Below are 113220 nucleotides of genomic sequence, written 5' to 3' on the forward strand. Positions count from 1 at the left end.
CTCATCTGGCTCATAGGCGGCTCGGATCAGGTGGTCAGGCGTATTTCAGCACATTTGAAAACTTGTTCGGAGATTCCCTAGCGAAATATTCCTCAGCCGCTCTAAAGAGCTTACACCCCTTAACACAGATTGATTCGCAGCAACTCTGGCGTGCATTGTTTTAGAGGCAATGGAGAGATCAGAGAGTGTTGTTCCGGAGAGCATACTGAGAATTTTTTTCATCGGCACATCAGGTAAATTTTCAAGCGATGGCTTAACTAATTGGCGTACAGGACTCAACCGTCTTCTAAAACGTCCAGCGGCTTTGACCAGCAATACCACAATTTTGAATGACACACGGCCATCTGTATCACGCCGATTAATGGGGTCATTCAAGCAATAAACATAGGCATTAATCCCGCCTCGTCCAAATGGGCTCCAACTGTCCGGGCTATTGAAGCGCATCAATACCGGGTTAAACGCCCGATACCCATTACCCAATAAATAATGCACGGTCACGGGGTCAGCACGCTCGCCATTAAACCCTAATAAACTGATTAAGCCATTCTCTACTGGGCGATGGCCGTAAGGGTTATACGCAATGACGTGGCGTTTATCGGCCCCCATAACGTGCAACACCGACTGTTGTAAATCCGTGCCCACTAAGCTGCATTCATCGCTCGTACTGTCACGTCGCCGTTGCGCCAATAACTGACCGTCCTGTTGGAACACGCTATAACGCTGCGTGCCCTCAATCTCCGTCGTCATTCGCGATTGATTGTAGAAGCGTTGAATACCCGCCGTTTGGATCAGGCGATCAAGGGGGTCGTAGTGGTAATGAAACGTAGCCATTGGCTAAGACTCGGTGCAGGAATACCGTTAGAGTGCGCTCGATCGCGCACGGTAACCACTGGCAACGTTGACAGGTTGGCGGGGGTAACTGGCGGGTGAAATCAGGCGATTCGTACGACGCCTCCCTTTCATTCCGAGGAAACTTCCGAGAAAATCCCGCTCGCTTGCGCCGCTCACATTCGGGGTCTAGTCTCGCCCCGTCGCAGCCAAATCAGCGACCGGGTTTAGTAGCCCGATGTATGAGTTTGGCGCAAGGCGCCACCTGAATGAGGCGCTTTTTTCGGCCTCCGCTTTATGGTGGCCATGCGCAGGGCGCCTTCGGGCGCGCCGGTTTCCGAACTCACCGGTCTACTAACCTGCGTACGGCTGCCACCCATTCGTTTAGTAGCGACGGACGGCAGCTCCCTTAATGAGTTTGGAGTTGTTCATTAAAAAAATTGTTCCCGATCCGCCCGCTTTTACCCTGCCGGATGCGGCTGGGTGCACGCCCGAGTCATTGGACCGTGCGGCCGCCAATCGCGCGCTCGACTACTACCTCACCGACCATCGGCCTGTTCGTATTGCGGGCAGTTGCACGTATGCCATCCCCAACAGCGTCAATTTAGAAGCGGCTTTGGCCCAAGCGTCAGACTTGTTGCGCTGCATGGGGGCAACGGCGAACGAGGCGGGGAATGGTTTGCACGGGGCGCAGCGCGATGTGGTGCTGTCGATTGTGCACCTGGCGGAGCTGGCCAAGGCGTATGTCGATAAATCGCTGGACAGCCTGGTGACGCACTAAGCCGCACGCGCCTGCTTGGCGACAGGCGCGTTAAATAACGTGATCTTCGAACCACGACCGAATCAAAAAACAGCTGAGAGACTGCAATCAATTTAAGTAGACGATCTACGAATACGAGTTGCAATGCCGGGAGTGTAGGGAGGTGGCGGTTCAAGAGGGTAGCGCGTGGCCGTATAGGGAGGAGGGGCACCCGTGACTTGTGCTTCTCGTGCTTGTAGTTGTGTAATCTGCATCCGCTGTGCGTCGATTGTTTCGTAGGCTCGTGTTAAGTCGTCGTGATTTTCTCTCGCTACCCTATGGCTGCGGGCCAGAACACCTTCCAATTCAGCCACTCGAGTCTGGAGAAACGCAACACCTTGCTCCGAAATGATATTGGCAGCTCGCTGCCTTGCCGCTATGGCAAGTCTTACCTCATCCAGTCCACTCGCGAGGCGGGCGATGCTGTGTTCCAGAGCACCTCCGATTGAGACAAACGCAGTACCAAACGACAGCGCAATGGAGGCTTGTCGACCACTCATTGTTAGCCCGGCGCCAACCAGTGATGCGCCTACCACTTGTATTATCCTCGGGGCGACTCTCAAATAGTCATCTACGTGACGATCTAAAAATCTTCCGAGGTTTCTACCCAATCGTCTCGCTGTGGCGGTGACTAGAGCTATTAAAAAATGACCGGTTGGATCAATGTGAAGAACTGGATTGCCTTTGCAATAAGCGTATGAATTACCCCATCCTTTTCCAAACGGACTCATGCTGTCGGGGCTATTAAACCGCATCAATACCGGATTAAAGGCCCGATACCCATTACCCAATAAATAATGCCCGGTCACGGGATCAGCACGCTCACCATTAAACCCCAATAAACTAATCAAGCCATTTTCTACCGGACGATGGCCGTAAGCGTTATAAGCCATCGAGTGATGTTTATCGGCACCCACTGCGTGCAACACCGATTGCTGTAAATCCGTGCCCAATAAGTGGCACTCATCTTTCGTACGGTCACGTCGCTGTTGAGCCAGTAACCGCCCGTCCTGTTGGAACACGCTATAACTCTGCGTGCCCTTAATCTCCGTCGTCATTCGCGATTGATTGTAGAAGCGTTGAATACCCGCCGTTTGGATCAGGCGATCAAGGGGGTCGTAGTGGTAAGGGTAGGTTGCCATGGGCTTAGGCTCGGCGCAGGGAGACAATCAGCTTGCGCTCGCTCGCCCACGTTGACTACTGGCAACGTTGACAGGTTGGCGGGGGTGACTGGCGGGTGAAATCAGGCGATTCGTACGACGTCTCCCTTTCAATCCGAAGAAACTTCCGAGAAAATCCCGCTCGCTTGCGCCGCTCACATTCGGGGTCTAGTCTCGCCCGGTCGCTGCCTAATCAGCGACCGGGTTTAGTAGCCCGAATAACACACGGCGCAATGCGCCACCTCCGCGAGGCGCTTTTTTTCAGCCTCCGCTTTATGGTGGCCGTGCGCAGGGCGCCTTCGGGCGCGCCGGTTTCCGTGTGCTCCGGTCTACTAACCTGCGTACGGCTGCCACCCCATCGTTTAGTAGCGAACGGTGACAGCTCCACTGATGCACACGGAGTTGTTCATGAAAAAAAATGTTCCCGACCCTCCCTCTTTCACCCTGCAGGATGCAGCTCAGTGCACGCCCGAGTCACTGGACCGTGCGGCCGCCAATCGCGCGCTTGACTACTACCTCACCGACCATAAGCCTGCTCGCAGTGCGGGCAGTTCCACGTATGCCATCCCGTCCAGCGTCAATTTAGAAGCGGCTTTGGCCCAGGCGTCAGACTTGTTGCGCTGCATGGGGGCAACGGCGAGCGAGGCGGGGAATGGTTTGAACGGGGCACAGCGCGATGTGGTGTTGTCGATCGTGCACCTGGCGGAGCTGGCCAGAGCGTATGTCGATAAATCGCTGGATTGTCTGGTGACGCACTAAGCCGCACGCGCCTGCTTGGCGACAGGCGCGTCAAACCGTCCTTGGCCGCGCCGCCGGGGCATTCAGCACTCCACGGCACTCACCGCCAGCCCGCCGCGTGAGGTTTCTTTGTATTTGTCATGCATGTCGGCGCCGGTGTCGCGCATGGTGCGAATGACCCGGTCCAGCGAGATAAAGTGCTGGCCATCCCCGCGCAGGGCCATTTGCGCCGCGTTGATGGCTTTGACCGCCGCAATGGCATTGCGCTCGATGCACGGCACTTGCACCAGCCCGCCCACCGGGTCGCAGGTCAGGCCCAGGTTATGTTCCAGGCCGATTTCAGCGGCATTGCACAGTTGCTCAGGCGTCGCGCCGAGGATCTGAGCCAGCCCCGCCGCTGCCATGGCGCAGGCCGAGCCGACTTCACCTTGGCACCCCACTTCGGCGCCAGAGATCGAGGCATTCTTTTTGCACAAAATGCCTATCGCCGCCGCGCTTAATAGATAGTCGACGACGTTGGCTTCGCTGACCTCGTCGCTGAATTTCATGAAGTAATGCAGCACCGCCGGGATGATGCCCGCCGCGCCATTGGTGGGCGCCGTGACCATGCGCCCGCCTGCGGCGTTCTCTTCGTTGACGGCCAGTGCAAACAGGTTGACCCATTCCATGGCGCTGAGGGTTGAGCCGATGACGTTGGGTTTGCCCAACTCCAGCAAGCTGCGGTGTAAACGCGCAGCGCGTCGGCGCACGTTTAATCCGCCGGGCAGGATGCCTTCGTGGGTCAGGCCCTGTTCGACGCAGTCTTGCATCGCGCGCCAGAGGGTCAGCAGCCCGCAGCGGATTTCGTCTTCGCTGCGCCATGTGCGTTCGTTGGCCATCATCAGGGCGGCGACGCTCAGGTGATGCGTGCGGCACAGGTCGAGCAGCGCCACGGCGCTGTCAAAGTCGTAGGGCAACTGACTGCGGTCGGCATCGGCCAGACCGCTGGCGGCTTGCGCCGCGTCCACCACAAAACCGCCGCCCACCGAATAATAAGTGTTGCGGTGCAGTTCGCCGTCGTGGGCATAAGCGATCAGGGTCATGGCGTTGGGGTGGAACGGCAGGTTCTGCTCGATCAAGCGCATGTCCCGCGTCCACTCAAAGGCAATCGGCAGGTCGCCGTTGAGCAACAGGGTGTTGCCCGCCCGCAATTGCGCGATGCGCGGGGCGATGCAGGTCGGGTCTATAGCGTCCGGCCATTCGCCCATCAGCCCCATGATGACGGCGTTGTCGCTGCCATGACCAACCCCGGTGGCAGCCAACGAGCCGTATAACTGCACTTCGACGCGTTGCACCTGTTGCAGGTGATCGCCCTCGCGCAGCCCCTGCACGAACAACGCCGCCGCCCGCATCGGCCCTACGGTGTGGGAGCTGGAGGGGCCAATGCCAATCTTGAACAGGTCAAACACGCTGATAGCCATGTGCACAAACCTCGGGGGATGAGTGCGCCTATCATCAGCCCTCTTGCGCCGCGCAAAACGTCCACCTGCGACCCACGGTTGCCCGCCAGCGCCCTCGACGTTTTAAACGCAGGCGCGAGGCTGAACACGCGATTTTCAGGCGATAAATTTCCAGATACGACCTCGCAGGCATCAGATACGACCCTCCCTGTACTGGATGCGACGCACCCTGTAGGCGTTTGAATTTGACTGTTACATGATCGTTCTTGACTCGATTGCACGATGCCCGCTCAGCCCGGCATTGCCCAACCGCCACTGATACGTACGGTTTCACCACCGAAACCGCCCCACGAACGCCAGGAGTCGAACCATGAACCACGCCCGATCAGTGTTGTTGGCTGCACTGTTGAGTCTGCCGGTCCTCACCCACGCTGGCGAACCTGCGCAATGCGCTACGGTTAACTTCTCGGATGTCGGCTGGACAGACATCACCGTCACCACCGCCGTTGCCAGCACGTTGCTGGACGCACTCGGTTACAAGACTAAAACCACGATGATTTCGGTGCCGGTCACCTACAAGTCGCTGGCGGACGGCAAGAACATGGACGTATTTTTGGGCAACTGGATGCCGACCATGGAGAACGACATCAAGCCGTACCGCGATGCCGGGACGGTGGACACCGTGCGCGCCAATCTGGAGAACGCCAAGTACACCCTCGCCGTCCCCGAAGCGCTCTACAACAAGGGATTGAAGGACTTTGCCGACCTGCCGAAGTTCAAGCGTGAGCTGGACGGCAAGATTTACGGGATCGAGCCCGGCAACGACGGCAACCGCATGATCCAGACCATGATCGACAAGAACGCGTTCGGCCTCAAAGACGCCGGGTTCAAGGTGGTGGAGTCGAGTGAGGCCGGGATGCTGTCGCAAGTTGACCGCGCACAGCGCCGTGGCACTGATGTGGTGTTTCTGGGCTGGGAACCGCACCCGATGAACACCCGTTTCAACATGAAATACCTCACCGGCGGTGACGACTTCTTTGGCCCCAATTACGGACAGGCCACCATCTACACCAACACGCGCAAAGGCTACACCGAGGAGTGCAGCAATGTGGGTCAATTGCTGAAGAATCTGGCGTTCACCCTGGACATGGAAAGCACCCTGATGGGCAAGGTGCTGGATGAAAAGATCAAGCCGAATGTGGCCGCCAAGGCGTGGCTCAAACAGAACCCGCAGGTGCTCGATACGTGGTTGGCGGGCGTGACAACGATTGATGGCAAACCGGGTCTGGAGGCCGTGAAAGCCAGCCTTGCGCCGTAACTGCGGGCGCCGGGCAGCGGGTTTGCCGGGCGCCGTTTCCATTCCCCCTGCATGCGGACGTTCACTACCATGCTGATCGATCAAAAAATCCCTTTAGGCCAGTACATTGCGGGCTTTGTCGACTGGTTGACGCAACATGGCGCCAACACCTTCGATGCCATTGCGACGTCGCTGGAAACGATGATCCACGGCGTGACGTTTGCGCTGACCTGGTTCAACCCTTTTGTCTTTATCGGGCTGATCGCCCTGCTGGCGCATGTCATCCAGCGCAAATGGGCACTGACGGTGTTTGTGGCGCTGTCGTTTCTGCTGATCCTGAACCTCGGTTATTGGCAGGAGACTATGGAGACCTTGGCGCAGGTGCTGTTCGCCACGTTTGTGTGCGTCATCATTGGCGTGCCGCTAGGGATTCTCGCGGCGCACAAGCCCATGTTTTACACCTTCATGCGGCCGGTACTGGATCTGATGCAGACCGTTCCTACGTTCGTTTACTTGATCCCAACCCTGACCCTGTTTGGGCTCGGGGTGGTGCCGGGGCTGATTTCAACCGTTGTGTTCGCGATTGCGGCGCCGATCCGCCTGACGTACCTGGGCATCCGCGATGTGCCGCATGAACTGCTCGACGCGGGCAAAGCCTTTGGCTGCTCGCGACGCCAACTGCTTACCCGTATCGAACTGCCCCACGCCATGCCGAGCATCGCCGCAGGCATCACGCAATGCATCATGTTGTCGTTGTCGATGGTGGTCATCGCCGCGCTGGTCGGGGCCGACGGCCTGGGCAAACCGGTGGTCAACGCGCTCAACACCGCCGACATCGCCCTGGGCTTTGAAGCCGGGCTGGCGATTGTGTTGCTGGCCATCATGCTCGACCGGATCTGCAAGCAGCCGGACGCCAAGAAAGGAGCCGACGCATGAGCATTATTCGCTTCGATAACGTAGACGTGATTTTCGCCAAAGACCCGCGCGAGGCGCTGGGTTTGCTGGATCAGGGGATGACCCGTGACCAGATCCTGAAAAAAACCGGGCAGATTGTGGGCGTCGAAAAGGCCAGCCTGGACATCGACAAGGGTGAGATCTGCGTGTTGATGGGGCTGTCCGGTTCGGGGAAATCCAGCTTGCTGCGCTGTATCAATGGCCTGAACACCGTGAGCCGTGGCCATTTGTACGTGGAGCATGAAGGCAAGCAAATCGACATCGCCTCGTGCAGCCCGGCCGAGCTGAAGATGATGCGCACCCAACGGATTGCCATGGTGTTTCAGAAGTTTGCGTTGATGCCGTGGCTGACGGTGCGCGAGAACATCAGTTTTGGGCTTGAGATGCAGGGTCGCCCTGAAAAGGAGCGGCGCACGTTGGTGGATGAAAAGCTGGAGCTGGTGGGCCTGACCCAATGGCGCAATAAAAAACCGGATGAGCTGAGCGGCGGCATGCAGCAGCGGGTCGGGCTGGCGCGCGCACTGGCCATGGACGCCGACATTTTGCTGATGGATGAACCGTTTTCGGCGCTCGACCCGTTGATCCGCCAGGGTTTGCAGGACGAACTGCTGGCGCTGCAACGCAAGCTGAGCAAGACCATTGTGTTTGTCAGCCATGACCTGGATGAAGCACTGAAGCTGGGCAGCCGCATCGCAATCATGAAAGACGGGCGCATCATCCAGTACAGCAAGCCCGAAGAGATCGTCCTTAACCCGGCGGATGATTACGTGCGTACCTTCGTCGCCCACACCAACCCGTTGAATGTGTTGTGCGGGCGCAGCCTGATGCGTTCGCTGGACAACTGCAAACGGGTCAATGGTTCGGTGTGCATCGATCCGGGGGATGATTCCTGGATTGACCTGGCGCAGGGCAACACCATCAAGGGGGTACGCCAGGGGGCAACGTCACTGGATTTGCAGCACTGGCAGCACGGTCAAGCGGTGGAAGGTCTGGGACGCGGCCCGACGCTGGTGGACAGTAACATCGGCATGCGTGATGCGTTGCAGATTCGTTACCAGACGGGCAACAAACTGGTGCTGCATGACAATCAGCAAGTCGTGGGGATTTTGGGGGATACGGAGCTGTATCACGCGCTGTTAGGCAAGAATCTGGGCTAGATACGGACCTTTGCCCCCCTGCGCTAAAGGACGGGGGAGCAAATGCAGGGCCTGTTCACAGGTGAGGGCAAGGGTCAGCAGCGCCGCCCTTGCCCTGCACGCCGTTCAACTCAGCTATACACCCGGCCAAGGAGTTGGCGATGACTTTCGAACTGGTCGAGCACGTCACGGGTGATTTGCTCGTCCGTGAAGCCCATCAGGTCGTACTCCTGGCTGCCGTTATGCAAATACACTTCGGCACGGTAGTAACGGCTGCGCACTTCTTCATTGTTCGCCGCGTTCTGCTCCGACTCACTGGGCGCGGCCAGGTAGCCGTCCAGGCTGACTTCGTAAACAAACGGGTTACCCTCGTCCATTTCAACCCGCACGCCCATGCAGCGCTTGGCTTTGCCCAGCAGGGTCTGCACGTCCAGGCCCTGACTGCGCAAATGCACCGCCGCTTCTTCCAACGCTGGCGTCACGTGTTTGTCCATGAAGCGCTGAACCACGGCTTGTGTCGGTTGCAGCTCCTGGGCGGTCAAACGCTCGCTGAAGAAACCACGACGTCCGCGCGCCGCCAATTCGGCCTGCTCCAGTTCCATTTGAGTGTCCTGACGCATCGCTTTGTGCAGGCCAAACATGAACAGGATCAATACCACCGAGAACGGCAGGCCCGCCAATACCACCATGGTTTGCATGGCCGCAAAGTTACCGGCGAACAACAGGCCGATGGTCACCAGCGTGATGACCACCGACCAGAAGATACGCAGCCAGTGCGGGGCGTCTTCGTCGACGTCGCCGCCTTTGCACGACAGGTTGGCCATCATCACGGCGCCCGAGTCGGCGGGTGTCAGGAACAACACAAAGCCGACAAAGATCGACACACCGATCACGATTTTCGACGCCGGGTAATGCTCAAGCAGTTGGTAAATCGCCATCGACGGCTGTTCCAGCGCGGTTTTCCCCAGTTCCACCGCGCCCTGGTTGACCACCAGATCCAGCGCCGAGTTACCGAAGATCGACAGCCATGCCAGGGTGAAGCCCAGCGGGATCAACAGCACGCCGGCCACCAGCTCGCGCACGGTGCGGCCACGGGAGATACGCGCAATGAACATGCCGACAAATGGGGCCCAGGAAATCCACCACGCCCAATAGAACAGGGTCCACAGGCCCAGCCAGCCTTCGGTTTTGGTGTTGTCGCCTGCGTACACGTACAGGTCGAACGTTTTCATGATCAACCCGTTGAGGTAATCACCGGTGTTCTGCACGAAGCCGTTGAGCAGGTGCAGGGTCGGGCCGAACAACAGCACAAAAATCAGCAAGCCACTGAACAGCACGATGTTCAGGTTGGACAGGCGGCGGATGCCGTTTTCAACCCCGGAAACCGCCGCGATGGTGGCCACGGTGCTCATCACGATAATGACAATCAGCAGGTTGGTGTTGCTGTGTTCCATGCCGAACAGGTTTTCCAGCCCGGACGACACTTGCATCGAACCAATGCCCAGGTTGGTCACCAGACCGAGCAGCGTCACAAACATGCCGAAGCCGTCTACCGCGTGGCCCGCAGCGCCTTTTACCCAACGCTCGCCCATCAACGGGTACAACGCCGAGCGCAACGCCAGCGGCTGGTTATGGCGGTAGGCAAAGTACGCCACGGCCAACCCGACCAATGCGTAGATCGCCCAGCCGTGCAGGCCCCAGTGCAGGAATGTCAGTTGCAGCGCCTGACGCGCCGCTTCGTGGCTGCCCGACACGCCTTCGGGCGGGTTGAAGTAGTGGTCCAGCGGCTCGGACGCGCCGAAGTACAGCAAGGAGATGCCGATACCCGACGAGAACAGCATCCCGGCCCAGGCGCCATAGCTGAAATCAGGGGTGTCTTGCTTGGTCCCCAGTTTCAATTTGCCGTACGACGAGAATGCCAGCCCGACCACAAAAATCAGGTAAGCGGCGATCACCACCATGTAGTACCAACCGAAGGTACGCGACAGCCACTCTTGGGCGACACCCAAAATACGGCCGGCATCTTCAGGGGCGGCGATCAAAATGGCAGTCAACAACAGTATCAAGGCAGTGGAGGTGTAAAACACCCAACCGTTGACCGTCACCTTTTGCGGTGGGGTCTTTATAAGAGAGGCAGAACTCATTGCACGGATGCTCCAGGCAGTGCGAGAGAAGAACTATCAGCAACGCACCACCCGACTATTCGCTTAGATAGCGACCAACGGTCGGGTGATATAAAGACACCGCAAAAAAACCGGCCCCTGTGAAGACAACCTTTGTCGCAGCGCGCTGGCTGGCGAAATCTCAAGAGCGCCGCGCCTGTGCCTCTGGCGCGTCTATCGGTCAAGACCATCGCGAGCGAGCGTACTCCTACAAAATCAGGGGTTTCGGTGATGTTTGCTGTGCCGAATTGCGCCATTCATGCGTAGGAAACTGGCATTAATCGCGACGAATTGTCGCAGATAGTATTCTTTGTTGATTGAACGTTCAATCAAAACAAAATAGACTGGCCGTCGTTCAGTGAGCGTTCCTGCACTGTCCGCCGGCCCAAGGAGATGAGCAAAAATGCCCAAGGTCGGTATGCAACCCATACGCCGTCAGCAGTTGATTGAAGCCACGTTACAGGCCGTCGATCAGGTTGGTATGGCGGATGCCAGCATTGCGCTGATAGCCCGTTTGGCCGGTGTGTCGAACGGCATCATCAGCCACTACTTTCGAGACAAGAACGGTCTGATTGCCGCCACCATGCGGTACTTGATGAACGTCTTGATCGACAACGTATCCGAGCGCCGCCAAGCGCTGGATGACGACAGCCCCAGGGCTCACTTGCAGGTGATCGTTGAAGGCAACTTCGACGCCAGCCAAGTCAGTGGCCCGGCAATGAAAACCTGGCTGGCCTTCTGGGCCGCCAGCATGCATCAACCGTCGTTGCACAGATTGCAGCGGATCAACGATCACCGCCTGTACTCCAATCTGTGCTGTCAGTTCCGTCGTGTGTTGCCGCTGGCTGAAGCCCGCTCGGCAGCGCGCGGTCTGGCGGCGCTCATCGATGGACTATGGTTGCGTGGTGCCCTGTCGGGAGACGCTTTCGACACCGAGCAGGCACAGCGCATCTGCTACGAATACATGGATCTACAACTGGCGAAACAGGTGAGTTAGGCCTCAATGCTGCTTAACCCTTGAACTGTCGTGACGTTGAGTTGCCCCAGTCAGATGGCATCCAGCTTCACGATTAACGCCAACCACTTATGCACTTGCGAGGATTTTATGGCCCGTTTCGAACTGCAAAAACTCTACATCGACGGCGGCTACACCGACGCCAGCAGCGATGCAACCTTCGATGCCATCAACCCGGCCAACGGTGAAGTCCTCGCCCAGGTGCAGCGTGCGACCAAAGAAGACGTTGAACGCGCCGTTGTCAGCGCTGAAAAAGGCCAGAAAATCTGGGCGGCCATGACCTCTATGGAGCGTTCGCGCATCCTGCGTCGCGCCGTGGACATCCTGCGCGAGCGCAACGATGAACTGGCCGCACTGGAAACCCTGGACACCGGCAAGTCGTACTCCGAAACCCGTTACGTGGACATCGTGACCGGCGCCGACGTACTGGAATACTACGCGGGCCTGGCCCCGGCGATTGAAGGCGAGCAAATCCCGCTGCGCGATACGTCGTTCGTTTACACCCGTCGCGAGCCGCTGGGCGTTGTCGCCGGTATCGGCGCGTGGAACTACCCGATCCAGATCGCACTGTGGAAATCGGCACCGGCACTGGCTGCGGGCAACGCCATGATTTTCAAGCCAAGCGAAGTGACGTCGCTGACCACCCTGAAACTGGCTGAAATCTTCACCGAAGCCGGCCTGCCGGACGGTGTGTTCAACGTCCTGACCGGTAGCGGCCGCGAAGTTGGCACCTGGCTGACCGAGCACCCGCGCATCGAGAAAATCTCGTTCACCGGCGGCACCGACACTGGCAAAAAAGTCACCTCCAGCGCCACCAGCTCTTCCTTGAAGGAAGTGACCATGGAACTGGGCGGCAAGTCGCCGCTGATCATTTTTGACGACGCCGATCTGGACCGCGCGGCAGACACCGCGATGATGGCTAACTTCTACAGCTCGGGTCAGGTCTGCACCAACGGCACCCGCGTGTTTGTACCGACTGCATTGAAAGCCGCGTTTGAAGCCAAAATCCTGGAGCGCGTTGCGCGCATCCGCATTGGCAACCCGGAAGACGAAAACACCAACTTCGGCCCGCTGGTCAGCTTTGCTCACATGGAAAGCGTGCTCGGCTACATTGCCAAAGGCAAAGAAGAAGGCGCCCGCCTGCTGTGCGGCGGTGAGCGCCTGACCGAAGGCGCGCTGGGCAAGGGCGCCTATGTGGCCCCGACCGTGTTCATCGACTGCACCGACGAGATGACCATCGTTAAAGAAGAAATCTTCGGCCCGGTGATGAGCATCCTGACCTACGACACCGAAGACGAAGTGATCCGTCGCGCCAACGACACTGAGTTCGGTCTGGCAGCCGGTTTGGTGACCAAAGACCTGAACCGCGCTCACCGCGTGATCCATCAACTGGAAGCCGGTATTTGCTGGATCAACGCCTGGGGCGAGTCCGACGCAAAAATGCCGGTCGGTGGCTACAAGCAGTCGGGCATCGGCCGTGAAAACGGCATCAGCTCGCTGGCCCAGTACACCCAGATCAAATCGGTACAGGTCGAGCTGGGCGATTACGTTTCGGTGTTCTAAGCCCGACGTAAGGCTGCGCGCACGCCACCACGGCCTCTGCATAACGGGTTGCCTGGCAACCCTTCGCAGCCTTCGGCAGCGACTACGGTTTATCTATTTCAAAGAGGGTGCATTTTATGTCCCAAGAATTCGATTACATCATCATTGGTGCCGGCTCTGCCGGTAATACCCTGGCGACCCGTCTGACTGAAGACCAAGGCGTCACCGTGCTGCTGCTTGAAGCAGGCGGCCCGGACTACCGTTTCGACTTCCGTACCCAGATGCCTGCGGCATTGGCGTACCCGCTGCAAGGCCGTCGCTACAACTGGGCGTTCGAAACCGATCCGGAACCGCACATGGACGGTCGCCGCATGGAATGTGGCCGTGGCAAAGGGTTGGGCGGTTCGTCGCTGATCAATGGCATGTGCTACATCCGTGGTAATGCGATGGACTACGACGGCTGGGCGAAAAACCCTGGCCTCGAAGACTGGAGCTACCTGGATTGCCTGCCGTATTTCCGCAAGGCAGAAACCCGTGACATCGGCCCGAACGACTACCACGGTGGCGACGGCCCGGTGAGCGTGACCACGCCTAAAGCGGGCAACAACGTGCTGTTCCACGCCATGGTGGAAGCCGGTGTACAAGCGGGCTACCCGCGCACCGAGGACTTGAACGGCTACCAGCAGGAAGGTTTCGGCCCGATGGACCGTACCGTGACGCCGAACGGACGTCGCGCCAGCACCGCCCGCGGGTATCTGGACACGGCCAAGCAGCGTTCCACTTTGAAAATCGTCACCCACGCCCTGACCGACAAAATTCTGTTTGAAGGCAAGCGTGCGGTGGGCGTGTCCTACATGGTGGGCGACAGCGATACACGCATTGAAGCCAAGGCACGCAAAGAAGTACTGCTGTGCAGCGGCGCCATCGGTTCGCCGACAGTGTTGCAACGTTCCGGTGTCGGCCCTGCCGAGCTGCTGAACAGCCTCGACATTCCGGTGGTGCATGACCTGCCCGGTGTTGGCCGCAACTTGCAAGACCACCTTGAGCTGTACCTGCAATACGCGTGCACGCAGCCGGTTTCGTTGTACCCGTCGTTGTTGTGGTGGAACCAGCCGGCCATCGGCGCCGAGTGGCTGTTCATGGGTAAAGGCATTGGCGCGAGCAACCAGTTCGAAGCCGGTGGTTTTATCCGTACCCGCGAACATTTCGAATGGCCGAACATTCAGTACCACTTCCTGCCGGTCGCGATTAACTACAACGGCAGCAATGGCGTGAAAGAGCACGGTTTCCAGGCACACATGGGCTCGATGCGCTCGCCAAGCCGTGGCCGGATCAACGTGAAGTCCAAGGACCCGCGCGAGTACCCGAGCATCCTGTTCAACTACATGTCCACCGAGCAGGACTGGCAGGAGTTCCGCGACGGCATCCGCCTGACCCGTGAAATCATGCAGCAGCCTGCACTGGACGCTTACCGTGGCCGCGAAATCAGCCCCGGTATCGACAAGCAGACGGACGAAGAGCTTGACACGTTTATCCGCGAGCATGCCGAAACCGCGTTCCACCCGTCGTGTTCGTGCAAGATGGGCACCGACGAGATGGCTGTGGTAGATGGCGAAGGCCGCGTGCACGGCATGCAAGGGCTGCGTGTTGTCGATGCGTCGATCATGCCGCTGATCACCACCGGTAACCTGAACGCGCCGACGATCATGATCGCCGAGAAAATCGCTGACAAGATCCGTGGTCGTAAACCGTTGCCACGCAGCACCGCCGATTACTACGTCGCAGGCGACGCGCCGGTGCGTGGCAAGCCGCTGCGTGACGTGAGCCGTACTGCGCAGTAAGCAACACTGAACCGGTCCCCGCTGGCGCAGCCTGTGCCAGCGGGGACCGGCTTTATTCAAGCATGTGTTTCATCTTCCCCCGCTTGCCCCGGCCTCAACGCAGGCCTACTCTAATGCCTCGTTTCGCGCCTCACCCCCCCGCCCCACACGACATGCCAGCACCTGCCTGGCCAAGAGGTTTTCTATGTTTGATGTTGTCTCTTCGAGCAAATGGCCAACCGGCTTCCTGATTAATCCAAACGCAGAACCTCTCGATCCAAAATGGCTGACCGAGTTCAGCAAGATTCCCGCGGCCGCCGTGAGCGATTGTCTGGGCCGCAATGTCGGCGGTCTGGGCCTCAAGTCTTTCCACGGCAACCGCCCAATGCTGGGCAGCGCGCTGACGGTACGCGTGCGTCCAGGCGACAACCTGATGATCCTCAAGGCCATGCAAATGGCGCGTCCTGGCGATGTGCTGGTGATCGACGGCAGTGCTGACCTGACCCGCGCCGTGTTCGGCGGCATCATGCGGGCCATGGCCCTTAAGGCAGGCATCGTCGGCGTGGTCATCAATGGCGCCCTGCGCGATCTGGACGAGTGGCAAACCGGCGAATTGCCTGCCTACGCGATTGGCGGCGTGCACCGTGGCCCAAGCACAGACGGCGGTGGCGAAATCAACGTGCCGATCTCCTGCGCCGGGATGCTGGTCATGCCTGGCGACCTGATGATCGGTGATGGCGACGGTGTCGTTGCCGCTTCGCGCAGCGAACTGCCTGAATTGCTGATCCGCTGCCATGACCTGCTGGCACGTGAGCAAGCCACGCTCAAAGCCATTGAAGAAGGCACCCTGGACCCTGACCGTTTCGACGCCATCCTGCGCGCCAAGGGCTGCCCGGTTTAAAGCGCTGCTGTCAGTAAGGAGATCTGTGTATGTTCGATTTCTACCCTCAGCTCAAGCGATGCTTTGCCGCATTGCACACCCGGGCCGAGTTCTATTCGTTACGTTACGTGCGCGAGTCCGGGCAATTTCTGTCGGTACGCAAGAATGTCGCAGAACCTCCTTATTTCAAGCAGGACCAGGGCGCGATGCTCACGGCGCGGGTCAACGGGGTGGAGGCGTATGCAGCCACCAACGACCTGACCCTGGCCGGTTTGCAGGCTGCACTGGAGCGTGCCGAACAACAGGCGCGCCTGATTGCCCGCCATGCGTTGCTGGACCTGAGCCTGGAGCCGGTCTCCAGCGAGCAGGCCGAATACTGCTCGCCTGACATCCATCAGCCCTTCCCGTCACTCAGCGATTGCTACGCGCTGCTGGGCGCCGAGTCCGCCGCGGTGCCCAAGGACGAACGGCTGGTGAGCTGGGACGTCAGCCTGGGGCTCAACCACGTCGAGCAGATCTACCTCAACAGCGCGGGTGCCGACTTGCGCCAGGCCCAGCGTTTTGTCTATCCGGGGATGTCGGTCACGGCGTTCGACGGCCACGACAGCCAGACCCGCAGCCTGGGCCGTGAGAACTTTGGCCAGCAGGGCGGCGCCGATGTCATCGGCCGCAGCGGGCTGGTGGGCGCTGCGCCCACGGTGGCGGATCAAGCCTTGCAACTGCTGCTGGCACCCAATGCGCCGCAGGGCAAGCGCGACCTGCTGCTGATGCCGGACCAAATGATCCTGCAAATCCACGAATCCATCGGACACCCTCTGGAACTGGACCGCATCCTCGGCGACGAGCGCAATTACGCGGGCACCAGCTTCGTCAAAACCAGCGACTTCGGGCAGTTGCAATACGGCTCGACGCTATTGAACGTGACGTTCGACCCCAACATCCCGGAGCAACTTGCCAGCTACAGCCACGATGACGACGGCACCCCGGCGCATAAAGAATTCCTGATCCGTGAAGGGCTGTTGCTGCGCCCGTTGGGCGGCGCGCTGTCGCAGTTCCGTTCCGGGCTGGAGGGCGTGGCCAACAGCCGGGCGTGCAGCTGGAACCGACCGCCGATTGACCGCATGGCCAACCTCAACGTGGAGCCCGGCGACCACAGCATGGCGCAACTGATTGGCGGCATTGAGCGCGGCATTCTCATGGCCACCAACCGCTCGTGGTCGATTGACGATGCCCGCAACAAATTCCAGTTCGGCTGCGAGTGGGGCCAGTTGATCGAAAACGGGGAACTCAAGGGTGTGGTGAAAAACCCCAACTACCGGGGCATTTCCGAACAGTTCTGGCGCAGCCTCAGCGCAGTCGGTGACGCCAGCACGTTTAAAGTGCTCGGCACACCCAACTGCGGCAAAGGCGAACCGAACCAGGTCATCCGCGTCGGGCATGCGTCGCCAGCGTGTGTATTCAGTGATATCGATGTGTTTGGAGGGGATGCCTGATGGATCAATCAATGCGTGAAATCGGGCATTTTGAAGGGCTGGTCAACGGGTTGCGGGCGGCTTTGCGCGGCCCTGAGCGGTTCACCCTGAACTACAACGCTGAAACCTCGGAATTCATTCGTTTCAACAAGGGCAAAGTGCGACAGGCCGGGCAGGTTCAGCAGGCCAGCCTGAGCCTCAAGTTGATCAACGAAGGCCGTCATGCCGATATCAGCCTGACCCTCAGCGGCGACGCTGACCTTGACCAGTCGCGTCTGGCCCTCGCCGTGCAGCAACTGCGCGAGACCCTGCCGCTGCTGCCGGTGGACCCGTATTTGCTGCTCAGCGCCGAGTCATGGCGCAGCCGCAACGTGCAAAACCCGCCTTTGCCGGACACCGCCCAGGTGCTGGACGACATTCGCAGCGCGTCCCAGGGCGTCGATCTGGTGGGCTTTTACGCCAGCGGGCCGATCAGCTACGGCTATGCCAGCTCTGAAGATGCGTTTGGCTGGCATCAGGCCAACAGCTTCAATTTCGACTGGAGCCTGTTCCACAGCAACGGCCAGGCCGTGAAAGCCAGTTACGCCGGCGCCCAATGGGAAAGCCAACGCTTTGCCCGGCGCATGCAGCTGGCCCGCGAGCAACTGGCGTTTCTCGGCCGCCCGGCGCACGTGTTGGCCCCCGGCGCATACCGCGCCTACCTGGCTCCGGCTGCACTGGAAGAAGTCATGAGCATGCTGAGCTGGGGCGGGTTTTCGGCGCAAGCCTTGGCCAGTAAGGCCAGCCCACTGCAAAAGCTCTACGCGGGTGACGCCCGTCTAAGCCCGCTGGTGGCGTTGGACGAACAGGTCAGCCAGTCCCTGAGCCCGGCGTTTTCCGGGGAAGGGTATCCGCGCCAGGACCTGTCACTGGTCACCAACGGCATGGCCAATCAGCAACTGGTAGGGTCTCGCAGCGCCGCCGAATATGGCTTGCAGGTCAACGGCGCGTTACCGGGCGAGTCCCCGAGTGCGCTGGCAATGGCGCCGGGCACACTGGAGCAGGCCGATATCCTCACGCAACTGGGCACCGGGCTGTACATCAGTAACCTGTGGTACTTGAACTACTCTGACCAACCTGCCGCTCGCATGACCGGCATGACCCGCTTCGCGACGTTCTGGGTCGAAGACGGCCAGATCATGGCCCCGGTGAACACCATGCGTTTTGATGACAGCGTCTATAGTCTGCTGGGGTCGCAGTTGGAAGCGCTGACGGTGGAACGCGAGTTGCTGTTGTCGGCCAGCACGTATGACCAGCGCCAGACTGCATCGAACCTGTTGCCCGGCGCGCTGGTCAAAAAAATCACGTTGACGTTGTAACGCTTGCGCAATCGTTGCCGCTGGCCCCCTGCAGCCTGCGGCAACGGCGACACCGCTGACTTTTCACACGACGAGGTCTTATGCCCGCACGCCCGGTTCTCAGTCCTGAAACATTGCGCTGGTTGCCGTGGGTGGTCGCCATCGCGTTTTTCATGCAGTCACTCGATGGCACGATCCTCAACACGGCGTTGCCGGACATGGCCCGCGACCTGGACGAGAACCCCTTGCGCATGCAGGGCGTGATCGTCGCTTACATGCTCACGGTGGCCTTGCTGATCCCGGCTTCCGGCTGGATTGCCGACCGCTTCGGCACCAAGAAAATCTTCTTCAGCGCCATCCTCCTGTTCAGCCTCGGCTCCTTGCTGTGCGCGCTGTCCGGCACCCTCGACCAACTGATCGGCGCCCGCGTGATTCAAGGGCTGGGCGGCGCCTTGATGTTGCCGGTGGGGCGGCTCGTGGTGCTCAAGGCGTATCCACGCTCGGAGCTGGTGCGGATCATGGGGTTCATCACCATCCCCGGCCTGCTTGGCCCCTTGATCGGCCCGACCATGGGCGGCTGGATGGTGCAGTACCTGAGCTGGCACTGGATCTTTCTGATTAACCTGCCGGTCGGCGCATTCGGTTGCTGGGCGGTCTGGCATTTCATTCCAGACTTGCGCGGCGACGAACGCACCCGTTTCGACGGCCTGGGCTTTTTGCTGTTTGGCGCGGCGATGGTGTTCATCACCATTGCCATGGAAGGGCTGGGCGAACTGCACATGCCGCACTTGCGGGTGATGTTGCTGCTGTTTGCGGGCATGGCGTGCCTGGCGGCGTATTGGCTGCGCGCCGGTAATATCGCCAATCCGTTGTTTTCCCCAAGGCTGTTCAAGACCAAGACGTTTGCCGTGGGCATCCTCGGCAACCTGTTCGCCCGTCTGGGCAGTGGTGCGCTGCCGTTTCTGGTGCCGTTGCTGTTGCAAGTGGCACTGGGGTATTCGCCTTCACAAGCCGGGATGAGCATGCTGCCGCTGGCAGGTGCCGCAATGCTGGCCAAGTGGGTGGCGCGGCCACTGATCGAGCGCCTCGGCTATCGCAAGGTGCTGACCTTCAACACCTTCGCGCTGGGCATTATGCTGGCCAGCATGGGCTTGGTGACTGCACACACGCCGTACCCGCTGTTGCTGTCGATGCTGGCCGTGCTCGGGGCCATCAACTCCTTGCAGTTCACTGCCATGAACACCGTGACCCTGATCGACCTCGACGACGCCAGCGCCAGCAGTGGCAACAGCTTGCTGTCGGTGGTGGCGCAGTTGTCGCTCAGCCTGGGCGTGGCCTGTGCCGGTGCACTGCTCGGCGGCTTCACCGGCGATGGCGGCGGGGATGGGGTGGACACGGTGCTGGGGGCGTTCCAACTGACCTTCCTGACCGTGGGCATCATGGCCATGCTGGCCGCGGCGATCTTCCTGCAACTGTCACCTCAGGATGGCCGTAAACCCAAAGCCCACTCGGAGCACGAACTGGACCACTGAGGGTTGCCGCGGATTCTGGGCGACAACTCGTCCAGAATCTTCAGGCGAAGGGCCTTGGGCTGTTACACTGCGCGACATTTTGTTTTGCAGGCCAGTCCCGTGACCACCATCGCCACCGCTTTTAATACTTTGCCCTTGTCCGCCGCCATGCTGGCTAACCTCGACTCCCTCGGTTATGCCCAGATGACGCCGATTCAGGCGCAGAGCTTGCCGGTGATCCTCAAAGGCATGGACCTGATCGCTCAGGCCAAGACCGGCAGCGGCAAGACCGCCGCCTTTGGTATCGGCCTGCTGAACCCGATCAACCCGCGCTTCTTCGGCTGTCAGGCGCTGGTGATTTGCCCGACGCGTGAACTGGCCGACCAGGTCGCGAAAGAAATTCGCCGTCTGGCCCGCGCTGAAGACAACATCAAAGTGCTGACCCTGTGTGGTGGCGTGTCCTTCGGGCCGCAGATCGGTTCGCTGGAGCACGGCGCGCACATCATCGTCGGCACCCCGGGCCGCATCCAGCAACACTTGCGCAAAGGTTCGCTGGTGCTCGACGGCCTGAACACGCTGGTACTCGACGAAGCCGACCGGATGCTCGACATGGGCTTTTACGACGCCATCGAAGACATCATTGTGCAAACCCCGAAGCGCCGTCAGACCTTGCTGTTTTCGGCCACGTACCCGGTCGGCATCAAGCAACTGTCGTCCAAGTTCATGCGCAACCCGCAGCAGGTAAAAGCCGAGGCGCTGCACACTGACAGCCAGATCGAACAGCGCTTCTATGAGATCTCCCCTGAAGAACGCATGAGCGCCGTGACCAAGGTGCTGGGCCATTTCCGCCCGCAATCGTGCGTGGCCTTCTGCTTCACCAAGCAGCAGGTTCAGGAAACCGTGGATCACCTGACCTCCAAAGGCATTTCTGCCGTCGGCCTGCACGGCGATCTGGAACAGCGCGACCGCGATCAGGTGCTGGCAATGTTCGCCAACCGTTCGACCTCGGTACTGGTTGCCACTGACGTGGCCGCCCGTGGTCTGGACATTGACGCACTGGACATGGTGATCAACGTCGAACTGGCGCGCGATTCCGAAATCCACATTCACCGTGTGGGCCGTACCGGCCGTGCCGGTGAAAAAGGCATCGCCATCAGTCTGGTTGCACCGTCCGAAGCGCACCGCGCCCAAGCCATCGAACAATTGCAGAAGGCCCCGCTGAACTGGGAAACCCTGGACACCCTCACCTCGCAAGGTGGCGCGCCGCTGCTGCCCGCCATGAGCACGTTGTGCATAGGTGCCGGGCGCAAAGACAAAGTGCGTCCGGGCGACATTCTTGGTGCGCTGACGGGCGAGGCCGGGATTCCGGGCGCTCAGGTCGGGAAAATTGCGATTTTCGACTTCCAGGCCTACGTCGCGGTTGATCGCACCATCGCCAAGCAGGCCGCTCAGCGCCTGAGCGATGGCAAAATCAAAGGCCGTTCGCTGCGCGTGCGGGTGCTGTAAAACGCCTTAACCCCCCTCTTCCCAACCCTCTCCCTGAGGGCGAGGGGGCAGATTGATTCAGAATTCCAAACCCCCCCCTCTCTAGCGCTCTCTCCCTCCGAGAGGGTTGGGGGGGAAGGTAGCTTTTAATGAGGACTGCGCTGTGCGTTCTACCGACGTTGTAATCATTGGCGCTGGCGCCGCAGGCTTGATGTGCGCGCTGACCGCTGCCGGACGTGGGCGCAAAGTGATGTTGATCGACCACGCCAACAAGGCGGGCAAGAAAATCCTCATGTCCGGCGGTGGACGCTGCAACTTCACCAACATGTACACCGAACCTAACAATTTCCTGTCGCAGAACCCGCACTTCTGCAAGTCGGCACTGGCCCGTTATACCCAGTGGGATTTCATCGCGATGGTGGCCAAGCATGGCGTGCCGTATCACGAGAAAAAACTTGGCCAACTGTTCTGCGACAACAAGTCCAGCGACATCCTTGAGATGCTCCTCGACGAGTGCCAGCAAGCGGGTGTCAGCCTGCACCTGGACACGTCCGTCGAGAAGATCGAGAAAACCGAATCCGGTTACACCCTCAATACCACCCTCGATGTGTTGCAGTGCCAATCCCTGGTGATCGCCACAGGCGGGTTGTCGATCCCGACCCTCGGTGCGACCGGCTTTGGCTATCAAGTGGCCAAGCAATTCGGGCATACCCTGCTGCCGACCCGCGCCGGGTTGGTACCGTTCACCATCACCGATCAGTTGAAAGCGATCTGCACCGAACTGTCAGGCACCTCGGTGGATTGCCTGGTGAGCTGCAATGACCAGAGTTTCCGCGAGAACATCCTGTTCACTCACCGCGGCTTGAGCGGCCCGGCGATTTTGCAGATCTCATCGTTCTGGAACCCTGGCGACACGGTGGAAATCAACCTGCTGCCCGACCTCGATGCCCTCGACTGGCTGCACACCCAACAGGCTGAACGACCGAACACAGAGCTGAAAACCCTGCTGGGTGAGATCTTCACCAAGAAAATGGCCAACCTGCTGGCCGAGCACTGGTTTGTGTCCAAACCCATGAAGCAGTACACACCGGGCGAGTTGGCAGAGGTGGCGGACAAACTCGCGTGCTGGAAGGTCGTACCGGCGGGCACTGAAGGCTATCGCACTGCCGAAGTGACCCTGGGCGGGGTGGACACGCGGGAAGTGTCGTCCAAAACCATGGAGTCGCTGAAAAGCCCTGGTCTGTATTTCGTGGGTGAAGTGCTGGATGTCAGCGGCCACCTGGGCGGCTTCAATTTCCAATGGGCCTGGGCCTCGGGTTACGCCGCTGCGCAGTACGTTTAACCCTCTGCGGTTGAAGACCGCGATGACGGCCCCATTATTTTGGGGCCGATGTGAACAGTGTCATTGCACTGTCGTCATAACTGGCTCAATTTAGCGAAACGACTCGCAAGGCAATGCCACTTCAATGTCATCGAAAACCTTTCGACACTCTCTGCGGCGCTTGTGGGCGCAAGACAAGTTCAGTTACAGCGTCCGGGTGTTTATCGCCCTGACCGGCAGCATGGCCTTTTGCTGGTATCAGAACGAGATGAAGCTGCTGATCCCGCTGTTTCTCGGGATCATCGCCAGCGCCCTGTCCGAAACCGATGACAGCTGGCAGGGGCGCCTGAATGCCTTGCTGGTGACGCTGGTGTGTTTCACCGCCTCTGCAACCACGGTCGAACTGTTATTCCCCTACCCGCTCTTAATGGTGTGCGCGTTGGCGCTGTCCAGTTTTGGCCTGACCATGCTGGGGGCGCTGGGCGAGCGCTATGGCGCCATCGCGTCGGCCACGCTGATCCTCGCGGTGTACACGATGATCGGTGTCGACCAGCGCGGCGGTGAAGTCACCGATTTTTGGCATGAGCCGCTGCTGTTGGTTGCGGGCGCCGCTTGGTACGGGGTGCTGTCGGTGTTGTGGCAGGCACTGTTTTCCAATCAGCCGGTGCAGCAAAGTCTGGCGCGGCTGTTCTGGGAATTGGGGCTGTATCTCAAGCTGAAGTCGTCGTTGTTCGAACCGATCCGCACGCTGGACGTGGAGGCCGGGCGCCTTGAGCTGGCGCGCCAGAACGGCAAGGTGGTGGCCGCGCTCAACACAGCCAAGGAAATCATCCTGCACCGCGTCGGTAACTCGCGGCCGGGTTCCACGCTCAGCCGTTACTTGAAGCTGTATTTCCTGGCCCAAGACATTCACGAGCGCGCCAGTTCTTCGCACTATCCCTACAACGCGCTGGCCGAAACGTTCTTCCACAGTGACGTGATGTTCCGCTGCCAACGCCTGTTGCGCCAACAAGGGAGCGCTTGCCAGCGCTTGTCCGAGTCGATCAAGTTGCGCCAGCCCTTTGTCTATGACGACAGTTTTGCCGAAGCGCTCAGCGACTTGCACGCGTCCCTCGAACACTTGCGCATCCAGAGCAATCCGGCCTGGCGCGGGCTGTTACGGTCATTGCGGGCGCTGGCCGCCAACCTCGGGACCCTCGACCGCTTGCTGAGTGACGCCAGCAACCCCGACACCCTTGCGGATGCCACCGACAGCAGCTTGCTGGACCGCTCGCCGCGCAACCTGAAGGATGTGTGGTCGCGTCTGCGCCAGAACCTCACGCCCACGTCGCTGATTTTTCGTCACGCCCTGCGCCTGCCGTTGGCGCTGTGCATCGGTTTTGCCATGGTGCACTGGATTCACCCGACCCAAGGCTACTGGATCATCCTGACCACGCTGTTTGTGTGCTCGCCCAGCTATGGCGCCACGCGCCGCAAGTTCAGCCAGCGCATCATCGGTACGGCCATTGGCCTGGCGGTGGGCTGGGCACTGTTTGATCTGTTCCCCAATCCGCTGATTCAGTCGATGTTCGCAGTCGCAGCAGGGGTGGTGTTCTTTATCTACCGCACCACGCGCTACACCTTGAGCACCGCGGCCATCACCTTGATGGTGCTGTTTTGCTTCAATCAGGTGGGCGACGGCTACGGGTTGTTCCTGCCGCGCCTGTTCGACACGCTGGTGGGCAGCGTGATTGCAGCCGCCGCCGTGTTCCTGTTCCTGCCAGACTGGCAAGGGCGGCGCCTGAATAAAGTGCTGGCTAACACCCTGAGCTGCAACAGCCAATACCTGCGCCAGATCTTGCAGCAATATGCGCAGGGCAAAAGCGACGATCTGGCCTATCGGCTGGCACGACGCAATGCCCACAACGCAGATGCGGCGCTGTCGACCACACTGGCCAACATGCTGATGGAGCCGGGGCACTTCCGTAAGGATGCGGACATGGGCTTCCGCTTTCTGGTGTTGTCCCACACGTTGCTCAGCTATTTGTCAGGGCTGGGCGCGCACCGCGACACGCAGTTGCCGGCCGAGGTGCGTGAACAGTTGATCGAAGGTGCCGGGCGCACGATTGCCGACAGCATTGACCTGATCGCCCAAGGTCTGGCCAACCGTCAGCCCGTGGCGGTGCAAAGCGATGACGAGGAAGCGCTGGCCAGTGCATTGGAGCAGATGCCCGATGACATCGACGAAAGTCAGCGCCTGGTGCAAACCCAACTGGCACTGATCTGCCGCCAGCTCGGGCCATTGCGCACATTGGCCGCGCATTTAATCAAAACCCCGTAAAGGCGTTTGGCGGCCTCTGGCGATCACGCCGGGTTACATGCCATGCGCCTTGATCAGACGCTCAAAGCTGCCGTCGGCTTTCATGGCGGTGATTTCACGGTCGAAATCCGCAACGATTTTGGCGTGATCGGGGTTCTGCAGGCTGACCAAAATATGCAGCTGGTTTTCGCTCAATGCCTTGGGCATAAACTCCACCGCATTGCGCACCCGCGTTGACTCACGCGCCAGCCGATAGCGCGCCACGTACTCGTCCTCCAGTGTCAGGCTGACTCGGCCCGCCACCAACATGCGCACAGCCATCGCAAAGTTATGCACAGGGACTTTGTTGAGGTGGGTGTTGTTGTCGAACTCGGGGGTGTAGGCGTAACCGGGCACGTAGGCGATGGCATAGCCAGTCAACTGCGCCAGCGTGTCGTAATTGACGGGAGAGTCTTTGCGCCGGATAAAACGCAGGCGGTTTTGCAGGTACGGCGCCGAAAACTGCCCGATTTTCAGACGGTCCTCCTTGAACCAGGCGTTGACCAGTACGTCATAACGACCGTTTTGTATCCCCTGCAACGCTCGCGCCCAAGGCACTTGCTCAAACCTGCTGGGATAACCTGCCCGCGAGAGGGCCGTGCTGACCAGATCAGTGGCCAGCCCACCATTGATCAGCGTGCCGTCGGTAAAAGGCGGCCAGAGATCGCCAACCAGACGCAGCGTCTCGGCGCTGGCGTGATGAGCCCATAAGGTCAATCCAGACACAATCAAAGCCCGACGCAAGCGAGACATGCAAGATCCTTATAGGTCTACCCACTATTATTTAGCTGCCAATTATTGGGGTTCATCCTGATCAGCGTCAGGGTATGAGAGACCTGACCACCTAAAGATAACCCCCAATCGCAAAAGGTTGATATTAAAAAGCCTTATCTGCTGACACTTTTACGCTTGGCCTGCTTTGCCATCACGCCTAGTATCTGGCGACCGCCACTTGTTCAGGACAACACCGTGACCACTGACTGGATCTGCAAACACCACTCCGACTTGGGTAAAGAACAGCTGTACGCCATTTTGAAGCTGCGCTGCGAAGTGTTCATCGTTGAACAGGAATGTGCCTATCTGGACATCGACGGACAGGATCTGGAAGGTGACACGCTGCACCTGATGGGCTGGCAAAACGATCAACTGGTGGCCTATGCACGCTTGCTCGACCCAGACTCCCATGCCGGGGATGTAGTGATTGGCCGGGTCATCGTGGCACCTCAGGCACGTGGACATAGCCTGGGCCATGACTTGATGGACCAGGCCCTGCTTAACATCAAAGAAAACTGGCCGCAGGAACCTGTCTTTTTGTCAGCCCAGGCGCACTTGCAATCGCTTTATGCAAAGCACGGCTTTTACGTCGCAGGCGAGCAATACCTGGAAGACAACATCCCGCATATCGGCATGCGCCTGGACGCCGACGATCAGGGGTAACCCAACACCTGCTTGATCTGATCCACATGCCCGGCGATCCACTGTTTATTAATCGGACCCCAGCTGCGGACCACGTAGCGCCCGGCGTGATTGCGGGCGCCGTCCTCTTGTTCGAATTCGCACAGGATGTCCAGATCAGCCAGCGCCGCTATTGTGTCCTGCGCCGTACGACGGGGCATGCCGGTCACCTCCGTGAGCGCCGGAACGTTGCTGGCCTGTTGGGTATCAATCAACCAGGCCACATACAGACGCCGGTAAAAGCTGCTTTTGGTTTTACTGACGTCCATTCATCACTCCGGTCACACGGTGGATTTTCGGTTGCGCGAACCTGTTCGCGGCTACCGGTAAAGTCAGGTTTTACTCTGCAGGTCACGCCACGTCAGGTACACCCGCAGGTCGAATTCCAGCTGGTGATAGTCGGGCAGCATGTACTCACACAATTTGTAAAACGCCTTGTTATGGTCCGACTCCTTCAAGTGGGCCAGCTCATGCACCACGATCATCTTCAGGAACTCGGGCGCGGCATCTTTAAACAGTGAAGCCACGCGCAGCTCTTTCTTGGCCTTGAGTTTGCCGCCCTGCACCCGTGAAATGGTGGTGTGCAAGCCCAGGGCGCGGTGGGTCAGGTCGAGGCGGTTGTCGAACAGCACTTTGTCAAAAGACGGCGCGTTACGCAGGTGCTCCTGCTTGAGTTCAAGCGCGTACACGTACAGGGCTTTGTCACTCTGCACTGCATGTTTGCGGGGATAACGCTCGTTCAGGTACGCACCTAACTGATCACGCTCGATCAAATGCCGTACTTGATCCTGCAAGGTCTGAGGGTATGCCTGGAGGTATTTGAGAGCAGTCATGGGGCCCGCGCGACGCGTAAAAAGTGCGCCAGTGTAGCGGCGCATCGGCCCTTACTTCCAGTGAACAGGGCTCAGCAAGGGCTGGGCGCTGATTAACGCATCATAAAAGCGGTACTGCTGACGCCCTGCCCGCTTGGCTTCGTACATTGCCGCATCGGCTGCGCGCATCAGGGTTTCAAGGCTCGTGCCACACCCGGGGGACAGCGCAATGCCAATACTGACCCCAAGGCTGACATCCAGCCCTTGTATTTGCTGGCGTACCGCAATCATGTCGATCAGTTGCCGGGCAATCTGCGCAGCTTCCTGCGCCTCAGTGACGTTCAGCAACAGGGTGAACTCATCCCCGCCGATGCGCCCCAAAACATCGCCGGGCCGGGCGCACTGCTCCAGCTGTTCGGAGACCCAACTCAGCGCACGGTCCCCGACTTCATGCCCCAGCGAGTCGTTGATACGCTTGAAACCGTCCAGATCCAGATACAGCAGCGCACGCAATTGAGTGTCCGCAGCGTCACGCATCAGCACGCCCTCAACGGAACGCTGAAAACCGCGACGGTTCAAGAGTCCCGTCAATGAATCCGTGATGGCTTGCAGTTCGAGTTGCTGATGCAAATGGCACACTTCAGACATGTCCAGCACCGTCACCACCATCGCGTGCTGTTGCCCCGACAACGGCGCACAGGACAGGGTGACAGGCAGCAGTTGGCCTTGGGCCGAGCGCAGGATTGCATCATGCACGCGATAGGTTTCGCCGCGCCGGTAACCATGATAGATCGCAGACTCATACCACTCGGGTACGTGGGGTTTTTGCAGGAAATCCAGCAGGGGCACGCCTTCCAGACCCGCTACGGAGACCTTGAGCAAGCGGGAAATGGCCGGGTTGGCGAATCGGATACGCCCGTCTTCGTTGACCACCAGAATGCCTTCGGCGGCATTTTCCAGTACCGAAGCATTGAACGCCTGGGCTATTTCCAGATCACGGCTCAAGCGGCGCAGCGCCCGGGCATTGCTTTGATGTTCCAGCAGCGCCTGCACTTTGGGTTTGAGGATTTGAGAATCGAAGGGCTTGAGCAAGTAATCGACGGCGCCGCACGCGTAGCCCTCGAGTACCGCGTCCCGGGATTGTGCATTGCCCGTGAGAAAAATAATCGGGGTGAGCCGCGTGCGTTGGCTGCCGCGCATCAGTCGGGCAACTTCAAACCCGTCCATGCCTGGCATGTGCACATCCAACAGCACCAGATCGACCTCGTTACTGAGCAACAACTCCAGGGCTTCTACACCTGACGTTGCCGTCAGAATGTGCCAATCCGCACGCTGCAACAGCGCCTGCATGCTGATCAGATTTTCAGGGTAATCATCCACTACCAAAAGCACTGAACCAGTCTCGACTGGTTTCTCGGGCACGCATTCCATGCTGCTTCTCTTTATGACTGTCCTGAACTCAGGAGAAAACCGGACAAAAATCGGGATCCAACTCTAAACCTGAGTATCACAAAGCAGAAGCGACCCACCGTCACACAATTACACATAGTTGTACTGAACCGACTAACGGTATAGCCATTAGTCCCTTTGTGTAAGGCAAGCCTTACAACCGCGGCCTATTTTTTGACGTCAATTAAACACCTGGTTATTTACTGGCACTACCGATCGTCCTATAAAGACCATCCCTCAAAGCCCTGGTCCAGACGCCATCAACGCGTTTGATGCCTGTAAGTGCCTCAGCTCAAGGCCCGAAACATGATCGATCTGGCAACCTGGAACCTGAGTGTTCCCGTCGGTAATCCCCCTACCACCATCGAGACACCGCGCCTGCTCAAGGGCTTCAAAAATATGTATTTCCACTCCGACTCCGGCACGCTTTTTTTCTGGGCGCCCGTGACCGGAAGCACCACCGTCAACGCCATTTACCCGCGCAGCGAATTACGTGAGACTCGCGCCGATGGCTCCCTGCGCAATTGGCTCTACCCCAGCGCCAACCATTTTTTGAACGCTACATTGACCGTCAATCAAGTGCCCTCCTCGGGCAAGATCGTGATCGGTCAAATCCACGCGTTTCAAAGCCAGCAGCCCATGCTCAAGTTTGAGTATCAATACAAAACCAGCAAACTCAGCGGCAATCTGGTGGCCAAGGTGCGCATACGCCCCAACGACACCACCATCAAAACCGTGACCGTAGCCGAGAATGTGCCCCTGCAAAAAAGCTTCACCTATGTGATCAATTTGACGCCCGACGGCACCTTGAAGGTCAAAGGCGCCAATAAGGTGTGGAGCACCCCCATCAGCGCCACGTGGCGCGACAAACCGTTGTACTTCAAGGCAGGGGTGTACGTGCAAGACAACACGGGCAACAGCAAGGAAGGTGGACAAGTCACGTTCAGCAAGCTGGACATCGACCACAACGCGCTTTGAGCAAAACGTTGAGCTGCAATGCGGCTCTACAGTCATGGCTTTTGGTCACGTCGGGGTAGGCCAGATGATGTCTAAATGATGCGAATCAACGGACTCATCCTCGGTCGAAAGTGGGATATTTGCTTATGTAAATGAAGGGCACTTCTGAGATGGCGGTATCCCCTCAGGCATTGCTTGCGGCACTGAAAGTCGCAGGGCTATCTTCTGGAGTCGCCGAGCGGCCTGGCCCAATTGATGCTTCCAGTGGAATCGACATGAAGAAAAAGCGCGACGATCACCTGCACGATGAAACAACTCGGCGCCTGCTTGAAGACCTCAACGCTACGCCTGCCCCGCTGGACGAACTCAACCCGACCCAGGCCGCCGAGGTCAGCCCGGCCTCGCCTTTCGCCGTACGCAGTGATGTGCGGGCGCTGGAGGCCCTGAAGCATATGTCGATGATGCTTAAAAGCGCCGAAGAGGTTTCGGACGAGATCACCGAACGCGCCAGCGGCATCGAACGCGGGCTGATCTGGTCGATGCTGCACTCTGTCGAGATGACCCGCTCGCTGGTGGATGCACTGCTCAGGGGCAATGGCGTCGATCCTGAGTCGTTATAGCCACCTCACCCGCGCCTGCACCCGATGGGCTGTCAGCGCCTACAAAAAAGCCCGCATCGCTGCGGGCTTTTCATGTCGCGCAGGTCTTAGTTGACCTTGGCGTTCAGCTCACCCTTCAGGTAACGCTGGTACATGGCTTCCAGAGAGATCGGCTTGATCTTCGAAGCATTACCGGCGGTGCCGAAGGCTTCGTAACGGGCGATGCAGACATCACGCATCGCCGTCACCGTAGCGCCGAAGAATTTGCGCGGGTCAAACTCGCTCGGGTTGGTAGCCATCAGGCGGCGCATGGCGCCAGTCGATGCCAGACGCAGGTCGGTGTCGATATTGACTTTGCGTACGCCGTGCTTGATGCCTTCAACGATTTCTTCAACCGGCACGCCGTAGGTTTCTTTGATGTCGCCGCCGTATTCGTTGATGATTTTCAGCCACTCTTGCGGCACCGAGGACGAACCGTGCATCACCAGGTGAGTGTTCGGAATGCGTTTGTGGATTTCTTTGATCCGGTCAATCGCCAGCACGTCGCCAGTGGGTGGCTTGGTGAATTTGTACGCGCCGTGGGAAGTACCGATGGCAATCGCCAGGGCGTCCACTTGAGTGCGTTTTACAAAGTCAGCGGCTTCTTCAGGATCGGTCAGCATTTGGCTGTGGTCCAGAACGCCTTCAGCGCCGATGCCGTCTTCTTCACCAGCCATACCGGTTTCCAGCGAACCCAGGCAGCCCAGCTCGCCTTCTACCGACACACCGCAAGCGTGAGCCAGCGCAACGGTTTGCTGAGTAACGCGCACGTTGTAGTCGTAGTCAGTCGGGGTCTTGCCGTCTTCGCCTAGCGAGCCGTCCATCATCACCGAGCTGAAGCCCAGCTGGATCGAACGCTGGCACACGTCAGGGCTGGTGCCGTGGTCCTGGTGCATGCACACCGGGATATGCGGGAATTCTTCGATAGCGGCCAGGATCAGGTGACGCAGGAACGGAGCACCTGCGTATTTGCGCGCACCGGCCGAAGCCTGAACGATCACCGGGGAGTCAGTCTTGTCAGCGGCTTCCATAATGGCGCGCATCTGCTCAAGGTTGTTGACGTTAAAAGCTGGAACGCCATAGCCGAATTCGGCGGCGTGGTCCAGCATCTGGCGCATGCTGATAAGTGCCATTGTGCGTGTCTCTCCCGGACGAGGGTCGTTAATCGTGCAAGCCTGCCGGAGCGGCGGCTGCTATTCAAGTTTTTGCAGATCGGGGGTAACCGGCCTGCGAGTAAGTAGCATCGTCTGTCGTCGTTGCCGCAGTCTGTTCAAAGCCCATCACTGAACCGGCAACGCCTACAGGTCAAAGCGTTACGGGCACCCGCGCTCTTTAGAAGGCGTGGGTGACTCGTATTTCTCAAGTGCCTCAGGCCCTGATCGTTTATTGACCAATGGCACGCTCTGCGCCTGCCAGTCAGCCTGGTAGCAGCCGCTCTCTTCAGGCGTGGCCGCTTCAGGCGCTGGCTTGTTCGAGCCGGAACAACCGGCCACCAAGCCTGCAATCATCAACAGCGGTAACAACTTGAGCATGTCCATGCTTCCTTTCAGGGCCTGATTCACGTTCAGGCTTTCGCGCGGCTTTCCAGGACTTCCACGGCAGGCAATACCTTGCCTTCAACGAACTCCAGGAATGCGCCGCCACCGGTCGAGATATAAGAAATCTTGTCAGCAACACCGTACTTGTCGATGGCGGCCAGCGTGTCGCCCCCACCGGCAATCGAGAACGCAGCACTGTCAGCGATGGCGTGGGCCAGCACTTGGGTGCCATTGCCAAACTGGTCAAATTCGAACACGCCCACCGGGCCGTTCCACAAAATGGTTTTGGATGACTTCAGCAGCTCGGCAAAGTGCGCAGCCGTCTGCGGGCCGATGTCCAGAATCATGTCGTCTTCTGCCACGTCAGCAATCAGCTTGACGGTGGCTTCAGCGCTTTCGGCAAATTCCTTGGCCACGACCACGTCGGTCGGCAGCGGCACATTGACCTTGGCGGCGATGGCGCGCGCGGTGTCCAGCAGGTCGGGTTCGTACAGCGACTTGCCCACCGGGTGGCCCGCTGCAGCGAGGAACGTGTTGGCAATGCCGCCGCCCACGATCAGCAGGTCGCAGATCTGGCTCAGGCTGTTGAGCACATCCAGCTTGGTCGACACCTTGGAGCCCGCGACAATCGCAGCCATGGGTTTGGCCGGGGCGCCCAGCGCTTTGCCCAGGGCTTCCAGTTCGGCAGCCAGCAACGGTCCTGCAGCCGCAACCTTGGCGAACTTGGCCACGCCGTGGGTCGAACCTTCGGCGCGGTGCGCAGTGCCGAAAGCGTCCATCACAAACACGTCGCACAAGGCCGCGTATTGCTTGGCCAGTTCATCAGCGTTCTTCTTTTCGCCCTTGTTGAAGCGCACGTTCTCAAACAGCACGATGTCGCCGGCTTTCACGTCAACGCCATTGAGGTAGTCGCTGACCAGTGGCACTTCACGGCCCAGCGCCTTGCTCAGGTAATCAGCCACGGGCTTGAGGCTGTTTTCGGCCGAAAATTCGCCTTCAGTCGGGCGGCCCAGGTGCGAGCAGACCATGACCGCCGCGCCTTTCTCCAACGCCAGCTTGATGGTCGGCAGCGAAGCAAGGATGCGCGCATCGCTGGTGACAACACCGTCCTTGACTGGGACGTTGAGGTCTTCGCGGATCAGTACGCGCTTACCTTGCAGATCGAGGTCGGTCATCTTCAACACGGTCATGGGTCGCAGTTCCTGAGTTTCTAATGTTAGAGAACGGTTTTTGGGTGAGTTACATGCAGATAGTGCTCTGCCACATCGATCATTCGATTGGCAAAGCCCCATTCGTTGTCGAACCAGGCCAGCAAGTTGACCAACCGGGGGCCGGACACACGGGTCTGGCTTGCATCGACAATCGCTGAATGCGGGTCATGGTTGAAATCACAGCTGGCATGGGGCAATTCGGTGTACGCCAACAGGCCTTTAAGCGGACCGCTGGTGGCGGCTTCGCGCAACATGCGGTTCACTTCCACCGCGTTGGTGTCGCGCGCGGTAATCAAGGTGATATCAAGGCACGACACATTCAAGGTCGGAACCCGTACGGCTTTGGCTTGAATTCGGCCCGCAAGTTCCGGCAGCAAACGTTCAATGCCTTTCGCCAGACCGGTGGACACCGGAATCACTGACTGAAACGCCGAACGTGTACGACGAAGGTCTTCGTCATGGTACGCATCGATCACCGGCTGATCGTTCATCGCCGAGTGAATGGTGGTAATCGACACGTACTCCAGACCGAACGCCTGATCCAGCAGACGCAACAGCGGCACGCCGCAGTTGGTGGTGCAGGACGCATTGGAGATCAGCCGCTCGGTGCCGGTCAGGGTGTGCTGGTTCACGCCGTACACGATGGTGGCGTCGGCATCTGCCTCGCTGGCCATCGGTTGCGAAAACAGAACAGCGGGGGCTCCGGCGTCGAGAAAACGCTGGCCGTCCGTACGGGTGTTGTAGGCACCGGAGCATTCCAGAACCAGATCAACGCCCAGCGCGGCCCAGTCAATTCCTTCAGGAGTGGCACTGCGGAACACTTTCACGCAGTCGCCATTGATGTGCAGGCAGTCGCCTTCGATCCGTATCTCGCCGGGAAACCGGCCATGCGTGGAGTCGAAGCGCGTCAAATATTCGAGGCTGGCCATATCGGCCAAATCATTCAGGGCAACAATTTCAAACCCGGCAGCAGCTCCCCGCTCAAACAACGCACGCAAGACGCAACGACCAATGCGGCCGTAGCCGTTGAGTGCAACTTTGTAAGGACGCGGTTGAGGCATGGGGTTCTCTTATTCAAAACCTGTCGTCGCCGCCGAAGACTGCGATCAGGACCGCGGGCCCTTCAAGGAAAAGGGTGCCTGCGGCAGCGACTAAGGGGATCGCGGCGGCCAGAGGCCGCCGCGTGGAGCTTTAGTCTTCCAGCAGTTCGTCAGCCTGACCCAGGATGTTTTCCAGGGTGAAACCAAACTCTTCGAACAAGGCAGGCGCAGGCGCCGACTCGCCGTAGGTGGTCATGCCGATCACACGACCTTCCAGGCCGACGTACTTGTACCAGTAGTCTGCGTGGGAGGCTTCAATGGCGATCCGCGCGCTGACCTGCAACGGCAGAACCGACTGTTTGTAGCCTGCGTCCTGCGCTTCATACACGCTGGTGCACGGCATCGAAACAACACGTACCTTGCGGCCTTGCTCGGTCAGCTTCTCGTACGCCTGAACCGCCAGGCCGACTTCCGAACCCGCCGAGATCAGGATCAGCTCAGGCTCGCCTGCGCAGTCCTTGAGCACGTAACCACCGCGGTTGATGTCGGCAATTTGCGCGGCATCACGGGTTTGGTGGTTGAGGTTCTGACGCGAGAAGATCAGCGCAGACGGGCCGTCCTTACGCTCCAGTGCGAACTTCCAGGCCGCTGCGGATTCCACCGCATCGGCTGGGCGCCAGGTGTCCAGGTTCGGTGTGGTGCGCAGGCTGGTCAGTTGCTCGATAGGCTGGTGCGTCGGGCCGTCTTCACCCAGGCCGATGGAGTCGTGGGTGAACACGTAGATCACGCGCTGCTTCATCAGGGCCGACATGCGGATGGCGTTGCGGGCGTATTCCATGAACATCAGGAAGGTTGCGCCGTAAGGCACCAGACCGCCGTGCAGGGCCACGCCGTTCATGATGGCGCTCATGCCGAACTCGCGTACGCCGTAGTACACGTAGTTACCGCTGGCATCTTCTGCCGACACACCTTTGCAGCCTTTCCACAGGGTCAGGTTGGAACCGGCCAGGTCGGCCGAACCGCCCAGCAGTTCAGGCAGCAACGGACCAAATGCGTTCAGGGTGTTCTGGCTGGCTTTACGGCTGGCGATGGTTTCGCCTTTGGCCGCTACTTCATTGATGTAGGCAGTGGCCTTGGCATCGAAGTCAGCGGGCAATTCGCCGCTCAGGCGACGGGACAGCTCGGCCGCCAGCTCCGGGAACTCGGCTGCATAGGCGGCGAAACGCTGGTCCCACTCGGACTCAACGGCAGCACCGGCTTGCTTGGCGTCCCATTCGGCGTAGATCTCGGCCGGGATTTCAAACGGGCCGAAGTTCCAGTCCAGTGCCTTGCGGGTCAGGGCGATTTCATCGTTGCCCAGCGGAGCACCGTGGCAATCTTCTTTGCCCTGCTTGTTCGGCGAACCGAAACCGATCGTGGTTTTGCAGCAGATCAGCGTTGGCTGGTCGCTTTTGCGTGCGGTTTCAATCGCGGTCTTGATCTCTTCCGGATCGTGACCGTTGACGTTACGGATCACTTGCCAGTTGTAGGCTTCGAAACGCTTTGGCGTGTCGTCGGTGAACCAGCCTTCGACTTCGCCATCGATGGAGATGCCGTTGTCGTCATAGAAGGCAATCAGTTTGCCCAAGCCCAACGTACCGGCCAGCGAGCCGACTTCGTGGGAAATGCCTTCCATCATGCAGCCATCACCCAGGAACACGTAGGTGTGGTGATCGACAACAGTGTGACCAGGACGGTTGAACTGTGCGCCCATGACTTTTTCTGCCAGGGCAAAACCCACGGCATTGGCCAGACCCTGACCCAACGGGCCGGTGGTGGTCTCAACGCCCGGCGTGTAGCCCAGCTCCGGGTGACCCGGAGTGCGGCTGTGCAGCTGACGGAAGTTTTTCAGGTCGTCGATCGACAGGTCGTAGCCGGTCAGGTGCAGCAACGAGTAGATCAGCATCGAACCGTGGCCGTTGGACAGCACGAAGCGGTCACGGTCAGCGAATGACGGGTTGCTCGGGTTGTGCTTCAGATAATCGCGCCACAGTACTTCGGCGATATCCGCCATGCCCATCGGGGCACCCGGGTGGCCGCTGTTGGCTTTTTGCACGGCATCCATGCTGAGTGCACGAATGGCGTTGGCACGCTCACGACGGCTGGGCATCGCTGTTCTCCTGGGAATTGATAAATAAAAACGAATCGGAAAAAAGGCGAGCATTTTCCCTCAGGCAGCGCCCTCGGGCAATGACAGATAGTCACTTGAGCCGTTTTTCCTGTGCTTAACCGTTCAATCTGTTGAGGTTTGGACCGCGGCGCTCGTCATTACACTTAACCGGTCCGACAAACGTGCCACTTATCGACCAATATCAAAATGTTTTGATATTGGCCTTGCGACGACAGAACGGGGTAACTAGACTGCGACCCCATGAACTTACGCGTGCCTTCAATTCGCCATGACGATTGCGATGAGCTCTCCGCCCTGTGCAAGGCTGGAGGCGACCCGCTGCGACTGAATGTGCTGCGCGCGTTAGCCAACGATTCATTTGGTGTGCTGGAGCTGACACAGATATTCGCCACCGGCCAATCCGGCATGAGCCATCACCTCAAGGTGCTGTCGCAGGCCGGGCTGGTTGCCACACGGCGCGAAGGCAACGCGATCTTTTATCGCCGCGCCCTGCCTCACACCGAACAATTGGGCGGCAAGTTGCACGCCGCGCTGCTGGAAGAGGTCGACAACCTGACCCTGCCCGCTGACGTACAGGCACGTATCAGCGCTGTACACGGGCAACGCGCTGCCGCTAGCCAGGACTTTTTCTCGCGCATTGCCGAGAAATTTCGCGCCCAGCAAGACCTGATTGCAGGCTTGCCGCAGTACCGGGACAGCGTATTGGCATTGCTCGACAAGTTGAGCTTCACTGCGCCAGCTACTGCGTTGGAGGTTGGCCCCGGCGATGGCAGCTTTTTGCCTGACCTGGCTCGGCGCTTTCATCAGGTCACGGCACTGGACAACAGCCCGGCGATGCTTGAACTGGCACGTCAGGTGTGTGAGCGCGAATCACTGAACAACGTCAGCCTGATCCTGGCCGACGCGCTCAACGGTTCGCAGATTCAAGTCGATTGCGTGGTTGTGAACATGGTCCTGCACCATTTCGCCGCACCGGCTGAAGCAGTTAAGCAACTGGCCACCTTGCTGCAACCTGGCGGTAGCCTGCTGGTAACAGAGTTGTGTAGCCATAATCAGGCGTGGGCCCGCGAGGCGTGCGGCGATTTGTGGCTAGGTTTTGAACAAGATGATCTGGCCCGTTGGGCCACCGCTGCGGGACTCGTTCCCGGGGAAAGCCTCTATGTAGGCTTACGTAATGGTTTCCAGATTCAGGTCCGCCACTTTCAGCGACCTTCTGGCGACACTCACCATCGGTAAATATTAGGAAACCGTCGAGATGAGCGAATACTCCATTTTCACCTCCGAGTCCGTGTCTGAAGGGCATCCGGACAAAATCGCCGACCAGATTTCTGACGCGGTGCTGGACGCCATCATTGCTGAAGACAAGTTCGCCCGTGTGGCGTGCGAGACTCTGGTGAAAACCGGCGTAGCGATCATCGCGGGCGAAGTCACCACGTCGGCCTGGGTTGACCTGGAGCAGATCGTTCGTGACGTGATCACCGACATCGGCTACACCAGCTCTGACGTCGGCTTCGACGGCGCGACCTGCGGCGTGATGAACATCATCGGCAAGCAGTCCCCTGACATCAACCAGGGTGTTGACCGCGCCAAGCCTGAAGATCAGGGCGCTGGCGACCAGGGCCTGATGTTTGGCTATGCCAGCAACGAAACTGACGTGCTGATGCCAGCACCGATCACCTTCTCGCACCAGTTGGTTCAACGTCAGGCCGAAGCCCGTAAATCCGGCCTGCTGCCTTGGTTGCGCCCGGACGCGAAATCCCAGGTTACTTGCCGTTACGACAATGGCAAGGTAGTGGGCATCGACGCTATCGTGCTGTCGACCCAGCACAACCCGGATGTCAGCGCTGCCGATCTGCGCGAAGGCGTAATGGAGCTGATCGTCAAGCACGTGCTGCCTGCCGAACTGCTGCACAAAGACACCCAGTTCCACATCAACCCGACTGGCCAGTTCATCATCGGCGGCCCGGTGGGCGACTGTGGCCTGACCGGTCGCAAGATTATCGTTGACACCTACGGCGGCATGGCCCGTCACGGCGGTGGCGCATTCTCGGGTAAAGACCCGTCCAAGGTTGACCGTTCGGCGGCTTACGCCGGTCGTTATGTGGCCAAGAACATCGTGGCAGCCGGCTTGGCTGAGCGTTGCGAGATCCAGGTTTCCTACGCAATCGGCGTCGCTCAACCGACTTCGATTTCGTTGAATACCTTCGGCACTGGCAAAATTTCTGACGAGAAAATCATCAAGCTGGTACGTGACGTGTTCGACCTGCGTCCTTACGCGATCACCAAAATGCTCGACCTGCTGCACCCGATGTACCAGGAAACCGCAGCTTACGGCCACTTCGGCCGCACGCCGCAAACCAAAACAGTTGGCGACGACACCTTCACCACGTTCACGTGGGAGCGCACTGACCGCGCTGAAGAGCTGCGCGCTGCTGCTGGCATGTAAGTAAGCCTGCTGCATCCAAAAGCCCCGGACAGGCAACTGTCCGGGGCTTTTTTGTATTCGCTGACGGGCGCATACCCACCCAGAAACACCCGGTAATTCTCCCGCGCTGCACGGCAACCAGCCTGCACTAGCCTTAAGCATTCTTCCCGGGCAAGGACGCTCATGATGCTGGCCACACTTCGTCTTTTTAGCGGGCTTGCACTCGCCTGCTTCACCTTCAACACCTACGCGCAGACCTGTCCCTCGTGGCCGCAGCCCCGTGCCCAACAGGCATTCGACAGCCTCGAACAGCAACTGCGTATCTGGGACGACAGCTACCACCGCCAAGGGATTTCTCTGGTTACGGACGCTGTTTACGACCAGTCCCGCGCACGACTGGAACACTGGCGGCGCTGCCTGAACGCGCCCCCTTCCCGTCACCCCCTGCACACAGCCCGCGGAAAAATCCAGCACCCGGTAGCCCACACCGGACTGGCCAAACTGCGCAGTGAACAAGCCGTCAAAGGCTGGATAAACAGCCGCCAGGGTGTGTGGGTACAGCCCAAGGTAGACGGCGTGGCCGTGACGCTGACCTATCGACAGGGACAACTGGAGCAAGTGATCAGCCGGGGGGACGGGGAGAAAGGTCAGGACTGGACTGCATCGGCCCTTACCCTTGACGCAATTCCTCGTACCTTGCCGCAACCGGTGGACCGGGTGCTGCAAGGCGAGCTTTATTGGCGCCTGCCTGATCATGTGCAAGCGACCTCTGGCAGCCTCAATGCGCGCAGCCTGGTTGCAGGGTTGATGGCGCGCCATGCGCTCACGCCTGAACACGCCGAGCGCATCGGTTTATTTGTCTGGGACTGGCCCGACGGCCCCGCCACGCTAACCGAGCGTTTACAGCACCTGAGCGATCTGGGGTTTGTCGACAGCCAAACCTACAGCCAGCCCGTGGAACGCTTCGAACAAGCACGGGATTGGCGCCAGCACTGGTACACCACAGCGTTGCCGTTTGCCACAGATGGTGTGGTGTTGCGCCAGAGCGAACGCCCGGACGCCAGGCGCTGGCAGGCAAAACCGCCGAACTGGGCCGTCGCCTGGAAATACCCTCACGCACAAGCCGTCAGTGAAGTACGCAGTGTCGCGTTCAACATCGGGCGCACCGGGCGCATTACGCCCATGCTTGAGCTAACCCCCGTGACGCTCGACGACCGGCGAATCAAACGCATCAGCGTCGGCTCCCTGAAACGTTGGCAACAGCTTGATATTCGTCCCGGCGACCATGTGGCGATCAGTCTCGCAGGCATGACCATCCCACGCCTGGACAGTGTCGCGTTGCGCGCGCCGGAGCGCCTTGAAGTGAACGCCCCCAACCCCCACAACTTCCACACCCTGAGCTGCTGGCAACCCACGCCGGGCTGCGAAAGCCAATTTTTGGCGCGCCTGAACGGGTTAAGCCGAAAGAATGGGTTGGCCCTGCCGTCTGTCGGCCCCGGAACCTGGAAAACGTTGATCCAGAGCGGACAAATCAACAGCCTGACGGATTGGTTGACCCTGGATGCTTCCCGGCTTGTTAACATTGCGGGCTTCGGCGAGCGCAGCAGCGTACGTTTATTGACCAGTTTGCAGGCCGCCCGGCAACAATCGTTCGAACGCTGGGTCAAAGCAATCGGTCTACCGCCCACGGGTGACGCACCTTTGGGTCAGTCATGGCAGGCGCTGGTGGCACGTGACACTGAAGCGTGGTTAGCAGAACCGGGCATCGGTCCGCGTCGTGCCGAACAATTGAGTGCGTTCCTGCAAGACCCGAATGTACGGGCGATAGGGGATGCATTACGGGCTGCTGAAGTGGCGGGGTTCGACTAGCCTGCTTCAGTCCGTTGCCGGACCCATGCTGCGTTTCGCATCTTTGAACTGTGTGTATTGTTACTTTTTGTTATGGAGCTATTTATGAAATTTCTTTCACCGCTCGCCCTGTTCACAGTTTGCGGCCTGATGGCTGCCCCGCTCATGGCCGCTGATCCCGCGCCTGAACTGACTGGTTGCGCTGCCAAGGTCAAAAACATCGAGACTCAGCTTGAGTACGCGCGGGCTCACAACAACAGCGGCCAGATCGCCGGTCTGGAAAAAGCCCTGAGTGAAGTCAAAGCCAATTGCACTGACGCTAGCCTTAAGAAAGAACGTGAGAACAAGGTTCTTGAGGCCAAGCACGAAGTCAGCCAGCGTCAGGCCGATCTGGACAAGGCCATGAAGAAAGGCGACCCGGAGAAGATCAACAAGCGCAAAGACAAGCTGGCTGAGTCGCGCAAAGAACTGCAGGAAGCACTGGACCAACTCGACAAGTAAGCCTTCGGCCCTGTCACGGCAACCCTCTCCCTCAGGGAGAGGGGCTGTTGATTGAAGGCATGGTCAGTGGTTACGGAATTCCTTGTGACACGCGCTGCACGTGTCTTCGACTTTCTGCACAGCTGGCGCAAGGCTGCTGGCCTTGTATGGCTGAACCTGACTGGCAATCACCAACTCACCCGTGGCGGCTTCCAATTGACGGGCCAAGTCCTGAAAACGGGCCTGTTTCTGCCACACATCATCGGTTGCGCTGGTTTGGTCAGACTCTTTGACCTTCGGGAAATGTTTCCACGGCTCATGGGCCAACGCATCGAGTTTGACCGCCCCCTCGGTAAAACGCGGGCCATCGAACGGAATTCGCCCACGCAACATGCCCCCCAGGTCTTCACTGGTCTTGAGCATTTGCTTGAAAATCGCTTTACGCTGGCCCAGCGGCGAATTGGGATCAACCCCGCCACACGCCGACAGCGTCAGACAGGCCAGCAGTACAACAGTCAATCGTTTCAGAGTCATGGTCGCTTCACATCACGAAATTCGGTCGCCAGTATCCTCGTGTCACCTGTAAAGACCAATACCCCTATTGAATATAAGGATTGCCTGGACGGTTCTTGAACCTCGGCAACCGTAAAGGAACATCGCAGATGAGTCGTCTTTTAAAGCCACTGGTGTGGGCGCTGCCCGTTGTTATGTTGCTGGCCGGCTGCAACGGCACCGATCAGGATGCCAAACAACCTGAAGCCCCGCACACCACGTACAGCAAAGCGGACTGGAGTGCGTTGCCAGAGGTGACCGGCGCCGATCTGCAGGGCGGCTTCGCCTCTTGGCGCAGTGCATGCACCCGGCTCAAGGCCGACGCCAACTGGGGGCGCATCTGCAGCGAGGCCGCCCAGTTACCGGCCAGCCCGAGCGTGGCCGAGATCAGCAATTTTCTGCAAACCCACCTCGATGTCTACAGCCTGCGTTCCGCGCAAGGCAGCAGCGATGGCCTGATTACCGGTTATTACGAACCCGTCTACCCCGGCAGCCTGACGGCCAACGAGGTGGCCAAGGTGCCGGTGTATGGCGTGCCGTCCGACCTGATCGTGGTCAACCTCGACAACCTCTACCCGGAACTCAAGGGCAAGCGTCTGCGCGGGCGCCTTGAAGGCCGTGTCATTAAACCCTACGACACGGCAGCCACGATCAATGCCCAAGGCCTGAACGCGCCTGTCATCGCGTGGTTGACCGACCCGATGGACCTGCAATTTTTGCAAATTCAGGGTTCTGGCCGCGTGCAACTGGATGACGGCCGTCAACTTCGCATCGGCTACGCCGACCAGAATGGTCATCCGTACAAGCCGATTGGCCGCTGGCTGGTGGAACAGGGCGAGTTGAAAAAAGAAGACGTAACCATGGGCACCATTCACGCCTGGGCGATGGCACACCCTGAGCGTGTCAGCGAACTGCTGGCGAGCAACCCCAGTTATGTGTTTTTCACCCAGAACCCCGACAGCAACGAAGGCCCACGCGGCTCGTTGAATGTGCCACTGACCGCAGGCTACAGCGTAGCCGTTGACCGCAAGGTGATTCCATTGGGCAGTCTGCTCTGGCTGTCGACGACTCAAGCCGACGGTCAACCGATCGTACGCCCGGTAGCGGCTCAGGACACGGGCGGAGCGATTGCGGGCGAAGTTCGCGCCGACTTCTTCGTCGGTACAGGCCCGGAAGCCGGCAAGTTGGCCGGTGACATGAAGCAAAAGGGCAATATCTGGCTGCTGTGGCCTAAAGGCGCGGCACTGCCTGAATAAAACAGGCCCCACGCCACCCTTTGTAGTCGCTGGCGAGCACTCACGGGCGCCACTCGACAGCGACGTAAAGGCCTTACTCCACCGGATCGCTCACCGGCTTGGCGATGATTTGCTTGAGTTCTGCCGTCATCGGGAACTCAAGGTTCAGGCCATTGGGCGGGATCGGTTGCTCAAACCAGCGCTGGTAAATCCCGGTGATTTCACCCGAGCTGTACAGGTCGGCCAGGGTCTGGTTCACCACAGCCAAAAACTGCGGGTCGTCCTTGCGCACCATGCAGCTGTAGATTTCACGCGATTGCTCGTCACCCACTACCACCCAGTTATGCGGGTCACGGGCCTTCGCGCGTTCGCCATAGAGCAGCGCGTCGTCCATGTAAAACGCCACGGCGCGCCCGGTTTCCAGCATTTTGAACGCTTCGCCATGGTCCTTGGCGCTGATGACGTTCATGCCCATTTTGTGATCGGCGCTGTAGCTTTTAATAAAACGCTCATTGGTGGTGCCCGCAGTGGTCACTACGTTTTTATCGCGCAGATCATCAAACCCCTTGATGCCACTGTCCTTGGCGGTCAACAACTGGCCTTTGACGTAGATAAACCCGTAGGAAAACGCCACCTGCTTCTGACGCTCGGCAGTCACGCCGGTTGAACCGCATTCCAGATCCACTGTGCCGTTTTGCACCAGCGGGATGCGGGTTTGCGACGTCACCAGGTTGTATTTGATGTTCAAGGGCTTGTCGCCCAGCTTCTTTTGCACGTTTTCGACGATTTTATTCGCCAGCTCCACGGAGTACCCCATGGGCTTACCCGAGTTGTCGCCAACATAAGAGAAGGGCACCGAAGCGTCCCGATAGCCGAGGGTGATGCGCCCCGAATCCGAAATCTTTTTCATAGTGCCCTGCAACGGCACGTCATTGGCGCAGACTGCCTGGCTGATCAACAGGCCCAGCGTGCAACTGATCAAGGTGAGTTTTTTCATCTTCTTATTTCCCCTTTAAAACAGATTAACGACGTACAGCAATCACGCTGATTTCCACCCGCACTTCGGGCCGCGCCAGCTCGGCTTGCAGCGTGGTACGGGTCGGCGCCTTGCCAGCCGACAGCCAGGCCGACCACACCGCATTCATGGCCGCAAAATCACGCTGGATGTTTTGCAAGTAGATCGTGGCGTTTAGGATGTGGTCTTTGTCACTGCCTGTTTCGGCTAGCAGAGCATCGATTTTGCTGAGTACTTCTTCGGTTTGCGCGGCAATGTCTTGAGTTTGCGTGGGAACTTGCCCGGACAAAAACACCAGCGCCTCAAACGTCGCGGCAGCGCTCAAACGGTCATTGCTGTTAATTCGGTGAATCGTCATCGGGTGGTTCCTTGTTGTAGGTACAGATTCAAGCGGCATGGGGCGCAAGGCCTTGCATGTCGATGGAAGGTTGGCGCTGTGCGATCAACTCGGTCAGCAACTGGCCACTGCCACAGGCCAGCGTGAAGCCCAGTGCGCCATGCCCCAGGTTGAGCCACAAGTTGCGATAACCGCTGGCCCCCAGAATCGGCACACCGGTCGGCGTTGCAGGGCGCATGCCAGCCCACTCGATGGCGTCGTCATAATTGCCTGCTTCGGGGAAGGTGCCGTGCGCCAACTGGCGCATTTGAGCCAGGCGCTTGGGGTCCAGCGCTGCGTCAAATCCGACAATGTCGACCATCGCCGCGATCCGCAACTGCTCGCCAATGCGGGCGTACACAATCTTGCGGTCGTAGTCGGTGATGCTCACCTGCGGGGCTTTTTTCACATCGGCCAGCGGCAGGGTCAGGCTGTAGCCCTTGAGCGGGTACAGCGGCAACTCCAGACCGGGCAGGCGCAAGGCGGGGCTGTTATGGCCCGCCGCCAGCACCAGTTGACTGACCGGCAGTACGTCATGGCCCATCTCGACCGCCGTCACGGCACTCTGATGGTGCACGAGACGCGTCACGGTTTTGCCCAGCATAAACGTGCAGCGGCCAGAGGCTTGCAAGCGCGCCACCAACTGCTGACAAAACAGATGGCAGTCGCCCACCTCTTCGTCCGGGGTGTAAATGCCGCCGACAAACGGAGCGCCTAGCAAACCCGGCTCCAGCGCTACGCACTCGCTGGCTGACAGCGCCTGTTGAAAGGAACTGTGGGTAACGTTTTGCCGGGCTTTGTGGAAGTGCGTGGGCTCCCGAAAGGCCACGAGCTTGCCATTGCGTCGCCATTCAAAGCCCTCAAGGTGATCGTCTTCGCGCCATTGCTGCAACGTGGCCTGACTGAGCAGCGCCAGACGCAACAGATGCGCACCGTTGCGCTGATTGACGGAGCCGCGGCAAGCACCGACGAACGAAGCCAGCCAACGCCATTGAGCCGGGTCTATGCGGGGGCGAAGTTTGAGAGGTGAATCGGCGCGCAGCATCCAGCCCATGGCTTGCCAGGGCACCCCGGCATCGGCCAGGGGCGCCACATAGCGATACGACAGCTGCCCGCCATTGGCGAAGCTGGTCTGACTACCGAGGCGGGTCTGGGCTTCGATCAGCGTGACGTCAAAACCTTCGCGCACCAGCGCATACGCTGTTGCCAGCCCGATGACGCCGCCACCGATGATGCAAACCTGCTGTGCCATGTCAGTCCTTAACCCAAAGTTATGCGGCCTTCAGATTAGGGGCAGATGACAGGGCATGAATAATGAATAAAGATGCTCATCCCATAAACAAAGGTTATGGACTACTGCCATGCGTTTGCGACATATCGAGGTCTTTCAGGCCATCCGCCAAACCGGCTCGGTCAGCGCCGCTGCCCAGTTGCTGCACGTCTCGCAACCGGCGGTGAGCAAAGTCTTACAGCATGCCGAATTGCAACTGGGATTTGCCCTGTTCCTGCGGGTACGCGGCAAACTCCAGCCCACGCCTGAGGCGCTACTGCTGGAGCGCGAGGTCGATAAAGTCACCGAAAGCCTGCAAGGCGTGCAGCGACTGGCCGAAAGCCTGCGCCGTGAGCCTGGTCATCGCTTGCGTATTGGCAGTACCCCGGCACTGGCGCTGTCGCTGATGCCGCCCGTGATCCGCGAATGGACGCAACGCTATCCCGATATCCACTGCGAGCTGGCCAGCGCTCATACCCGAGAACTGGTGCAAAACCTGCTGATGCGCGAGCTCGACGTTGCCCTGACCTTCAAGCAACCCGAGCATCCTGGCCTCAAGGCGCAAGCGCTGGCCCACGGTGTGCTGGTGGCACTGGCCCCACGGGGCTACTGGCCCGAAACAGACCTCGGCTTGCCGCTGAAACTGGATGAATTGGCGAATGCGCCGTTGATTGGCTTGAGCAGCGCCGACCCGTTGTTTGCGCGGTTTGAACGTTACCTGCAAGCCGTCGAACCGCCGCCACGTATCAGGCTCGCGGTGCAGACCTATTCATTGGCCAGCGCAATGGTGGAATCAGGGGCGGGATTGGCTGTGATTGACCCGTTCACCGCACTGGGGGCTTCAAGCGACAGCACACGAATACGGCCGCTGACGCCTGCGTTGCCCATTACGCTGTACGCACTGACCCGTGCCGACGAACCGGGTCCGCATACGCTGGAGGGGTTGCTGCAATTGTTCGCGCAACACGCCAACGAACAGTTGCAGCGTTTGTCGCTGTAACCGCAGTCCCTGCCGCAAGCTGCGAGCGTTTAAACCTCAACCCTCTCACAGCTTGACGGCAGCTACCGCGTACGCAGCATTACTTCGGCAAGGCGTACACCACCACCTGATCGCCCACTTGATCCTTGAGGATCGAGTTGCCACCGGCCACAAAGGCAACGTACTGACGGCCTTTGTATTCGTAGACCGCCGGGTTGGCCACCGCAGGTGCCATGACAATGTCGGACCACAACTCCTTGCCGTCATCCAGCGCGTAGGCACGGACTTTGGCGTCCATCGAAGCACCGATGAAAATCACCCCGCCCGCCGTCACTGCCGGGCCACCAATGGTGGGTGAACCCATGTCTTCAGGCATGTACCAGCCCCACTGCTGAACCGCGCCCATCGGGCGACGCCATTTCACGTCACCGGTGCGCATGTCCAGGGCCACGATTTCACCGAACGGCGGCGCCCAGCACGGCATGCCTGCCCAGTTCTGCGCGTTCAGCAGCGACATGCCATACGGCGCGCCGATTTGCGGGTAGAAACCGTTTTCGTTGCCGGCTTCCTTGGGCTGTTTGTCGTACGCCGCACGGTCCCACAGCTTGATCATCTGCACGATGTGCGAGGTGTTCACGATGGCCACTTGGTTAACCGGGTCAAACGCAACCCCGCCCCACTGCACCCCGCCCGCACTGTCCGGGTACGCGAGCACGCCATTGCCTTTGGTCGCGGGCGGCGAGTACATGCCGTTGTATTCCAGGCCGTCCCACATCTTCGAGCACTGGCCCAAGCCAACGATGTCCGCGACTTTCCAGATTGCCGGTTTCTTGGACTGGTCCATTAGCGGCGCAGGCTTGGTCGGGAATGGTTGGGTCGGTGAGTACACTTCGCCATCGGCATCGCCCTGTGGCACCGGACGTTCCTCGATCGGCCACACGTCTTCACCTGTGCGCCGGTCAACCGTGAACAGGAAGCCCATCTTGGTCGCCTGCACCAACGCGGCCACCGGTTTGCCATTGACTGTAATGTCCATCAACGTCGGTGCCGAGTTGATGTCGTAATCCCACAAGTCATGGTGAACCCACTGACGCGACCAGACGACTTTACCGGTGTTGATATCCAGCGCTGTGGTAGACGTACCCAGCGGAATCGGCTTGGTGCGGTTGCCACCCCAGTAGTTGGGCGACGGCGATGACACCGGGATGTACAGCAAGCCCAGTGCCGGGTCGTAAGACATGGCAGTCCAGATATTGGCAGTGCCGGTTTTGCCCGCTTCCTCCTCCGGGATCGGCTTGAACTCCCATTCCAGCTCACCGGTGCGGGCGTTCAGTGCAAACAACGAACCTGGCGACTCTACCTCGTATTCCCAGTCTTTCCCGGCCCAGCCCACGATCAGCTTGTCGCCAATCACAGTTGGCGGTTGCAGCACCGACAGCGGCCATTTGGCGTTAAGGGTGTTCCATTGGTTGATGTCCACCACGCCGTTTTTGCCGAAGCTTTCGCACGGCTTACCGGTGTCGGCATCCACCGCATACAGTTGTGCAGTCATGTTGCCCAGGTACACGACTTTCTGGCAGGCCACGCCCGCTTGCGGATTTTTCTCTTGCCAATAAGCCACGCCCCGGGACTTCAGCGCAGGCTGGGTCTCGGCCACCAGAGGCGACTTGGTATCAAATACCCACTTTTCTTTCCCGGTCTCGGGTTCAAGGGCAATGATTCGGTAAAACGGCGTGCCGATGTACAAGGTGTCATTGGCGAAGATCGGCGTGGCCGACCAGACGGACGGCGGGATTTTGCCCGTGCCGGTGGACATGTCCCCGGTGAAGTACTGCCAGACTTTGGTCAGGTTGCCGACGTTGTCTTTATTGATTTGCGTGAGGGGGGAGTACTTCTGTGCGCTGAGCTGGCCGTGAAAGCTGTCCCATTCCTTGCCGTTCGGGATCGGAATTTTCGCGCTTTCCGCCGACACGCTCGACGGCGCGAGCAGCGGCGCAGGTACGGTGTAGGTCTCAGCCTGGGCCGTTGAAAGTCCCGCCAGCATGCACAGGGCCGGGGCGCTCAAAAGGTGTTTTTTCATTGTATTCATGTCACGCGCTCCTGGTGGCCGGGGTGAAGGTTTCAATCACGACACCCACTGCGCCCACTGCCAGCACGGCGGCAGTCCACCACCCGTGCAAAAACAGTGCTGCAATGAAGGTCCCGACAATCCCCGCCCAACTCAAAAACAGGAGAAAGCCTCGCAGCCCGCCCGCATGGCTCTTGAGCAGTAACAGCCCCAATACAACCATCACCAGCTCAGCGAACATCGCCGTCATCGCGCCACCCGAGCCATCAATACCAGACAGCGGCGTGAAAAAACGCCACGCGGTGATGACCAGCGCAACCAGCGCGGCGACAATCAGAATATAAGCACCCACGTGACGCCTGGGCGTTGCCGAGGGTGACGCATAACCCGCAGATGTACTCATCCCTTTCCCCTTTCCGTTATATGCACATTGGGTGTGTAAGGAAAACCCGAACGAACAGGCGCACTCAAGCCATTGCCGAAAGCACCTTCAGCCAAACGAGTTTGAGTGTAGTCAACGTGTAGGGAAGCACCTACAAGGATGCAGGATTAGTCGCACATGATTGCTGTGGGTGGACGAGGCTGCGGGCGAGCGAGGCCGTCGAAGCGTATTCACCGCCGCGCATCAGGTACGCAGCGGTGACCGGCAGACAAGGTCACGCAGGCTTAATGCGCCCTGTCGGCCTCAGCCGGGGCAGGCGCATCTTGGGTCACGTGCCTCACCAGTTTGCCAATGGTCAGGCCCTGGAACAGGATCGACGACAGCACCACGATGTAAGTGATGCTCAGGATCAGGTCACGCTCCGGGCCGAGTGGCAACGCCAGTGCCAGGGCAACCGAAACCCCGCCACGCAGGCCGCCCCACGTCAGGATGCGGATGGTGCCACGGGGCACGACGCGCCAGCGGCGCAGTAACATAATGGCCGGGGCAACGGTCAGCAGGCGTGACAGCAGAATCGCCACGGCCAACGCACTGGCAGCCAGCAAATGCAGCCACGAGAACGGCAGCAGCAACAATTCCATGCCGATCAGCGCAAACAGCAACGCGTTGAGCATGTCATCCAGCAACTCCCAGAAACCGTCCATGTAACGGCGGGTCATCTCGTTCATCGCTTTGTTTCGACCCAGATTGCCGATGATCAGGCCGGCCACCACCATCGCAATCGGCGCCGACACATGCAGCTCACTGGCCATGGCCGAGCCGCCGATCACCAGCGCGAGGGTCAGCATGACTTCGATCTGGTACTGCTCGATGCTTTTGATCATCCGGTACACCAGATAACCGATCAGCCCGCCGAACACCACGCCGCCAATGGCTTCGTGGGCGAACATCATGGCCGTGGCGCTGACGCTCGGGGTTTCGCCCAGTTGGACAATGCCAAGCAACACGGTGAATACCACAACCGCGGTGCCATCATTGAAAAGACTCTCGCCCACGATGGTGGTTTTCAGGGGCTTTGATGCGTTGGCGGTCCGCAGCACGCCGAGCACCGCAATCGGGTCGGTGGGGGATATCAGCGCGCCGAACAGCAGGCAGTACAGGAAGCTGATGTGCCAGCCAAAGAGGCCAAAAATCCAGTACGCCAGGCTGCCGATCACCGTGGTGGCGATCAAAACCCCCACCGTGGCCAGCAAGCCAATGGGCCAGCGGTAGCTGCGCACGTCGTTGAAGTTAACGTGCAAAGCGCCTGCAAACAGCAGAAAGCCCAGCATCCAGTTCATGAGCAGATCGCCAAAATCAATCTGGCCGATCAACTGTTGCACGCGGTCTTCGAGCCCCGGGTAGCCGAGTACGCTCAAACCCTGCAACAGCAAAGAAAATAAAAGGGCGGTGACCATCACGCCAATCGTGGGCGGCAGGCCGATAAAACGGTAATTCACATACGTCAGCAACGACGTCAGACAGATAAACGCAGCAACAAGCTCAAGCATCCGAGTTCCTGTGGTGGCGGGAGTGAAGGGGTTTCCGGTCAGGCCGGGCGTTGGTTTGATGCAAAAGCTGGCGTGAGCGGCACATTGCCGAGCGTGACAAACCGACGCAACGCCTGGCCAGCATTGACCACGGCATGAGTCCTTTGTTGCAACACCTGCAGGGTTTAGGGTCCTTAATGATGCTCCGTCAGCTAGCGCCTGGGAGCCACCAAAGGGGCACCCGATTATTCGTTTGTTCACGCAAACGCTGCGCGCGCCGACGCACGTTTGACGTATAAACAGCCATCGTCCAACCACATAAGGAGCACGGGGTGCTGGCAACGTCGTTGGTGTTGATCGCAGCTGTGTTGCACGCGGTCTGGAATACCCTGATTAAGTTCAGCGGCGAGCGTCTGCTGGTCATCGCCTGCATGGACACGGTGGCACTGCTGGTGGTCGCCGCGCTGGTGGGCTTTGTGTCGTTCCCGCCGCTGGCTCTCTGGCCGTGGATTCTGGCGTCTGCCCTCTTCGAACTGCTGTACCGCGTGCTGCTGATCCGCGCCTACCGGGTCGGGGACCTTGGGCTGGTGTACCCGCTGATGCGCGGCCTTTCGCCCTTGGTGGTGCTGACACTGACCCTGATTTTTGCCGGTGAAGTGCTGACCGGCCAGCAAATTATCGGCATTCTCCTGATACCGTGCGGTATGGCCTGCCTGCTATGGCAAGGCGGCGGCGGTGATCGTCTGCCGTGGTCGATGCTGCCGGTGGTCGCGCTCATCGGCCTGTGCATTGGCTGCTATACCTTTCTTGATGGTCAGGCGTTACGCCGCTGGCCGCACCCGCTGGATTATCTGGTGTGGCTGACGCTCATCAGCGCGTGGCCGTTCCCACTGCTGGCCATCACCCGTAAACGTGCCGCGTTCACGCTGTTCTGGCGCACGCAATGGCGGTTGGGGTTGGCCGTCGGGGTTTGCGTGCTGACCAGTTATGCACTGGTGCTGTGGGCGATGCAGCTGGGCTCGATTGCCGAGGCGGCGGCCTTGCGTGAGGTCAGCGTGATGCTGGTGGTGCTGTTCGGCATGCGCTACCTCAAAGAACCTTTTGGCGGCCCCAGACTCTTAGCGTGTGGGCTGGTGCTGATCGGCATGCTCGTGATGAAACTCTAAAAAGGAAATACCAATGACGGTTGCCTTCTGGTGTGTACTGATTGCCTTGTGTCTGCCGTACGTGTGTACCGCAGTGGCCAAGTTCAGCGGCGGCAAATTCGGGCCCCGGCAAAACCATGACCCGCGCGCGTTTCTCGACACCCTCGACGGTTTCGCCAAACGTGCTCACAGCGCGCAACTCAACAGCTTCGAAGTCACCCCGGCGTTTGCCGCTGCCGTGATCATTGCTGACATCGTCGGTAACGCCCAACCCGTCACGATTGATGTACTGGCCGTGCTGTTTATCACCAGCCGCTTGCTGTACATCATTTGTTACCTGGCAGATTGGGCCATGTTGCGTTCACTGGTGTGGTTCATCGGCATGGGGCTGATCGTCAGCTTCTTCTTCGTGTCGATGTAACTGCTCAACGCGTCAGCGTCAGAAATCGCCCCACAACTGCTGAGCCACGGCCAGCGCCACCACCGGGGCGGTTTCGGTACGCAATACCCGAGGGCCAAGGCGCGCCGGTTGATAACCCGCCGCCTGGGCCTGATCGACTTCATTGTCGGTCAACCCGCCTTCCGGACCGATCAGAAACGCCAGGCGCGAAGGCTTGGCATGGCTGGCCAGCGGCTCGGACACCGGGTGCAACACCAGCTTGAGGTCGGCGTGCGTGTTGTTAATCCAGTCATTAAGCAGCACGGGCGGATGAATCACCGGCACCCGCGAACGCCCACATTGCTCGCACGCACTGATAGCCACCTGACGCCAGTGAGCCAGACGTTTGTCTGCACGTTCGTCCTTGAGCCGCACTTCGCAGCGTTCGCTCATGATCGGCGTGATCTCGTTGACCCCCAGTTCCGTGGCTTTCTGAATCGCCCAGTCCATGCGCTCACCACGGGACAACCCTTGGCCAAGGTGAATCGCCAGCGGCGACTCGACTTGCCCGGCGAAGGTCTCTTCCAGCACCACGCGCACGCGCTTTTTACCGACTTCCAGCAAACGCCCCAGGAACTCGTGACCCGAGCCGTCGAACACTTGCAGGGCATCGCCCTCGGCCATGCGCAGCACGCGGCCAATGTAATGCGCCTGGGCTTCAGGCAATTCATGCTCACCGAGGCTCAATGGGGCATCGATAAAGAAACGGGACAATCTCATGTGTTTTCTCTGAAAAGTGTGCGCTTCAGGCGCGAACGTGCGCGCCCGAAGAAAATAACCCTAGCCCGGGTCGCGGAAGTCCGGATGGAAATTCGCCGGCACAGCCACGCGGATATCACTGCGAGTCGCGATGTCGATGCCTTCGCTGGCTACGTCGGCCAGAAAGTCGATTTGCTCCGGGGTTATCACGTAAGGCGGCAAGAAATACACCACGCTGCCCAGCGGACGCAACAACGCGCCACGCTCCAACGCATGCTGGAACACTTTTAACCCACGACGCTCCTGCCACGGGTATGCCGTTTTACTGGCCTTGTCCTGGACCATTTCGATGGCCAGAACCATACCGGTCTGACGCACTTCCGAGACATGCGGATGGTCCGCCAGATGCGCCGTCGAACTGGCCATACGCTGTGCCAGGGCTTTGTTGTTCTCGATAACGTTGTCTTGTTCGAAGATATCCAACGTGGCCAATGCCGCCGCACACGCCAGCGGGTTGCCGGTGTAGCTGTGGGAATGAAGGAAAGCGCGCAGGGTCGGATAGTCGTCGTAGAAGGCGCTGTAGACCTCATCCGTGGTCACACAGGCAGCCAGTGGCAAGTAACCGCCCGTCAATGCCTTGGACAAGCACAGGAAGTCCGGGGTGATGCCTGCCTGCTCACACGCGAACATCGTGCCGGTGCGACCGAAGCCCACCGCGATTTCGTCGTGAATCAAGTGCACGCCATAACGGTCACACGCTTCACGCAATAACGTGAGGTACACCGGGTGGTACATGCGCATGCCGCCCGCCCCCTGAATCAGCGGTTCGACAATGACGGCTGCCACGGTGGCGTGGTGCTCGGCCAGTGTCTGTTCCATGGCCATGAACATCACGCGCGAGTGTTCTTCCCAGCTCATGCCGTCCGCACGCAAATAACAATCGGGGCTGGGCACCTTGATGGTGTCAAGCAACAGCTCCTTGTAGGTTTCAGTAAACAGCGGCACATCGCCCACCGACATCGCTGCCATGGTCTCGCCGTGATAACTGTTCGTCAGGGTCACGAAACGCTTTTTGTTTGGCTGGCCGCGGTTGAGCCAGTAGTGAAAGCTCATCTTCAGCGCAACTTCTATGCAGGACGAACCATTGTCGGCATAGAAACAGCGCGTCAGGCCTTCTGGCGTCATCTGCACCAGTCGCTCCGACAGCTCGATCACTGGCTGATGGCTGAACCCGGCCAGAATTACGTGTTCCAGCTGATCGACTTGATCCTTGATGCGTTGGTTGATGCGAGGGTTGGCGTGCCCGAACACATTGACCCACCAGGAACTCACAGCATCCAGATAACGCTTGCCTTCGAAGTCTTCGAGCCACACGCCTTCACCGCGCTTGATCGGGATCAACGGTAATTGCTCGTGATCTTTCATTTGGGTGCAGGGATGCCATAAAACGGCTAAATCGCGCTGCATCCACTGATTATTCAGGCCCATTTCCACTCTCCTGGCGCTGGCTCCCGGCGTGTGCGGGCAAACAATCGCGCAAGCCTATGCAATGCGCGAGTTCGTAACAAGTCATTGCGCTTGCAACAACACGTATCGCTTCTATGGTGTGCTGACGAACGCCGTCGCAGTGGAGTCATGAATCATCGTTAATGTTTTCTTAATGCCTTCCTCACAGGCTACAGATCGTATTTATCGATACCTTCCAGCGAAAAAATGCGCTTTCATTCGATAGGTAAACGATTAGTCTTAGGCCCAAGTTCCTACAGGATGTTGGCAATGCAGCTACGCAACTCTTCTTCTCGCTACGGTGCGGTCAGTGTTTTCTTGCATTGGTTTGTTGCCTTGGCCGTGTTCGGCTTATTTGCACTCGGCTTGTGGATGGTCGGGCTCGACTATTACAGCCCGTGGCGCAAGGAAGCCCCCGACCTGCACAAAAGCATCGGTTTGACGCTCCTGGCCTTGATGGTCATTCGCGTGGTGTGGCGCTGGATCAGCCCGGCACCACCAGCACTGACCACTTACAGCCGTGCCACACGCATTGGCGCCACGCTCGGCCATGGCTTTTTGTATCTAAGTTTGTTTGCCGTAATGATCGCCGGTTACCTGATTTCTACCGCCGAAGGCGTTGGCATCCCGGTATTCGGGCTGTTTGAAGTACCGGCACTGATTACAAATCTGCCTGATCAGGCGGATGTTGCCGGTGTCGTGCATTTGTACCTGGCGTGGACCGTGGTGATCTTTGCCGGATTACATGGTCTAGTCGCTCTCAAGCACCACTTTATCGATCGTGATGCGACCCTGACTCGTATGCTGGGACGCAAAGCCTGATGTTCAACCTCAACTCAAAAGGAATAGAACGCATGTTGAAAAAGACTCTCGCCGCTTTGGCACTGGGTACAGCGCTGTTGTCCGCTGGCCAGGCAATGGCTGCTGACTACACCATCGACAAAGAAGGTCAGCACGCCTTTATCGACTGGAAAATCAGCCACCTGGGCTACAGCTTCATTCACGGGACGTTCAAAGACTGGGAGGGCACATTCTCGTGGGATGCTGCCAAGCCTGCTGACAGCAAAATCAACGTGACCCTGAAAACAGCCAGCCTGTGGTCGAACCACGCTGAGCGTGACAAGCACATCGCCAGCAAAGATTTCCTGGACGTGAGCAAGTACCCGGATGCCAAGTTCGTTTCGACCAAAGTCGTTCCGACTGGCGAAAAAACAGCTGACGTCACCGGTGACCTGACCCTGCACGGCGTGACCAAGCCCGTAACGTTCAAGGCAACGTTCAACGGCGAGGGCAAGGATCCATGGGGCGGTGAACGTGCTGGCTTCAACGCCACCACGACCCTGAACCTGAACGATTTCGGCATCAAAGGCCCGGGCCCTACGTCTCAGACCCTGAACCTCGACATCTCGCTGGAAGGTACAAAGAACAAGTAATAGCCCGTTCACACGGCTGAGAAAAACGCCCCGACTTGCGAGAGTCGGGGCGTTTTTTTGTGCCAGGGATTTAAGGGTGTCTTCACCCTGATCCTTGTCTGGAGGGCAAGAAGGCTGAATGAATTCGCTCGCATAAACAGGAAAAGGCGGGGGCGAAGGCACTTTTAGCGGCACAAAAAAACGCCCCCGATCGTGCGATGGAGGGCGTTTTTTTATTCGGCAGTCACTCAGCGATTGCGGGTCAGCAAGGCTGGCTTCTCACCGCGAGGACGGTTCGGCAGTTGATCGAGCTGCTCCGGTGTCGGGAAGCGGTCGCTTTTCGACTCTTTGTGCATGATCTTCGGCTGATTCTCGCGAGGGCCTTTAACGGCTGGCTCCTGGCGATCATCACGGGCCGGACGGTTCTCGCGACGGGCCTGACCGTCACGCGGAGCGCCGTTGCGCGGACCACTGCGCTTGGCAGGCGGCGTGCCGGTGCTGGCGCCTGTGCCGGTGCGGGGACCGTTCTGGCGACCACCGGTGCGACCGGCCGGAGCAGCGCCCGTGCCTTGCGCCGGAGCGCCCGGACGACGACCACGGCTCTGGTTGTTTTTGTTCTGGTACGGGCTGACGTAATCAGCACGGTTACCAAAGTTGTCCACATCGTCGTCACGGAACTCGTCCGGCGCACGGTTGGCGTCCGGGCGCGGGATCGAAGGGGCCGCTTGCTGACGCGGTTCACGCGCCGGTGTGCCTTCACGCGGTTTGTGCTCGCGGGCCGGGCGTTCGCCACGGGCTGCGGCAGGCTTCTCTTTACCCTTGTCCTTGCCTTTGTCCTTACGGCCGCCACCGCCGCCATTAGGACCGTCGCCGCGTGGGCCACGCGGTGGGTTGCGCGGGTTACGCACATCCGGACGTTCACGGACTTCAGGCTTTTCAGCTTCAATCGTGCTGGCATCGAAACCCATCAGGTCGCCGTCGGCGATTTTCTGCTTGGTCATGCGTTCGATGCTTTTCAGCAGTTTTTCTTCGTCCGGCGCAACCATCGAGATCGCTTCGCCCGAGCGACCGGCACGGCCGGTACGTCCGATGCGGTGAACGTAATCTTCATCAACGTTTGGCAGCTCGAAGTTGACCACGTGCGGCAACTGATCGATGTCCAGGCCGCGTGCCGCGATATCGGTCGCAACCAGAATACGAACGGTGCCTGCCTTGAAGTCGGCCAGGGCTTTGGTGCGCGCGTTCTGGCTCTTGTTGCCGTGGATCGCGACTGCGCTCAGGCCATGCTTGTCCAGGTATTCAGCCAGACGGTTGGCACCGTGCTTGGTACGGGTGAAGACCAACACCTGTTCCCATGCACCGGCCGTGATCAAGTGCGCCAGCAAGGCACGCTTGTGGCTGGCAGGCAGGCGGAAAACGCGCTGTTCGATACGCTCGACCGTGGTGTTCGGCGGAGTGACTTCAATACGCTCAGGGTTGCGCAGCAGCTTGCCGGCCAGATCGGTGATGTCTTTGGAGAACGTCGCCGAAAACAGCAGGTTTTGACGCTTGGTCGGCAGACGTGCGAGGACTTTTTTCACGTCATGAACAAAGCCCATGTCGAGCATCCGGTCAGCTTCGTCGAGCACCAGGATTTCAACGTGGGACAGGTCAACACTGCCTTGGCCAGCCAGGTCGAGCAAACGACCGGGGCACGCCACCAGTACGTCGACACCGCGGGACATGGCTTGAACCTGCGGGTTCATGCCAACGCCGCCGAAGATGCAGGCGCTGACGAACTTAAGGTCACGGGCATAAAGCTTGAAGCTCTCGTGGACCTGTGCAGCAAGTTCGCGGGTAGGCGTCAGGACCAATACGCGTGGTTGGCGTGGACCGTGACGCTGGGATTTGTCTGGGTGGCCATTGGGAAACAGCTTTTCCAGAATCGGAAGAGCGAAGCCGCCGGTTTTACCAGTACCTGTCTGAGCCGCAACCATCAGGTCGCGACCTTGCAACACGGCGGGAATGGCCCGCTGTTGCACCGGAGTAGGCTCGGTATAGCCCGCTGCTTCAATGGCGCGGACTAAAGCCTCGGAGAGACCGAGGGAAGCAAAGGACATGAGTAATCCTGTTCTAGTTAGGGCTTTGCCCAAAGGGATAGTCTTGCCTGGCGTGAATGGCGTTTATAGGAGACGCAATCCCGTCCGGTCCTGCTTCGGTCCTGAAGGTCCATTCGCACCGCTCGCGCTGGCAGATGCTGCGCAGTAGCGGGGTTGAATGCCTTGTACAAGGACGAGCGGCCGGGCGTAAGCCTGGCGGAAAGCCCGGAGTATAACAGAGCATTCACAGCGCGCCGATTTCATGCTGCTCAACGGTTTTGTACTCATCAAGCGCACCCACCCTGTAACCGCTCTCGCCCCTGCAGCGTGCGGCAGCGGTTACAGGCAGGTGAATCAGCGCGGTAACTTCAGGTTGTTCCAGATGGCCAGGCTCGGTTCGGACTGGTTCAAGGTGTAGAAGTGCAGTCCCGGTGCGCCGCCGACGAGCAGACGTTCGCACATCTCGCTGATCACTTGTTCACCAAACGCTTGAATGCTTTGCACATCGTCGCCATAGGCTTCGAGCTGCTTGCGAATCCAGCGTGGGATTTCAGCGCCACAGGCGTCAGAGAAGCGCGCCAATTTGCTGTAGTTAGTGATCGGCATAATGCCCGGCACGACCGGAATCGTGACGCCAGCGGCCTGTACGCGCTCAACAAACCGGAAGTAGCTGTCGGCGTTGAAGAAGTACTGGGTGATTGCGCTGTCAGCACCCGCGTGGGCTTTGCGCACGAAGTTGTTGATATCGTCTTCGAAGTTGCGCGCCTGCGGGTGCATTTCCGGGTAAGCGGCGACTTCAATGTGGAAGTGGCTGCCGGTTTCTTCACGGATGAAACTCACCAGATCATTGGCGTAGCGCAGTTCGCCGCTGGCCATGCCCATGCCCGAAGGCAGGTCGCCACGCAGCGCGACAATGCGCTTGATGCCCGCCGCTTTGTACTGCTCCAACAGGCCGCGCAGATCGCTTTTGCTATCGCCCACACACGACAGGTGTGGCGCCGCAGGCACGTGTACTTCGCTCTCCAGTTGCAGCACGGTATTGATCGTGCGGTCACGGGTAGAGCCACCGGCACCGTAAGTGCAGGAGAAAAAATCCGGATTATAGGTCGCCAGATGGCGAGCCGTGTTCATCAGCTTTTCATGTCCAGCATCGGTCTTGGTCGGGAAGAACTCGAAGCTGAAACGACGGTCTTGAGACATGGGAATACCCTTGCGTACGCGCAGGGGGCGAGCGGCAACCCCTGACGCTGAACTCACACACAAAAAAAAGGCGGTCAGTACAAGCCTGGCCGCCTTTCTTTAATCAGTAACGGTAAGCGTCTGGCTTGAACGGGCCTTCGACGGTCACGCCGATGTAATCAGCCTGTTGTTTGGTCAACTGGGTGACCACGCCACCAAAACCGCGAACCATTTCCAGTGCCACTTCTTCGTCGAGCTTCTTGGGCAGCACTTCGACTGTCAGACGCTCGGCTTGCAGTTCGGCCGGCATGTCAGCGTACTTCTGAGCAAACAGGAAGATCTGCGCCAGCACCTGGTTGGCGAACGAACCGTCCATGATGCGGCTCGGGTGACCTGTGGCGTTGCCCAGGTTCACCAGACGGCCTTCAGCCAGCAGGATCAGGTAGTCGTCGTTCTGTGGATCGAAATCGTTAGGGCCGGTACGGTGAATCTTGTGTACCTGTGGCTTCACTTCTTCCCATGCCCAGTTCTTGCGCATGAAAGCGGTGTCAATTTCGTTGTCGAAGTGACCGATATTGCACACTACGGCGCGTTTTTTCAGCGCAGCCAGCATGTTTTTGTCGCACACGTTGACGTTACCGGTGGTGGTCACGATCAGGTCGATCTTGCCCAGCAGCGCAGCGTCGATGCTGGCAGCAGTGCCGTCGTTCTGGCCATTGAGGAACGGCGAAACCACTTCGTAGCCGTCCATGCACGCTTGCATGGCGCAGATCGGGTCAACTTCGGACACTTTAACGATCATGCCTTCCTGACGCAGGGACTGGGCCGAACCCTTGCCCACGTCACCGTAGCCGATCACCAAGGCTTGCTTGCCGGACAGCAAGTGGTCAGTGGCGCGCTTGATCGCATCGTTCAGGCTGTGACGGCAGCCGTACTTGTTGTCGTTTTTGCTTTTGGTCACCGAGTCGTTCACGTTGATCGCCGGGATCATCAGCTCGCCCTTGGCCAGCATGTCCAGCAGACGGTGTACGCCGGTGGTGGTTTCTTCGGTCACGCCGTGGATCTTCTTCAGCATGTCCGGGTATTTCTTGTGCAGCAGCTCGGTCAGGTCGCCGCCGTCGTCCAGGATCATGTTGGCATCCCAAGGCTGGCCATCTTTGAGGATGGTTTGCTCAAGGCACCACTCGTACTCTTGCTCGGTTTCGCCTTTCCAGGCGAAAACCGGAATACCGGCAGCAGCGATAGCGGCAGCGGCCTGGTCCTGAGTCGAGAAGATGTTGCACGACGACCAACGCACTTCGGCACCCAGGGCAACCAGGGTTTCGATCAGTACGGCGGTCTGGATGGTCATGTGGATGCAGCCCAGAATCTTCGCGCCCTTGAGCGGTTGTTCAGCGGCATACTTGCGACGCAGGCCCATCAGCGCCGGCATTTCGGACTCGGCGATAAAGGTTTCACGACGGCCCCACGGGGCAAGGGACATGTCAGCGACTTTGTAGTCGGTAAAACCTGCAGGCGTGTTTACAGCGCTCATAGAGAGCCTCCATTCGTTTAATCGCGAATGGGCGCCGTTGTGCGTTGAGTGCCTGCCCAGGGAGCCCTGAACAAACAACGCCCCATCCGAGCCTGACAGGTAAGACCTGCTGCAGCGCCCCTCGGACAGGTGGCGGGAACGGTACTGGATGACAATGACCGTTTTGAAGCGGGGGTGATTATAGCCATCCGGGCAGATGATCCCAAGGCTTTATCCAAGGCTTTTTCATTTGCTTAATCGAGACCATAGTCGAAGCTTAATAGAGCTGGGCGCCATGGTCTGACATCATGCGCGGCATCTAACGGCAGACGGTCAGGAGTGAACATGAATTTCCACACCCGCAAATGGGTTAAACCCGAAGACCTCAACCCCAATGGCACCCTGTTCGGTGGCAGCTTACTGCGCTGGATCGACGAAGAAGCCGCGATCTATGCCATCGTTCAGTTGGGTAATCAGCGCGTAGTGACTAAATACATCTCCGAGATCAACTTCGTCAGCGCCTCGCGCCAAGGCGACATCATCGAGTTGGGCATCACCGCTACCGAATTCGGCCGCACCTCCATCACCCTCACCTGCGAAGTGCGCAACAAGATCACGCGCAAGAGCATCCTCACCGTCGACAAGATGGTGTTCGTCAACCTGGGTGAAGACGGCCTGCCCGCCCCCCACGGACGCACCGAAATCAAATACGTCAAAGATCAGTTCCAGGATGAAAACCAGGCCTGATGCCACCGTTGTACGTGCCAACCGAGCAGCGATTACGGGTTTGAGTGAACAGCTTCATGCCGTGCGTGTCGTACGCTTACATACGCCAACGGTCATGAAGCCCCATGGACACCAAAAGCACTGGCAACACCCCGAACCTGTCGGCTGAAGAAGAGCACGACGTCACCAAAAACCAGCCCCCGCGCGCGGCAGTGCTGCATGAAATCATCCGTTTGCAGGGTGATCAGGAACTGGAGCGCAGCGTCGCTGCCCTGTTCTGGTCGGCACTGGCTGCCGGGCTCACCATGGGCCTGTCGCTCATGGCCATGGGGTTGCTCAACTCGCGACTGCCCAGCGGCGAAGCCTTCAAAGTGATTGCCAGTTTCGGCTACTGCGCAGGCTTTCTGGCGGTGATTCTGGCCCGTCAGCAACTGTTTACCGAAAACACCCTCACCGCCGTATTGCCCATCATGAGCAAACCGACGCTGAGCAATTTCGGGCGCCTGTTCCGGTTATGGGCCGTGGTGCTGGTGGGCAACCTGCTCGGTACCCTGCTGGTGGCCTACGCCATGCTGCACTTGCCGATTTTCGACACCCAGACCGACAACGCCTTCCTGGAAATCGGGCGCAAGGTCATGGAAAACGACACCCGCCAAATGTTCGCCAAAGGCATTATTTCGGGCTGGATGATCGCAACCATGGTGTGGATGATCCCCTCGATGGAAAGCGCCAAGATGTGGATCATCGTCCTCATCACCTACCTGATGGCGCTGGGCGACTTCACCCACATCGTCGTCGGCACGGCGGAAGTGTCGTACCTGGTGTTTGCAGGCGAGCTGCCCTGGAAGGACTTCTGGCTGATCTTTGCCGGCCCCACCCTGGCGGGCAACATCATTGGCGGCAGTTTTATCTTTGCCTTGATCAGCCATGCGCAAATTCGCAGCGATAACCAAAAACCGCAGAAAAGCTGATCGCACCACCCGCAGGGGCAACGCGCCCCAACGGGTGGCTTTGCTTGTTAAATCACGTAATGGGCGATTGCCACAAAGTGCAGCAAACTGCCTGCGATCACAAACAAATGCCAAATGCCGTGGGCATGACGCAGGCGGTGATCCAGGGCAAAAAAGATAATCCCCACGGTGTACATCACACCGCCCGTGGCCAGCCAGATGAACCCGGCCGTGCCGAGCGCGGCGATCAGCGGCTTGACCGCCACCAGCACGATCCAGCCCATCACGGCGTAAATCACAATCGACAAAATACGTGCTTCGGAGCGCGGTTTGATTTCTTGCAGCATGCCGATCACCGCCATGCCCCAGACAATCCCGAACAGCGACCAGCCCCACGGCCCGTGCAACGTCACAAGGCAAAACGGCGTGTAACTCCCGGCGATCAACAGGTAAATCGACAGGTGATCAAACTTCTGCATGATCACCTTGGACCGCCCGCGCACGCTGTGATAAACGGTCGACACGCTGTACAGCAACACCAGCGTGACCCCGTAAATCGCCGCGCTGACAATCTTCTGCGGGCTGCCGTCAAGGCACGCCATGACCAACAACCAAACACTGCCCACTGCGGCGGCCACGGCCCCCAGCAAGTGAGTCCAGGCATTGAGCTTTTCTCCGTGATACATCTGCAACATCCTCAATAGCCGATCGTGCGACGGTGTCACTTTGATACGAGATAAGGGTCAAGGTTGCGAACTTAAAGGGCAATGCGCCGTTCGTCGAGGAAGACAGCATTCCCCCCCTCTAATCCTAAGACCTGTAAGTCAAATCCTTCAGACCTTACCCACACAAAATCCGCACTTTTCACACACAAATCACCCATCCAACCTGACATAGCCTCCCGGCATGCACGCCCAGAATCACTCAACAGGCCCACCATAAATAACAGCCTGCGGGAGATCTCATGAAGCTGACGCCTACATGGACATCACCTCACTGGAACCGAAAAAGCCTACTGGCCATTTCGCACAAATGGCTTTACGAGCTGACTCAGCATCAAATCGCGGAACGGGAGCGAGCACTCCGACACTTGATTGCTACACACAAAGGCCCCTTGCAATGCACACCGGCAGACGTCCCCTTACCGACCCTACACACTGTTCTGCAACACGCTCTGGTCGAATGCGAACATGGCTGCGGCCTGTTTCTTATAAGAGGCATACCCGTGGCGAACAAACCGCTACCACTTGCTCGTTTATTAGCATGGGGCATCGGTCTGCATAGGGGCGTACCGTTAATTCAAAATGAAACTGAAGCGCTATTAGTTGAGGTTCGAAACAAAGACAATCTGTCTCCACAGAACATACGAGGCCATAACACATCCAGTGAAATGGAATTCCATGTCGATGCTTGCGACTTGGTAACGCTGCTCTGCCTTTCAAAAGCCGCTGAGGGCGGCCGTTTTAAAGTGGTAAGCAGTCTGACCATTCATCATCACCTCTCAACCCAATCCCCCCTTGAATGCAGAGCCCTCTCTTTACCCCTCCCCTTCATCGATGTCAGCAAAACCGAAATCGGTGAGCCCGGATTCTTCATGTGCCCCGTATTTACGAGGATGCCGGGCGCATTCAGCTGCCGTTTCTACAGAAAACGGATCCTGGCAACGCAAGAATTAAGCCACACACCAAAAATTAACCCGCTCACACTCAAAGCACTGGACCATTTCCAGCGTATAGCGGGAGATGCTGACCTCAATGTCGAAATGGACTTACAACCGGGCGACCTTCAATGCCTGAACAATCATGTCGTCTGCCATGCACGTGCAGCATTTCGGGACGGGAGCAAGCCTTCACAGCAAAGACATTTACTCCGTCAATGGTTGGCCACTGCTGTGAGCAGGCCGTTGCCGAAAAGCCACGCATACGCATACGGCTCTATTAAGGCGGGCTCACTTCGCGGCGGGTATCAAGGCTGGGCAATCTCTCCTGACATCAAAATCTTTCAGGAACGTCTTGCTCACTACAACCAGATAACGGTTTAACCCTGTCTTTTCGGGGAGATTGCTATGCCACAGCACCTGGATCACATCGCGCCTGTTAAGCCCACACGCTGGCAACTTTTTTACAACTTCGCATGGGTTGGGCTTTTAGGGTTTGGCGGGGTTTTGCCGTGGGCGCGGCAGATGATGGTTGATCGGCGTGGCTGGGTGAATGAAAAAACCTTCAATGAACTACTGGCCATCGGGCAGTTCTTCCCTGGCCCTAATGTCTGCAACGTGGCAATTATCTATGCGCGAAAGCAGCACGGGTTGCAGGGGGCCTGCCTTGCTGTGGTGGGGCTGTATTGCTTCCCTTCGCTCATCGCTGTTTCGGCGGGCTTGGCGTATGCCTCATGGTGGCAACATCAAACCGTCCAGCACGTGTTTGGCGCCATTTCACCCATTGCCACAGGGTTGATGCTCGGCACTGCATTGCGTCTGCTCAAGGCCATGCCACCTGCTACCGCCAATTACACCGTGTTCGTTTTGACCTTCATATTGATGGGCGTGCTGGTGGTGCCGTTATGGACCGTGATGTTGATCAGCATTACGGTCTCGATGGTCTGGCGCCTGATTGACCGCAACGCCTGAGGAGCAACCATGCAGCCGGTACTGTTTCACCTGATGCTCCAGTGCGGGTTGTGGTCGCTGATGGCCATCGGCGGTAACACCGTGGCACTGGGGGATATTCACCGTTACACGGTGGCCGAGATGCGATGGCTGAACGACGCACAGTTCGTATCGTTTTTTGCCCTGTCTCAAGCACTGCCGGGCCCGAACGGTATGTTTCTGGTATTCATCGGGCAACACGTGGCGGGCGTACCCGGAGCGTTGGCGACATTGATCGCCAAATTGCTGCCGTGCTCTGCATTGACATGGTTTGGCGCAGGCTGGCTGGAGCATCATGCCGATACACCTTGGGTGCTCATGACCAAGCGCGCACTCGTGCCTGTTTCGATCGGGTTGATACTGGCAGCCAGTTACATTTTGATCGGCAGTCTTGAGCTCAATCGCCTCAGCCTGTTGCTGACAACAGTCAGTGCCCTCGTGGTGGTGTTCAGCAAGCTCAACCCCCTTTGGTTGATCGCCACGGGCGTAGGGCTAGGATTGCTGAGCGCTCAGTCAGGGGCGTACTGGTTTGGAAGCTAAGGACTCAACTTTCCACGCACATGCTTCCTTTACGGCTTTAAAGGGTCGCGAGCTTCTTCTGTTGTCTGGCCGCCGCCATCAACCACACTGCCGTGATAAGCGGTACGCCAACAATGAACAATGTCGGCCATCCAACCCCCCCACTCACGACCAGAGGGACGTGTTTTATCCCGTTCAGATATAAACCCAGCGCGCACGCAATGAACAAGAACACGATGTACATGACAACGCGCCCATAAGGTTTGCCGTTGTAAAAGAAATAAGCCCCTGCATAACCCGCCAGTGACACCCACCCTGCAGACCACAGTTGATGAAAAGCGGCCTGATTAGGGCTCGCAACACCCTGCGCGTCAAGGTACTGCTTTACGTACAGCGCCAACAACGCAGCTGAGACCATCACCAACAGCAGCTTGAACAGCCCGAGTATGAATCCGCGACTGTTCACCCGCATGGCTGACTCTTCTGCTTCATCCTCGTCCGCGCGGGTACGACGTAACATGACAGTGGTCACTAAACCCGCCGCGACGCCCCCCAAAGTCATGATGGTGAAGTTGGTCAATAGCGTGAATACCATGGACTCAAAGGCATCCTGTCGCTTGCCTTCAATCAACGTGACCACCTCAGCCTTTGCTACCTGTAACCCTTCACATGCGGCGCTGTCCGCATGGCACCTGACGCTTTCGCGCGATACCGTTTCAATCAAATTCGTTGCGTGATCTTTCGAGTTCGCCTCGGCATTGCCTGCGAACTCGTGCGTGAATGACAAATGAAACAATATGAGGAAGGCACTAATGCCAGAGACCAGAAAACCCAAGCCACAGCCCATGCCCACTGGCAGCTTCATCACGAGAATGGCCACCGCCGCCATGGCTAGAAACCAGTAAAAAATATCGATGCCGTAGGGAACACTCGATATATCCATAAGCAAATCACTCACCCACACAACTCCTGTTCATTAACGTCCACGTTCAATTTATTTGTATCAATAACGCTGAGCTACTGCGACTCCAGCACAAGCTGCTCCAGCGCCCACAAATCCGGGATCTTGGCCACATGCTCACCCACTTGCACGGCTGCACGTTCCAGCGGGCAGAGTGGCACGTCGACGAAACTCAGTTGGCTGTCGAGTTTGTAGGAGCGCGGGATGCCTTGGACCACCATGGCGATGTACTTAAGCGCCGGGTTGCCGCTCAGGGTATTGAGGATGACGATGCGCGCCCGGTCACCGATCAGCAGCGGGCTGCCGCAGGCGGCTTCGAAGCTGATGAGCGGCAGGGGATGGTCGCGCCAGATGATCTGGCGCAGGTGCCAGGGCGGGGAGTCGCTGCTGGGTTCGCCACGCTGGTAATCGATCAGTTCGGCAATGGCGACGTTGGGCAGTAACAGGTAGCGATCGGCCAGCGGCAAGAGCAGGCACGTCAGGCTGCCTACACGGTGATCAAGCATGGAAAGTGCTCCAGTAGGCGATGCGTTCCAGCAACACCGACTCTTGATACGGCTTGCCCAAGTAGTCGTTGACGCCAATGGCCATGGCGCGGTTCTGGTGCTTCTGCCCGGTACGCGAGGTAATCATGATGATCGGCATGTCTTTGAGGCGCGGGTCGTTGCGCACGTGCGTGGCCACTTCAAAGCCGTCCATGCGCGGCATTTCGATGTCCAGCAGCATCAGGTCCGGGGTGTGTTCTTCGAGCACGCTCATCGCGTCGACCCCGTCTTTGGCGGTGATGACGTTCATGCCGTTGCGCTCCAGCAGGCGGCTGGTGACTTTGCGCACGGTCACCGAGTCGTCGACCACCAGCACCAACGGCGGGCGCACGGCAGGGATGAATTCGAGGCTGCCGCCCGCCTCGTGCTGAGCCCGCAGCAAGGGCTGACGCACTTGATGCGCGCGTATATATGCCAGCAAATCCAAAATCAGTACTACACGACCATCCCCCAGAATCGTCGCCCCCGACAACCCCTGTACAGCGGCAAACTGTGGGCCGAGGCTCTTGACCACGATCTCGCGCGAGCCCGCCAGCGCATCCACTTGCAACGCCACGCGCATGTCCTGGCAATGCACCAGCAGCACGGGCAATGAATGGGTTTCGCCTGCCAGTTTGGGCTTGCCCACGGTCTGTAACAACTCGCCCAGGTAGCGCAGTTCGTAGGTCTGGCCGCCGTAGTGATACAGCGGCGGGTTGAGCTGGTAATAGCCTTCCAACTCGCTCGGCATGACCCGCACGATGCCTTCAACGGTGTTAAGCGCGATGGCATATTGCTCATCGGCGCACTGCACCATCAAGGCCCGGTTGAGGGAAACGCTGAAGGGCAAGCGGATCTGAAAGTGCACACCCTGCCCCGCCACCGAGTCGAGGGTCATGCTGCCACCCAACTGGCGCACTTCTTCGTGCACCACGTCCATGCCCACGCCGCGCCCGGAAATCTGGGTGATTTTTTCGGCCGTGGAGAAGCCCGGCTGCAGGATGAACTGCAACACGTCGCGGTCGCTAACGCTGTTGAGCGGGTCCAGCAGGCCGCGATGGATCGCTTTGCGGCGCACGGCTTCAAGGGGGACACCGGCGCCGTCGTCGCGGATATCAAACACCACGTCGCCGCCTTCGTTGGACAGCTCAAGCGTAATCAACCCTTGCTCGGGCTTGCCGTTGGCATGACGCACCTCGCTGGGCTCCAGGCCGTGGTCGACGGCGTTGCGCAGCATGTGCTCCAACGGCGCCACCATGCGCTCCAGCACATTGCGGTCAATCTCGGCTTCGGCATTGATGACGCTGAATTCAACCTGCTTGCCCAACTCGCTGGCAACCTGGCGCACCACCCGCTTGAGGCGCGGCAATACGCGCTCGAACGGCACCATGCGCGTGCCCATCAGGCCTTCTTGCAACTGGGTGTTCACCCGCGCCTGCTTTTGCAACAGGTTGTGTGCGTCCTGGTTGCGCGCGGCCAGTGTGGCCTTGAGGTCAAACAAGTCAGACGCGGACTCGAACAACGCACGCGACAGTTGCTGCAATTGCGAATGCCGGTCCATTTCCAGCGGGTCGAATTCGTCATAGGCCAGCCCCTCGGCCTCGCTGTGCGGGCGGTTGTGCAAACGGCCCTGGGTCTCGATGTCGAGTCGACGCAGCTGATCGCGCATGCGCTCCAGTGTGGTTTGCATCTCATTGAGCGCGACGTGACCATCGTTGATCTGTTGCTCAATGCGTCCGCGAATCATTGAGCTTTCGCCCGACAGGTTGACCATGTCTTCCAACAGTTCGGCCGGTACCTTGACGGTGTCCAGCCCGGTGCGCTCGCCTTCGGTCAGCGCCGTGGCACCCGCTTCGGCCTTGTTCGGCGCGAGCGTCTGGGGCGCTTGCGGGACTGAACGTTCGGTGCCGCGAATACGCTCGATCACGTCCTGCGGCGACTGCAACGGCTGCCCGCTGCGCAGGGCATCGAGCATCTGCGCGGTGCGATCATGACAAACCTGCAACAAGGCAAACAGCTCGGCATCCGGGGTTACAACGCCCGCGGACACGTCTTCAAGCAGGGTTTCCAGCTCATGGGCGAAGTCGCCAATGGCGGTGATTTCCACCATGCGTGCGCCCCCTTTGAGGGTGTGCAAATCGCGCAGCAGGTTTTCGACTTCAAGGGTGCTCTGAGGCTCAGCTTGCCAACGTGCCAATGCAGCGCCCGAGCTTTCGAGTATGTCGAAGGCTTCTTCGAGGAAGATTTCCAGCAACTCGGGATCGCCACCTGAGGCCGTGTCCGGTTCAGCTATGGGCTGTTCGGTAAGCACGGGGGGGTGCTGACGGTAGCTGCGAATAGCCTCAATCAGCTCGAAAGGCTCGCGCAGCGGTTGCTGCTGTTGCAGCTGTTGCAGCTGTTGCAGCTGTTCGAGCATGAGTGCCAGGTGCTGATGGCTGCGCACCAGTAATTGCGCCAGCGCCGGACTTTCGCTGGCTCGTCGATCCAGCAGGCCCTCGTACAAATGTTCCAATTCATGGGCCAAGTCGCCCACCGGAACGACGCCTGCCATGCGCGCCCCACCTTTTAGGGTGTGCAAGTCTCGCTGCAAAGCGGACAAGGGCGCCAGGCTTTCAGGCTCGCTCAACCAGCGCTGCAAGGCTTGGCCAGCGCTCTCCAGAATGTCGACGGCTTCTTCGAGAAAAATGGCGACAATTTCATCGTCCAGCCCGTCAGCCTCGTCCTCGTAAGCGGATTTATCCAGTTGCGCGGTGGCAGCCCCCAGCTCGGTGATGTCGAGGCTGTGGCTGCCATCGCGACGGATTAACCCCGTAGCCTCGGGCGCCAACCCTTGTTGCAGCAACTGGTTCAAGGTCTGGATGAGGGTCGGCTGCGGGGTGATTTCCTGACCTGCGGCCAACTGATCGAGCATATTAATCAACGCTTCGTGAGCATGATCGGCGGCGTCGAAAAAAACATCGCTGACGGCCAGGCTGCTTTCTTCAACCGCCCCATACAGATCCAGCAAGGCTTCGCACAGCGCATCAACCGGATGCAAGTCGAGCACATGTGCCAACTCGCCAAAGGTGGTCAACAGGTCCAGCAGCGTGTCGAGCCCTTCGCGCTCATGCGGGTGCTGACGCCAGTGACGCAGCAGGTCTTCAGCATCAAACAGGGTGTCCATGCCCTGCTCCAGAAACTCCGTGATGCGCTGCGGATCGCGCTGGGGTGCCAGCGCACTGCCAGGCGCATTGAGCAACGCATCCAGGCGGTCGGCAATCAAGCATTCGGTGCGCTCAATCAGCGACCGAGCGCCCTGTATTTCGGCCAGCGGATCGACGTCCAATTGCTTCAAGCCACGATGCAACAAACCGACGGCTTCCAGCAGCAGCTCGATTTCGTCCAGGTCCAACGCAACATGATGGGCTTTGTACTCACGCACCAGATGGTCCAGCGGTGTCGCCAGTTCAGCCATGGGCAATACGCCCGCCATGTGCGCGCTGCCTTTGAGCGTATGCACCGCACGTTGCAGATCATCACTGGCATACAGCGGCATGTGGGCGCTGGCCTGATCGAGGAAGCGGCTCAAGGTGTCGAGGTGGGTTTGCGCTTCCTGACGAAAGATCTCAAGTAATTGCGGGTCAAAGGCCGGACTGTCCTGCTCGATCAACAGCGGCGAAGGGTCGCCCTTGGACAAGTGATGCGCCTGGGCGGCCAGTGCGTCGACGTCATCGCGCTGACGCTGGTTTCGCTCGGCAAACGCGTGAATCAAATCGGGCAGGATCTCCAGCGTGTCTTCCAGCAACTGATGGATCGCCGGCCCCGGCGCCACGCTGCGCTCGATCACACGGTTGAGCAGGTTTTCGACTGCCCATGCCAACTCGCCCAGCACCAATGCGCGCACCATGCGCCCACTGCCTTTCAAGGTATGAAAGCCGCGTCGCAGCTCGCCCAGTGCAGTACTGTCCGCCGGGTTGGCGACCCACTGTGGCAAGGCTTCGTGCAGCGCCATCAGCACTTCATCGGTTTCTTCGAGGAAGACCTCCAGCAGCTCTTCGTCCACCGGCACTTCGTCAACCGGAGGCGGCAACAGGCTGCCGGGGATGTGCTGCGCAGGCGGGTTGAGCGCCGACACCGGGCTGGCCAACACGTCCGCCAAGCTTTGCACGACGTCCGGGTCTTGCAGTTCTTGCAAGTCTTCCATCACCAGCACTTCGGTGGGGCTGAGGATGTCATCGAGCCGCGGGACATTGCGTTCGGCCGGGGCATACCCCAGTGCGATCAGGCTGTGCTCGGCATGGTCCAGCACGGCCTCGCCTGCCGCACCGGGGTCCTGGGCCAGACGCTCCAGGTAGTATTCGATGCTCACCAGTGCGTCGGCAAAGCGGTCGATTTGCAGCGCATCGGGCCGCTCGTGGCCCAGCAGCAAGTGCTCACACAAGTAATCATCACAGGCTTGCAACAGGCTGGCCGCGCGGTTGAGCGGGATCATCGCCAGCGCCCCGCGAATTTGCGTGAGTAAGCCTGGCACCGCCTGCAACTGCTGACGGTCGTAATCGGCGGCCAGGTAATCGTTGATCAAGTCTTTGGCTTCGTCGAACACCAGCCGCGCTTCCTTGATCACCAACTGGTGGATTTGCATCAGGTCGGTGGTGGGCAGCCGGCTTTCTTCGCGCTGCGAAGGCTCGACGCTGCCGACCATCCCGGCCAGCGTGGCTTCGACGTACAGCAGCGCAGCGGCGACGTCCATCAACACCGGGTCTGTGGGTTCGCGCTGGCCCTGAGCCAGGCTTTGCACCACGGCCAGTTGGTCAATGATCACCTTGCGCGGCTGGCCAAAGCCTAAAACGGCCAGCGTGTCGGCTATCTGCCGCAGCGGCGCCAACAGATTGCCGAGCTCCGACACGTGGGTGCGGTCGCTGCGCACGAACAAATCGAGGCGCTCCTTGACCCGCACCAGTTCCTCACACAAGGCAGCCACTACGGAGCGCATGGCATCTCGGTCCGGCCCGGCAAGCCGCGCGCGCTCAGCATCGACCATGGCCGCATCAGGCATGGCTTCGTCCAGCTCATATAAGGCTTTGAGGCTGAGCATTTTCGGCGTGGGTCGCTCAGCCTTGGCGATGTAAAACAGCAGGCTGGTGACGAGCCTGTCAGAGGCTGGCTGATTGACCGCTTCGATGCCCTGGGTCTGCAACCGTTGCAGCGGCTTATCGGTTTCTCTGAGCAGGCTGCGCAGCGCAGGGCTATTGGCGACTTTGCCCTTGAGCATGCCTTCAACCAGCGCCGAGGCTATTTTCCACAGGGCATTGAGGGGCGCGCCCCGGCAGTGCGCTTCCAGTTGCGCAAACACGTCGGCCAGTTGCTCCAGCTGACTGGGCACGTCATGCCCACGCAGCAACCCCAGCAACGCGCTTTGCAGGGTTTGCCGCCATGCTGAAACCCGCTCGGACAGGTCTTGCGTCGGCAGTTGGGCCAGCGCCTCGGGCTCCAGCGGCGTCAGCGCCTGCAACGGCGGACTGAACAGGCTGGTTTCCGAAAGCAGGGGCTGGCCACGGGCGGTGCGCAGGTCGTTAATCAACGGCAAGACCACCAAGGGCCAGTCGCGCCGGGCGCTGTGCACACGGTCCAGATAAAGCGGCAATTGGGTAAAAGCCTGTTGCAGCACACGCACAGCTTCGTCGAGCTGGCTGACGCGCCGCTGTTGCAGGGCGATCACCAACAGTTCCATCTCTTCGGCCAGCAATGCCGCGCCATAAAACTCGACCATCAACAAACTGCCGTGCACTTGATGCACGCACGCAAGGCACTGTGCCAGCGCCTCGGGTGAAGGCTGCAGCGCATAGCCGTCGAGCGCCGTGCGGGCCAGCTTGAGAGTCTCGCCGATTTCGTCTTTGACCCACTCAAGGGCTACGTAGTCGTGCCGGTCAACCATAACGACTCCCGTCAATTTTGCGCCGCACTACTGAGGCTCACGCGGTTCAGGGGTGTCGGGCAAGGTAAAGCCGGACACCGAACGCCGCAGCTGACTGGCCATCTTGGCCAGGTTGCCAATGCTGTCGGCGGTGGCGGTCGAGCCGGACGAGGTTTGACTGGTGATTTGCTGGATCACGTTCATGGTCAAGGAAATCTGGCCTGCCGAGGTGGTTTGCTGCTGGGCGGCATTGGAAATGCTTTGAATCAGTTCCGCGAGGTTTTGCGACACGCCTTCGATCTCTTCCAGTGCCACCCCGGCGTCTTGCGCCAGACGTGCACCGCGCACCACTTCGGTGGTGGTTTGCTCCATGGAGATCACGGCTTCGTTGGTGTCAGCCTGAATCGCCCGCACCAGGGTCTCGATTTGCCGCGTGGCTGCCGATGAACGTTCAGCCAACCGCTGAACTTCGTCGGCTACCACAGCAAAGCCGCGCCCGGCATCCCCGGCCATGGACGCCTGAATCGCCGCGTTCAGCGCCAGAATATTGGTCTGATCGGCAATGTCATCGATCAGGCTGACAATGTCGCCAATCTCCTGAGAAGACTCGCCAAGACGCTTGATGCGCTTGGCAGTGTCCTGAATCTGGTCCCGGATGTTGTCCATGCCATGAATGGTGTTGTGCACCACTTCATTGCCTTTGTTGGCAATCGCCACCGAGCGTTCGGCCACCGCCGAGGACTCTGACGCGTTGGCCGACACTTCATCAATGGAATGGGCCATTTGCTGAATGGCGCCCGACGCTTCGGCAATTTGTTGGGCCTGATGCTCGGAGGCTTCAGCCAGTTGCATGGCAGTGGCCTGGGTGTCTTGCACCGCGGCCGCCACTTGCCCGGCGGTGAGGTTAATGGTGGCCACCAAATCCCGCAGTTGATCGATCGAGTAGTTAATCGAGTCAGCGATAGTGCCCGTGAAATCTTCAGTCACTGAAGCCGTGACGGTCAGGTCGCCATCGGCCAGATCGGCAATTTCATCCAGCAAACGCATGATCGCGTTTTGGTTGCGGTCGTTCTTCTCGGCGGTTTCGCGCAGTTGACGATTGGTTTCGCGCACCATCACCAACCCGATCAGGATGATCGACGCCAGCGCCAGCAAGCCCAGTACGTAGCCGCCGATAATGTCCAGCGAGCGGCCGCTGGCAAGGTTTTCAAAGCCGTTGGCCAGCATCGAGGCTTCGTCGAGCAAGGTCTGCGACAGGCTGAAAATATTGCTCGCGGCTTCGCGCACTTGAAACAACTGCGGCGAGGTTTCGAGAATTTCATCCACCGAGCCCGATACAAACTGAAACAGCTCCGAGATTTCCTGCAAGCGGGCGCGGGCGTCTTTGTCTTCGACCTGCGAAATGCGCATGCCCGCGTTGCCTTCGAGCATGCCATTGAGCACTTGGCCGAAACGGTTGGCGTCACGCCCGAAAGCATCGGCTGCCTGCGCTGCGGTTTCGTCCCCGGCCAGTACGGTATTGACTGCGCCCAGAATCCGCTCGGCCAGCAGCGACTGACGTTGTGCCACCGCCACCTGACTGGCCGGCGCGCCACGTTGCAACAGAATCTCCACCACTTTTTCGGACTCGACCTGCAACTGCGGCACGGTTTCGGCCAGCGTTGCGGCCACTTGGTGCAGCGAGAGTACGGTTTGCTCACTGGCCAAAATAGCATTGGTGTTGCTCAGCAACTGCTCCCAGTCGCGCTGCACGGCCTGCATTTCTTTGTGTACGGCGGGGGGCGCAGCGGGAAGACCGGTGGCCGGGTCGCCATTTTTCAGGTAGCCCCAGCGCTGGCTGAAGTCGTTTCGCGCATCGCTCAACAGGCGGAACGCCGCGGCTTTACCGGCAGCTGCCTCAGTAGCGTTTTTGGCAATGCGCTGGGATAGCACGCGCAACTCGCCCGCGTGGCTAATGTATTGCTTGTCGTAGTTGGACTGGGTGTTGAGGTAAGCAAAGTTGGCGAACAACAGCATGATGAACACGATCAGGGCGATAAATAGCACGATGATCTGCGAACGGCTGCGCGACCCTTCCATTGGTTTTGCGTTAGTAGCTGTGGTCATCGATCAGGCCCTGACATGCTGTGTTGATGCTCGAAGTAGCACTTGCTCACTGTTCACGCCGCGACCGCCCGGAATTCGGGCGCTTGCGCCAAGGCAAACGGGCTGAATACCCACCACGCATGCGCGGCGGCGAAATGCCCTTGAACATAAGGCGCGAAAGGTAAACCGGGGGAAACGGGTGGGTCGGTATCCAGATCTGTCAGGGCAAAGTGCTGCATGCCTAGGACTTCATCGACTTGCAGGCCGACAAAGATGTCTTCGTACTCCAGCACCAACACCCGGCGCTGTTTGCGCAACGGGGATAACTCGACGCCGAAAAAGCCGCACAGGTCCATGATCGGCAGCAGTTGCCCACGCAGGTTGGCGACACCTCTGACCCATGGCTTGACGCCAGGCAACAACGTGAAACGCGGCTCATGAAGGATCTCGGCGATTTCCCCCATTGGCGCTACAAAGCAGTGCTCGCCAATGCGAAAACCGATACCGCTCCAGGTATCCGCCGCTACTGACTCAGCAACAGGCCCCGCCGCCAGCGAGCGACAGCGCTGGTCAATATCGAGCAGCAGTTCAAACGCGGTCAGTGAGTCAGGCATGGCGCAGCCATCACTTGTGCGTGGAGGCTGGCAGGTTTTCTTTGATTTTTTTGATCAGCGCGTCCTCATCGACCGGCTTGGTCAAATACCCTTTTGCCCCCTGACGCGTGGCCCAGACCATGTCGGTCTCTTGATCCTTGGTGGTCACCACAATGACCGGGACCCCTTGGGTTTCCGGGTCTTTGGACAATTGACGCGTGGCCTGGAACCCATTGAGGCCCGGCATCACGATGTCCATCAGGACCAGATCAGGGTGTTCCTTACGCGCCAGTGCGACGCCATCAGCGCCATTGACCGCCTTGAGCACTTCATAGCCGTGCTTTTCGAGCAAGCCGCTCAGTTTGTACATTTCAGTCGGCGAGTCATCGACGATCAGAATGCGAGCCATGGTGTTCCCCATTTATTAGGTGAGCGGCCTGATGACCGAACATCAGTGAGCGTTTTGTACAACCGTGAAACCGGGCACGTGTGCCTTGATAGCGCTGAGCAACTCGTCCTTGCTGAAAGGCTTGGTCAAAAATTGATCAGACCCCACGATTCGTCCTTTGGCCTTATCGAACAGGCCGTCTTTGGAGGACAGCATGATCACGGGCGTGGACTTGAACGCACGGTGGTTTTTGATCAGTGCACAGGTTTGGTAGCCATCCAGGCGCGGCATCATGATGTCGACAAAAATGATGTGCGGATGGTGGTCGACAATCCTGGCCAGCGCATCGAAGCCATCAACGGCAGTGATCACCTCGCAACCGACGTTTTTGAGCAACGTTTCGGCGGTGCGGCGAATGGTTTTCGAATCGTCAATCACCATCACCTTCAAGGCGCTGGAATGCTTGTCCATATGTGCTCTACCATCGCCACGGCGACCCGTTTTGTTACAACTTTGCGATCCCGTAGCCCAAGTCCTTGGTAGACAAGGGCTGCAGGTGCTGTGCGAGCCTTTTTAGCACAGTCTCTACATGCAATCTATCGAACCTCCCGCAGCCTGCCGGCTAAGACGGTTTTTCCTTGACCGAGACCACACTCGGCGCCACTCTGGCGCCACTTTTAATTGCCTGCTGATCGCTTTCACAGGATTGTCTTCGCTAACTACTTTTGAGGAATTTGCCATGAGCGTTCGAGTCGGGATTGTCATGGACCCCATTGCGAGCATCTCCTACAAGAAGGACAGCTCGCTGGCCATGTTGCTGGCTGCGCAGGCGCGCGGCTGGACGCTGTTCTATATGGAACAGCAAGACCTGTACCTCACTGAAGGCAAGGCGCGGGCGCGCATGAAGCCGCTCAAGGTGTTCGCTGACCCGGAAAAATGGTTTGAGCTTGAGGCCGAAACCGACACGGCCCTCAGCGATCTCGACGTGATCCTGATGCGCAAGGACCCACCGTTCGACATGGAGTTCGTGTACTCCACCTACTTGCTCGAACAGGCCGAGCGTGACGGCGTATTGATCGTCAACAAGCCGCAAAGCCTGCGCGACTGCAACGAAAAACTGTTCGCCACGCAATTCACCCAATGCACACCGCCGACGGTCGTCAGCCGTCGCGCCGATGTCCTGCGCGAATTTGCGGCGTTGCACGGTGATGTGATCCTCAAGCCGCTGGACGGCATGGGCGGCACGTCGATTTTCCGTCATCGCGTCGGAGACCCGAACCTGTCGGTGATTCTCGAAACCCTCACCGCCAATGGCACTCAGCAAATCATGGCGCAAGGCTATTTGCCCGGGATCAAGGACGGCGACAAACGCATCCTGATGATCGACGGCGAGCCTGTGCCCTATTGCCTTGCGCGCATTCCGGCCCAAGGCGAGACACGCGGCAATCTGGCCGCCGGTGGTCGCGGCGAAGCCCGCCCGCTGAGCGACAAGGATCGCTGGATTGCGGAACAGGTCGGCCCGACCCTGCGTGAAAAGGGCTTGTTGTTCGTAGGCCTGGACGTGATCGGTGAGCACCTGACCGAAATCAACGTCACCAGCCCGACCTGCATCCGCGAGATCGATAACGCGTTCGGCACCAACATCGGTGCGCTGTTGATGGACGCCATCGAGCGCAAACTGGCCACTCGCTGATTTCTATCCGCCAGACACAGACCAACATTGCGTTATCATGCGCAGCCTGTGAAACCCGCGATGTTGGTCTTTTGCCATGACACGTCCAAGCGACCTGCCCCCTGAACTCACGCACAACCGCGTGCGCGCGGCTGATCGCCTGGGGTTTACGCTGTTTGTCGCGGCACTGATTCATTTGGCGGTGATCCTCGGCGTCGGGTTCAGCATGAGCGAGCCCAAACAGATCAGCAAAACCCTGGAAATCACCCTGTCCACGTTCAAGAGCGAGAAAGCACCGAAGAAAGCGGACTTTCTGGCCCAGGACAATCAGGAAGGCAGCGGCACGCTGGACAAGAAAGCAGTGCCCAAAACCACAGAAGTGGCGCCGTTTCAGGCCAACGAAGTTAAAAAAGTCACGCCGCCGCCTGCAGCCCGCCCCGAACAGAAGCAGGCAGCCCCCAAGGCCGCCGTCACCACCGTCGCCCCCAAGCCGAAAAAAGCCACGCGCGAGCCGCAAAAGGTCATCACCGAAGCCGCGCCCAAGGCAAGCATTCCTTCGTTTGACAGCTCCCAACTGTCGAGCGAGATCTCCAGCCTCGAAGCCGAGCTGGCCAACGAGCAACAGCTCTATGCCAAAAGGCCCAAGATTTACCGCATGAGTGCGGCTTCGACCATGCGCGACAAGGGTGCCTGGTACAAAGAAGACTGGCGCAAAAAGATTGAGCGCATCGGCAACCTCAACTACCCGGAACAGGCACGCCGCGAAAAAATCTACGGCAAGCTGCGGTTGCTGGTCTCGATCAATCGTGACGGCTCGCTGCATGAAGTGCTGGTGCTCGAATCCTCCGGCCAGCCGCTGCTGGATCAGGCGGCGCAGCGCATCGTACGCTTGGCCGCGCCGTTTGCACCGTTCAGCGGTGACTTGGCCGACATCGACCGTCTCGAAATCATTCGCACCTGGAAATTCGCCCAGGGCGATCGGTTGTCCAGTAATTAATAGCCCGGAAAATGGGCGCAATCAGCCAACTTGTCAGTTTCACTTGTCAGCGCCACACTAAGGCTCATGAAAAACCGCGCACCGACCTACCTCAAGCATCAGTTCCTGATCGCCATGCCGCATATGGCTGACCCGAATTTTGCTCACTCCTTGACCTACATCGTCGAGCACACGGCCAATGGTGCGATGGGCCTGACCATCAATCGGCCGCTGGACCTGAACCTCAAGGACATCCTTGAGCAGTTGCGCCCCGAGCGTGGCGTGCCCGAACTGTGTGAGCACGTGCCGATTTACGCGGGCGGGCCGGTCATGACCGACCGAGGGTTTGTCCTGCATCCCGCCAGCATGAATTTCGACGCCACGGTGGAACTCGAAGACGGGCTGGCGCTGAGCACGTCGCTGGATGTGCTGGCCAGTATCGCCGACGGCAACGGTCCGCGACGCAGCCTGATCTGCCTGGGCTATGCCGGCTGGGAAGCCGGTCAACTGGAAGCGGAACTGGCAGACAACGCCTGGCTTACGTGCCCGTACTCTGCCCACATTCTGTTTAACACCTCTAGCGAGTTGCGCCTTGACGCGGCCGCCAAACACCTCGGAGTAAACCTCAACTTGTTAAGCACTCAAGCAGGTCACGCCTGATGGCCAGCCTACGTTTACTGCTGGGTTTTGATTACGGCACCCGCTCCATCGGTGTCGCCGTCGGCCAGATGATTACCGGGCAAGCCCGCGAGCTGTGCAATTTGAAAGCCGAGAACGGCATCCCTAAGTGGGAAGAAATCGAGAAACTGATCAAGGAATGGCAGCCCGATGCCATGGTGGTGGGCATGCCGTTGAACATGGACGGCACCCCCAGCGAGTTTTGCGCCCGTGCGCAAAAATTTGCCAATCGCTTGAATGGCCGTTTCAATCTCCCCGTTTTTACCCACGACGAACGCCTGACCACCTTCGAAGCCAAGGGCGAACGCAAGGCCCAGGGCGGCCAGCGTGGCAGTTACCGCGACAACCCCGTTGACGCCATCGCCGCCAAACTGGTGCTGCAAGGCTGGCTCGACAAAAAAACGGCTGAACCTCAAGCCTGACATTGCGTTTACATGTTTGACGCACCTCATTGTTTGCGCCCGCCGCAGCACGCATCCTGCGCGGGCCTTTTAAGGAGCCACCATGATCCTGCCTGTTCCCGCTGAACTGATCTCTCAGATGGCACTTGATCTCAAGGCCCATCTGGCCCGCCGCAACATCACCGAGCCGCGTTACATCGGCATCCGCACGGGCGGCATCTGGGTGGCCCAGGCACTGTTGCGCGCCATGGACAGCGATGCACCGCTGGGCACGCTGGACGTCTCGTTTTACCGCGACGACTTCAGCCAGAACGGGCTGCACCCGCAAGTGCGGCCGTCCGACCTGCCGTTCGAGATCGAGGGCCAGCACCTGGTGCTGATCGACGACGTGCTGATGAGCGGGCGCACCATCCGCGCGGCACTGAACGAATTGTTCGACTATGGTCGTCCGGCCAGCGTGACCCTGGTCAGCCTGCTTGACCTGGACGCCGCCGAGCTGCCGATCCGGCCAAATGTGGTGGGCGCGACCTTGTCGCTCAAGCCGACCGAGCGGGTAAAGTTGTCCGGCCCTGCGCCGCTGACACTCGAGCTTCAAGACCTATCTCAAGACCCAGCCCTTTAAGAGACCACTGCGATGACGCCTACAGATGCCAAGCGCCCGCTGCAGCTCAATGATCAGGGCCAGCTGCGCCACTTTCTGTCGCTCGACGGCCTGTCCCGAGAGCTGCTGACAGAGATCCTCGACACCGCCGACTCATTCCTTGAGGTCGGCGCCCGGGCCGTGAAAAAAGTCCCGTTGCTGCGCGGCAAGACCGTGTGCAATGTGTTCTTCGAAAACTCCACCCGCACCCGTACCACCTTTGAAATGGCAGCTCAGCGCCTGTCTGCCGACGTGATCACACTCAACGTGTCGACCTCCTCGGCAAGCAAGGGCGAAACCCTGCTCGATACCTTGCGCAACCTTGAAGCCATGGCTGCTGACATGTTCGTGGTGCGCCACGGCGATTCGGGGGCGGCGCATTTCATCGCCGAACACGTCTGCCCGCAGGTCGCGATCATCAACGGCGGCGACGGCCGTCATGCGCACCCGACCCAGGGCATGCTCGACATGCTGACCATCCGCCGTCACAAGGGTGGGTTTGAGAACCTGTCGGTGGCCATCGTCGGTGACATCCTGCACTCGCGGGTGGCGCGGTCGAACATGATCGCGCTCAAAACGTTGGGCTGTCAGGACATTCGCGTTATCGCACCGAAAACCCTGCTGCCCGTCGGCATCGAGCAATACGGGGTCAAGGTTTACACCGACATGACTGAAGGCCTGAAGGACGTCGACGTGGTGATCATGTTGCGCCTGCAACGCGAACGCATGTCCGGCGGCCTGCTGCCGAGCGAAGGCGAGTTCTATCGCCTGTTCGGCCTGACCACTGCCCGGCTGGCGGGTGCCAAACCCGATTGCATCGTCATGCACCCCGGCCCGATCAACCGTGGCGTGGAGATTGAGTCGGCGGTGGCCGATGGCCCCCACTCGGTGATTCTCAATCAGGTGACCTACGGCATCGCCGTGCGCATGGCGGTGTTGTCCATGACCATGAGCGGGCAAACGGCCCAGCGCCAATTCGAACAGGAGAACGCCCAGTGAAGCTCAGCATTCTCGGCGCCCGTGTAATAGACCCCGCCAGCCAGCTGGATCAGATCACCGACCTGCACCTGGAAGCCGGCAAAATCGTCGCCATGGGCGCAGCCCCGGCCGGTTTCACGCCGACCCGCACGCTAGACGCCAAAGGCCTGGTGGCGGCCCCCGGGCTGGTGGACTTGAACGTTGCCCTGCGCGAGCCGGGTTACAGCCGCAAAGGCACGATTGCCAGCGAAACCCGTGCCGCCGCAGCCGGTGGTGTGACCAGCCTATGCTGCCCGCCGCGCACCAAACCGGTGCTCGACACTTCGGCAGTGGCGGAGCTAATCCTCGACCGCGCCCGCGAAGCCGGCAACTGCAAAGTGTTCCCCATCGGAGCGCTGAGCAAGGGGCTGGAAGGCGAGCAACTGGCTGAACTGATCGCCCTGCGCGATGCCGGGTGCGTAGCGTTCGGCAATGGCCTCACCAGCTTCAGCAACACGCGCACCTTGTGCCGCGCGCTGGAATACGCCGCCACCTTCGACCTGACCGTGATTTTCCACTCTCAAGACCGTGACCTGGCTGAAGGCGGCCTGGCCCACGATGGCCCGATGGCCGCATTCCGTGGACTGCCCGGCATACCTGAAACGGCCGAAACCGTAGCGCTGGCCCGCGACCTGTTGCTGGTCGAACAAAGCGGCGTGCGGGCGCACTTCAGCCAACTGACCAGCGCACGCGGCGTCGCTTTGATCGCGCAAGCTCAGGCGCGCGGCCTCAAGGTCACTGCCGATGTGGCGCTGTATCAATTGATTCTGACCGACGAAGCGCTGGTGGACTTCTCCAGCGTCTACCACGTGCAACCGCCGCTGCGCACCCGTGCCGACCGTGACGGACTGCGTGAAGCAGTCAAATCCGGCGTGGTACAAGCCATTTCCAGCCATCACCAACCCCATGAACGGGACGCCAAGCTGGCACCGTTCGGCGCCACCGAGCCAGGCATGAGCAGCGTAGAGCTGTTGTTGCCTTTGGCGATGACGTTGGTTGAAGACGGTTTACTGGACTTGCCGACCTTGTTGGCGCGTTTGAGCACAGGCCCGGCAGATGCCTTGAGCCTGCCAGCGGGTCGCTTGAGTGTCGGGTCGGCTGCCGATCTGGTGCTGTTCGATCCGGGTGCTTCAACCGTGGCCGGTGAAAAATGGCTCTCCAAAGGCGATAACTGCCCGTTCCTGGGCCATTGCCTGCCGGGCGCCGTACGCTACACGCTGGTGGACGGTCGAATCAGCTACGAAGGCTAAGGGGTCGCCCTACACCTCCACCCCAGCCTCCGGGAGAGGCTTGGGGTGAGGGTTTTAGCGCTTAACGGCGCTCGGCATTCTTGATCGAGATCTGGGTATTCAATGTCCAGAAATCGTACAGGACACCAATCAGAAACAACCCGCCCGTGAACAGGTAGATGATTCCGGTGATCCATTTACCCATGTACATGCGGTGCAGGCCGAATACCCCCAGAAACGTCAGCAGAATCCACGCCACGCTGTAGTCGGTATTACCCGATGTAAAGCGCAGGTCCGCTTCGCGGTCCATGCTCGGGATCAGGAACAGGTCAATCAGCCAGCCAATGCCCAACAAGCCCAGGGTGAAGAACCAGATGGTCCCGGTAACCGGCTTGCCGTAATAGAAGCGGTGTGCTCCCAGAAATCCGAAAATCCACAGCAAATAACCCAGTACCTTGCTGTGAGTATCGTGTTGTACATCGTCCCGATAGCCGCTCATTGATGCCCCCTTGGGTATCGATAGAAAAAATTTACAGTTTTTTTGTGACTTTTTTACTGTCTCGCAACAGGTAAAAGTCTGTTGCAGGATTTCGCGCAAACCCTTGTGCTATCTGGCCTGCGCAGTCGTCATGTGACAATTTGCCACTGCTTTGGCGGTTTTTGACCCCCCGATCCAATCGACAAACGGCCTGAGAAAGGACCTAAAAGCTGTTATAAAGTTGCGCGCTTAACCACATAGAGCCCTGCCGAATGCGTCCTTTATTCAAGACATGGCTAACCATTTGCCTATTACTGCCACTGGCCGCCCACGCCACCAATCGTGAGCAACGTCTTCCTTCAGGCTTCACCGGTTACACCGCAAAGTCATCTGCGAGTGCTCCGTTTGTTGCCTCTAACAGCAAAACCGTAACACGTCCGACCTCCAGTAAAGTTCATCGCAAAGCCCCCGGCAAAATTGCGACCCCTGCTCTGGTAGCGGCCAACAAACAAAGCAGCACCGTGCTGAGCCGTGCAGTCAACGTGCTGGGTACGCCTTATCGTTGGGGCGGCAGCAGCCCAAGTAAAGGCTTTGATTGCAGCGGATTGGTCAAATACGCGTTCAATGATGTGGCGGCGGTCAATCTGCCCCGCAGCTCCAGCGCCATGGCCAGCGGCCACGGCCAGAAAGTCGACCGCAAGGACTTGAAGCCCGGCGACCTGCTGTTTTTCAACATCAAGAGCCGCAAGGTCAACCATGTAGCCATTTACCTGGGCAATGACCGGTTTATCCATGCGCCACGTCGCGGCAAGTCGGTGACCATCGACACACTGAAAAAACCGTACTGGCAGAGCCACTATGTGGTCGCCAAACGCGTATTGCCTAAAGAGCAAACCAACCTGCGGGTTGCGCAGCGCTAACTGGTCTGGATGACGGACGCCATTTGCGCCACTTTGTTTTCCCGAATCAGGTTCCTGATCGCAGGCGTGCCAAGCATGATTTCGTGTGCCGCAATGCGCCCGCCGCCTTTTTTCTTGAGCAACGTCTGACAGACCACTGCCTGCAGTGATTCAGACAACATCGCCCGCACCATGGCTTTTTCTTCTGCCGGAAACACATCGACGATACGGTCAATGGTTTTGGCCGCACTGGGCGTGTGCAACGTGGCGAACACCAGGTGTCCGGTTTCCGCAGCAGTGAGGGCCAAGCGGATGCTGTCGAGGTCGCGCATTTCACCCAGCAGAATCACGTCCGGGTCTTCACGCAGTGCTGAGCGCAGTGCGTTGGCGAAACTGTGGGTGTCACGGTGCACTTCGCGCTGGTTGATCAGGCAGCGGCGCGATACGTGGATGAATTCAATCGGGTCTTCAATGGTAAGGATGTGTTGCTGACGCGTGCTGTTCAGGTGATCGATGATGGCGGCCAACGTGGTGGTTTTGCCTGAGCCCGTCGCGCCGGTGATCAAGACCAAACCGCAGGGCAGGCCGAACAGCGGGCTCAGGACGTGTTCCAAACCCAGTGATGCCAGGCTCGGCACCGTCGCGCCAATACTGCGCATCACCGCAGCGGGGCCATGCTGTTGCCTGAAGGCATTCACTCGAAACCGCCCCAGCCCCGGCGCGGTGTATGAAAAATCAGCTTCGTGGGTTGCCTCAAAGGCACCCCGCTGCGACTCATTCATCATGCTGTGGATAAGTTCGTGTACACGCTGCGCACTCACGCTCGGCAGCTCGCAACGCTGCATGTCGCCATCTATGCGCAGCATCGGCACCATGCCCGCAGACACGTGCACGTCCGATGCTCCGCGTTTTACACATAAGGCCAACAGGTCGGCGATATCCATCCCCCCTCCCAATTCCAGTAGAATGCCGCAGACTTTCACCACGGCGGGCTTAATTGAATGTCCACGATAGCTGACAACATTGCTCAGGTTGAGGCGCGCATCCGCGCAGCCGCACTGGCTGTGCAACGCGATGTAACGAGCGTTCACTTACTGGCGGTCAGCAAGACCAAACCCGCCGCCGCGCTGCGTGAAGCATATGCCGCCGGGCTCCGCAACTTTGGCGAAAACTACCTGCAGGAAGCGCGCGCCAAACAGGTCGAATTAGCTGACCTGCCCTTGTGTTGGCACTTCATCGGCCCCATTCAATCGAACAAGACGCGTGACATCGCTGAGCATTTTGCGTGGGTGCACTCCGTAGACCGCCTTAAAATTGCTCAGCGTCTGTCGCAACAGCGGCCAAATGAGCTGCCACCGTTGAACATTTGCATTCAGGTGAACGTCAGCGGCGAGGCCAGCAAGTCCGGGTGTACCCCGACGGACCTGCCCGCGCTGGCGGAAGCGATCAATGGATTGCCGCGCTTGAAGCTGCGCGGGCTGATGGCGATTCCAGAGCCTACCGACGACCGCGCCGAACAGGACGCAGCGTTTGCGAAAGTCCGTGAACTGCAACACAGCCTGGACATGGGGCTCGACACACTTTCGATGGGCATGAGCCACGACCTTGAGTCGGCCATTGCCCAAGGTGCCACTTGGGTGCGGATCGGTACTGCACTGTTTGGCGCTCGCGACTACAGTCAGGCCTGAAAAGGTCTGCCTCACACTTATAAGGATCTGTCATGAGCAAGACGCGTATTGCCTTTATCGGAGCCGGGAACATGGCTTCCAGCTTGATTGGCGGCCTGCTGGCCAAAGGTCTGGACGCAGCACAGATCCGCGCCAGCGATCCTGGCGCCGAGACCCGCGCCAACGTAGCGGCTGAACACGGCATCGAATTGTTCGCTGATAACGCCCAAGCCGTTCAGGACGCTGACGTGATTGTGATTGCGGTCAAGCCGCAGGCCATGAAGGCTGTGTGCCAAGACCTGCGACCGCACCTCAAACCCAAGCAACTGCTGGTGTCGATTGCTGCCGGTATCACCTCTTCCAGCCTGCTGCAGTGGCTGGGCACGCAACCGTTGGTGCGCTGCATGCCCAACACGCCTGCCCTGTTGGGCAAGGGTGTCAGCGGTCTGTACGCCACTGATGACGTCACCCAAGAGCAACGCGCGATGGCCGACGAGTTGTTGAGCGCTGTGGGCGTTGTGGTCTGGGTCGAGACAGAAGCCCAGATCGATGCGGTAACGGCAGTATCGGGCAGCGGCCCGGCGTATTTCTTCCTGTTGATTGAAGCCATGACCAACGCGGGCGTGAAGCTGGGCCTGAGCCATGACGTCGCGGAGAAACTGGCCGAGCAAACAGCGCTGGGCGCCGCCTGCATGGCTGTTGACAGTGATGCCGACGCGGCCGAGTTGCGTCGTCGCGTGACCTCGCCAGCAGGCACCACTGAAGCTGCAATCAAGTCATTCCAGGCCAGTGGTTTTGAAGCAACGGTCGAAAAAGCATTGAGTGCCGCCGCGCACCGCTCGGCCGAAATGGCCGAACAACTGGGTCAATAAAGGAGCAAATGATGTCAGGACTTAATGGCGCTGCCATTTTTGTGGTTCAAACCCTGGGCAGCCTGTATTTGCTGGTCGTGCTGTTGCGATTCATCCTGCAACTGGTACGCGCCAACTTCTACAACCCGATCTGCCAGTTCATCGTCAAGGCCACGCAAACCCTGCTCAAGCCAATGCGCCGCGTGATTCCAAGCATTTTCGGCCTGGACATGTCGTCGCTGGTGCTGGCCATTCTGGTGCAAATGGTGGTGTTCGCCATCGTGCTGACCTTGAGTTACATCCCGTTCAACATCCTCGGGCTGCTGCTGTGGTCGATCATCGGTGTGACGGCGCTGTTCCTGAAGGTGTTCTTCTTCGCCATGATCATCAGCGTGATTCTGTCGTGGGTGGCACCGGGCAGCACCAGCCCCGGCGCCGAACTGGTCAATCAGATCACCGAGCCAGCCCTGGCCCCGTTCCGTCGCTTTCTGCCGAACTTGGGCGGTCTGGATATCTCGCCGATCCTCGCGTTCATGGTTATCCAACTGATCCAGAGCTACGTGATCCCGCCATTGGCCATGTACGTCGGTATGCCGCCTGAGCTGTTCGGCCTGATCTGATGAGTTATTTCCGCTGGGACGGTGACGACCTGATTCTTGACTGTCATTTGCAACCCAAGGCCAGCAGCGATGAGTTCGCTGGCCTGCACGGTGACCGCCTGAAAATCCGTCTCACCGCCCCGCCGGTTGAAGGCAAGGCCAACGCCCATTTGATGGCCTTTCTTGCCAAAGCGTTCGGCATCTCTAAAAGTCAGGTCAGCCTGATCAGTGGCGAGCTCAACCGACAGAAACGGGTACGCCTGCACAGCCCCAAAAAACTGCCGGTGCTTCCCGGGTTGATCCGTCCCGACCTCTGACGCCAAACCTGTTTGCACAGGCTGCGACAGGCTGCAAAACGGCCTTTAGGGCAGCATGGATGCGCTGCCAAAGGGTTTTGCACCATTGCTTGCCGCTCGCTGCCCCGCTCATTAGACTTACGCCTCATTTAAATGAGAGCAGGGTCGATGCCAGCTGCCTTTCCCCCCGATTCCGTTGGTCTGGTTGTGCCGCAAGTTGCACATTTCAGCGAACCGCTGGCACTTGCGTGCGGCCGCTCACTGCCAGCCTATGACCTGATTTACGAAACCTACGGCCAGCTCAATGCGTCGGCCAGCAATGCCGTGCTCATTTGCCACGCGCTGTCAGGCCATCATCACGCCGCCGGGTATCACAGCGTCGACGACCGCAAGCCTGGCTGGTGGGACAGCTGTATTGGTCCCGGCAAGCCCATCGACACCCACAAATTCTTCGTGGTCAGCCTCAACAACCTCGGCGGTTGTAACGGTTCGACCGGCCCGAGCAGCATCGACCCTGAGACCGGTCGCCCATTTGGCGCATCGTTCCCTGTGTTGACCGTTGAAGACTGGGTGCACAGCCAGGCCCGCCTGTCTGACCGCCTGGGCATTTCACAGTGGGCAGCCGTCATTGGTGGCAGCCTTGGCGGGATGCAGGCATTGCAGTGGAGCATCAGCTACCCCGACCGCCTGCGCCATTGCCTGGCCATCGCCTCGGCACCGAAGCTCTCGGCACAAAACATCGCGTTCAACGAAGTCGCGCGTCAGGCCATCCTCACCGACCCTGAATTCCACGGCGGGTCGTTTCAGGAACAGGGCGTCATCCCCAAACGCGGCTTGATGCTGGCGCGTATGGTCGGTCACATCACGTACCTGTCGGATGACTCGATGGGCGAAAAATTCGGACGCGGCCTGAAGAACGAAAACCTTAACTACGACTTTCACAGCGTCGAGTTTCAGGTTGAGAGCTATTTGCGCTACCAGGGCGAAGAGTTCTCCGGGCGTTTCGATGCCAACACCTATTTGCTGATGACCAAGGCGCTGGACTACTTCGACCCGGCGGCGAACTTCGATGACGATCTGGCCAAAACCTTCGCTGGCGCCAAGGCACGCTTTTGCGTGATGTCGTTCACCACTGACTGGCGCTTCTCGCCCGCCCGCTCGCGGGAGCTGGTGGATGCGTTGATGGCGGCCAAAAAGGACGTGTGCTACCTGGAGATCGATGCGCCGCAAGGCCATGACGCCTTCCTGATCCCGATCCCGCGCTACCTGCAAGCCTTCAGCAACTACATGAACCGTATTGAACTGTGAGAACGCCATGAGAGCCGACCTGGAAATCATCCAAGACTGGATCCCCGCCGGCAGCCGTGTGCTCGACCTCGGCTGCGGTGATGGCGAATTACTGAGCTGGCTGCGCGACAACAAGCAAGTCACCGGCTACGGCCTGGAAAACGACCCGGACAACATTGCGGAGTGTGTCGCAAAAGGCATCAACGTTATCGAACAGGATCTCGACAAAGGGCTGGGCAACTTTGCCAGCAACAGTTTCGACATCGTGGTCATGACCCAAGCGTTGCAAGCCGTGCACTACCCCGACCGGATCCTCGACGAAATGCTGCGGGTTGGCCGTCAATGCATCATCACCTTCCCGAACTTCGGACACTGGCGCTGCCGATGGTATCTGGCCAGTAAAGGCCGCATGCCTGTTTCCGAGTTCTTGCCGTACACCTGGTACAACACGCCGAACATTCACTTCTGCACCTTTGAAGACTTCGAAGCACTGTGCCGTGAGCGTGAAGCGCAGGTCATCAACCGTCTTGCCGTAGATCAACAACACCGACACGGGTGGGCGAGCAAGTTATGGCCTAACCTGTTGGGCGAGATTGGCATTTACCGTGTCAGCAGTCCTGGCCTTCAGGACCATAACGTCGCGGTTTAACAGGTTCGTTCAAAGGAGAAAGACAATGGGTCGTATTGGATTACTAGTGCTTTCAATGTGTTTTGGCGCGCAGGCCATGGCGGCCGACGTCAATCCTGCCCAACGGCAGCAGACGTTTGGTGACATGACGGTGTATTACAACGCGTTCCCGTCTACTTTTCTGACGCCTGAAATTGCAAAAAAAGTTGAGGTTTCGCGCGGCAAGCAAAACGCAGTGCTGAACATCACCATCAACAAAGCAGGCAAAAATATTCCGGCCAATGTGCAGGGCACCTTTAAAACCGGTGATAAAGAGTCAAAAAGCCTGAATTTCCGCCAAGTCGGTCAAGATGGGGAAATCAACTATCTGGCGCAATTTCCTGTCACAGGCCCACAAACCTTCACGTTCAACGTGACGGTAAAAGCTGGCGGGGCGAGCGCTGAAACAATCGAATTTACTCAAATGGTCGCACCAATCGAATGATGAACTTCACGCAACTGGTACTCGCCAGTCACAACGCAGGCAAACTCAAAGAACTTCAGGCCATGCTCGGCGAGTCGGTGCAGTTGCGCTCGATTGGAGAGTTCAGCAGCGTCGAGCCGGAAGAAACCGGCTTGTCGTTTGTTGAAAACGCCATTCTTAAAGCCCGCAATGCAGCGCGCATTTCCGGCCTGCCTGCGCTGGCGGACGACTCGGGGCTGGCGGTGGACTATCTTGGCGGCGCACCCGGCATTTACTCTGCCCGCTATGCCGATGGCCAGGGCGATGCGGCGAACAACGCCAAACTGCTCGACGCCCTCAAAGACGTACCTCAAGCCGAACGAGGCGCCCAGTTTGTCTGCGTGCTGGCCTTGGTCCGCCACGCTGACGATCCGTTGCCGATCCTCTGCGAAGGCTTGTGGCACGGGCGCATTCTGCCCGCTGCCAGCGGTGAGCATGGCTTTGGCTACGACCCGCTGTTCTGGGTGCCTGAGCGCAACTGCTCCAGCGCCGAACTCAGCCCGTCGGAAAAGAACCAGCTCAGTCACCGGGCTCGTGCCATGGCTTTGCTGCGCCAGCGTCTGGGCCTGAAATGACCCACGACACACCTCCCCAGCCGCTCTACCTCGGAGCGGCTGGCTTTTCTCAGCAGGCGCCCCGAGCGCCACTGACGCAACTGCCGCCGCTGTCGCTGTATATCCACATCCCGTGGTGCGTGCGCAAATGCCCGTATTGCGACTTCAATTCCCATACCGCCAGCCCGGTGCTGCCCGAAGAAGCGTATGTGGACGCGCTGCTGGCCGATCTCGATCAGGACCTGCACGCGGTGTATGGGCGCGAGCTGAGCTCCATTTTCTTTGGTGGCGGCACTCCCAGCCTGTTCAGCGCCCAGGCGTTGGGGCGTCTGCTCAAGGGTGTTGAAGCACGCATTCCGTTCGCCAGCGATATCGAGATCACCCTCGAGGCCAATCCCGGCACGTTCGAGCAGGAAAAGTTCGTGGCCTACCGCGCACTGGGAATCAATCGACTGTCGATTGGTATCCAGAGTTTTCAGCAAGAAAAACTCAAGGCGCTGGGGCGTATCCATAACGGCGACGAAGCCGTGCGGGCCGCCGGCATGGCGCGTCAGGCCGGGTTTGACAACTTCAACCTGGACTTGATGCACGGCTTGCCCGATCAGTCGCTGGACGACGCCCTGAGCGACCTGCGCCAGGCCATTGCCCTCAAGCCGACACATCTGTCGTGGTATCAGCTAACCCTTGAGCCCAACACGGTGTTCTGGAACCAGCCGCCAACCCTGCCGGAAGACGACACGCTGTGGGACATTCAAGAGGCGGGGCAAGCCCTGCTCGCCGAACACGGCTACGCACAGTACGAAGTGTCGGCCTACGCCCAGCCCGGCCGAGCTGCGCGGCATAACCTCAATTACTGGAGCTTTGGCGACTTCATTGGCATTGGCGCCGGTGCCCATGGCAAGTTGAGCCATCCCGACGGCCGCATCGTGCGCACCTGGAAAACCCGCCTGCCAAAGGACTACCTCAATCCAACGAAGAACTTTCAGGCTGGCGAGAAAATACTGACTGCCGAAGAGCTACCGTTTGAGTTTCTAATGAACGCCTTGCGCCTGACAGACGGCGTTGATTCAGCCCTTTATCCGCTGCGTACGGGCCTTCCCCTCGACAGCTTGAACGCCGGGCGCGACGCCGCCGAACAAAGTGGCTTATTGCAGGTCGAACCGACACGCCTGGCGGCGACTGCCCGAGGCCAGCTGTTTCTCAATGACCTGTTGCAGCATTTTTTGACCTAAGGAAATCGAATGGACTTGGTACTCGACCTGCTTGCCACGGTATCGCGCTGGAGCCGCAGCCACCTTTCAGAGATCTCTCTGGCATTGATTGGCTGTTTGCTGGTGCTGTTTGGCGCTGACTTCAAGAGCTGGGTCGAGCAACGTCTGGGCAGTATCGCCGGTGCCTTGCGCGTCTCGCTGATGGCATTGCTGTGCCTGATCGGTAGCGGCGCAGCATTGATCTACGCAACGCCGTGGGTCGAGCGCGGCCTGAGCCAGTTCAACAACTACAGCCTGGCGCCGGTACTGGTTGTGGTGCTGGTGCTGATCGGCGTGGTGGCTGATCGTCGTTAACACGTGACTGGCAGCGATGGCCGGGGTGTCGCAACCCCGCAGAAAGCAGCAGATTGTGGGCTACGCTTGGGTATCGCTTGATACGTGAGCCCTGCCCATGCCGAAGCTTTTGAATGGCAATCTTGATGCGCTGAAAGTGGTGTTGGCGATCTGTGTCGTTGCACTGCACTGCAAGGTACTCGGCGGCAATGACACGGCCGTCGGTTACATGCTGGGCAACGGGCTGTTTCGGGTCGCGGTCCCCGTCTTCTTTATCATCAACGGCTACTACCTGTTCCACACCCTTAACGAAGGCCACTCATTCGGTAAGTGGTTCAAGCGCGGACTGTGGATGTACCTCTTCTGGATGCTGGTCTACAGCCCGTTTTACGTCGACCCTGCGACGCTGGGCTCTCTAAAAGGCGTGCTCTGGATCATCAAGTCGTTGCTGATCGGTTATTTCCACCTCTGGTATCTGGTGGGCATGCTCGGCGGTGGACTGATGCTGTATGCACTGCGTAAAACGTCGACTCAGCGGCTGGTCACACTGGCCCTGATCGCCTATATGATCGGCCTGACGCTGCAATATGCGCGTGTTTATTACGTGCTACCCAACCCCTTCCTGCAACACTTCAATCAAAACGACTATGCCGCCCGTAACTTCCTGTTCATGGGTTTCCCGTTCATGTGCATGGGGTTTGTGTTTGCCAGGCATCAGGTCGCACAAACAGTGAAACGCCCTTGGGTGTGGGGCTGGCTGGTGGCCGGTACGGCACTGATGCTGACCGAGTCGTACATCAATTACTCGCTGCGGGCCAATCCGCAGGTGTATTTCGACTTCATGTTTTCATTGCCCATTCTCACCCCCGCCTTGTTTCTACTGGCGTGCGTGTATTTTCGGGCGTCCACCCGCAACACTGCGGCCAAGGTGTCTTCGGCGGTGTATTACATCCACCCGATGTTTATTTTGGGGGCACTGGCGGTCGGCATGGCGTACGGCAACCTGCTAGCGCTCGTGGTCATCGCCTTGGCGCTGGCAGCCGCCCCGGTGCTGATTCTGCTGAGCAAACGCTTAAGGTTTGTTTTGTGATGCAGTGCGACGGACGTCGCCTAAAGAAACTGGCCCCCGAACGGAGGCCAGTCATTGAAAAACGGCTTAGGCCAGTTTTTCGAACTTCAAGTCCCACACGCCGTGCCCAAGGCGTTCGCCGCGGCGTTCGAACTTGGTGACCGGGCGCTCAGGAGGGCGCGGTACGCAACGGCCGTCTTCGGCCAGATTGCGGTAACCCGGTGCCACGTTCATGACTTCCAGCATGTACTCGGCATAGGGTTCCCAGTCGGTGGCCATGTGCAACACACCGCCTGCCTTGAGCTTGGAACGCACCAGTTCTGCGAACGATGCCTGCACAATGCGACGCTTGTGGTGGCGACTCTTGTGCCATGGGTCCGGGAAGAACAGCAACAGACGGTCCAGGCTGTTATCGGCTACACAGCGCGTCAAGACCTCGATGGCGTCGCAATCGTACACACGCAGATTGGTCAGGCCCTGTGTCAGCACGCCATTAAGCAATGCGCCCACGCCCGGACGGTGAACTTCAACCCCGATAAAATCCTGCTCCGGCGACGCTGCCGCCATCTCCAGCAGGGAATGCCCCATGCCAAAGCCGATTTCCAGCGTACGCGGCGCAGAACGGCCAAAGACCTGATCAAAATCGACCGGCGCATCAGCCAGTGGCAAAACGTACAACGGCGCACCTTGATCGAGGCCGCGTTGCTGACCTTCAGTCATGCGCCCGGCGCGCATGACAAAGCTCTTGATGCGACGGTGCTGGCGATCTTCGCCTTCTTCCGGGGTTGGGGTATCGAGTGGTTCAGTCATCAGGGGCTCTTACTTGATCAGACCATCCAGCGGCGAGGAGGCGCTGGCATAGAGTTTTTTCGGCATACGACCGGCCAGATAGGCCAGACGACCTGCCTCAATGGCGTATTTCATGGCCTGGGCCATGAGGATCGGGTGCTGGGCATTGGCGATGGCCGAATTCATCAGCACCGCTTCGCAGCCCATTTCCATGGCGATTGTCGCGTCGGAGGCCGTGCCCACGCCCGCGTCCACCAGCACCGGAATGTTGGCTTCTTCAAGGATGACCCGCAGGTTATACGGGTTGCAGATGCCCAAACCGCTGCCAATCAGGCCAGCCAGAGGCATCACGGCCACGCAGCCCATGGCTTCAAGCTCACGGGCGATGATCGGGTCATCACTGGTATAAACCATCACGTCGAAACCTTCCTTGACCAGTACTTCAGCGGCCTTGAGGGTTTCGATCACGTTGGGAAACAGGGTTTTCTGGTCGGCCAGCACTTCAAGCTTGACCAGGTTATGGCCATCGAGCAGCTCACGGGCCAGACGGCAGGTGCGCACCGCTTCAATGGCGTCGAAGCAGCCGGCCGTGTTCGGCAAGATGGTGTAGCGGTCTGGCGGCAACACATCGAGCAGGTTCGGTTCACCGGGGTTCTGACCGATGTTGGTGCGACGCACGGCGACCGTAACGATTTCAGCACCCGAGGCCTCAATGGCCAGGCGGGTTTCTTCGAGGTCGCGGTATTTGCCCGTGCCCACCAGCAAACGAGACTGGTAGGTACGGCCGGCCAGGGTAAACGGCTTGTCGCTGCGAACATTGCTCATCGGTAAACCTCTTGAATGTGGATTATCAGTGGCGCTGCGGGGAAGGAACGTCGGCCCGAGGGCTAGCCGCCACCGATGGCGTGGACCACTTCGACCTGATCGCCCTCTTTGAGCACAGTTTCTGCGTGCTGGCTGCGCGGGACGATGTCCAGATTCAGCTCAACCGCCACCCGACGTCCGGCCAATTCACGACGCGCCAAAAGGCCTGCGACGGTCTCGCCATCCGGCAGTTCAAAAGATTCACCGTTCAACTGAATGCGCATGCGCGACGCTGCCTTCATTTTTAGGGGGCCAGCATTCTAGCCCGATCCGTCAGGTCGACCCAAGCCATTCATCTTGCGCCCTCAGCTCAGGCGCCAGGCGGCCAGTCCCAGACACAGCCAGCCCGCCAAAAAAGCCACGCCGCCAATGGGGGTGATGATCCCCAGCTTGGCAATACCGCTCATCGTCAGCAGGTACAAACTCCCGGAAAACAACACAATTCCCAGCGCGAAACAGAAACCTGCCCACGTCACCAGGCGGCTTTGCAACTGGGTTGCCAGCAACGCCACGCCCAACAGTGCAAGGGTGTGCACCAGTTGATAGGTCACGCCTGTATGAAAAATAGCCAGGTATTGTTCGGTCAAGCGGCCTTTCAAACCGTGCGCTGCAAAGGCGCCCAGCGCCACACCGGTGAATCCAAAGAACGCAGCCAACATTAGAAAAACGCGCAGCATGGGGCACTCCCGTCAGGGTCATCGAATGGCACAGGGTCTGTATAATGGCCCGCTCAACGGGTTCGGCCAAGCCATCTATGCTGCGTTTACTGGTTCATCGTTTGCTCAAAGCCCTGCTGTGGTTCGCTGCCGGCAGTGCATTGCTGGTGCTGATTTTCCGCTGGGTGCCACCGCCGGGCACTGCGCTGATGGTAGAGCGCAAGGTTGAATCGTGGTTCGACGGCCAGCCCATCGACCTGCAACGCAGCTGGCGGCCATGGGACGAGATCTCCAATGACCTGAAAATCGCCGTAATTGCCGGCGAGGACCAGAAATTTGCCGAGCATTGGGGCTTTGACGTGAGTGCCATTCGCGCCGCGTTCGAGCACAACGAGCGCGGAGGCAAGTTGCGCGGAGCCAGCACCCTTAGCCAGCAAGTGTCCAAAAACCTGTTTCTATGGTCAGGCCGCAGTTGGCTGCGCAAGGGGCTGGAAGCCTGGTTCACTGGGCTGATCGAAGTCCTGTGGCCCAAGCAACGGATTCTTGAGGTTTACCTCAACAGCGCCGAGTGGGATGACGGCGTGTTTGGCGCCGAAGCCGCCGCACAACACCATTTTGGCGTGAGCGCTGCCCGGTTGAGCCGTCAGCAGGCCAGCCAATTGGCCGCGGTATTGCCGAACCCGCGCAACTGGAGCGCCGGTCGCCCATCTGCGTATGTGAGCACGCGTGCGGCCTGGATACGCCAGCAAATGCGTCAATTGGGCGGGGACAGTTATCTGGACACCCTGAACAACTCACGCCAGGCGCCTTGGGCCTTGTAACCGCTGACTGGCAGCACCTCAGCGTTATGCGCAAACAAAAACGCCCCGACTCAGCGGGGCGTTTTTTTGTCGGCCGATTTACGCGGCAATCGACAGTTTGAGCTTGTTCATCGCACTTTTTTCAAGCTGACGAATACGCTCGGCAGACACGTTGTACTTTTGTGCCAGGTCATGCAGCGTGGCTTTCTCTTCAGCCAGCCAGCGCTGATAGAGAATGTCGCGGCTGCGTTCGTCCAGCACTTCCAGCGCTTCGTGCAGGTTGCTGGTGGAGTTATCGGTCCAGTCAGCATCTTCCAGTTGACGCGCCGGGTCGTAGCGGTGGTCTTCCAGGTAGTTGGCTGGCGACTGGAACGCACTGTCATCGTCAGCTTCTGCAGCCGGGTCGAACGCCATGTCATGGCCGGTCAACCGGCTTTCCATCTCACGCACTTCGCGAGGTTCAACGCCAAGGCTCTCGGCCACGCGATGAACTTCGTCGTTGTTCAACCACGCCAGACGTTTTTTCTGACTGCGCAGGTTGAAGAACAATTTACGCTGGGCCTTGGTGGTCGCGACTTTCACGATCCGCCAGTTACGCAGGATGAACTCGTGAATTTCGGCCTTGATCCAGTGCACAGCAAACGACACCAGACGCACACCCATTTCAGGGTTGAAGCGTTTTACCGCTTTCATCAGGCCAACATTGCCTTCCTGGATCAGGTCGGCCTGTGCCAGACCATAGCCCGAATAACTACGAGCAATGTGTACTACAAAACGCAGGTGGGCGAGCACCATCTGCCGAGCCGCCTCAAGATCCTGCTTATAATAGAGACTCTCGGCCAGTTCACGCTCCTGCTCCGGCGTCAGCAGTGGAATGCTGTTCACGGTGTTTACGTAGGCCTCAAGGTTCGCACCAGGGACTAACGCATACGCAGGTTGCAAAGAAGTGGTCATACGAAAAACCTCCGACTCACATAACTCGTGCAGTTCAGCACTGCGAAAATTGACCGGGAACCACAAAAAAAGTTCCCACATAAGCTGAAAAGGTCAACAGGTAAAAATGAAACTACTTGGGTGAAAGCTCACGTAAATGCCGTGCTACCGCAATCCATGCACCGATATACCCTAACAGTACCGCGCCAAGCAAGAGCGACAGACCGTCGGCAACAGGCACGCCCGCGAGGGCAAAATCGCTGCCATAAAGCCCGGCCAGCCCGACAACCGCGTCATTGAGCCAGTTCAGGCCGAAAGCCAAAACGCCCCACGAAAGTACACCGGCACCAAAGCCATAAAGCGCGCCCATGTATAGAAACGGCCTACGTACATAGCTATCAGTACCGCCGACCAGCTTGGTGACTTCAATCTCGACCCTGCGGTTCTCAATATGCAGCCGAATCGTATTACCGATAACCAGCAGCAGGGCTGAGACCAGCAGCACCGTCAAACCAAATACAAACCGGTCACCCAATTTGAGGATGGCCGCCAGACGCTCAACCCAGACTAGATCAAGTTGCGCCTGTTGCACCTTCGGCAATTCCGAAAGTCGCTCCCGAAGGGCTTCAAGGGTGGCTTTATCGACCTCATTCGGGGTCACCAGCACCACACCCGGCAACGGGTTGTCCGGCAGCTCTTTAAGGGCTTCGCCCAGCCCTGACTGCTGCTGGAACTCTTCGAGGGCTTGTTCGCGGCTGATAAATTCAGCATCCGCGACACCCGCCATACCTTTTATCTGATTGCTCAGTTGCGCGCCCTGATCGCCTGTGGCGTCCATCTGCAAGTACAACGAAATCTGTGCTGCGCGCTGCCACGAACCTCCCAGGCGCTCGACGTTGTTAAGTAACAACGACAATCCCATGGGCAAGCTCAGCGCCACGGCCATCACCAAACAGGTAAAGAAGCTACCGATCGGCTGCTTCCCCAAACGTCGCAAGCTGTCGAGCAAACTGGCGCGGTGCGCATCGATCCAGGCGTGAAACAACATGCCAAACGTCGGCCCGTCGTCTTCATCGTGCTTCTTCTTCGGCGGCTGCGGTTCGGCGGCCTTGGGCGCTACGCGCTCCGATACCTTTGGGCTGCGTGTTGCACTCATTGCCCGGCCTCCCCGTCGCCGATCAATCGCCCGCGCTGCAGGGTCAACATGCGATGACGCATACGTGCAATCAGTGCCAGGTCGTGGCTGGCAATCAATACGCTGGTGCCCAAACGGTTGATGTCTTCAAATACGCCCATGATTTCCGCCGCCAGACGCGGGTCGAGGTTGCCGGTGGGTTCATCGGCCAGGAGCAATGCTGGGCGATGCACGATGGCGCGGGCAATACCCACGCGTTGTTGCTGGCCCGTGGACAAGTCACCGGGGTACAGATCGGTTTTATCCGAAAGCGATACCCGCTCAAGCGCTGAATCAACGCGCTTGACGATTTCGGCCTTGGACAACCCCTGAATCTGCAACGGCAAGGCGACGTTGTTGAAGACGGTGCGATCAAACAGCAACTGGTGGTTCTGGAACACCACTCCGATCTGACGCCGCAAGAACGGAATCTGCGCGTTGCTGATCTGGCTCAGGTCCTGCCCGGCCAGCAGCAACCTGCCGCTGGTGGGGCGCTCCATGGCCAGCAAAAGCCGCAGTAACGTACTTTTGCCCGCGCCGGAGTGACCCGTGACAAAAAGGAATTCGCCACGGCGGACCCGAAAGCTCAGCTCGTGCAGGCCCACATGTCCATTTGGATAGCGTTTACCGACCTGCTCGAAACGAATCATGGACGCTCCCGCTCCGCAAACAGAGCCTGGACAAAGGGTTCGGATTCAAAAGTGCGCAAATCATCGATGCCTTCACCAACACCAATAAAGCGGATCGGGATACCGAATTGCTTGGCCAAGGCGAAGATCACGCCGCCTTTAGCCGTACCGTCCAGCTTAGTCAGGGCCAGACCGGTCAGCGCGACCGTCTGATTGAATTGTTTGGCCTGACTGATGGCGTTCTGGCCTGTGCCTGCGTCGAGCACCAACAACACCTCGTGCGGCGCGTCTTCGTCGAGCTTGCCGATCACGCGGCGCACTTTTTTCAGTTCTTCCATCAGGTTGTCTTTAGTGTGCAGACGCCCGGCAGTGTCCGCGATCAGCACGTCAATCCCGCGCGCCTTAGCCGCTTGTACGGCGTCGAAGATCACCGACGCGGAGTCGGCACCGGTGTGCTGTGCAATCACCGGGATGTGGTTGCGCTCGCCCCACACTTGCAACTGTTCAACCGCCGCGGCACGGAACGTATCGCCCGCTGCAAGCATGACCTTCTTGCCTTCAAGTTGCAGTTTCTTCGCCAGTTTGCCGATGGTGGTGGTTTTACCCGCGCCATTAACGCCGACGACCAGAATCACAAACGGTTTGTTTTGCGATTCGATTTTCAGCGGCTGTTCAACCGGCTTGAGCATGGCCGCCAACTCGTCCTGCAAGGACTTGTACAGCGCGTCGGCGTCAGTCAATTGCTTGCGCGCAACTTTTTGAGTCAGGTTCTTGATGATCACCGACGTGGCTTCGACACCCACATCAGCCGTCAGCAAGCGTGTTTCAATTTCTTCCAGCAAGTCATCATCGATGGCCTTTTTGCCCAGGAACAGGCTGGCCATGCCTTCACCGATGCTGGCGCTGGTTTTCGACAGACCTTGCTTGAGACGGGCAAAGAAACCGGTTTTGACTTCAGGAGCAGGTTCGGCTTTCGGGGTTGGAACCTCAATAACTGCGGGCGGCGTTTCAACTACCGGGGCAGACACCGGTGGGGACGCAACCACAGCGGGTTCGACCACTGGTTCGATGACGGGCTCGAGTTCCAGCTCTGGCTCAAGGGCAGGCACGGTCTGCTCAAGCACTTGGACCACGGGTGGCGCTGCGATCACAGGCTCTGCGACCACCTCGATTTCCGGCGCCGGAATGGGCGGCACGGTGTGCGGCGCTTGCACGTCGTCAACCAATGCCACCGGCTCTTCGGGGACGGGCAAAGGCGGCCAGGGTTCAGGAGCGGCCTTCGGCTCGACAACAGGCTCGACCACCCGCACGTCTTCAGGGGTGGGCGCCACGCTCACCGGCGCGGCTTCGATCAAGGTCTCGGGCACGGTCTCGGGGGCCGCATCTGGCTGTTCAACGACGGCTTCCTGCGGCTTTCTGCGCAGCCATCCGAACAGGCCTTTTTTCTCGCCAGCCTTGGCTGGGTTCTTCTTGTCGTCGTTGGAACCAAACATGGAGGACGGCTATCTCATCGTAGCGAAGCGCCACTGTGGCGCCCCGGCAAATAATATTCGGTGTGAAAAAGACTGTATTTTTGTCAGCTCGTTCGCACACAACTTAGACGCGGGGTAAAAAACACCTGCGAAACTTCGTCTTTACTCGGATCTGGATCGGGAAAATCGGCAAAATTGCGAAATTTACCGGGATACATCCACACTTCCAAGCGGGCTCCTATACTGCCCGATCAAACGTCGTCTGATCGTCAAAGGCTTGATAGGCGTGGCCGCCAGTAAAACGGATCAGTATCCTAGCACCTCCTCACCCGCAGACGCTAAGGCCAAGCGGGCAGCCCTACAGGTTTAAAAACGAATGAATGCTCTAGCCCGCCGCGCTGCTGGCCTGTTGCTCAGCACAGTTTGCCTTCCACTTTCGGCCTTGGCAGCCGAGCCGCAACCCACCCATGAGTTCCGTCTGGACAATGGCCTTAAAGTCATCGTTCGCGAAGACCATCGCGCGCCGGTAGTGGTGTCGCAGGTTTGGTACAAGGTGGGTTCCAGTTACGAGACACCCGGCAAGACCGGCCTGTCCCATGCCCTTGAACACATGATGTTCAAAGGCAGCAACAAGGTCGGCCCCGGTGAAGCTTCGTTGATCCTGCGCGATCTTGGCGCCCAGGAAAACGCTTTCACCAGTGACGACTACACCGCGTATTACCAGGTTCTGGCCCGCGACCGCCTGGGCGTGGCCTTCGAACTTGAAGCCGACCGCATGGCCAGCCTGCGTCTGCCGCCCGAAGAGTTCAAACGCGAGATCGAAGTCATCAAGGAAGAGCGCCGTCTTCGCACCGATGACCAACCCATGAGCAAAGCGTACGAACTGTTCAGCGCCATGGCCTACCCGTCCAGCGGCTACCACACCCCGACCATCGGCTGGATGGTGGACCTGGAGCGCATGAGCGTCGCCGAACTGCGCGCGTGGTACGAAGAGTGGTATGCACCGAACAACGCCACACTGGTGGTTGTCGGGGATGTGACCCCGGACGAAGTCAAAGCGCTGGCACAGCGTTATTTCGGCCCGGTGGTGAAGCGTGAAATACCGATCGCCAAGGCCCCGCTTGAACTGCCGACCCCCGGCGAGCGACTGCTCAAGGTGCATGTTCAAACCCAACTCCCGAGCCTGATGATGGGGTTCAACGTGCCGAGCGTGTCCACCGCCAAAGACCCGGTCACGGCCAACGCCCTGCGCCTGATCTCCGCCCTGCTGGACGGCGGCTACAGCGCGCGCATGCCGACTCAACTGGAACGCGGTGAAGAACTGGTCTCCGGCGCTTCGTCGAGCTACGACGCGTTCACCCGCGGCGACAGCCTGTTCCTGCTCAGCGCCATGCCCAACGGCCAGAAGAAGGTCACCATGGCGCAGGCCGAAGCTGGCCTGTGGCGTTTGCTCGACGACCTGAAAAAGACGCCGCCAACCCCTGAAGAACTGGAACGCGTTCGCGCTCAAGTGATCGCGGGGCTGGTTTACGAGCGTGACTCGATCACCTCGCAAGCCACGTCCATCGGCCAGCTCGAAACCGTTGGTTTGTCCTGGAAGCTGATGGACACCGAGCTGCAAGACCTGCAAAAAGTGACCCCGGCTGACATCCAGCAAGCCGCCCGCACCTATTTCACTCGCGACCGTCTGAGCGTTGCGCACGTACTGCCCGAGGAGAAAACCCATGAGTGAGCGTAAAGGTCCCCGCTACGCCCTGCTCGGCTTGAGCGCCGCTGTTCTGGTCGGCGCACTCGGCTACTATTTCTCCAGCCCGCCTGAGTCTGTGGCCAGCCCGGCGCTGGAAAACGCCAAGACCGAGCACAAGCTGGAGTCGCTGGCGGAACTGGACGGCAAGGCGCCCAGCCACCGCGCCATGAATGTACAAACCTGGAAAACCGCCGAAGGCGCCAAGGTCCTGTTTGTGGAAGCGCGCCAGTTGCCGATGTTCGACCTGCGCGTGACCTTCGCCGCGGGCAGCAGCCAGGACGACAACACCCCGGGGCTGGCGCTGCTGACCAACGCCATGCTCAATGAAGGCGTTGCCGGTAAAGATGTCGGCGCAATCGCCCAAGGGTTTGAGGGTCTGGGAGCCGACTTCGGCAATGGCGCCTATCGCGACATGGCTGTGGCTTCCCTGCGCAGCCTGAGCGACCCGGCCAAACGTGCCCCTGCGTTAAACCTGTTCGCTGAAGTGATTGGCAAACCGACCTTCCCCGCCGACTCGCTTGCCCGCATCAAAAACCAACTGCTGGCCAGCTTTGAGTTCCAGAAGCAGAACCCCGGCAAACTGGCCAGCGATGAGCTGTTCAAGCGCCTGTACGGCAACCACCCGTATGCGCACGCCAGCGACGGCAATGCAGAAACCGTGACGTCAATTACTGTCGACCAGCTCAAAGCCTTCCACAACAAGGCTTATACGGCGGGCAACGCCGTGATCGCGATCGTCGGGGACCTGTCGCGCGAAGAAGCCCAAGCCATGGCCGCCCAGGTATCGGCCGCACTGCCAAAAGGCCCGGCACTGCCAAAAACCGTGCAGCCGACCGAACCCAAGCCGGGTGCAACCCACATCGAGTTCCCGTCCAAGCAAACCCACTTGCTGCTGTCGCAGTTGGGTATTGACCGCGACGACCCGGACTACGCAGCTCTCTCGCTGGGTAATCAGGTGCTCGGCGGTGGCGGTTTCGGAACGCGACTGATGACTGAAGTGCGCGAGAAACGCGGCCTGACCTACGGCGTGTACTCCAACTTCAGCCCGATGCAGGCCCGTGGCCCGTTCATGATCAACCTGCAAACCCGCGCAGAGCTGAGCGAAGGCACTCTCAAACTGGTGCAGGACATCCTCGCTGACTACCTCAAAGAAGGTCCGACGCAAAAAGAACTCGACGATGCCAAACGTGAACTGGCAGGCAGCTTCCCGCTGTCCACTGCCAGCAACGCTGCCATCGTCGGCCAACTGGGCGCAATGGGCTTCTACGATTTGCCTTTGGACTATCTCGAAACCTTCATGCAGCAGTCCCAGAACCTGACCACCGAGCAGGTCAAGGCCGCCATGAACAAGCACCTGAGCGCCGACAAAATGGTCGTGGTGACCGCCGGCCCAACCGTGCCGCAGAAACCACTGCCGCCTCCAACCGATAAACCTTCAGAGCAACCTCTTGGGGTTCCGGAGCATTAATGGCAAAGCCTAAAAACACATCGCACTCGGGTGCGGGTCAGTTACGCATCATTGGCGGGGAGTGGCGCAGCCGCAAGCTCGACTTCCCGCACGTAGAAGGCCTGCGCCCTACACCCGACCGCGTACGTGAAACCCTGTTCAACTGGCTCGCGCCCTACATCGGCGGCGCCAAGGTACTGGACGTATTTGCCGGCAGCGGCGCCCTGTTCCTCGAAGCCATGTCCCGCGGCGCTGCCAAGGGCGTGGCGCTGGACAGCAGTCGCGATGCGATTTCCAACATCCGCGAGAACATGGGCATCCTGCGTTGCACCGTAGGCCAGGTGCAGCAGACTGACGCCCTGCGTTATCTGGATGCCACCCCCAGCGACATGTTTGATGTGGTATTCCTCGATCCGCCGTTCCACAAGGACCTGCTCAAGCCTGCCTGCGACTTGCTGGAACAGCGCGGCTGGCTGGCAGACGAGGCATGGGTCTACACCGAAAGCGAAGTGCGGCCTTCGGAACTGGGATTACCTGCCAACTGGCGCCTGCACCGCGAGCAAAAAGCCGGGGGCGTGAACTACGCCCTGTGGCAGCGTGAAGCGGCTCAGGTGCCTGCGCAACCCTAAGCGCCACTGACCTCTGTGCAGTCGCTGCCGTCCATGGCGGCAACGACTGCATGTCACCTTCGTGTTGCCACTGCCCCTATCTATATACCGCCCTGCCTTCCCGGCAACCTCGCATTCTGTTGGTTCTACCCGATCACTCTCTTTACGTGCGCATCTGCACCGATCGGCGTTATCCAAGCAACGGAATGTGAACCATGACCTCTACCCCTTCAAAACCGACTTACACCTACACCCTGGACAACGGTCTGCACGTCGTTGTGCGCCAGGATCAGCGCACCCCGTCGATCTGCGCTTCTCTGTTCCACAAGGTGGGTACCGACCATGAACGCCCGGACCAGCGCGGCCTGGCTTACCTGGCCGGTGGCGCAACCTTCAAGGACAAAGCGCTGGAGAAGCAGATCGGCGCCGTAGCCAACGGTTGGCTTGATTACCACCTCAGCACATACAGCCTTGAGGCTCCGCGGGCCGAACTGCAACCGGTTCTGGAATTACTGGCGGGCAGAATGTCGACGCCGGTACTGACCCAGGAGCGCCTCAACAAAGGCATTCTGCGCACTCGAGAACTGGAATTGAGTGAACCGTACTTCACTTCGGATCACTGGATCAGCCCGGAATTCGAACAGCTGATTTTTCCCTCGGCTGGCAAGGTCTACAAATTCGGAAACATCGATCACCTTGAGCGTATGACTGTCGCGGATGTACTGCGCTGGCATGAAGAGGGCTACGCGCCCAACAATTCGATTCTGGTCGTGGTTGGCGATATCACCCTTGAGGAAATTCAGCCTTTGGTCCAGCGCATGTTTGGCAGCGTTCCCCGCTTCAATGGCTTCACCCCGATAGAACAGCCTGCCAGCCAACCCCTTGGCGATGAACGCAGGCTCACTCAATACCTCGATACACCGAGGCCGCGCTTGCAACTGGCCTTCAATACCCCCGGCCTGGCCACCGTCGAAGACACGCGCGACATGCGCGCCTTGCAAGTGATCAGCGCATTGCTGACCAAGGGCCCTCAGGCCTGGCTCCCGAACAGGTTGTCCGGGGGCGCGGACACCCTGAGCAGCGTGATCAGCCGCTTTCCGGGCTATCGCTTGAACGATGATCTATTGCTGATCAGTGTCACCCTCGGCGAACACACGTCAGCCTCCATCGAACACGTTGAGCTGGAGGTGAAACAGCTGCTGGAAACACTCAAAAATCACGCCCTGGATACCGACATGCTGTGTTACGGCCGACATCAGGCCCTGACCTACCTTAACGATCTCGACACCCTGGAAATGCAGGCCTCCGTGATCGGCAACTTATTGGCCATCGGTCAACCCTGGACGCTGATCGATCATGAAGCCCAACAGATCCACAGCATCACGGCCGATGACATTCAGCGGGTGGCAAACGCGTACTTCACACCGCAACGCTTGAGCGTGGCGCACATCCTGCCGCGCACGTCCTGACCACCCTTGAGTAAGGCGCGCTACCTATATACCGCCTTGCCGCATTGGGGTTGATCCACCCTGTTCTGACCTACAGACAGAACACTCAAGGATCCTCCCGGATGAAACTTCCGCTCTTGGGTCGCTGGCTTATCGCCTTGTGGTTTCCAGCGACCGTTCATGCCCATTCACACCCTGTTACCCACGTTTTCACACTCGATAATGGCCTGAAGGTCGTCGTCCGCGAAGACCACCGCGCACCCGTGGTGGCATCCCAGCTTTGGTACAAAGTCGGCGCCAGCTATGAGCAGGAAGGGCAAACAGGTTTGTCCCACGCGCTGGAACATATGGTCTTCAAAGGCAGCAGCAAGTTACCTGAAGGCCAGGCCTTGAAGGTCTTTGATTCGCTGGGCGTCAGTCACCAGGCAACCACCCGTCCCGATGCCACGTTCTACACGCAGTTACAGGCGAAAAACCGGCTGGCGGTGTCGCTTGAAGTGCTTGCGGACCAGATGCGCAGCGCACGCTGGAGCGAACGCCAGTTACAGACCGAATTACAAGTCATCCAAAAGGAACGGCTGGCGACCGTCGACCACAACCTGTGGAATGTGATCAACGAACGGCTCAAAACCACGGCCCATGTAGCAAGCACGTATAAAAACCCGGTTCTGGGCTGGATGCATGACATCAAGCGTCTGCCCAACCCGGCACTCACCCAGTGGTATCAACAGTGGTACGCGCCCAACAATGCCGTTCTGGTCATCGTCGGCGATGTCACCTTGGCGCAGGTCAGGGAGGTGGTCACTGAACATTTCAGCGCGCTGGCCGCACGCACACTGCCCACGGCAAAGGCTCCCATCGAGCTGCAACGCCTTGGTCGACGCGGGCTTTACCTGGGCCTTCCCAGCCCTAATGGCAAACTGGCGATCGCGTTCAACGTGCCCAGTTTGAAAAGCGCGAAAGACCCTCAAACCGCCTTTGGCCTGCTCTTGCTCAACGAGCTACTGGCCAGCAGCAACAGCTCGCCCCTCAAAGTACGCCTGCTCCATCAACAAGGGCTGCTGGCAGGTGCTTACTCCCATTACGACTTGTTGAATCGCGGCGATGGCCTGCTCAGGATGTGGGCTGAAATCAGCCCGTCCGGCACGCACACACCCCACGACATCGAGCGCCTGATCTGGGCGCAGTTGGAGGCGCTCAAGACCACGCCGGTCAGCACTGACGTCCTGGAGCGCGCCAAACGAAGGATCGTCACCAAGCGCTTCTACGCCCACGATCAGATCGAAAAACAGGCCAGTGAAATGGGCGAGCTGGAAAGCATCGGTCTGCCGTGGTCCACCCTCGACGCGCAAGCCCGAAACCTGAACGCACTGACTGCGGCCGACATCCAGCGTCTGGCCCGAGCCTACCTCACTGAAAACAACTACAGCGCCGTTTACCTGCCAGGACCGGAGAAAAAAAATGACTGACCTGAGCCCGACGCCAACGCGTCCCTCTCGCCTGCGCACGGCACTGTCGGCGCTGATCGTGAGCCTCACACTAAACGCCGCTGCACAGGCGCTTGAGCCTGTGTCTTGGAGTTTGACGACCTTGCAACACCTTGATGACAGCCAAATCGCCAACCGCGCTCTGAAGATCCATGCCTGGACAACCCACGAAGGCACCGGGGTACTTTTTATCGAAACCCGGGAAGTTCCTGTCGTGGACATAAGCCTGCGCTTCTCTGCGGGCAGCAGCAGGGACGAGGACATGCCGGGGCGAGCCACCATGACCTTGAAACTGTTGCATCAAGGGATTGACGGTAAAGACGCCCAAACCCTTGCCGACACCTTCGATCAACTGGGCGCTCAACTGACGTCTTCTGTGGACAAGGACGAAGTGCGCGTGAACCTGCGCACCCTGAGCGACCCGCACACCCGCAGGGCTGCGGTTGAGCTGTTCACGCAACGGGTCAGTAAGCCGACGTTTGCCTCAGCGGCCACTGAGCGCATCAAGGCAACCGCACTCAACGAACTCAAGCTGGCCCGGCAAACTCCCGCGTCTGTGACCCAACAGGCCCTGCATGCACAGCTGTACGCCGGTCACCCTTACGCGAGTGCGCAGGCAGGCAACGAGCAGAGCATCGCGCAGATTGAGGTCGAACACCTGCGGGCCTTCCATCAAAAGGCCTATAGCGCCTCGAATGCCGTGCTGGTGATAGTGGGCGATATCTCGCTAGACGACGCCACAAACCTCAGCATCGCCGTGAGCCAGGCATTGCCCCAAGGGCCGAAACTGGCAGCAATCCCGCTGGCTACGGGTATTGCAACGCGACCTGCTCATGTGCACGTCGAAGCGCTTTCCGGCCAGACCCATATCATGCTGGCGCAGCCCGGCGTACCGGCCAACCACCCCGATTACGTTGCACTGCAAGTGGCCAGCCTGCTATTCGGTGGTTCCGGCAATAATCGCCTGATCAATGAGTTACGCCATAAACGCGGGTTGACCTACAGTGCAGCGTCAGCCATGCCGCTGTGGGAGGCGGGTGGCCCCTGGACCATCAGCTTGCAAACCGATCCCGCTCTGCAAGACGCCACGATCAAGCTTGTCAAAGAGGTCTTTGCCCAGTGGTTGCGCGAAGGTCCGACCGAACAAGAGCTGGCCGCCGTCAAGCGACGGCTGGCCGGCAACCTGCCGCTGACCAGCGCCAGCAACGCGCAAATGCTGGAACAGTTGCTGATCATCGGCGCACACGGGCTACCCCGGAACTTCGACGCGCTGGTCATGCAAGCGCAACAGCTGACGCCTCAGCGCATCAAAGCGGTCATAAATCGCTACTTAAAGGCCGATCAATGGGTGGTGACTAGCCTAGGCCCCACGACGGCCCAACGCCCTTTACCCGCCCCGGCGCCCTGACGTCTCGGCGCCGATCATTGCGTAGTTATGTAACGCACGGGCAGCAAGCGTTTGACTCAACCTGTCCTGACGAACAATCGTCAGGACACCCACCATGAGACCACTCCTCGCCGCACTGGTACTCGGCGTCATGTTGCAACCGCTGCTGGCATTCGCCAGCCGCCCTCCTTCGATCCATGAGTTCTTGCTCGACAACGGCCTGAAACTCATTGTTTACGAAGACCACCACGCCCGTCTGGTTCACTCCCACCTGTGGTATCGCATTGGCTCGAATCAGGAAGGTCCCGGCCAGACAGGCCTTTCACACGCTCTGGAACACATGCTGTTCAATGGCAGCAGCAAGCTGTGTTCGGGCGAGTCCGCCCAGATTCTGCAAAACCTGGGCGGCAGTGAAAACGCCACGACCCTGAATGACGCGACCCTGTACTTTCATACCCTGCCGCCGTACGCGCTGGGGGTAAGTTTTGAAATATTTGCCGACCAAATGAGCACTGCGCACCTGTCAGCGGCCCAATGGAGCGGCGAGCGTGAAGTCATCAAAAACGAACGCAGCGAATCGTTTGAGAATCACCCTGTCAGACGCGCACTGGAAGTGCCACGGCGACTGGCGCTGCCTGCAAGCGCAGCGGGCAACCCGATAGTTGGATGGCGCCATGACCTGGATCGCCTGCACCCCCATGACCTTGAGCATTGGTATCGCAGCTGGTACGCCCCTAATAACGCCGTGCTCATTGTCTCGGGCGATGTGGACCCAAAGCAGGTCAAACAGCTGGCCGAGCGTTACTTCGGGAGCATTGCGCGACGGCCTTTGCCCTATCGGCCTGCCCCTATCGAGTTGTCTACACCGGGGGAACGCAGCATCACGCAATACCTGCCTCACCAACTGCCTGTGCTCTACATGGCTTTCAATGTTCCCGGTCTGAAGACTCAAGCCGACCCTAGGACCGCCCCGGCGCTGGAGTTGCTCAGCGAGTTGCTGGCAGGCGCAAACAGCGCACTGTTAAACGTTCGATTAGCGCGCAACGAAGGACTGGTGAGTGGCATTACCGTGCATTACAACGCAGTCAGCCCCGGCGATGAATTGTTCAGCATCAGGGCATTGCCTGACCTTGAGAACGCCACCTCCATTGAAGCGCTCAAAACCCGGATCATGGCCCTTCTCGACGAGTTGAAAACAACCCCGCCCAGTCAGCAAGACCTTGATCGCGCACGTATTCAGATTACGGCGCGACGGGTTTTCGATCAGGACGAGCTGCTCAATCGGGCGCTGCACCTGGGTGAGCAGGAAATGGCCGACGTGCCCTGGCGCGCTGAACAGGCGAGGCTCGACACCCTGAAGTCCATAACGCCCCAAGACCTCCAGCGCGTGGTGCAACGCTTCCTCGTGACAGATCGATTAACCACCGGCTACGCGCTGCCAGAGGAGATGCCCCATGAATAATCCCAACGCCTTTACTCGTTGCGCACTGGCCTGCCTGATTACACTGCTGAGCATTGCCTTGTGTATTGGCAACTATCTGCAAGCTGCACAGAATCCTGCACCCTCGCTGCCTTTGCAATCGCTGCGCGAACTGTCAGAACCCGAAACCGCCCCCAACGCCCCGCTGATCCAGGCCTGGACACTCAGGCAAGGCACCCGCGTACTGTTTGTGGAAAATCACAACCTGCCGATGATCGACCTGAAACTTACCTTTGCCGCTGGCAGTTACCACGATGGCGATGCGCCGGGGCTGGCCGCCATGGCCCAAGCGCTTTTCGGAACGGACTCGGCCGTGAAACAAGCAACTGATATTGCCCGGGAATTCGACCGATATGGGGTCAAAATCACCCGCGGTATCGACACTGAACACAGCTACTACACGCTCAGAAGCTTGAGCGAAGAAGCGATCTTTGCACCGGTGATGGCCCTGTTTACCGAGACCCTCTCACGCCCCAAATTCAGTCAGGAAAACCTGCACAGGATCAGGCATGCACTCGAAACAGACCTCAAGCTCCTGCAATCACTCCCTGAGTCGCGAGCGCTAACGCTACTCAAAGAAACGCTGTACGTCGATCACCCGCTGGCGCGCCCGGTGAATGGCACCCGCGAGAGCCTGCAACGCATTACGGCCAGACAGCTGCGCGACTTCTATCGTCGTGCCTATACCGCAGCGAATGCGCAATTGGTGATAGTGGGCGACCTCACGCCCGAGCAGGCGAAATTGCTCAGCCAACAGTTGGCAGACACGCTGCCCCAAGGCCCGGCACTGTCAGTCCCGCCGGGGTTTACTGCGCCGGCCCACCACGGCAAACAGCTGCACATTGAGGAGGATGCAAGTCAGACAATGCTGATGATGATGCAAAACGCCCTGCCCAATCAGCACCCCGACGCCATCGCCATGCGTATCGCCAACGTGGTGTTCAACCACGTGCTCAATGCTCAGTTGCGCGAGAAATACAGCCTTACCTATGGCGTGCTTTCCGATATCGAGCATGCGCGGGGCGCGACTGGCTGGCTGATCCAGTTCAGCGTTGCGCCTCAATACAGCCGTGAGGCCATGGCCCTGACCAAAACGCTGTTTGCGCAATTTCTCAAGGAAGGCCCCAGTGAAGAACAACTGAACACCCTTAAAAAATACCTGCGCCGTGCGTTGCCCCAATTGATGGCCACCAACAAAAATTTGCTGAACGAACTCGGGGTGATCAACCGTTTCGATCAACCGTTGGACTTCACTTACAAAACCGCTGAAATTCAAAACATGACCACTGAACAGATCAAGGCGGCCATCAATCGACACCTCGATGCTGACAGCTGGGTGAGCCTGACGCTCGGCCCCAGTGCTGAACAACAGCCCTTGCCCGATACCAGCAGCCACGCGGCCACGCGGCCAACGCTTCTATGACCTGCAATTCGACCAATTGGGCAAGCGCGGGTCAGCACACACTGCTTGGGCACCGGTCCATGTTGTGGCAACTTAAGCACACCCCCACCCCTGTCACCGATTGAGAACTTAAGTGCGCCCCCCAGTTTCCCCTGCGTCAGCTGTTGAATCGTTTAACCCAGCTTCAGGCCTCGGCAATCCTCACCTGCAAACCTTGTGGGGGCCGTTATGGCGCACCAAACCTGTCGTTGAACACCAGCGGGAGCGACTGTGGCTCGACGATGGTGACTTTCTGGACCTGGACTGGCATGGCGCGCCATCGGCCTATCAACCGTTGGTGCTGGTACTGCATGGTCTGACTGGTTCTTCGGGGTCGCACTACATCGTGGGCCAACAATGCGCGCTGGCAGCTCAAGGCTGGGCCAGTGTGGCGTTGAACTGGCGCGGGTGTTCCGGGGAGCCCAACCTGCTGGCGCGCAGCTACCATTCCGGGGCCAGTGAAGACCTGGCCGCGGCCGTCGCGCACTTGCGGGCCCGCTTTCCACTGGCCCCGCTGTATGCCGTTGGCTACTCGCTGGGCGGCAACGTCTTGCTCAAGTATTTGGGCGAATCGGGCAACGCCAGCGGCCTGCAAGGTGCCGTCGCGGTGTCGGTACCCTTTCGCCTGGACCAGTGCGCAGACCGTATCGGGTTGGGGTTCTCGAAGGTGTATCAGGCGCACTTCATGCGCGAGATGGTGGCGTACGTCAAAAACAAGCAGCGTCGGTTTCAACACGATGCACGGCAAGAGGGGCTGGCCACGCTTGAGAAACTGGGCCCGCTTAAGGCACTGAGCAAAATGCGTACGTTTTGGGAGTTTGATGACCGGGTCACAGCCCCGCTCAATGGCTACCTGAATGTGGACGATTATTACCGCCGCGCGTCGAGCCGTTACTTCCTCGGTGCCATTGAGACACCCACACTGATTATCCAGTCCGAAGATGACCCGTTCGTGTTCAAGCACAGCATTCCCGACGCCAGTGAGTTGTCGCCCTGCACTGAACTGGAGCTGCATACCCGAGGCGGCCATGTCGGGTTCGTGGAAGGCTCGCTCAGAACCCCGCGGTATTACCTTGAGCGCCGCATTCCCCAGTGGCTGGCCAGCCTGAAACCCGGGTCGGCGTGATGAACGCCGAGCAAGGTGAGTCAATCCGTTTCTGGCAAACAGCCCCGCTGACGGGGGTCGAATTACTCACTGCGCGCTACATCGAACACCGTTTCGTGCCCCATGTGCATGATGGCTTTGTGATTGGCATGATCATGGCCGGTGCCCAGCGTTATCGGTATCGCGGTGCTGAACACTTGGCGCCCACCGGTACGCTGGTGTTGATCAACCCCGACGAAGTGCATAACGGGCACAAAGGCCACGACGCAGGGTGGCGCTACCGCGCCTTCTACCCTGACAACGCGCAAATGCACAGCCTGTTGGATGAATTGAACCTGCCGGGCACGCACTTGCCCACGTTCAACGACACACTGCTGCAAGACCCCGAACTGTTCAGCGGGCTGTGCCATTTGCACCAATTGCTCGAAGGCCCGGAATCAGCGCTTCAACAACAAACCGTATGGCGGCATATGATGCTTGCGCTGCTCAGCCGCCATGCCCGCTTGCCGCAACCTGCGAAACCCGGGATAGAGCACCGGGCCGTCAGACAGGCCAAAGAGCTGTTGCAGGCAGGGCTGGCACACCCGCCGTCGCTGGAGGAGCTGGCTGGAGCCGTCAACCTGTCACCCTTTCACTTTGCGCGGGTCTTTCAGCGTGCCACAGGGATGCCGCCGCACGCCTGGTTGCTGCAGCAACGCGTCGCCCACGCGCGGGCTTTATTGCAACAAGGCTGCATGCCGGTACAGGTTGCGAGCCAATTGGGTTTCGCGGACCAAAGTCACCTCAGCCGGCAATTCAAAAAGGTTTATGGGGTCGGGCCTGCGGCCTACCGGGCGGCGTGTACCT

104 protein-coding genes, 2 pseudogenes and 1 riboswitch (1 of these 107 only partly in view) are annotated in these 113220 nt (G+C 59.1%); of the genes and pseudogenes, 63 read left to right on the forward strand and 43 right to left on the reverse strand.

The genetic code is table 11. The annotated features are described in order from the left end of the window. Nucleotides 1-45: 45 nt before the first annotated feature. Complete coding sequence (locus tag CJF39_RS23580) at nt 46-831, reverse strand: RHS repeat-associated core domain-containing protein (RefSeq protein ID WP_094991576.1); 786 nt, start codon at nt 829-831, stop codon at nt 46-48. A gap of 421 nt (nt 832-1252) precedes the next feature. Between CJF39_RS23580 and CJF39_RS00010 the strand changes: the two genes are divergently transcribed. Next, nucleotides 1253-1609: a DUF6124 family protein gene (locus CJF39_RS00010; RefSeq protein WP_349290206.1), complete on the forward strand. Its 357-nt coding sequence runs from the start codon at nt 1253-1255 to the stop codon at nt 1607-1609. A gap of 92 nt (nt 1610-1701) precedes the next feature. On the opposite strand, the gene CJF39_RS00015 is transcribed toward CJF39_RS00010, so the two are convergent. Beyond that, on the reverse strand, nt 1702-2769 hold the full coding sequence (locus CJF39_RS00015) for an RHS repeat-associated core domain-containing protein (RefSeq protein WP_094991577.1): 1068 nt from the start codon (nt 2767-2769) through the stop codon (nt 1702-1704). Nucleotides 2770-3195: 426 nt separating this feature from the next. On the opposite strand from CJF39_RS00015, the gene CJF39_RS00020 reads away from it, so the two are divergent. Continuing rightward, nucleotides 3196-3546, forward strand: a complete 351-nt coding sequence (locus CJF39_RS00020) for a DUF6124 family protein (protein WP_094991578.1) — start codon at nt 3196-3198, stop codon at nt 3544-3546. A 62-nt stretch (nt 3547-3608) separates the two neighbouring features. Here the strand turns inward: CJF39_RS00020 and CJF39_RS00025 are convergent, their stop codons facing one another. Beyond that, nucleotides 3609-4985 carry an L-serine ammonia-lyase gene (locus tag CJF39_RS00025; RefSeq protein ID WP_094991579.1) on the reverse strand — a complete coding sequence of 459 codons (1377 nt, stop codon included), beginning with the start codon at nt 4983-4985 and terminating at the stop codon, nt 3609-3611. Between the two features lie 349 nt (nt 4986-5334). Between CJF39_RS00025 and CJF39_RS00030 the strand changes: the two genes are divergently transcribed. The 3 genes from CJF39_RS00030 (at nt 5335) to choV (ending at nt 8372) form a co-directional block, all read left to right on the forward strand. Then, entirely contained in the window at nt 5335-6282 is a 948-nt protein-coding gene (locus tag CJF39_RS00030) for a choline ABC transporter substrate-binding protein (protein WP_094991580.1), read from the forward strand. Between the two features lie 69 nt (nt 6283-6351). After that, on the forward strand, nt 6352-7197 hold the full coding sequence (gene choW, locus CJF39_RS00035) for a choline ABC transporter permease subunit (protein WP_094991581.1): 846 nt from the start codon (nt 6352-6354) through the stop codon (nt 7195-7197). Next, nucleotides 7194-8372, forward strand: a complete 1179-nt coding sequence (choV, locus tag CJF39_RS00040; RefSeq protein WP_094991582.1) for a choline ABC transporter ATP-binding protein — start codon at nt 7194-7196, stop codon at nt 8370-8372. Before choW ends, choV begins: the two co-directional genes overlap by 4 nt. A 110-nt stretch (nt 8373-8482) precedes the next feature. On the opposite strand, the gene CJF39_RS00045 is transcribed toward choV, so the two are convergent. Then, nucleotides 8483-10438, reverse strand: coding sequence for a BCCT family transporter (locus CJF39_RS00045; protein ID WP_249275305.1), 1956 nt, complete (start codon nt 10436-10438; stop codon nt 8483-8485). 478 nt (nt 10439-10916) lie between these two features. On the opposite strand from CJF39_RS00045, the gene betI reads away from it, so the two are divergent. The 10 genes from betI to yccS all read left to right on the forward strand — a co-directional run bounded on the left by betI (nt 10917) and on the right by yccS (nt 25216). Beyond that, complete coding sequence (betI, locus tag CJF39_RS00050; RefSeq protein ID WP_094991584.1) at nt 10917-11510, forward strand: transcriptional regulator BetI; 594 nt, start codon at nt 10917-10919, stop codon at nt 11508-11510. 108 nt (nt 11511-11618) lie between these two features. Continuing rightward, nucleotides 11619-13091, forward strand: a complete 1473-nt coding sequence (gene betB / locus CJF39_RS00055; RefSeq protein WP_094991585.1) for a betaine-aldehyde dehydrogenase — start codon at nt 11619-11621, stop codon at nt 13089-13091. A 116-nt stretch (nt 13092-13207) separates the two neighbouring features. Beyond that, nucleotides 13208-14911: a choline dehydrogenase gene (betA, locus tag CJF39_RS00060; RefSeq protein ID WP_094991586.1), complete on the forward strand. Its 1704-nt coding sequence runs from the start codon at nt 13208-13210 to the stop codon at nt 14909-14911. Nucleotides 14912-15095: 184 nt separating this feature from the next. Further along, nucleotides 15096-15791, forward strand: coding sequence for an RraA family protein (locus CJF39_RS00065; RefSeq protein WP_047278180.1), 696 nt, complete (start codon nt 15096-15098; stop codon nt 15789-15791). A 29-nt stretch (nt 15792-15820) separates the two neighbouring features. Further along, nucleotides 15821-17263, forward strand: coding sequence for a TldD/PmbA family protein (locus CJF39_RS00070; RefSeq protein WP_094991587.1), 1443 nt, complete (start codon nt 15821-15823; stop codon nt 17261-17263). Beyond that, nucleotides 17263-18600, forward strand: a complete 1338-nt coding sequence (locus CJF39_RS00075; protein ID WP_094991588.1) for a TldD/PmbA family protein — start codon at nt 17263-17265, stop codon at nt 18598-18600. Before CJF39_RS00070 ends, CJF39_RS00075 begins: the two co-directional genes overlap by 1 nt. Nucleotides 18601-18680: 80 nt before the next feature. Continuing rightward, nucleotides 18681-20111, forward strand: coding sequence for a multidrug transporter subunit MdtD (gene mdtD, locus CJF39_RS00080; RefSeq protein ID WP_094991589.1), 1431 nt, complete (start codon nt 18681-18683; stop codon nt 20109-20111). A gap of 147 nt (nt 20112-20258) precedes the next feature. Next, the gene (dbpA, locus tag CJF39_RS00085) at nt 20259-21596 is read left to right on the forward strand and encodes an ATP-dependent RNA helicase DbpA (protein WP_249275306.1); all 1338 of its coding nucleotides are present in this window, start codon (nt 20259-20261) and stop codon (nt 21594-21596) included. Nucleotides 21597-21738: 142 nt separating this feature from the next. After that, nucleotides 21739-22917 carry an NAD(P)/FAD-dependent oxidoreductase gene (locus CJF39_RS00090; protein WP_094991590.1) on the forward strand — a complete coding sequence of 393 codons (1179 nt, stop codon included), beginning with the start codon at nt 21739-21741 and terminating at the stop codon, nt 22915-22917. Nucleotides 22918-23041: 124 nt separating this feature from the next. Then, the gene (yccS, locus tag CJF39_RS00095; protein WP_094991591.1) at nt 23042-25216 is read left to right on the forward strand and encodes a YccS family putative transporter; all 2175 of its coding nucleotides are present in this window, start codon (nt 23042-23044) and stop codon (nt 25214-25216) included. A 33-nt stretch (nt 25217-25249) separates the two neighbouring features. Here yccS and CJF39_RS00100 read toward each other — a convergent pair whose 3' ends face one another. Continuing rightward, the gene (locus CJF39_RS00100) at nt 25250-25987 is read right to left on the reverse strand and encodes a substrate-binding periplasmic protein (protein ID WP_094991592.1); all 738 of its coding nucleotides are present in this window, start codon (nt 25985-25987) and stop codon (nt 25250-25252) included. Between the two features lie 216 nt (nt 25988-26203). On the opposite strand from CJF39_RS00100, the gene CJF39_RS00105 reads away from it, so the two are divergent. Further along, on the forward strand, nt 26204-26671 hold the full coding sequence (locus CJF39_RS00105; RefSeq protein WP_094991593.1) for a GNAT family N-acetyltransferase: 468 nt from the start codon (nt 26204-26206) through the stop codon (nt 26669-26671). On the opposite strand, the gene CJF39_RS00110 is transcribed toward CJF39_RS00105, so the two are convergent. The 3 genes and pseudogenes from CJF39_RS00110 to CJF39_RS00120 all read right to left on the reverse strand — a co-directional run. Continuing rightward, nucleotides 26662-26958, reverse strand: a complete 297-nt coding sequence (locus CJF39_RS00110) for a winged helix-turn-helix domain-containing protein (RefSeq protein WP_094991594.1) — start codon at nt 26956-26958, stop codon at nt 26662-26664. The two genes, CJF39_RS00105 and CJF39_RS00110, sit on opposite strands and share 10 nt — an antisense overlap. Nucleotides 26959-27021: 63 nt before the next feature. Further along, complete coding sequence (locus CJF39_RS00115; RefSeq protein WP_094991881.1) at nt 27022-27522, reverse strand: M48 family metallopeptidase; 501 nt, start codon at nt 27520-27522, stop codon at nt 27022-27024. Between the two features lie 99 nt (nt 27523-27621). Beyond that, nucleotides 27622-28932: pseudogene (locus CJF39_RS00120) on the reverse strand (diguanylate cyclase domain-containing protein); the annotation flags it as partial. Nucleotides 28933-29256: 324 nt separating this feature from the next. Between CJF39_RS00120 and CJF39_RS00125 the strand changes: the two are divergent. Beyond that, on the forward strand, nt 29257-29928 hold the full coding sequence (locus CJF39_RS00125; RefSeq protein WP_094991596.1) for a polysaccharide lyase family 7 protein: 672 nt from the start codon (nt 29257-29259) through the stop codon (nt 29926-29928). A 254-nt stretch (nt 29929-30182) separates the two neighbouring features. Continuing rightward, nucleotides 30183-30527, forward strand: coding sequence for a hypothetical protein (locus CJF39_RS00130; protein ID WP_094991597.1), 345 nt, complete (start codon nt 30183-30185; stop codon nt 30525-30527). Between the two features lie 86 nt (nt 30528-30613). Here CJF39_RS00130 and fba read toward each other — a convergent pair whose 3' ends face one another. The 5 genes from fba to tkt all read right to left on the reverse strand — a co-directional run bounded on the left by fba (nt 30614) and on the right by tkt (nt 36483). Further along, on the reverse strand, nt 30614-31678 hold the full coding sequence (gene fba, locus CJF39_RS00135; protein ID WP_047278209.1) for a class II fructose-bisphosphate aldolase: 1065 nt from the start codon (nt 31676-31678) through the stop codon (nt 30614-30616). 180 nt (nt 31679-31858) lie between these two features. Beyond that, complete coding sequence (locus CJF39_RS00140; protein ID WP_048375396.1) at nt 31859-32077, reverse strand: hypothetical protein; 219 nt, start codon at nt 32075-32077, stop codon at nt 31859-31861. 32 nt (nt 32078-32109) lie between these two features. After that, on the reverse strand, nt 32110-33273 hold the full coding sequence (locus tag CJF39_RS00145) for a phosphoglycerate kinase (RefSeq protein WP_094991598.1): 1164 nt from the start codon (nt 33271-33273) through the stop codon (nt 32110-32112). Nucleotides 33274-33299: 26 nt separating this feature from the next. Continuing rightward, complete coding sequence (epd, locus tag CJF39_RS00150; RefSeq protein ID WP_094991599.1) at nt 33300-34355, reverse strand: erythrose-4-phosphate dehydrogenase; 1056 nt, start codon at nt 34353-34355, stop codon at nt 33300-33302. Nucleotides 34356-34485: 130 nt separating this feature from the next. Continuing rightward, nucleotides 34486-36483 carry a transketolase gene (gene tkt / locus CJF39_RS00155; protein ID WP_094991600.1) on the reverse strand — a complete coding sequence of 666 codons (1998 nt, stop codon included), beginning with the start codon at nt 36481-36483 and terminating at the stop codon, nt 34486-34488. Between the two features lie 261 nt (nt 36484-36744). On the opposite strand from tkt, the gene CJF39_RS00160 reads away from it, so the two are divergent. From CJF39_RS00160 to CJF39_RS00175, 4 genes are all read left to right on the forward strand, one after another. Further along, entirely contained in the window at nt 36745-37740 is a 996-nt protein-coding gene (locus CJF39_RS00160) for an ArsR/SmtB family transcription factor (protein ID WP_094991601.1), read from the forward strand. 19 nt (nt 37741-37759) lie between these two features. Continuing rightward, complete coding sequence (gene metK / locus CJF39_RS00165; protein WP_094991602.1) at nt 37760-38950, forward strand: methionine adenosyltransferase; 1191 nt, start codon at nt 37760-37762, stop codon at nt 38948-38950. A gap of 165 nt (nt 38951-39115) precedes the next feature. Continuing rightward, entirely contained in the window at nt 39116-40798 is a 1683-nt protein-coding gene (gene ligB, locus CJF39_RS00170; protein WP_094991603.1) for an NAD-dependent DNA ligase LigB, read from the forward strand. 84 nt (nt 40799-40882) lie between these two features. Then, entirely contained in the window at nt 40883-41278 is a 396-nt protein-coding gene (locus CJF39_RS00175; protein ID WP_094991604.1) for a DUF1090 domain-containing protein, read from the forward strand. 63 nt (nt 41279-41341) lie between these two features. Here CJF39_RS00175 and CJF39_RS00180 read toward each other — a convergent pair whose 3' ends face one another. Beyond that, the gene (locus CJF39_RS00180) at nt 41342-41791 is read right to left on the reverse strand and encodes a c-type cytochrome (protein WP_094991605.1); all 450 of its coding nucleotides are present in this window, start codon (nt 41789-41791) and stop codon (nt 41342-41344) included. Nucleotides 41792-41919: 128 nt separating this feature from the next. Between CJF39_RS00180 and mltA the strand changes: the two genes are divergently transcribed. Continuing rightward, nucleotides 41920-43065, forward strand: coding sequence for a murein transglycosylase A (gene mltA / locus CJF39_RS00185; RefSeq protein WP_094991606.1), 1146 nt, complete (start codon nt 41920-41922; stop codon nt 43063-43065). 73 nt (nt 43066-43138) lie between these two features. On the opposite strand, the gene CJF39_RS00190 is transcribed toward mltA, so the two are convergent. From CJF39_RS00190 to CJF39_RS00200, 3 genes are read right to left on the reverse strand one after another with little or no spacing between them, the layout of a single operon-like run. Beyond that, nucleotides 43139-44041, reverse strand: a complete 903-nt coding sequence (locus CJF39_RS00190; RefSeq protein WP_094991607.1) for a transporter substrate-binding domain-containing protein — start codon at nt 44039-44041, stop codon at nt 43139-43141. A 25-nt stretch (nt 44042-44066) separates the two neighbouring features. After that, nucleotides 44067-44417, reverse strand: coding sequence for a RidA family protein (locus CJF39_RS00195; protein WP_094991608.1), 351 nt, complete (start codon nt 44415-44417; stop codon nt 44067-44069). A 28-nt stretch (nt 44418-44445) separates the two neighbouring features. Next, on the reverse strand, nt 44446-45687 hold the full coding sequence (locus tag CJF39_RS00200; protein WP_094991609.1) for a D-amino acid dehydrogenase: 1242 nt from the start codon (nt 45685-45687) through the stop codon (nt 44446-44448). A gap of 109 nt (nt 45688-45796) precedes the next feature. On the opposite strand from CJF39_RS00200, the gene CJF39_RS00205 reads away from it, so the two are divergent. Then, nucleotides 45797-46705, forward strand: coding sequence for a LysR family transcriptional regulator (locus CJF39_RS00205; RefSeq protein WP_094991610.1), 909 nt, complete (start codon nt 45797-45799; stop codon nt 46703-46705). A gap of 79 nt (nt 46706-46784) precedes the next feature. On the opposite strand, the gene CJF39_RS00210 is transcribed toward CJF39_RS00205, so the two are convergent. The 3 genes from CJF39_RS00210 to CJF39_RS00220 form a co-directional block, all read right to left on the reverse strand. After that, nucleotides 46785-48773, reverse strand: coding sequence for a pyrroloquinoline quinone-dependent dehydrogenase (locus CJF39_RS00210; RefSeq protein ID WP_094991611.1), 1989 nt, complete (start codon nt 48771-48773; stop codon nt 46785-46787). A 1-nt stretch (nt 48774) separates the two neighbouring features. Then, nucleotides 48775-49155, reverse strand: coding sequence for a hypothetical protein (locus CJF39_RS00215; protein ID WP_094991612.1), 381 nt, complete (start codon nt 49153-49155; stop codon nt 48775-48777). 263 nt (nt 49156-49418) lie between these two features. Beyond that, nucleotides 49419-50684 carry a cation:proton antiporter gene (locus CJF39_RS00220; RefSeq protein ID WP_094991613.1) on the reverse strand — a complete coding sequence of 422 codons (1266 nt, stop codon included), beginning with the start codon at nt 50682-50684 and terminating at the stop codon, nt 49419-49421. 311 nt (nt 50685-50995) lie between these two features. Between CJF39_RS00220 and CJF39_RS00225 the strand changes: the two genes are divergently transcribed. Then, nucleotides 50996-51829 (forward strand): DMT family transporter, encoded by an 834-nt coding sequence (locus tag CJF39_RS00225; protein WP_094991614.1) that lies wholly within the window; start codon nt 50996-50998, stop codon nt 51827-51829. A gap of 13 nt (nt 51830-51842) precedes the next feature. Then, entirely contained in the window at nt 51843-52229 is a 387-nt protein-coding gene (locus tag CJF39_RS00230) for an MAPEG family protein (protein ID WP_094991615.1), read from the forward strand. 18 nt (nt 52230-52247) lie between these two features. Here the strand turns inward: CJF39_RS00230 and CJF39_RS00235 are convergent, their stop codons facing one another. Both CJF39_RS00235 and CJF39_RS00240 read right to left on the reverse strand, forming a co-directional pair. After that, nucleotides 52248-52967 carry a 16S rRNA (uracil(1498)-N(3))-methyltransferase gene (locus tag CJF39_RS00235; protein ID WP_094991616.1) on the reverse strand — a complete coding sequence of 240 codons (720 nt, stop codon included), beginning with the start codon at nt 52965-52967 and terminating at the stop codon, nt 52248-52250. Between the two features lie 60 nt (nt 52968-53027). Next, entirely contained in the window at nt 53028-54434 is a 1407-nt protein-coding gene (locus CJF39_RS00240; protein ID WP_094991617.1) for an adenosylmethionine--8-amino-7-oxononanoate transaminase, read from the reverse strand. Nucleotides 54435-54722: 288 nt separating this feature from the next. Between CJF39_RS00240 and CJF39_RS00245 the strand changes: the two genes are divergently transcribed. Together CJF39_RS00245 and CJF39_RS00250 are read left to right on the forward strand one after the other, a co-directional pair. Next, nucleotides 54723-55274, forward strand: a complete 552-nt coding sequence (locus tag CJF39_RS00245) for a cytochrome b (RefSeq protein ID WP_094991618.1) — start codon at nt 54723-54725, stop codon at nt 55272-55274. Nucleotides 55275-55306: 32 nt separating this feature from the next. Beyond that, on the forward strand, nt 55307-55885 hold the full coding sequence (locus CJF39_RS00250) for a YceI family protein (protein WP_094991619.1): 579 nt from the start codon (nt 55307-55309) through the stop codon (nt 55883-55885). Nucleotides 55886-56112: 227 nt separating this feature from the next. Here CJF39_RS00250 and CJF39_RS00255 read toward each other — a convergent pair whose 3' ends face one another. The 3 genes from CJF39_RS00255 to ahcY form a co-directional block, all read right to left on the reverse strand. After that, nucleotides 56113-57963, reverse strand: coding sequence for a DEAD/DEAH box helicase (locus CJF39_RS00255; RefSeq protein ID WP_094991620.1), 1851 nt, complete (start codon nt 57961-57963; stop codon nt 56113-56115). 333 nt (nt 57964-58296) lie between these two features. Beyond that, nucleotides 58297-59142, reverse strand: coding sequence for a methylenetetrahydrofolate reductase [NAD(P)H] (gene metF / locus CJF39_RS00260; RefSeq protein ID WP_094991621.1), 846 nt, complete (start codon nt 59140-59142; stop codon nt 58297-58299). Nucleotides 59143-59245: 103 nt separating this feature from the next. Next, the gene (gene ahcY / locus CJF39_RS00265) at nt 59246-60655 is read right to left on the reverse strand and encodes an adenosylhomocysteinase (RefSeq protein ID WP_094991622.1); all 1410 of its coding nucleotides are present in this window, start codon (nt 60653-60655) and stop codon (nt 59246-59248) included. 22 nt (nt 60656-60677) lie between these two features. Next, nucleotides 60678-60784, reverse strand: a riboswitch (S-adenosyl-L-homocysteine riboswitch). A 195-nt stretch (nt 60785-60979) separates the two neighbouring features. Between ahcY and CJF39_RS00270 the strand changes: the two genes are divergently transcribed. Together CJF39_RS00270 and CJF39_RS00275 are read left to right on the forward strand one after the other, a co-directional pair. Further along, entirely contained in the window at nt 60980-61381 is a 402-nt protein-coding gene (locus tag CJF39_RS00270; RefSeq protein WP_047279442.1) for an acyl-CoA thioesterase, read from the forward strand. 104 nt (nt 61382-61485) lie between these two features. Then, nucleotides 61486-62331 carry a formate/nitrite transporter family protein gene (locus tag CJF39_RS00275; RefSeq protein WP_094991623.1) on the forward strand — a complete coding sequence of 282 codons (846 nt, stop codon included), beginning with the start codon at nt 61486-61488 and terminating at the stop codon, nt 62329-62331. Nucleotides 62332-62378: 47 nt separating this feature from the next. Here the strand turns inward: CJF39_RS00275 and trhA are convergent, their stop codons facing one another. Further along, complete coding sequence (trhA, locus tag CJF39_RS00280; protein WP_047278321.1) at nt 62379-62996, reverse strand: PAQR family membrane homeostasis protein TrhA; 618 nt, start codon at nt 62994-62996, stop codon at nt 62379-62381. Nucleotides 62997-63274: 278 nt separating this feature from the next. Between trhA and CJF39_RS00285 the strand changes: the two genes are divergently transcribed. The 3 genes from CJF39_RS00285 to CJF39_RS00295 are packed head-to-tail and all read left to right on the forward strand — an operon-like array spanning nt 63275 to nt 65497. Then, nucleotides 63275-64351 carry a TauD/TfdA family dioxygenase gene (locus tag CJF39_RS00285; RefSeq protein ID WP_094991624.1) on the forward strand — a complete coding sequence of 359 codons (1077 nt, stop codon included), beginning with the start codon at nt 63275-63277 and terminating at the stop codon, nt 64349-64351. Between the two features lie 24 nt (nt 64352-64375). Continuing rightward, nucleotides 64376-64939: a chromate transporter gene (locus CJF39_RS00290; RefSeq protein WP_094991625.1), complete on the forward strand. Its 564-nt coding sequence runs from the start codon at nt 64376-64378 to the stop codon at nt 64937-64939. Between the two features lie 9 nt (nt 64940-64948). Next, nucleotides 64949-65497 (forward strand): chromate transporter, encoded by a 549-nt coding sequence (locus CJF39_RS00295; protein WP_094991626.1) that lies wholly within the window; start codon nt 64949-64951, stop codon nt 65495-65497. A gap of 37 nt (nt 65498-65534) precedes the next feature. Here CJF39_RS00295 and CJF39_RS00300 read toward each other — a convergent pair whose 3' ends face one another. From CJF39_RS00300 to pilG, 7 genes are read right to left on the reverse strand one after another with little or no spacing between them, the layout of a single operon-like run. Continuing rightward, nucleotides 65535-66434, reverse strand: a complete 900-nt coding sequence (locus CJF39_RS00300) for a hypothetical protein (protein ID WP_094991627.1) — start codon at nt 66432-66434, stop codon at nt 65535-65537. 59 nt (nt 66435-66493) lie between these two features. Further along, nucleotides 66494-66943, reverse strand: a complete 450-nt coding sequence (locus tag CJF39_RS00305) for a chemotaxis protein CheW (protein ID WP_094991628.1) — start codon at nt 66941-66943, stop codon at nt 66494-66496. Continuing rightward, nucleotides 66936-72875 carry an Hpt domain-containing protein gene (locus CJF39_RS00310; protein ID WP_094991629.1) on the reverse strand — a complete coding sequence of 1980 codons (5940 nt, stop codon included), beginning with the start codon at nt 72873-72875 and terminating at the stop codon, nt 66936-66938. The genes CJF39_RS00305 and CJF39_RS00310 overlap by 8 nt, the downstream gene beginning before the upstream one ends. A gap of 27 nt (nt 72876-72902) precedes the next feature. Then, the gene (locus CJF39_RS00315) at nt 72903-74960 is read right to left on the reverse strand and encodes a methyl-accepting chemotaxis protein (RefSeq protein WP_094991630.1); all 2058 of its coding nucleotides are present in this window, start codon (nt 74958-74960) and stop codon (nt 72903-72905) included. A 53-nt stretch (nt 74961-75013) separates the two neighbouring features. Next, nucleotides 75014-75553, reverse strand: a complete 540-nt coding sequence (locus CJF39_RS00320; RefSeq protein WP_094991631.1) for a chemotaxis protein CheW — start codon at nt 75551-75553, stop codon at nt 75014-75016. A 10-nt stretch (nt 75554-75563) separates the two neighbouring features. Continuing rightward, a complete protein-coding gene (gene pilH, locus CJF39_RS00325; protein ID WP_094991632.1) occupies nt 75564-75941 on the reverse strand; it encodes a twitching motility response regulator PilH in 378 nt (125 codons plus the stop codon). A 42-nt stretch (nt 75942-75983) separates the two neighbouring features. Beyond that, complete coding sequence (pilG, locus tag CJF39_RS00330; protein ID WP_094991633.1) at nt 75984-76391, reverse strand: twitching motility response regulator PilG; 408 nt, start codon at nt 76389-76391, stop codon at nt 75984-75986. Nucleotides 76392-76659: 268 nt separating this feature from the next. Between pilG and gshB the strand changes: the two genes are divergently transcribed. The 7 genes from gshB (at nt 76660) to CJF39_RS00365 (ending at nt 82554) form a co-directional block, all read left to right on the forward strand. After that, nucleotides 76660-77613: a glutathione synthase gene (gene gshB, locus CJF39_RS00335; RefSeq protein WP_094991634.1), complete on the forward strand. Its 954-nt coding sequence runs from the start codon at nt 76660-76662 to the stop codon at nt 77611-77613. A gap of 76 nt (nt 77614-77689) precedes the next feature. After that, the gene (locus CJF39_RS00340; protein ID WP_094991635.1) at nt 77690-78589 is read left to right on the forward strand and encodes an energy transducer TonB; all 900 of its coding nucleotides are present in this window, start codon (nt 77690-77692) and stop codon (nt 78587-78589) included. A 66-nt stretch (nt 78590-78655) separates the two neighbouring features. After that, nucleotides 78656-79228 carry a YqgE/AlgH family protein gene (locus CJF39_RS00345; RefSeq protein WP_094991636.1) on the forward strand — a complete coding sequence of 191 codons (573 nt, stop codon included), beginning with the start codon at nt 78656-78658 and terminating at the stop codon, nt 79226-79228. Beyond that, nucleotides 79228-79668, forward strand: a complete 441-nt coding sequence (gene ruvX / locus CJF39_RS00350) for a Holliday junction resolvase RuvX (RefSeq protein WP_094991637.1) — start codon at nt 79228-79230, stop codon at nt 79666-79668. Before CJF39_RS00345 ends, ruvX begins: the two co-directional genes overlap by 1 nt. Nucleotides 79669-79750: 82 nt before the next feature. Then, on the forward strand, nt 79751-80269 hold the full coding sequence (gene pyrR, locus CJF39_RS00355; protein ID WP_094991638.1) for a bifunctional pyr operon transcriptional regulator/uracil phosphoribosyltransferase PyrR: 519 nt from the start codon (nt 79751-79753) through the stop codon (nt 80267-80269). A gap of 12 nt (nt 80270-80281) precedes the next feature. Then, nucleotides 80282-81286 carry an aspartate carbamoyltransferase catalytic subunit gene (locus CJF39_RS00360; RefSeq protein ID WP_047278345.1) on the forward strand — a complete coding sequence of 335 codons (1005 nt, stop codon included), beginning with the start codon at nt 80282-80284 and terminating at the stop codon, nt 81284-81286. Further along, a complete protein-coding gene (locus CJF39_RS00365) occupies nt 81283-82554 on the forward strand; it encodes a dihydroorotase (RefSeq protein WP_094991639.1) in 1272 nt (423 codons plus the stop codon). Before CJF39_RS00360 ends, CJF39_RS00365 begins: the two co-directional genes overlap by 4 nt. A gap of 61 nt (nt 82555-82615) precedes the next feature. Here CJF39_RS00365 and CJF39_RS00370 read toward each other — a convergent pair whose 3' ends face one another. Continuing rightward, the gene (locus tag CJF39_RS00370) at nt 82616-83032 is read right to left on the reverse strand and encodes an NINE protein (RefSeq protein WP_047278349.1); all 417 of its coding nucleotides are present in this window, start codon (nt 83030-83032) and stop codon (nt 82616-82618) included. A gap of 251 nt (nt 83033-83283) precedes the next feature. On the opposite strand from CJF39_RS00370, the gene CJF39_RS00380 reads away from it, so the two are divergent. Beyond that, nucleotides 83284-83931 (forward strand): C40 family peptidase, encoded by a 648-nt coding sequence (locus tag CJF39_RS00380; protein ID WP_094991640.1) that lies wholly within the window; start codon nt 83284-83286, stop codon nt 83929-83931. A 2-nt stretch (nt 83932-83933) separates the two neighbouring features. Here the strand turns inward: CJF39_RS00380 and CJF39_RS00385 are convergent. After that, nucleotides 83934-84854 (reverse strand): annotated as a pseudogene (locus CJF39_RS00385) (type IV pilus twitching motility protein PilT); the annotation flags it as partial. A 57-nt stretch (nt 84855-84911) separates the two neighbouring features. Between CJF39_RS00385 and CJF39_RS00390 the strand changes: the two are divergent. From CJF39_RS00390 to CJF39_RS00440, 11 genes are all read left to right on the forward strand, one after another. Continuing rightward, nucleotides 84912-85598 carry a YggS family pyridoxal phosphate-dependent enzyme gene (locus CJF39_RS00390; protein WP_094991642.1) on the forward strand — a complete coding sequence of 229 codons (687 nt, stop codon included), beginning with the start codon at nt 84912-84914 and terminating at the stop codon, nt 85596-85598. Nucleotides 85599-85630: 32 nt separating this feature from the next. Next, the gene (gene proC, locus CJF39_RS00395) at nt 85631-86449 is read left to right on the forward strand and encodes a pyrroline-5-carboxylate reductase (RefSeq protein ID WP_094991643.1); all 819 of its coding nucleotides are present in this window, start codon (nt 85631-85633) and stop codon (nt 86447-86449) included. Between the two features lie 11 nt (nt 86450-86460). Then, nucleotides 86461-87048, forward strand: a complete 588-nt coding sequence (locus tag CJF39_RS00400; protein WP_094991644.1) for a YggT family protein — start codon at nt 86461-86463, stop codon at nt 87046-87048. After that, on the forward strand, nt 87048-87344 hold the full coding sequence (locus CJF39_RS00405; RefSeq protein WP_094991645.1) for a DUF167 domain-containing protein: 297 nt from the start codon (nt 87048-87050) through the stop codon (nt 87342-87344). Before CJF39_RS00400 ends, CJF39_RS00405 begins: the two co-directional genes overlap by 1 nt. 147 nt (nt 87345-87491) lie before the next feature. After that, nucleotides 87492-88631, forward strand: coding sequence for a homoserine O-succinyltransferase MetX (gene metX / locus CJF39_RS00410; protein ID WP_094991646.1), 1140 nt, complete (start codon nt 87492-87494; stop codon nt 88629-88631). A gap of 7 nt (nt 88632-88638) precedes the next feature. Continuing rightward, on the forward strand, nt 88639-89259 hold the full coding sequence (gene metW, locus CJF39_RS00415; RefSeq protein WP_094991647.1) for a methionine biosynthesis protein MetW: 621 nt from the start codon (nt 88639-88641) through the stop codon (nt 89257-89259). 25 nt (nt 89260-89284) lie between these two features. After that, nucleotides 89285-89722: a DUF4426 domain-containing protein gene (locus CJF39_RS00420; protein ID WP_094991648.1), complete on the forward strand. Its 438-nt coding sequence runs from the start codon at nt 89285-89287 to the stop codon at nt 89720-89722. Continuing rightward, entirely contained in the window at nt 89719-90315 is a 597-nt protein-coding gene (rdgB, locus tag CJF39_RS00425; protein ID WP_094991649.1) for an RdgB/HAM1 family non-canonical purine NTP pyrophosphatase, read from the forward strand. The genes CJF39_RS00420 and rdgB overlap by 4 nt, the downstream gene beginning before the upstream one ends. Continuing rightward, the gene (hemW, locus tag CJF39_RS00430; RefSeq protein WP_094991650.1) at nt 90312-91526 is read left to right on the forward strand and encodes a radical SAM family heme chaperone HemW; all 1215 of its coding nucleotides are present in this window, start codon (nt 90312-90314) and stop codon (nt 91524-91526) included. Before rdgB ends, hemW begins: the two co-directional genes overlap by 4 nt. Before the next feature lie 9 nt (nt 91527-91535). Next, nucleotides 91536-91859, forward strand: a complete 324-nt coding sequence (locus CJF39_RS00435) for a DUF3392 domain-containing protein (protein WP_094991651.1) — start codon at nt 91536-91538, stop codon at nt 91857-91859. Between the two features lie 97 nt (nt 91860-91956). Beyond that, nucleotides 91957-92928: an acyltransferase family protein gene (locus CJF39_RS00440; RefSeq protein WP_094991652.1), complete on the forward strand. Its 972-nt coding sequence runs from the start codon at nt 91957-91959 to the stop codon at nt 92926-92928. A 66-nt stretch (nt 92929-92994) separates the two neighbouring features. Here CJF39_RS00440 and trmB read toward each other — a convergent pair whose 3' ends face one another. The 4 genes from trmB to CJF39_RS00460 form a co-directional block, all read right to left on the reverse strand. Further along, a complete protein-coding gene (gene trmB / locus CJF39_RS00445) occupies nt 92995-93717 on the reverse strand; it encodes a tRNA (guanosine(46)-N7)-methyltransferase TrmB (RefSeq protein ID WP_094991653.1) in 723 nt (240 codons plus the stop codon). A 9-nt stretch (nt 93718-93726) separates the two neighbouring features. Beyond that, on the reverse strand, nt 93727-94521 hold the full coding sequence (locus CJF39_RS00450; protein ID WP_047296120.1) for a thiazole synthase: 795 nt from the start codon (nt 94519-94521) through the stop codon (nt 93727-93729). Between the two features lie 62 nt (nt 94522-94583). Then, nucleotides 94584-94784 (reverse strand): sulfur carrier protein ThiS, encoded by a 201-nt coding sequence (thiS, locus tag CJF39_RS00455; RefSeq protein ID WP_094991654.1) that lies wholly within the window; start codon nt 94782-94784, stop codon nt 94584-94586. Nucleotides 94785-94865: 81 nt separating this feature from the next. Next, on the reverse strand, nt 94866-95237 hold the full coding sequence (locus CJF39_RS00460) for a DUF423 domain-containing protein (RefSeq protein ID WP_094991655.1): 372 nt from the start codon (nt 95235-95237) through the stop codon (nt 94866-94868). Nucleotides 95238-95281: 44 nt separating this feature from the next. Between CJF39_RS00460 and mtgA the strand changes: the two genes are divergently transcribed. After that, a complete protein-coding gene (mtgA, locus tag CJF39_RS00465; protein WP_094991656.1) occupies nt 95282-96037 on the forward strand; it encodes a monofunctional biosynthetic peptidoglycan transglycosylase in 756 nt (251 codons plus the stop codon). Between the two features lie 78 nt (nt 96038-96115). Here mtgA and rpoH read toward each other — a convergent pair whose 3' ends face one another. From rpoH to ftsY, 4 genes are all read right to left on the reverse strand, one after another. Continuing rightward, nucleotides 96116-96970: an RNA polymerase sigma factor RpoH gene (gene rpoH, locus CJF39_RS00470; protein WP_094991882.1), complete on the reverse strand. Its 855-nt coding sequence runs from the start codon at nt 96968-96970 to the stop codon at nt 96116-96118. Nucleotides 96971-97082: 112 nt separating this feature from the next. Continuing rightward, the gene (gene ftsX / locus CJF39_RS00475; protein WP_094991657.1) at nt 97083-98105 is read right to left on the reverse strand and encodes a permease-like cell division protein FtsX; all 1023 of its coding nucleotides are present in this window, start codon (nt 98103-98105) and stop codon (nt 97083-97085) included. Continuing rightward, nucleotides 98102-98773 (reverse strand): cell division ATP-binding protein FtsE, encoded by a 672-nt coding sequence (gene ftsE, locus CJF39_RS00480; protein WP_094991658.1) that lies wholly within the window; start codon nt 98771-98773, stop codon nt 98102-98104. Before ftsE ends, ftsX begins: the two co-directional genes overlap by 4 nt. Continuing rightward, nucleotides 98770-100245, reverse strand: a complete 1476-nt coding sequence (ftsY, locus tag CJF39_RS00485) for a signal recognition particle-docking protein FtsY (RefSeq protein WP_094991659.1) — start codon at nt 100243-100245, stop codon at nt 98770-98772. Before ftsY ends, ftsE begins: the two co-directional genes overlap by 4 nt. A 355-nt stretch (nt 100246-100600) precedes the next feature. On the opposite strand from ftsY, the gene CJF39_RS00490 reads away from it, so the two are divergent. The 10 genes from CJF39_RS00490 to CJF39_RS00535 all read left to right on the forward strand — a co-directional run. Then, nucleotides 100601-101956: a M16 family metallopeptidase gene (locus CJF39_RS00490; protein ID WP_094991660.1), complete on the forward strand. Its 1356-nt coding sequence runs from the start codon at nt 100601-100603 to the stop codon at nt 101954-101956. Next, entirely contained in the window at nt 101949-103439 is a 1491-nt protein-coding gene (locus CJF39_RS00495) for a M16 family metallopeptidase (protein WP_094991661.1), read from the forward strand. The genes CJF39_RS00490 and CJF39_RS00495 overlap by 8 nt, the downstream gene beginning before the upstream one ends. Continuing rightward, entirely contained in the window at nt 103439-104047 is a 609-nt protein-coding gene (rsmD, locus tag CJF39_RS00500) for a 16S rRNA (guanine(966)-N(2))-methyltransferase RsmD (RefSeq protein ID WP_094991662.1), read from the forward strand. The genes CJF39_RS00495 and rsmD overlap by 1 nt, the downstream gene beginning before the upstream one ends. Nucleotides 104048-104241: 194 nt before the next feature. Next, the gene (locus tag CJF39_RS00505) at nt 104242-105495 is read left to right on the forward strand and encodes a M16 family metallopeptidase (RefSeq protein ID WP_094991663.1); all 1254 of its coding nucleotides are present in this window, start codon (nt 104242-104244) and stop codon (nt 105493-105495) included. Nucleotides 105496-105596: 101 nt separating this feature from the next. Further along, nucleotides 105597-106943, forward strand: a complete 1347-nt coding sequence (locus tag CJF39_RS00510; protein WP_094991664.1) for a M16 family metallopeptidase — start codon at nt 105597-105599, stop codon at nt 106941-106943. Then, the gene (locus CJF39_RS00515; protein ID WP_094991665.1) at nt 106936-108369 is read left to right on the forward strand and encodes a M16 family metallopeptidase; all 1434 of its coding nucleotides are present in this window, start codon (nt 106936-106938) and stop codon (nt 108367-108369) included. The genes CJF39_RS00510 and CJF39_RS00515 overlap by 8 nt, the downstream gene beginning before the upstream one ends. A 94-nt stretch (nt 108370-108463) precedes the next feature. Beyond that, nucleotides 108464-109810 carry a M16 family metallopeptidase gene (locus CJF39_RS00520; protein ID WP_094991666.1) on the forward strand — a complete coding sequence of 449 codons (1347 nt, stop codon included), beginning with the start codon at nt 108464-108466 and terminating at the stop codon, nt 109808-109810. Continuing rightward, nucleotides 109803-111251, forward strand: a complete 1449-nt coding sequence (locus tag CJF39_RS00525; RefSeq protein WP_094991667.1) for a M16 family metallopeptidase — start codon at nt 109803-109805, stop codon at nt 111249-111251. The genes CJF39_RS00520 and CJF39_RS00525 overlap by 8 nt, the downstream gene beginning before the upstream one ends. Before the next feature lie 112 nt (nt 111252-111363). Further along, nucleotides 111364-112395 (forward strand): hydrolase, encoded by a 1032-nt coding sequence (locus CJF39_RS00530; RefSeq protein ID WP_094991668.1) that lies wholly within the window; start codon nt 111364-111366, stop codon nt 112393-112395. Beyond that, nucleotides 112395-113220, forward strand: the 5' portion of a protein-coding gene (locus CJF39_RS00535) for an AraC family transcriptional regulator (protein ID WP_094991669.1). Its footprint extends 2 nt past the window's final position; only the first 826 of its 828 coding nucleotides appear in the window; it begins with the start codon at nt 112395-112397; its stop codon straddles the right edge of the window (only 1 of its three bases is visible, at nt 113220). Before CJF39_RS00530 ends, CJF39_RS00535 begins: the two co-directional genes overlap by 1 nt.

This window comes from Pseudomonas lundensis (assembly GCF_002269125.1).
GTDB classification, from domain to species: Bacteria; Pseudomonadota; Gammaproteobacteria; order Pseudomonadales; family Pseudomonadaceae; genus Aquipseudomonas; species Aquipseudomonas lundensis_A.

What these genes read in the sequence shown, in the direction of transcription:
- metX (WP_094991646.1), top strand. Translation starts at nt 87,492, where the DNA reads ATGCCAGCTGCCTTTCCCCCCGATTCCGTTGGTCTGGTTGTGCCGCAA.
- CJF39_RS00490 (WP_094991660.1), top strand. Translation starts at nt 100,601, where the DNA reads ATGAATGCTCTAGCCCGCCGCGCTGCTGGCCTGTTGCTCAGCACAGTT.
- metW (WP_094991647.1), top strand. Translation starts at nt 88,639, where the DNA reads ATGAGAGCCGACCTGGAAATCATCCAAGACTGGATCCCCGCCGGCAGC.
- dbpA (WP_249275306.1), top strand. Translation starts at nt 20,259, where the DNA reads ATGCTGGCTAACCTCGACTCCCTCGGTTATGCCCAGATGACGCCGATT.
- mltA (WP_094991606.1), top strand. Translation starts at nt 41,920, where the DNA reads ATGAGTCGTCTTTTAAAGCCACTGGTGTGGGCGCTGCCCGTTGTTATG.
- CJF39_RS00405 (WP_094991645.1), top strand. Translation starts at nt 87,048, where the DNA reads ATGAGTTATTTCCGCTGGGACGGTGACGACCTGATTCTTGACTGTCAT.
- epd (WP_094991599.1), bottom strand. Translation starts at nt 34,355, where the DNA reads ATGCCTCAACCGCGTCCTTACAAAGTTGCACTCAACGGCTACGGCCGC.
- pilG (WP_094991633.1), bottom strand. Translation starts at nt 76,391, where the DNA reads ATGGACAAGCATTCCAGCGCCTTGAAGGTGATGGTGATTGACGATTCG.
- CJF39_RS00495 (WP_094991661.1), top strand. Translation starts at nt 101,949, where the DNA reads ATGAGTGAGCGTAAAGGTCCCCGCTACGCCCTGCTCGGCTTGAGCGCC.
- CJF39_RS00390 (WP_094991642.1), top strand. Translation starts at nt 84,912, where the DNA reads ATGTCCACGATAGCTGACAACATTGCTCAGGTTGAGGCGCGCATCCGC.
- CJF39_RS00255 (WP_094991620.1), bottom strand. Translation starts at nt 57,963, where the DNA reads ATGTCCTTTGCTTCCCTCGGTCTCTCCGAGGCTTTAGTCCGCGCCATT.
- gshB (WP_094991634.1), top strand. Translation starts at nt 76,660, where the DNA reads ATGAGCGTTCGAGTCGGGATTGTCATGGACCCCATTGCGAGCATCTCC.
- CJF39_RS00030 (WP_094991580.1), top strand. Translation starts at nt 5,335, where the DNA reads ATGAACCACGCCCGATCAGTGTTGTTGGCTGCACTGTTGAGTCTGCCG.
- CJF39_RS00205 (WP_094991610.1), top strand. Translation starts at nt 45,797, where the DNA reads ATGCGTTTGCGACATATCGAGGTCTTTCAGGCCATCCGCCAAACCGGC.
- CJF39_RS00230 (WP_094991615.1), top strand. Translation starts at nt 51,843, where the DNA reads ATGACGGTTGCCTTCTGGTGTGTACTGATTGCCTTGTGTCTGCCGTAC.
- CJF39_RS00275 (WP_094991623.1), top strand. Translation starts at nt 61,486, where the DNA reads ATGGACACCAAAAGCACTGGCAACACCCCGAACCTGTCGGCTGAAGAA.
- ruvX (WP_094991637.1), top strand. Translation starts at nt 79,228, where the DNA reads ATGGCCAGCCTACGTTTACTGCTGGGTTTTGATTACGGCACCCGCTCC.
- ligB (WP_094991603.1), top strand. Translation starts at nt 39,116, where the DNA reads ATGCTGGCCACACTTCGTCTTTTTAGCGGGCTTGCACTCGCCTGCTTC.
- tkt (WP_094991600.1), bottom strand. Translation starts at nt 36,483, where the DNA reads ATGCCCAGCCGTCGTGAGCGTGCCAACGCCATTCGTGCACTCAGCATG.
- CJF39_RS00130 (WP_094991597.1), top strand. Translation starts at nt 30,183, where the DNA reads ATGAAGAAAAAGCGCGACGATCACCTGCACGATGAAACAACTCGGCGC.
- CJF39_RS00125 (WP_094991596.1), top strand. Translation starts at nt 29,257, where the DNA reads ATGATCGATCTGGCAACCTGGAACCTGAGTGTTCCCGTCGGTAATCCC.
- CJF39_RS00310 (WP_094991629.1), bottom strand. Translation starts at nt 72,875, where the DNA reads ATGGTTGACCGGCACGACTACGTAGCCCTTGAGTGGGTCAAAGACGAA.
- CJF39_RS00160 (WP_094991601.1), top strand. Translation starts at nt 36,745, where the DNA reads ATGAACTTACGCGTGCCTTCAATTCGCCATGACGATTGCGATGAGCTC.
- ftsX (WP_094991657.1), bottom strand. Translation starts at nt 98,105, where the DNA reads ATGAGTGCAACACGCAGCCCAAAGGTATCGGAGCGCGTAGCGCCCAAG.
- CJF39_RS00200 (WP_094991609.1), bottom strand. Translation starts at nt 45,687, where the DNA reads ATGGCACAGCAGGTTTGCATCATCGGTGGCGGCGTCATCGGGCTGGCA.
- betA (WP_094991586.1), top strand. Translation starts at nt 13,208, where the DNA reads ATGTCCCAAGAATTCGATTACATCATCATTGGTGCCGGCTCTGCCGGT.
- CJF39_RS00285 (WP_094991624.1), top strand. Translation starts at nt 63,275, where the DNA reads ATGAAGCTGACGCCTACATGGACATCACCTCACTGGAACCGAAAAAGC.
- CJF39_RS00100 (WP_094991592.1), bottom strand. Translation starts at nt 25,987, where the DNA reads ATGTCTCGCTTGCGTCGGGCTTTGATTGTGTCTGGATTGACCTTATGG.
- rpoH (WP_094991882.1), bottom strand. Translation starts at nt 96,970, where the DNA reads ATGACCACTTCTTTGCAACCTGCGTATGCGTTAGTCCCTGGTGCGAAC.
- CJF39_RS00235 (WP_094991616.1), bottom strand. Translation starts at nt 52,967, where the DNA reads ATGAGATTGTCCCGTTTCTTTATCGATGCCCCATTGAGCCTCGGTGAG.
- CJF39_RS00110 (WP_094991594.1), bottom strand. Translation starts at nt 26,958, where the DNA reads ATGGACGTCAGTAAAACCAAAAGCAGCTTTTACCGGCGTCTGTATGTG.
- metK (WP_094991602.1), top strand. Translation starts at nt 37,760, where the DNA reads ATGAGCGAATACTCCATTTTCACCTCCGAGTCCGTGTCTGAAGGGCAT.
- pyrR (WP_094991638.1), top strand. Translation starts at nt 79,751, where the DNA reads ATGATCCTGCCTGTTCCCGCTGAACTGATCTCTCAGATGGCACTTGAT.
- CJF39_RS00145 (WP_094991598.1), bottom strand. Translation starts at nt 33,273, where the DNA reads ATGACCGTGTTGAAGATGACCGACCTCGATCTGCAAGGTAAGCGCGTA.
- CJF39_RS00240 (WP_094991617.1), bottom strand. Translation starts at nt 54,434, where the DNA reads ATGGGCCTGAATAATCAGTGGATGCAGCGCGATTTAGCCGTTTTATGG.
- rdgB (WP_094991649.1), top strand. Translation starts at nt 89,719, where the DNA reads ATGATGAACTTCACGCAACTGGTACTCGCCAGTCACAACGCAGGCAAA.
- yccS (WP_094991591.1), top strand. Translation starts at nt 23,042, where the DNA reads ATGTCATCGAAAACCTTTCGACACTCTCTGCGGCGCTTGTGGGCGCAA.
- fba (WP_047278209.1), bottom strand. Translation starts at nt 31,678, where the DNA reads ATGGCACTTATCAGCATGCGCCAGATGCTGGACCACGCCGCCGAATTC.
- CJF39_RS00340 (WP_094991635.1), top strand. Translation starts at nt 77,690, where the DNA reads ATGACACGTCCAAGCGACCTGCCCCCTGAACTCACGCACAACCGCGTG.
- CJF39_RS00210 (WP_094991611.1), bottom strand. Translation starts at nt 48,773, where the DNA reads ATGAATACAATGAAAAAACACCTTTTGAGCGCCCCGGCCCTGTGCATG.
- CJF39_RS00065 (WP_047278180.1), top strand. Translation starts at nt 15,096, where the DNA reads ATGTTTGATGTTGTCTCTTCGAGCAAATGGCCAACCGGCTTCCTGATT.
- CJF39_RS00515 (WP_094991665.1), top strand. Translation starts at nt 106,936, where the DNA reads ATGACTGACCTGAGCCCGACGCCAACGCGTCCCTCTCGCCTGCGCACG.
- CJF39_RS00520 (WP_094991666.1), top strand. Translation starts at nt 108,464, where the DNA reads ATGAGACCACTCCTCGCCGCACTGGTACTCGGCGTCATGTTGCAACCG.
- CJF39_RS00305 (WP_094991628.1), bottom strand. Translation starts at nt 66,943, where the DNA reads ATGCTTGATCACCGTGTAGGCAGCCTGACGTGCCTGCTCTTGCCGCTG.
- CJF39_RS00510 (WP_094991664.1), top strand. Translation starts at nt 105,597, where the DNA reads ATGAAACTTCCGCTCTTGGGTCGCTGGCTTATCGCCTTGTGGTTTCCA.
- betB (WP_094991585.1), top strand. Translation starts at nt 11,619, where the DNA reads ATGGCCCGTTTCGAACTGCAAAAACTCTACATCGACGGCGGCTACACC.
- CJF39_RS23580 (WP_094991576.1), bottom strand. Translation starts at nt 831, where the DNA reads ATGGCTACGTTTCATTACCACTACGACCCCCTTGATCGCCTGATCCAA.
- trmB (WP_094991653.1), bottom strand. Translation starts at nt 93,717, where the DNA reads ATGACTGAACCACTCGATACCCCAACCCCGGAAGAAGGCGAAGATCGC.
- rsmD (WP_094991662.1), top strand. Translation starts at nt 103,439, where the DNA reads ATGGCAAAGCCTAAAAACACATCGCACTCGGGTGCGGGTCAGTTACGC.
- CJF39_RS00290 (WP_094991625.1), top strand. Translation starts at nt 64,376, where the DNA reads ATGCCACAGCACCTGGATCACATCGCGCCTGTTAAGCCCACACGCTGG.
- CJF39_RS00380 (WP_094991640.1), top strand. Translation starts at nt 83,284, where the DNA reads ATGCGTCCTTTATTCAAGACATGGCTAACCATTTGCCTATTACTGCCA.
- CJF39_RS00075 (WP_094991588.1), top strand. Translation starts at nt 17,263, where the DNA reads ATGGATCAATCAATGCGTGAAATCGGGCATTTTGAAGGGCTGGTCAAC.
- trhA (WP_047278321.1), bottom strand. Translation starts at nt 62,996, where the DNA reads ATGTATCACGGAGAAAAGCTCAATGCCTGGACTCACTTGCTGGGGGCC.
- CJF39_RS00295 (WP_094991626.1), top strand. Translation starts at nt 64,949, where the DNA reads ATGCAGCCGGTACTGTTTCACCTGATGCTCCAGTGCGGGTTGTGGTCG.
- CJF39_RS00315 (WP_094991630.1), bottom strand. Translation starts at nt 74,960, where the DNA reads ATGACCACAGCTACTAACGCAAAACCAATGGAAGGGTCGCGCAGCCGT.
- CJF39_RS00195 (WP_094991608.1), bottom strand. Translation starts at nt 44,417, where the DNA reads ATGACGATTCACCGAATTAACAGCAATGACCGTTTGAGCGCTGCCGCG.
- CJF39_RS00420 (WP_094991648.1), top strand. Translation starts at nt 89,285, where the DNA reads ATGGGTCGTATTGGATTACTAGTGCTTTCAATGTGTTTTGGCGCGCAG.
- CJF39_RS00220 (WP_094991613.1), bottom strand. Translation starts at nt 50,684, where the DNA reads ATGCTTGAGCTTGTTGCTGCGTTTATCTGTCTGACGTCGTTGCTGACG.
- CJF39_RS00440 (WP_094991652.1), top strand. Translation starts at nt 91,957, where the DNA reads ATGCCGAAGCTTTTGAATGGCAATCTTGATGCGCTGAAAGTGGTGTTG.
- mtgA (WP_094991656.1), top strand. Translation starts at nt 95,282, where the DNA reads ATGGCCCGCTCAACGGGTTCGGCCAAGCCATCTATGCTGCGTTTACTG.
- pilH (WP_094991632.1), bottom strand. Translation starts at nt 75,941, where the DNA reads ATGGCTCGCATTCTGATCGTCGATGACTCGCCGACTGAAATGTACAAA.
- CJF39_RS00460 (WP_094991655.1), bottom strand. Translation starts at nt 95,237, where the DNA reads ATGCTGCGCGTTTTTCTAATGTTGGCTGCGTTCTTTGGATTCACCGGT.
- CJF39_RS00175 (WP_094991604.1), top strand. Translation starts at nt 40,883, where the DNA reads ATGAAATTTCTTTCACCGCTCGCCCTGTTCACAGTTTGCGGCCTGATG.
- ftsY (WP_094991659.1), bottom strand. Translation starts at nt 100,245, where the DNA reads ATGTTTGGTTCCAACGACGACAAGAAGAACCCAGCCAAGGCTGGCGAG.
- CJF39_RS00505 (WP_094991663.1), top strand. Translation starts at nt 104,242, where the DNA reads ATGACCTCTACCCCTTCAAAACCGACTTACACCTACACCCTGGACAAC.
- CJF39_RS00180 (WP_094991605.1), bottom strand. Translation starts at nt 41,791, where the DNA reads ATGACTCTGAAACGATTGACTGTTGTACTGCTGGCCTGTCTGACGCTG.
- CJF39_RS00435 (WP_094991651.1), top strand. Translation starts at nt 91,536, where the DNA reads ATGGACTTGGTACTCGACCTGCTTGCCACGGTATCGCGCTGGAGCCGC.
- hemW (WP_094991650.1), top strand. Translation starts at nt 90,312, where the DNA reads ATGACCCACGACACACCTCCCCAGCCGCTCTACCTCGGAGCGGCTGGC.
- choW (WP_094991581.1), top strand. Translation starts at nt 6,352, where the DNA reads ATGCTGATCGATCAAAAAATCCCTTTAGGCCAGTACATTGCGGGCTTT.
- CJF39_RS00245 (WP_094991618.1), top strand. Translation starts at nt 54,723, where the DNA reads ATGCAGCTACGCAACTCTTCTTCTCGCTACGGTGCGGTCAGTGTTTTC.
- CJF39_RS00400 (WP_094991644.1), top strand. Translation starts at nt 86,461, where the DNA reads ATGTCAGGACTTAATGGCGCTGCCATTTTTGTGGTTCAAACCCTGGGC.
- proC (WP_094991643.1), top strand. Translation starts at nt 85,631, where the DNA reads ATGAGCAAGACGCGTATTGCCTTTATCGGAGCCGGGAACATGGCTTCC.
- CJF39_RS00360 (WP_047278345.1), top strand. Translation starts at nt 80,282, where the DNA reads ATGACGCCTACAGATGCCAAGCGCCCGCTGCAGCTCAATGATCAGGGC.
- CJF39_RS00370 (WP_047278349.1), bottom strand. Translation starts at nt 83,032, where the DNA reads ATGAGCGGCTATCGGGACGATGTACAACACGATACTCACAGCAAGGTA.
- thiS (WP_094991654.1), bottom strand. Translation starts at nt 94,784, where the DNA reads ATGCGCATTCAGTTGAACGGTGAATCTTTTGAACTGCCGGATGGCGAG.
- betI (WP_094991584.1), top strand. Translation starts at nt 10,917, where the DNA reads ATGCCCAAGGTCGGTATGCAACCCATACGCCGTCAGCAGTTGATTGAA.
- CJF39_RS00015 (WP_094991577.1), bottom strand. Translation starts at nt 2,769, where the DNA reads ATGGCAACCTACCCTTACCACTACGACCCCCTTGATCGCCTGATCCAA.
- choV (WP_094991582.1), top strand. Translation starts at nt 7,194, where the DNA reads ATGAGCATTATTCGCTTCGATAACGTAGACGTGATTTTCGCCAAAGAC.
- CJF39_RS00250 (WP_094991619.1), top strand. Translation starts at nt 55,307, where the DNA reads ATGTTGAAAAAGACTCTCGCCGCTTTGGCACTGGGTACAGCGCTGTTG.
- metF (WP_094991621.1), bottom strand. Translation starts at nt 59,142, where the DNA reads ATGTCTCAAGACCGTCGTTTCAGCTTCGAGTTCTTCCCGACCAAGACC.
- CJF39_RS00020 (WP_094991578.1), top strand. Translation starts at nt 3,196, where the DNA reads ATGAAAAAAAATGTTCCCGACCCTCCCTCTTTCACCCTGCAGGATGCA.
- CJF39_RS00215 (WP_094991612.1), bottom strand. Translation starts at nt 49,155, where the DNA reads ATGAGTACATCTGCGGGTTATGCGTCACCCTCGGCAACGCCCAGGCGT.
- CJF39_RS00525 (WP_094991667.1), top strand. Translation starts at nt 109,803, where the DNA reads ATGAATAATCCCAACGCCTTTACTCGTTGCGCACTGGCCTGCCTGATT.
- ahcY (WP_094991622.1), bottom strand. Translation starts at nt 60,655, where the DNA reads ATGAGCGCTGTAAACACGCCTGCAGGTTTTACCGACTACAAAGTCGCT.
- mdtD (WP_094991589.1), top strand. Translation starts at nt 18,681, where the DNA reads ATGCCCGCACGCCCGGTTCTCAGTCCTGAAACATTGCGCTGGTTGCCG.
- CJF39_RS00190 (WP_094991607.1), bottom strand. Translation starts at nt 44,041, where the DNA reads ATGAAAAAACTCACCTTGATCAGTTGCACGCTGGGCCTGTTGATCAGC.
- ftsE (WP_094991658.1), bottom strand. Translation starts at nt 98,773, where the DNA reads ATGATTCGTTTCGAGCAGGTCGGTAAACGCTATCCAAATGGACATGTG.
- CJF39_RS00345 (WP_094991636.1), top strand. Translation starts at nt 78,656, where the DNA reads ATGAAAAACCGCGCACCGACCTACCTCAAGCATCAGTTCCTGATCGCC.
- CJF39_RS00320 (WP_094991631.1), bottom strand. Translation starts at nt 75,553, where the DNA reads ATGCCTGACTCACTGACCGCGTTTGAACTGCTGCTCGATATTGACCAG.
- CJF39_RS00270 (WP_047279442.1), top strand. Translation starts at nt 60,980, where the DNA reads ATGAATTTCCACACCCGCAAATGGGTTAAACCCGAAGACCTCAACCCC.
- CJF39_RS00140 (WP_048375396.1), bottom strand. Translation starts at nt 32,077, where the DNA reads ATGCTCAAGTTGTTACCGCTGTTGATGATTGCAGGCTTGGTGGCCGGT.
- CJF39_RS00025 (WP_094991579.1), bottom strand. Translation starts at nt 4,985, where the DNA reads ATGGCTATCAGCGTGTTTGACCTGTTCAAGATTGGCATTGGCCCCTCC.
- CJF39_RS00115 (WP_094991881.1), bottom strand. Translation starts at nt 27,522, where the DNA reads ATGACTGCTCTCAAATACCTCCAGGCATACCCTCAGACCTTGCAGGAT.
- CJF39_RS00070 (WP_094991587.1), top strand. Translation starts at nt 15,821, where the DNA reads ATGTTCGATTTCTACCCTCAGCTCAAGCGATGCTTTGCCGCATTGCAC.
- CJF39_RS00450 (WP_047296120.1), bottom strand. Translation starts at nt 94,521, where the DNA reads ATGAGCAATGTTCGCAGCGACAAGCCGTTTACCCTGGCCGGCCGTACC.